The following is a 115343-nucleotide window of genomic DNA, read 5'->3' as shown; positions in this document are numbered from 1 at the left end:
ATTGCTATAATTCAAAAAGAAACGTGGTATACCAAAACTCGTATATGCTAGATGTAGAAGCGATTTTTGTTGCATATCAATACAGTAGTGAAATGATAAAACAGTAGCTTGTCGGTATGGTTTTTTGAGAATCTACACACGACTAAAGTAAATATTAAAACTATCAAATCAATTTAATGTTGCAACATCGTCCTCATACTACAGTTGTTTTAGCAATGAGTGCAGATGGCAAGATAGCAGATTTTAAGCGATCGCCTGCTCGGTTTGGCTCAAGGGTTGATAAAGCACACTTAGAAAAACAAATTGCTGCCTCTGATGCCGTTTTGTTCGGTGCTAGGACTTTGGACGCTTATGGAACAACACTTACTGTAACCGATCCAACTCTAGTCCAACTTCGGACGCAAGGAGGGAAGCCTCCGCAACCAGTTCATATAGTGATTACAAACTCTGCAAACCTTAATCCGGAAATTCACTTTTTTAAGCAACCAGTTAGACGCTGGCTACTCACCACAACAGCAGGAGAATTTTCGTGGAAAGAACGCTTACAGATGCTTCACTCAACTTTGGGAATCGGAGTACAGGAGTACCCTACAGAATTTGAGAAGATTCTGGTTTTTGAAACACCGACGCGAGAAATTGACATTCTCGCAGCCTTGAAGCAACTAGCCACTCTACATATAACACGCTTGGTGGTCTTGGGTGGAGGTGAATTAGTCGCTTCCTTGCTGGAACTTGATTTAATTGATGAATTATGGCTAACAGTCTGTCCGCTCATTTTAGGTGGTAATACTGCACCTACACCTGTCGCAGGGAAAGGATTTTTACCCGATTTAGCTCCCAAGTTACAACTTATAGAAGTTCAGACAGTTGAGCAAGAAGTGTTTTTGCACTATCGCCTGCAACGGCCAGCAGATTAGATTACGCTAAGTTAAGTTATTTATTGGGGATGGGGCATTGGGCATTGGGCATGGAGAAGAGACAAGGGAGAGACTTGTTCAATAATTCCCCCTTGTCCCCCTTGTCTCCTCTGCTCCCCACTCCCCACTCCCTACTCCCTACTCCCTACTCCCCTAAGATGGTGGAACAAATTAAGCCTCGCTATTCTGTCGTTTGGACGAACAAAATCGCTGAAGTACCCCAAAATGCCTGGAATGCTTTGGCAATGCCACTCAAAACGCCATTTTTAGAATGGGAATGGTTGAACAATCTTGAAACCTCCCAGAGTGTTACGGCTAAAACTGGTTGGTTGCCAAATCACTTGACATTGTGGCGAGATAAAACGCTGATTGCTGCTGCGCCACTTTATCTTAAAGGACATAGTTCTGGTGAATTTGTATTCGATCATCAATGGGCAGAGTTAGCCGATCGCATCGGAGTCCAATATTACCCAAAATTGCTGGGAATGACACCATTTACCCCAGCTGAGGGTTATCGCTTCTTAATTGCCCCAGGAGAAGACGAGGATGAAATCACAGCGCTGATGGTGCATGAAATTGACACTTTTTGCTCCAAAAATCGGATTTCTGGGTGTCATTTTCTCTACGTCGATCCCCAATGGCGTCCGATGCTAGAACGGTATGGCTTTACAACTTGGCTGCACCACAGTTATATCTGGGAAAATGCTGGTTTTAAAACTTTTGATGATTACTTGAAGGTGTTTAACGCTAATCAGCGCCGCAATATCAAGCGGGAACGCAAAGCTGTGGAGAAAGCAGGTTTACGATTGCAACCGCTGAGTGGGGATCAAATTCCTCAGTCTTTGTTTCCCTTGATGCACCAATTCTATGCTGATACCTGTGATAAGTTTGGCTGGTGGGGTAGCAAGTATCTTACACGGAGATTTTTTGAGCAGCTACACACCGATTATCGCCATCGAGTCTTGTTTGTTGCCGCATATAGCGAGGAAGATAATTCTCATCCTTTAGGAATGTCTTTTTGTTTATTTAAAGATGACAAACTCTATGGACGCTATTGGGGAAGTTTTCAAGAAATAGATTGCTTACATTTTGATGCTTGCTATTATGCGCCGATTGAGTGGGCGATCGCTAACGGTATCCAAATTTTTGACCCTGGTGCGGGTGGGCGACACAAAAAACGGCGAGGTTTCCCCGCTATGCCCAATCACAGTTTGCACCGCTTTTACAATAATCGTTTAGGACAAATTATCCGTCCCTATATTAAGGAAGTGAATCAACTCGAACAGGAGCAGATTGAGGCGATTAATGCAGAGTTGCCATTTAGTGAGAAAAATGCTTGAGGAAAAGAACTACTTTCGTAACATCACTGCGTAAGTCCTAATAAGTTCAGGAAAATATTTATGGATCGCCTGAATCGTGATGAATTGATTAGAAGATATGCTGCTGGAGAAAGAAACTTTGCTGGAGTCAAGTTAGACGTAGATTTGTCGGGGATTGACCTGAGTGGTGCTGACTTGACTGGAAATAAGATGGACGAGTTCTATTTTGAGCGTGCCATATTGAAGCGTGCCAGTTTCGTCAATACCCAATTGGCTCAATCCTGTTTCGATGCTGCGGATTTGACCGAAGCCGATTTCAGAGGTGCTAGATTGTCTTACGCAAACCTCAGAGTTACTAACATGACTAACGCTGACCTTAGAGGAGCGAGATTTTCCAACACTAGGTTCGATAGAGCTAATCTTACCGGGGCTAATTTGAGTGGAACTGATTTGGGGGGATGTATTCTGTGTGAAGCTAACTTGACTGGAGCCAATTTGGAAGGATCTAGTCTGCGTCGCATTACTTTTCGTAACACCATCATGCCAGATGGCACTATTCGGAATAGTTGAGTCTAATTCTCTGATTTTGTTTTAAGTAAAAGGAATCAAAAATATCTGAAAGATATCAAGAAGACTAAGGAAGATAGGAATTACACTTGATATATAGTGTAAAAACCCTCAAGAAAGAAAATTTCTTTTTATAATGCTTATGGATTTAATAGTTGAAGATTTAGCCGCGATTGATGATAAACTTTCCCAGCGTCATATTGACCTCGATCCCGGTGGATATTTCATTATTTACTTAGATCGAGATGCAGGATTAATTTATGCCAAGCATTTTACAAATGTGATTGACGATCGCGGTTTAGCTGTCGATCCCGAAACGGGAAAGGTAATTCCGGCGCGACAAAAGGTAGAACGAACTCATACAACAGTTTTTAGCGCGAGAACGGCGAAAGAACTTTGCGTGAAAATTTTTGAAGAAACTCAGCCTACTTTGGTAACTCAATTAGATCATGCAGCTTATTTGGGCCGAGAATTTGTCCGGGCTGAGGTGGCTTTAGTTACAGGGCGAGAGTATGTTCAGGATTAAATTTAGGAGTGAGGAGTTAAAAATTAAGAGTTAAAAATTCCTAACTCCTAACTCCTAACTCCCGCATTACCCATTAGAAGAGGGCTGATTTATCTGATAGATATAGTAAGTTGCCATTGGGATAACAGTGGCAGCAATTAACAATCCTACTACCCAAGCAGTAGCGTTACCTTGGTTGGTTTCTTCTGCTTTCTTGAAAGTGCCTCCAACCTGCACATTGTCAATTAGTTGGGGTGGCCCTGGATCGGCTTTGCCAGAGAGAACGGCGACAAGGCGATCGCTTGCATCGAGAAATGCCTGGTTGTATTTGTCACCATTGCGTAACGGCACACTTACTGTTTCAGTAGCTACACTCTCGGCAATAGAGTCAGTAAGCATTGGCTTGACTTGATCCCCAGTAACAATGGCGGTACCATTAGTAACTGTATCAAGAACCAATAAAGTTTGATTCGCTTGGGCTGCTTTGGTCGGAAACCATTTTTTAAACAGTTCTTTAGTAAAGCTTTCTGGTGTTTCTCCGTAGTCAAGGCGACGGACAGTAACAATTCTTACTTCTTTATCTGTTTGCTTTGCCAAATCCTTAAAAGCGCTGCTAATCTTGCCTTCATTTATACGGCTGATGACTTCACCTTGATCTAAAACCCAGGTGTCATTCCCTGCTGCCAGGCTGGGTATTTGATACACACCTGTGGCTAAAGCAGGTGTAGCAAACACCGAGGCTGCGAAAATAACCGTCACCAAAGGTAGAATTAGCCGGATGAGGTGTTTTTGACTGCTAAAAACTTGTTTGAGGAGCTGTTTCATTGTGTGATCCCTAAGACATACTTGCACCAAAAATACTACAGAACCACTGCAAAAATCACCTCTTTCCCGATTTTCTCCAGTGTGAAATTTCTGATATTCCCAGCAAATATGTATTGTACGGGATTTTTGATTGCACAAACTTGTTTTGAGGGCGACTGCAAGCATTAACCTGACACTAAACCCTTTACTAGCCACAAGAAATACCGCCCATTTTGGGAATTAACCCAAATGCTTAGGGCGGAATTTTGCAAACCATCTAGAAATCATATCCCATGATTCATATTTTGGTTCAACAACGCCATATATTTTCATATCTGCGAGTAGCTTTTCCTGACGTACTCATTAGATATCTGAGTGAAAAAGAATGTCAAGACCTTATACTACTAGGTCTCTACAAGGGTTCTGAACAATGCATATTTAATTTATATACAGCAGATTTCAAGTAGGTAAGGTAGACAAGCTAAGTCTTTTACCCAGCTATAAAGCAATACAGTTCAGTTAAGCATTGCTTTCTTCTCTCAGTGCCCTCTGCGCCTCTGTGGTTCGTAAAAAAAATTGACTTTGACAAAGAGTTTTAGCCTTAACTGAACCGTATTGAGCTATAAAGCATATTTTACTCCTGAATTCTGTTAGCGCAGCGGGGCGTAGCCCATTCTGAATTCTGCTGTAGATGTCTATGTGATGGTTGATATCTGCATTTTTCTGATATTTTAGCTAAATCAATATCATATATACATGACTATACTTTTAACTAACGACGATGGCATTGATGCCCCTGGTATCCAAGCGCTGCTCAAAGCTGTAAACGGCAAAAATTCTATTATCGCTGCTCCTGCCGATCATCAGTCTGGCTGTGGACATCAAGTTACTACTACTCGTGCTATCAACCTCCGGCGACGTTCTGAGACTGAGTATGCGATCGCAGGTACTCCCGCTGATTGTGTGAGAATTGCGATAACACAAATTCACGCAGATGTCAAATTTGTACTTTCAGGTATCAACGCCGGGGGCAACTTAGGAGTCGATGCCTATATTTCTGGCACAGTTGCCGCTGTACGAGAAGCCGCGATGCACGGTATTCCCGGAATTGCCATTTCTCAGTATCGCAAAGCCAAGCAGAATTTTGATTGGGATCTAGCTGCCAAATTCACTGCTGAAGTTTTAGCCGATTTACTCAAGCGTCCCCTAGAAACAGGAAGCTTCTGGAATGTGAATTTACCGCATCTGCAACCAGGAGAACCAGATCCTGAAGTGGTGTTTTGCCAAGCCTGTACCAAACCTTTGCCCGTGAACTATCGAATTGAAGGTGATAATTTTTATTATGTAGGGGAATATGGCAAACGCGATCGCACTCTTGGCAGCGATGTAGATGTATGTTTTTCCGGTAATATCGCCGTTACTCAGTTAAGAGTTTGACATCGGCCATCAGCGAATAGTTAACTCTTAGCAACTTTTAGGCGATTACAAATTACAAGTTATTTAGACATTGAGGAGAAGATTATTAATTAATCTTATGGGTATTGTTGGTGCGATCGCGATCGAAATTTTCAAGGATTTGAAATCTGGTAAAGTTTCAGTGGTACTGAACACTAATTTCAAAAAAGGAGAAATATATGCAGTTTCTCAAAATTCTTCTTGTTGCGCTCGTATTGATGGTGAACATGCTAATTGCTCAACCCTCTTGGGCAGGTAAGGATTTCACTAAGGGGGCTGACTATGCTGAGGTAACTCAGGCACTCAATCAACTTCTAACTGTAAAGAATACACCTGAGCAAGCGGGCTATACACCTGAGCAGTTCCAGCAACGACTGGCACAATTGCAGTCTCAGAAAAATGTCATAGAAACAGCTAGAAAGCGGGCGCAGTGCCGCAATGAAACTGGAAAGACTTTGGCTGTCTATGCCAATAAACCAAAAAAAATTCCAACCCAACTCTACTTTCTGGGCGCAGGAACAATCACCGATGATGATTGGGATTGCGATGGTATTTACTTACCCGCAGGTTCTCAAGTGGTTCTAGGCCCAAATGCTCAACCACAAGAACTGACTGAACCAATCGCCGTTAAGTTTGTCGATGGCACACAGTCTCTTGCTAGAACCAATCCAGCCACTGGTGCAATTGAATTGAATGTTGAACCTGCGAAAGTATTCAAGGCGGGTGAGAGTAGCTGGTTGCTCCCTACTTTTTCCCAAGCGGATATCGATACGCAAATTCCCACCCCACAACTAATTGACTAATCTCATCTAGATAATTCAACTTTTATGCACTTCCCGCATAAAAGTTGAGCTAAAGAAATACGATATATAAAGGGAAATCTTTAAGCATTGAATAACCAAATTTTAATTAAAGAAAAATTACAAGCAAAGCTTGAGAATATTCAAAGTAAGAGAAACGGTTCTCCCATTACCGATTTGCAGCTAGACAAAACCTTAGCCGCAGAAATTAAAAAATTGACGACGGAACTGGAGAGCGTCAATCCTAATCTCAATCCTCTTGTCGAATAACTAATTATTTATCGTCTTAACTAATTAATGTCGTTTATATAAAATAGCTATAAGTCTTACAGAATAAAGTATATAGCTTTTTTAGGCTAAATTTAATACCATTCATGATTTAACTAATTAGCTGTCTTAAATTGAATACATAACATTTTAAGCGTCGTTTTTCAAAAAACAGTTTTAAAAAATTTTCGACTATAGATAACGAAATAAGTGTCGTTTTTCTGAAATGAGATAGACATAAAAAATTAAATGTCGCTTTTTGGAACAAAATAGTATTAAGTATATAAGCAAAAATAAGTAACAAATAAGACACATGTATACTAATGTCTTATTGTTTCTCTCTACTTGCGAAGTCATACTCCTATTCCGGCTTCATTTCGATGCAAGCTAAATCTGTAAACTTGGTTTTTCTTAGAGAGACTTGCTGTATTGCCTAATCAATTAGTTTCAAGCTATGAAGTTTGTTTATGGGTGAAACTCCAAACTCCAATCAGGTTGATGAATCTTTACTTTTGCATGATCGCTCGGATCAGGTTGATAAAACTTCGGAGAGTGCAGATGCAAAAGAAAACAATGTAATTGTTACTGAACTTTCGGCAGAGGCTAAGTTGAGAGTGGAGGTATTACAAAGTCTGATTGGGTCATGCGATCGCAAAACCTACGGAATTAAATTAAAGCAAGCCGCAGAAAAACTTGGCAAGACGGTTCGGACAGTCAAAAAATATCAAGAACAGGGGTTATCAGGCGTTACTGAAGCCGAACGATCTGATAAAGGTGCTTATCGAATTGATGATGGTTGGCAAGATTTTATCGTCAAAACTTATAAAGAAGGTAACAAGGACGGTAGAAAAATGACACCGGCTCAAGTCGCAATTCGAGTTCAGATTAGAGCCGGACAGCTAGGTTTAGAGAAATATCCCTGCCACATGACGGTTTATCGCGTTCTTAACCCAATTATTGAACGTAAAGAGCAGAAGCAAAAGGTAAGAAATATCGGTTGGCGTGGATCGAGAGTTTCCCATCAAACTCGTGATAGTCAGACGCTCGATGTACATCATAGTAACCATGTTTGGCAGTGCGACCATACAAAATTGGATGTCATGTTAGTTGACCAGTACGGTGAAACTTTGGCACGTCCTTGGTTCACAAAAATTACAGATAGCTATTCGCGCTGCATTATGGGCATCTATTTAGGTTTTGATCCACCTAGTTCTCTGGTAGTCGCTTTAGCTATGCGTCATGCGATGTTACGCAAGCAGTATAGTTCGGAATATAAACTTTATTGCGAGTGGGGAACTTACGGGGTTCCAGAAAACCTATTTACTGATGGCGGGAAGGATTTTCGCTCTGAGCATTTGAAGCAAATTGGTTTTCAACTTGGTTTTGAGTGCCATTTATGCGATCGCCAAAACCTATCAAGCAGATAGCATGTTCATGCTCTTTTGAGCCAATGTACTGTGAAAAATCTGGGTTAGTTTGGCGGTTGTCAGACCGTCATGCTTTCTGACCCTGGTAGCTGCCCGCTTCTGATGCTGCTGTCGCAAGACAGGATAGGTGCGCTCCCAGCAATAAGGAGTAAGGCTTTTAGCCATAGTCGTTATTCATAACGATGTGGATTACCACAGTGGTGGCTACTGAATCACCCCCTTCGTCGGGGGAACCCTCCAAATATTTTTTTGGCGTGTCAAAGCGGGGGCAAAATCCCTGGAGTCCCGCCAAAACTTTAAAACCCTTATCCAGTCTTGACTTAAGAAACTAGTATGTCAATGCATTTAGTTTTTTAATTTTCAGTTCGAGACTTTTTAAGCAGACCTGCCAAATTATGTGATGGGAAGCTTTTATAGCAAGGGTTCTAGACGGGTAGAGTTTCAACAACCATCCCGGGTGGGTTGAAAGATGAAGCAGTATTTTCAAGCCACAGGACAAGTGGGTTGTTTCAACAACCATCCGGTGTACGAATAAGTTACTAGTATTGTTGAATTTTTATTTAAATTGCAAGCTTTTTGGGAGGGTTGAAAGGCGCACTTCGTTCGGGATTATCCTGAATGTTTGCAGATATATTGGAATTATGGTGAGCTTATAACTGAGCCTCCTACTCCACTCAAAGAAAGTCAGCTATATTTAATTCCATAGGAAAGCAGTTGACAAATAATTTGTCGCTCTACGAGTGTTGACAAATAATTTGTCGCCACGGTCAAATAATTTGTCGCTCTACAACATAAATCGGGATGACTGGATTCGAACCAGCGGCCCCTTCGTCCCGAACGAAGTGCGCTACCAAGCTGCGCCACATCCCGCCATAAAAATGGCATTGTAAATTAAGAATATCATAACCTGTACCAAATAGCAGAATTACATCTATATACGATCGCTTCATCAAAGGCTTTGCTTGCTAGGATTAAATTTGTATAACTCTAGTGGTAAAAGCGGATTGTGACTGTAAAACCAGACTGGTTGCGGGTGAAAGCACCTGGGCGTGAGCGCATCGGTAACGTTAAAGAAATTTTGCGGGATTTAGCCCTCAATACAGTTTGCGAGGAAGCGTCCTGTCCGAATATTGGTGAATGCTTCAACGCTGGGACTGCTACGTTTTTGATTATGGGCCCGGCTTGTACACGCGCTTGTCCCTACTGCGATATTGATTTTGAGAAAAAACCCAAACCACTAGACCCCACGGAAGCTACACGACTGGCCCAAGCTGTTCGCCGCTTGAACCTTAACCATGTAGTCATCACTTCTGTAAACCGAGATGACTTACTTGATGGTGGTGCTTCTCAGTTTATGGCGTGTATTGATGCAGTTAACTCTGTTTCACCCAACACCACAATTGAGGTGCTAATTCCTGACTTATGCGGTAATTGGAATGCTCTAGAGTTAATACTACAGGCTGCGCCAGAGGTATTAAACCACAATACCGAAACTGTTCCACGCCTATATCGCCGGGTGCGTCCCCAAGGAAACTACGATCGCACATTAGAATTATTGCAGCGCACTCGTCAAGTTTCTCCTAGCACATACACTAAATCTGGCATTATGGTTGGACTCGGTGAAACTGATGCCGAAATTCGCCAGGTTATGCAAGACTTGCGAACTGTCGATTGCGATATTTTGACCATTGGGCAATATCTCCAACCCAGTCAAAAACACTTGCAGGTAAACGAATTTGTCAATCCAGAACAATTTGCTGACTGGAAAGCATTCGGTGAAGAAATCGGATTTTTACAAGTTGTTTCTTCACCATTGACAAGAAGCTCCTATCATGCTGGACAAGTTAGAGAATTGATGGAACGTTACCCACGCTCAAAAGTTAGGAGTTAAGAATTAGGAATTATGAGTGAGCAGATGTACTCCAACACAAAACTTTCCGTTGCAATTCTGGGTGCAGGTGCTTGGGGTGCATCTCTAGCAAATCTCGCCGCTGCAAATGGTCATCAGGTGCGTGTGTGGTCGCGTCAAGGTTCCCAAAGTCTTCAAGTAATTTTAAAAGATGTCCAAATAATCCTGTCTGCTATCTCAATGATTGGTGTGAGAGATGTTGCTTCCCAAGTTGAGTCTTTCCCCCTTTCTCCAGAGACAATTTTTGTGACGGCGACGAAAGGCTTAGATCCTCAAACTACCTGCACGCCGTCGCAAATTTGGCAAACAGTATTCCCTAACCATCCAGTGGTTGTTTTGTCTGGACCTAATTTATCAAAAGAAATTCAAATGGAATTACCAGCAGCCACGGTGGTAGCCAGTAACATCCCCACGGCTGCGGAAGTAGTGCAGTTAGTATTTTCTTCTCATCGTTTCCGGGTATATACCAATCCCGACCCCTTGGGCGTGGAGCTGGGGGGAACACTGAAAAATGTGATTGCGATCGCAGCTGGTGTGTGCGATGGTTTACAACTGGGAACCAATGCCAAAGCTGCTTTAGTCACCCGTGGACTTACCGAAATGGTTCGCATCGGCAAAAACTGGGGTGCAAAGACGGAAACATTTTATGGTTTATCGGGTCTAGGAGATTTGTTAGCAACGTGCAATAGTCCCTTAAGTCGCAATTACCAAGTCGGCTATCAGCTAGCTGGTGGTAAGTCACTTACAGAAACTCTCGCAAATTTACAAGGAACGGCTGAAGGAGTAAACACTTGCCGAGTTTTGATGCAACGAGCCAAGCAACAAAACATTGCAGTCCCAATTACCGAGCAAGTTTATCGGTTACTTCAAGGCGAAATCACACCCGGACAAGCACTTGATGAACTGATGTTGCGAGATATCAAGCCAGAGTACAACTACTAGTTAGTAGTCTGTCAAATCAACTTGCTGGCTCAATAAGTTCGTAGTAAGGACTTTAGTCCTTATATTAAGCACTTCAGTGCTTACTACATAACAAGCTTTCCTTAGCTTGATGGACTACTAGTTAGTAGTCTGTCAAGTTGAAATTGGCACGTCAAGACTGACATAGAAGACGACGCAGGTACACGGAGAGGGTATTTGATAATTTATCCGCATCTTCTATCTCCGTATCGAGAGAACTTTTGCCGTTAATGCTAATCACTTCCCCGATATCTATTAGTTCTACTTATACCTGAATAATCCTGAGAAAAAATTGCTAAATCGTCAGGATATTACTTTTGCAGCCATGTAAATGTGACTATGCCAATTATAAAGATGACATTCACTGAAGGATGTTTATACTGTGTTACAAAAGTTACTATCTAAAAACCATCAAGGTTGAAATATTAACTAAGTAGTTGAAATATTGAAAGCCTAGCTGTGGATTTAATAGCTATTGGTTTAATCAAAAGTTTAGCAGCGGATTAAGTTCAGTAATCCTGTATCCAATAAAACCATTACAGTTAATTTCTAAAAAAATTGTAATGGAACGTTCAACCATGTTAGTTCATCGTTAATCGCGGGAACAATAGCAACAGTTGAATAGCTGACCGTAATCTAAGCTGACCGAAATCTATTGTTACCTGGAGCCATTGAGACGATCTTTATGCCAGCAACATCTTTTTATACAGACGCCCCCTACAACACCAAAAAGTCTAGCCAGGCTTTGGACTCGGATCTCACGGTTGATGACAGTGAGTTATCGGTAGATGATTTACAGGAGCTAGAGCTGGCTTCTGTTGACAATAATGCTAACTTTGCTGCTAGCACTAACCGTCGGAGTACAGACCTAGTACGTCTATATCTTCAAGAAATTGGTCGGGTTCGCTTGTTGGGGCGCGATGAAGAGGTTTCAGAAGCTCAAAAAGTCCAACGCTACTTGCGGATGCGGATAGTACTTGCTAAGGCCGCCAAGGAAGGGGATGAAGTGATTACGCCCTATCTAAGGTTAGTTGAAGTTCAAGAACGTCTAACCTCGGAACTAGGACATCGCCCCTCTTTGGAAAGATGGGCTGCTACTGCTGATATAGTTTTATCCGATCTTAGGCCAACTTTGGCAAATGGCAAACGTCGCTGGGCTGAAATTGCCAAGTTGACTGTAGAAGAGTTGGAGCAAGTTCAGTCCCAAGGACTCCAAGCAAAAGAACACATGATTAAGGCGAATCTTCGCTTAGTTGTGTCTGTTGCTAAGAAGTATCAAAATCGTGGTTTGGAATTGTTGGATTTAGTCCAAGAAGGTACATTAGGTTTGGAGCGGGCTGTAGAAAAATTTGACCCAACTAAGGGTTATCGCTTCAGTACTTATGCATACTGGTGGATTCGTCAGGGAATTACACGGGCGATCGCTACTTCTAGTCGCACGATTCGTCTTCCGGTTCACATCACCGAAAAGTTAAACAAAATTAAAAAGGCTCAACGCAAAATTGCTCAAGAAAAAGGTCGCACTCCGACTTTAGAGGATTTAGCAACTGAGTTAGAGATGACACCAACCCAAGTACGAGAAGTTTTGTTGCGGGTTCCTCGCTCCGTTTCTTTGGAAACCAAGGTTGGTAAGGATAAAGACACTGAGTTAGGTGAATTACTCGAAACCGACAGTGTAACTCCAGAAGAGATGTTAATGCGAGAATCTTTACAAAGAGATTTGCATCATCTTCTGTCAGATTTGACTAGCCGGGAGCGTGATGTAATTTTGATGCGGTTTGGTTTGGCAGATGGTCATCCTTATTCTTTAGCAGAAATTGGCCGCGCTCTTGACTTGTCGCGCGAACGAGTCCGCCAAATTGAATCCAAGGCTTTGCAAAAGTTACGTCAACCCAAGCGCCGCAACCTCATCCGCGACTATTTGGAGTCTCTGAGTTAGTCATTTGTCATTAGTCATTTGTCATTAGAAAACTACACTTGACAAATGACTAGGGACAAAAGGCTGATTTGATCCCCAGGTCAAAAGCCTTTTATAGGCTTACAGCAAATAATTAGCATTAAACTGTATAAAAGTTTTCCCCAATTTTTGCTCAGATATCTTGAAGGTGGGGAGTAACTAGACAATTCAAATTTAACTTAGGCAAAATTCAACGTCAAGGGATGCAATCGTTACAAGTATCCTAACTATTAGCTGTATGCAAATTAAATGCACTACAGCTTATTACTTGAATTTGGCTCAAGATTTGATGAATTGTTCTTAAATATTTAGTAAGAATTCTCAATAGGCAATGATTGTTGCAAATTGCTCCCAAGATTTGTTATATTCTCAACTAACAAGCTTTGTTGAGAAATATTAGTATGACTGTCTACACAACTACTTCACTCAAGGCAGAACTGAATGAACGAGGCTGGCGATTAACTCCCCAGCGCGAAACAATTTTACACATTTTTCAAGAACTTCCGCAAGGTGAACATCTGAGTGCGGAGGATCTTTATCATCGACTCGAAACTGATGGTGAAGGGATCAGTCTGTCAACTATTTATCGGACTTTGAAGTTGATGGCAAGGATGGGAATTTTACGGGAATTAGAACTGGGCGAGGGACATAAGCATTATGAGATCAACCAGCCCTATCCTCACCACCACCATCACTTAATTTGTGTTAGATGCAACTCAACTATTGAGTTTAAAAATGATTCAATTTTAAAAATTGGGTCAAAAACTGCTCAAAAAGAAGGTTTTCATCTCTTAGACTGTCAAATGACCATCCATGCAGTGTGTCCCAAGTGCCAACGGGCGCTGATGCCGCTTTAGTACTTGGGTGGATAAATAAAACAAAACTACTCAAATTAACCAAATAAATGGAATTTTGAGCAGTTTGTAATTTGCTGTTACTGGAGGCAAGCAACCAGTTGGGGACTGATACTAACGACACGAAAGCGGATGTTAAAAGCGTCCGCTCTTAAGATCCTTGAGGCTAATGCCGTAGAATTCTTGGGCTTGTTTAATCGCTTTTTTGGTGTCATCTGCCATCACACCATTGAGCTTGCCTTTATAAAAACCCCGCTCCCGTAGTCGGGTTTGAATTTCTAAGGTATTAAATTCGCTTTTGCTAGCAGTATTAACTGAGCTATATAACTTAGCTCGCGTAGTTGGGCCAGCAACACCACTTGCTTTCAAGAAGTTAGCTGCCTGAAATCGGCGTACAGCATCGGCAGTATAAGGGCCATAGTAGCCATTTGGCTCTCCCTCTAAATATCCTGCTTGGATCAATTGTTCTTGAACAATTCTAACTGGCTCACCGCGATCGCCTACACGAAGTTTATCTCGATTGACTACCTTTTTGGGAGCCTCTTCTCCATCGCCGATGCCAGTTCCTGGCAATTTACCTAATGTTGCTGGGCCTGCAATTCCATCAACGCTTAATTTGTAAGAATCTTGGAATCGCTTGACAGATTCTTCGGTAATTGGACCAAATATGCCTGTGGCGTTTCCGTAATAAAAGCCTGCGACTCTTAACCGTTCTTGCAAAGCTCTCACATCTTCACCTTCATCCCCCTTAGCAAGGTAGTTAGGATTGCGGCGTTTGCTGGTGGCTGAACTAGCTGAACTAGTAGGGCTAGGCTTTTTAGCTTGTGCGCTTACAGCAGTAGTTTTTTTAGCTTGTGTAGCGGTAGTTGTGGGCTTTTTGGCTTGCCAACTTTCTAATTTTTGCAGGGTGCTTGCTCCAACAATGCCGTCCACTGGTAAACCAGCGGCTTTTTGGAAGCGCCGCACAGCTTCTTGTGTGGATACATCATATACTTGGGTAACAGAAGCTTGGTAAAAACCTGCTGTTTTTAACTTTTGTTGTAGATTTCTGACAGAAGGACCTTGATCGCCTTTTTCTAGTGCCATGACGCTGCTGACAGCGCCAAGAATAGATAAAGACAGAGCAAGGGGCAACATATACTTCCAAGCCCTACCAGAAAGCCTTTTCCAGTCTGGCGCAGCTGCTTTGTTAAACAAAGAACTGAGGGAGACCAATTCACTGGGTGTGCTGTCTTCGTAGGCGAAAGCTAGGTGCAAATACGCAAGATTCTCCATATTTGTTTCCTACACCATTGATTTTTCTTCGATAACTGCTTCAGCTTGATGTACTAGGTTCCTCAAAGCTTCTAATGTTCCTATATTTACATCCTCCCACAAATTGCGCTTATGTGCTTCTAATAATTTTTCAGCAATATCACGCAGTGCGTAAGGGTTCTTTTGCTGAATAAATTCTACAACAACTGGATCGAGTAGATAAGCATCTACTATGCCTTGATACATGTAATCTTCAGCACATTTTGCTGTTGCATCGTAGGCGAATAGATAATCTACCGTCGCCGCCATTTCAAAAGCTCCCTTGTATCCGTGGCGCATTACTCCTGCAATCCATTTGGGATTAACTACGCGAGAACGATACACTCGTGCAATTTCTTCTTTCAGTTGACGAACGCGTGGTTGGGCGGGTATAGAATTATCTCCAAAATAAGTTTGGGGATTTTTTCCCTGTAGAGAACGCACCGCTGCTGTTAAGCCACCCTGAAATTGGTAATAATCATCAGAATCGAGTAGATCGTGTTCGCGGTTATCTTGATTGTGCAGGACTATTTGCATTTGAGACAAGCGTTGCTCGAAGGCTTCGGTATTGGGCACTGGGCATTGGGCATTGGGCATTGGGCATTGGGCATTGGAAATTTTATCCTCCCCTGCTCCCCCTGCTCCCCCTGCTCCCGAAGAATAGGCGTAAGAACTCCAGTTAATGTAGGCGCGGGCTAAATCTTCGTCATCTGTCCAGTTTTGCGATTCGATTAAACCTTGGAGTCCAGCGCCGTAAGCACCTGGGCGAGAACCAAAGATGCGATAGCGCGATCGCACCACGGCTTCTTGTATAGTTAATCCTTGGCTTGTCCATAAATCAGTCTCTTGGCGAACTGCATCCGCTAGGGGATTTTGTTCTGGCGGTTCATCCAAGTCTGCTACTGCTGACACTGCTTGATCGAATAAGTCAATCAAGTTGGGAAAAGCATCTCGGAAGAATCCAGAAATTCGTAAGGTGACATCTACACGGGGTCGTCCTAAAATCGCTAGGGGCAAAATTTCAAAATCCACTACTCGCCGCGCTGCACCATCCCAGACAGGTTGGACTCCGAGTAAAGCTAAGGCTTCGGCTATATCATCACCTCCAGTCCTCATGGTGGCTGTTCCCCACATTGATAAACCTAGTGTTTTGGGATACTCGCCATGCTCTTGCGTGTAATATTCTACAAGGGTTTCAGCGGCTTTTCTGCCGATATCCCAAGCCGTCTCTGTGGGAATGGCGCGAATATCGACAGAATAAAAGTTTCTTCCTGTTGGTAGAACTTCCGGGCGGCCGCGTGTGGGTGCGCCAGATGGAGCGCTGGGGACATATCCACCATCGAGTCCGTGTAATAAATGGGTTATTTCTTGATCGGTTTTTTGTAAGGCGGGAAGGAGGCGATCGCTTATCCAGTTAAGGGTAGTGCTGAGTGAGGAGTGGGGAGTTAGGAGTGAGGAGTTAGGAGTTATGAGTTGTTCTACTAAGAGGGCAGCGTGTTCTTCTAGGACTTCGACGATATCACCAAGGGTACGGCATTCTGTGCCATTGACTATTGAGTATTCACCGCTAGGCATTGACAAATCGGCTGTGAGAGGATCGAAGTCTAATCCCCAATCTTGAGCGATCGCACGGGTAATACCTGAAGAATGGCGATTGGGGATGCGAGCGATCGCTACTATTAAATCCCTCAATTGCCTTCCTTGGGGACATTGCCCAAAAATATGCAAGCCATCACGGATTTGGGCTTCTTTCAATTCACAAAGATAACCACCGATGGAATTCAAAATTAAGGATTCAGAATTAAAAATTTCTGTTTCATTTTGGATTCCTAAATCTAGATGGAGATTTTCTTTGATCACCAGTTCGTGGATGCGATCGCGAATCACTGGCAAACGCGAAGGATCTAAACTGTCGGCTTCATAATACTCATCAATTAAATTTTCTAACTGTTGCAAAGAACCGTAGAGTTCCGCACGAGTCATCGGTGGCGTGAGGTGATCTATAATCACCGCTTGAGCGCGACGTTTGGCTTGGGAACCTTCACCAGGATCGTTGACAATAAACGGGTACAGGTGGGGAAGTGCGCCGAAAGCTACTTCTGGATAACAATTACTCGATAAAGCCACACTTTTACCCGGTAGCCATTCTAGATTTCCGTGTTTCCCTACATGAACTACAGCATCAGCACCAAAAGTTTCTCTAACCCAATAGTAGAAAGCTAAATAATCATGGGTTGGTTCTAAATCCGGTGCATGATAATTCAAACTGGGGTCATTATCATAACCCCTTGCTGGCTGAATTCCCACAAAAACGTTGCCGAGTTGAATTCCAGAAATGGGGATTGGGCATTGGGGATTGGGCATTGGGCATTGGTTATTCCCATGCCCCATGCCCCATGCCCCATGCCCTATTCCCCACCTTTCACTAATACCTTGCTGCACTGCTGGCGGTAATGAAGCGAAATATTCTTGATATTCTTCCCAAGAAACACTTTGGTTTACCGGAAGCGATTCTCTACCTTCCGGATCGTTGGTTACGCCAGATGTCAGCCGTTGAATCAGCTCGTCTCCTTGAGCAGGTGGATTTTCTACTTCATACCCAGCTTGATGTAAAGCTTGCAGGATTTCTACACAACTAGCTGGGGTGTCGAGTCCCACACCATTGGCGAGGCGGCCATTACGGTTGGGGTAGTTTGCGAGAATCAGGGCAATTCGACGTTCTTGGGGTGGTTTGGAACGTAGACGCGCCCAATTTGCTGCTAGTTTAGCAACGAACTCAATGCGATCGCTCACTGGTTCATAAATTACTACATCTGTTTCTAAATGGGGATTACGAGTTTGCAAGGCTTTAAAAGACACGGCACGAGTAATAATCCGCCCATCTACTTCTGGTAGCGCCACATTCATCCCAATATCGCGGGGAGAAAGCCCTTGAAACTGTGACTCCCACTGCTCAATCGATCCGCCACTGAGGATTACCTGCAACACAGGCACATCTAATTTTTGCCACAGTTCGGTTTGGGGTGTTTCGCTTTCCAAGCGTGCTAGAGAAAAACTGGTGGTATTTAGCAGTACAGCGATTGATTCAGCTTCTTTGGGTTGAAAAAATTCACTCAACTCAACTTGAACATCTGGTTCACGCAATGAAGAAACAAATACTGGTACTGGTTGTAAATTTTTCTGTACCAAGGCTTCGCATAAAGCATCAATTACTTTAGTATTCCCCGCTAAATAATGAGCGCGGTAGAAAAGGATGCCGATTTTGGGCATGGGGCATGGAGCATGGGGCATTGGGTATTGGAACCCTTGAGCTTCTGAGGTGGATTCATCCAGTTCAAAGGTGGATGAACGAGTATCTGAGGTGGATGAACGAAGTTCTAACTCTCTTCTGCCCCCCTGCCCCCCTGCTCCCCACTCATACAATCCCACGCGCGGAATCGGCTGAGGTGGTAGGGGATTATATGCAGTTAATAAGCAACTATCGGAGATAAATTGCAGAGCATTAACGAAATTTTCCACGCCGCCTTCGCTAAAATACTGCCATACCTGATTAACAACACCCAAGGGTACGGTAGACTGAGAAATTAAATCGGGATCAAAAGCGTCATCCCCTGGCATTACAATGAGAGTTCTACCATTACGTTGCACAATTTCTTGCACTACTTCTAAGCCATAACCCCAGTAAGAACGTCCTCCTAATAGGCGCAAAATAATTACTTGGGCAAGTTCTAAAACTTGCTCTCCATAAGTATCTATACTTAATTGTTGCTGTAACTGCAATAGGTTGGCGACTCTTAATGCCGGAAAGCTTGGGGGTAATTTTGTCACCGCAGCTGCCAAGGTTTGAATGTCAGTATCAGCAGCCGTAATCAAGACGAAAGGCGCGGGAGTTTGTTCTAAAAAAATTAAACCCTCTGACTGATTCCATCCACCCGATGTGCTACTTATACGATGCATAATCCTGTGTTACCGTTTTAAGTTGTTGGTTAGTACATAATCAAAACAAACTTTTTTCCCTGCATTCAGCCCTCTCTTACCAAAATGATTGAAAATGCTTAGTTCTCCTGATTTGAGCTTTTCTCGAACCTTGCCTATTGTTGTATTTAATCAGCTTGGGGAGTTGTTAGAACAGATGGCTCAAACGGTGGGAAGTGCCGTTTTGATACTGACAGAAGCTGTGTTGGTGCGGATTTACATACCTGTGGAGTGGCAAAGGCAAAAGTTTACATTAGTGGTTTCTGAGCAGTTTAGCGTCCTTTTGGTCGGAACCTTTGAGCAAGGAAGCAGGGAAACAGAGGGGCAAGAAACTTACTCAGAAATCAATGCTCAGTTGACGTTTAATTTGGAGGTGATCGCAACATTTATCTCCGAATTGAGAGACTTATTTGAGTGCGATTCTTATACTCACCAAAATCTCGAACGCTATCAGCAAATTATTAGACCCAATGATGCTACGCTCCAAAGTCAATTCACGCTGTTGTTATTAGAATATCTCCTAACTCAACCAAACCAAGAAATAATAGCATCTCCAAGCCCAATTGGGCCAGCAGTTTATATCTGTCAGCCAGTGGAAGATGCTTTAAAAAAACAGATTTCCCAAGAGCGGCTATTTAATCAGGTAACAACACAGATCCGCAAAAGCCTGGATTTGCCTGTTATTATGGCAACGGCAATTACACAGGTACGTGAGTTTTTGGAATTAGACAGATTAGTAATTTATAAATTTGCAGGTTCTCAGGTAAATACTCAACCATACCAGTCTGACACTATTCCTCTCAATGAAACGGCACTGACAACAGGTATGGAACTATCAGTTAGGGAACCTTGCGAAATCTATTTTTCTATACATGAAAACAACGGTGAACACTCGCCTTTTGTATCAGTTAATAATAAAACCCTCTTAGAAGACTACCAACAATATGGAGGTTATATTGTCTATGAAGCCCGTGCTACAGATGCTATTAGCTCGGTATTGAATTACACAGAAGAAAATTGCTTTATCCGAACCTCTCAATGTTGGGAAAAGTATCGCCAAGGTTTTACCTTAGCTGTGGATGATGTCGAAAAAACTTATGCTCTGGAAGAGTGTTTGTTGAATTTTTTAAGGGAATGCCAAGTTAGGGCTAAGTTTGCTGCACCGATAATGTTTGAGGATAAACTGTGGGGATTGCTGATTGCTCATCAGTGCGATGAACCTCACCAGTGGAATGATAGCGAAAAAAACTTGCTGGTTGCGATCGCAGAACAATTAGCGATCGCAATTCACCAAGCTGAGTTAATGCAAACCCTCACCCAAGAAAAACAAAATCTCGAACAACGAGTTATTGAGCGCACAATGGCCCTACGTGATGCTCTCCTCGCCGCCGAAGCTGCTAGCCGGATCAGAAGTGAGTTTCTCGCTACTATCAGTCATGAATTGCTCACACCTTTGACTTATGTGATTGGGATGTCTTCGACGTTATTACGCTGGCCTTTGGGTGAATTGAGTCAACGACAACGGGGTTATCTGCAAACAATCCACGACAGTGGAGAACATTTATTAGGAATGATTAATGACATCCTCGATTTATCGCAAATCGAGGCTGGAAAAACAGCTTTAAATATTTCGGAATTTTCTTTAGTGAATGTTGCCGAAAATGCTGTGAAGTCACTGCAAAAAAAAGCAACAAGCGAACAAATTAATCTTATACTTGATTTGCAAATCGATCCCAGGCGCGATCGCTTTATCGGCGATGCCAAACGAGTAGAACAAATCCTGTGGAATTTGTTAACTAATGCGATTAAATTCACCCCTGAAAGTGGCAGTGTTACTTTACGTCTTTGGGTGGAAGATAATACCGCTATTTTTCAAGTGGAAGATACCGGGATTGGCATTCCTGAAGAACAATTGCCATTACTATTTGAAAAATTTCAGCAACTCGATACACCCTATCGCCGCCGCTACGAAGGCACTGGACTGGGATTGGCTTTAACTAAACAACTCGTGGAACTCCATCGAGGTCGAATTGAAGTAGAATCAACTGTAAGTATTGGCTCTATTTTTACTGTATGGATACCAACTCAGACAATGAGAGTGGTGAGTTAGGAGTTAAGCAAGAGACGCGATGATTTGTTTCTTCAATTTGAGGCTAGGCTAACGAGCATTTTTTCAAAAATTTTCAACACATGCTCCTCTCCATTATCTCTAATAAAAATGCCAAAATTTGGGTGAGAGTTGATTTCAATCAACCAATATTGATTATCTCGATCTAATACAATATCAAAACCACCATAATCAAGGTCTAATTCTTCAAAAACTGGTTTAGCAAAATTAGTAATCTCTGACAGTATTTGTGGATCATTAATATACTTGGCTTTCGCACCATCCCAGTGTAGAGGACTGAGATTACCGACAAACTTGGCATCAGTTATATCTTTTTCATAGAGCAAAACTAACTCTTTATTTAAGAAAACCGCTCTATACTCAGATTTTATCTGAATAAATTCTTGAGCAAGAGCGACGTAATCATACTTATTATTGATATTAAAAATTTCTTTTAAAGCAGTTTCAATTTCATCTATATTCTTACATAAAAAAACATTATGCCCGCTGGCACCAGAATTTTTTTTGATAATTACTGGTGTTTTAAAACTTTCTTTTATTTCTAATACGATATCTTGAATAGTTGAAAATTTTAAGTAAATCTTATATTTGGTGTCACAAAAAGGGGAAAGAAAACCCACTGTCCGAGGAAGTTTAACTTTTTTGTTTAAAACATGATAAGTGTATTCTTTGTCTTTGAGCAGGTGTGCTACTGCTTGATTAAGTAAGGGAGTGCTATAGTTACAAAAATAATGCTGTTTACTATTCAATTTTATTTTGATTAAGTTTTCCGAAGGATGCAGAATTTCATAGTTTATGTTTAAGTTTTCACAAGCTTTCAGCAATAGCGAAACATTGTCTAACATAAATACTTAAAGTTAAACTCCAAATTACGAATTACGAATTACGAATTACTTTAACTTGCTGTTTGCCGTTTAAAAATTACTATCTCAGTCCCAACAACTGGGTTACGAGCTATGAGTGTATTTTGGGAATCGATAATTTCTAAATGAGTAAAATCAAGTTCTTGAGAGCGTTGTAATATCTCCGTAGCTAGTTTGTCTTGCTGAGATTCATTGAGAGTGTACCAATCATTACTAATTTTGACAGTCAAGTTACTTGTACGGAAGTTGGCTTGAATTGACTTTATCAGACCAGAGGCAACGCGATCGCTAATTTCGGCTACTTGATTTTCAATAGCCGCAATCAAAGCTTGTTCAGGTGTCAATTCTATGATGGGTGTCGGTGTTGGGATTGGCGTTGGTGTTGGGATTGGCGTTGGCGTAGGAATTGGTTCTGGTTCCGGTTCCGGCGTTGGTGGAGTAGTTTGTACTTCTGGCGGCGGCGTAATATCCTCTGCTGGCTGTGGTTCTGGTGCGACTGATTCCGGTGGAGTAGTTATCGTTTGTGTTGGTATCGGAACCTCTTCAACCGGGGGAACAGTTGCTATTTCAGTAGGTTTACCAGTAAAGATAGTCGTAGTTGTCCAAACGAGAATTACAGCAACTCCAGTAACAATTCCCGTCAAAGCTGTATCTGATAGCTTTGTTGACAAATTTGATGGCAAAAACAAGCGGATTGTCCTTAACAGTCCACCCCACCTCAACTGAAGCTGCTGAAAAAAACCAGGTTTTTCCTCAGTACCAGGTGGCGGTGCTGTCTCCAGTTTCTCCACCGTTACTTCTAAAACCCCAATCGTCCCTTGGAGAAGTTGGATAATTTTAGCCTTCCAAAAGGGCTGAACTCTCTGGTAAGGTTTTTGGGGAGGTTGAGTTACCTGCTCATCCGTCGGTTTTGACTGATTGTCTTGTGACATGGAACTTTCACCAAAAGCAGCGAATCAAAGACAAACAACGTACATTATTACTGGTGCTGCCTTCTTTTGCATTAATGTATCACTTCATTGCTCATTGTTTCCGCTAAACTGACTATTTATTAAATTTGGTGACTTATGAAACTGAAACGCCGTCAATTTTTATTTTTAAGTAGCGTCAGCGCCATTGGTACAGGATTTTTAAGCTGGATGTTTGCTCATCAAAATCATCAAAGTGCTGATATTAGCGATTCAACAACAGCTATAGCCGCAAACCCAGCCAAAAAAGACTTGTTATTACGTTTTGTGTCTGTAGCAGATACGGGAACTGGGGCTAAAGGACAGTATGCTGTGGCTGGGGCAATGAATGCGTATCATAAGAAAAATCCTTATGATTTAGTCGTTTTAGCTGGAGACAACATTTATAATAACGGCGAAATTGAGAAAATTAATGCAGTTTTTGAGCGTCCTTATCAAGGTTTACTGAAGCAAGGTGTGAAATTTCACGCTTGTTTAGGTAATCACGATATTCGTACCGCCAATGGCGAACCACAAGTCAAATATGCTGGCTTTAATATGAAGGGACGTTACTATACATTTCGCCGGGGAACTGTGCAATTTTTTGCTTTAGATACTAACAGTAATGCTGATTGGAAAAACCAGCTACCTTGGTTAGAAAAAGAATTAAGTCTTAGTAATGCTCCTTGGAAAGTAGTGTTTGGTCATCATCCGATTTATTCATCGGGTCAGTATGGGAATAATCCAGATTTTATTAAAACTTTTACTCCCCTATTTAAAAAATACGGCGTTCAACTTTACATCAATGGCCACGAACACAATTATGAGCGCACTCGTGCTATCGATGGTACAACTTACTTAATTTGTGGCGCGGGTGCTGGCAATCGTCCTGTAGGACGTTCTGAGTGGACAGGGTATTCTACTAGTGACTTAAGTTTTGCCTCTTATGAAGTGTATAAAGATAGAATAGAAATAAGTGCGATCGCTACTAATAATCGCGTTTTTGATAAAGGGATTATTCAATTAAAATCAGTTTAGTTGTATGACTCAGCAAGAACTTCCTTCTGCACTCAAAAATATTGTAGAATCATCTCAAACACCAGATGCTATATTTTCTGCACTGTTGCCAGCTGTAGGCGATTTTCTACAGTCCGACAGATGTTTTCTATACTTGCATAATCCACAAAATGACCTTGGTAGAGTTGCCTTTTGTTGGATTCGCACTCCAGATGTACCTACTGTTTATAATGAAGAATGGGCAGCACAACCCCCAACTTTAGTAGATGAAGATCCGATGTTTGCGGCTGCATTACGTGCTGAACCTTCAATCTTTGTAGAAGATGTAGAAACTGCTGATTCTCAAGTCTTAAATCGAGAGTTTGAACAGAAGTATTTTGGACATCGCGCCCTAATTCATGCCCATATCCGCCAAGATGGGCAACTCTGGGGAATTTTACAACCATGTATTTTTGGTCATCCCAGAATTTGGACTGAAGATGAACGAGGGGTAATTAATAATCTTGTCGAAAAAATCACACCTTTTGCAATTGATTATGTCAAGTGTGCTTTTGATTAGCTGTTTTTTACCAATTTTTAGCTGTATTAAATTACGTTCAGCGTTGTTAAAACTATGAAAGTCAAGCGCTTGAAAATACAATCATTCCGTGGAATTAACGATTTGACGCTTGAGTTTGATGAAACCCAGCCAACGGTACTTATTGGTATTAATGGCGTGGGCAAATCAAATATTCTTGATTGTCTGGCTATTATTATGTCACAGGTTACGGGAAAAATTCAGGACTCTCCTGACTCTATTCGTTCCTTCAGCAAACAAGATACAAGTAGTGGTCGTAACGAAATACGCGCCGAAGTTATTACCGTGCTAGATAATTTGCAGGAAGTGCCTTTGTCTATCAATCTGTTTCAGATAGGTGATAGCAAATCATCTGCGCTGCTACAACCAGCAATGGAAGATTTTGCTGTAAATTTAGTTGCAGATATTGCAAAATTTTTAAAAAACTCAGGTAGTAAAGAATTTTCAGATATTGAATATCAAGAATTGCAAGAAATCTTAAATCCCATATTACCAACTATAGTAGATAAAATTTCTGATTCTGTCGCTACTGATATTGCTAAATCTACTAATATTTCTAGTTTTCAATACTCAAGATTAGGGCTGCAAACTACAATTGAATATCTACGTAAACAATTAGAAACTAATTCTCAATCCAATATTCATTTAGTAGTTTACTACCCTGTTAATCGCGCTGTTATTGATATGCCTTTAGAGATTTCAGAGGGAAGTTCATTTAAACAAGTGGATGCCTATAATCAGGCACTTACGGGAGGAAGAATTGACTTCAAAATATTTTTTGAATGGTTTAGAAATCGAGAAGATTTAGAAAATGAGAGGAGAAGAGATAACCCTGATTATAGAGACAAACAATTAGAAGCAGTAAGACAGTCTATCTCTTCCTTAATACCAGAATTTTTAAACTTACAGGTTGAACGTTCTCCACTCCGAATGACTGTCAGAAAAAAAGGTGAGGAACTTATAGTGAATCAGCTATCTGATGGAGAAAAATGCCTGCTGGCTATGGTGGGAGATTTAGCAAGACGATTAGCGATCGCTAACCCTAGTTTACCAGATCCACTCCAAGGTAGTGGTGTTGTTTTAATTGATGAAATTGAACTACATCTACACCCTAAATGGCAACGGGAAATTATTCCAGCTTTGACAAGAACATTCCCCAATTGCCAATTTATTGTTACCACCCATTCGCCTCAAGTAATTAGCCAAGTCAAGCCTGAAGGAATTTATATTCTAGAAAAAACAGACGAAGGTGTTGTTGCTAAAAGACCGGAAAGTTCCTTTGGGAGAGACAGCAATCGAATACTAGAAGACCTCATGGGTGTTCCCGCACGTCCACAAGAAATTAAAGATCGTTTACATGAGTTATTTAGACTCATTGATGAAGGAAATCTTGATGGTGCTAGGCAATTATCTCAGGAAATTGCTGATATTATTGGGCAAGATGAACCAGAATTAGTAAAAGCAAGTGTATCTATTCGACGCAAAGAGATTTTGAAGCGGTGAAATATATCAAAAAAAGTGAGGAGCCAGAAAGTTTTACCGTTTGGAAAAACCTAGCAAATGAAGATTGGCAACCAAGTTGGGACAACTTCAGCAAACCACAAAAAACTGATGTACATAATTCTTTGTTGCAAGAGCAAGGTTTTATCTGTTGTTATTGTGGAAGACGTATTACCAAGGATATTAGCCATATTGAACATCTAAAACCTAGATATCCTAATACTGAGCTAGCGCTGGAATACACAAATATGCTGGCTTCATGCCAAAGAGAAAGAGAGCGTAAAGAACCTCTGCACTGTGGAAGCAAGAAAGATCATTGGTACGATGAGAATTTGATGGTTTCACCCATAAATGCAAATTGTGAGGAGTTCTTTAAGTACACTGATGACGGTCAGATTTTGGCGACAAATAATTCAAAAAAGCAATTAGCTGCTGAAACAACAATTGATAAACTCGGACTCAATATTGATAAACTGAAAGATTTACGTGCAAAAGCTCTTGAGCCAATATTGGAAATCATCAATACAATCACAGAGGAAGACAGACAAGACTTAATTCTAGGCTTTAGTGAAACTGATTCTAAAGGATATTACGAAGAGTTTTGTGCTGCGATTATCTATTTACTAAAAAATTAGTCTTAATGGCGCAGCCCGTTGTAGACATCACATTATACTAAATAACATTAGCTTAATACTCACTGTAAAACTTTATGATTCTTGAAGCTGTGATGCTTCATATTAAACCTGGTTTGGAATCCGATTTTGAAACTGATTTCAAAAAAGCTTCTAAAATTATTTCCTCAATGGACGGATATTTATCCCATGAATTGCATAAATGTATAGAAGTTCAAGGTAAATATTTATTACTTGTCAGATGGGAAACTTTAGAATCTCATACTGTAGGATTTAGAAGTTCTGCTGAGTATCAAGAGTGGAAAAAACTTCTACATCATTTTTATGAGCCATTTCCCACTGTTGAACACTTTGAAGAAATTGAAATATGAAAAAAAACAAGTTACAAAAACTCATCCTTTGATAACTTCAGAAGAAGCTGGAGTTAATACAACTTAAGCTCAACTTATAAATGTTGGTGTTTTAGTTACAACTAACTCGTTTTTAGATAAGTAAAACTAAAGTTGGATTTAATGAATTTAATCATTAATTATAAAAAGTCCGAAAATGATAAGTGAAATAGGAGTTTTAGGTAATAAAACTTCTTCCTAACTTATTAATGAACAAGTTTTAGTTAGTCCAGAACGTTGTGGAGTTACAAATGAACAAGTTTTATTCACTACAGCATGTTCTAGAGTTATAAATGCTTCTTTTGTAGTTGACACAGCTTGTTCTGTAGCAACGCACCATCAAAATATAGTCTATTTGGTCGTTTATATACCTCTTACTCTACTCGTTGCAACTGTGCTACTCTTGGGTCAACAATTTTTTGTCCCAAACTAGCAAATTTAATTGCTACAGACATCTTACTACCCGTTCCAAAAACATGCGTGATTTCGCCAAGACCAAAAGTTTTGTGTAATACTCTATCGCCTACTTGCCAATTCTGTGTTGAGTCTTGTTTTCCATTAGGAGTAGAGGCACTTTTGGTATAAGTTTGACGACTCGCACGTTTGGTAGATAATAATTCTTCTGGCAACTCATCGAGAAATTGCGATCGCATCGCAGGTTCACGAGAACCATACAAACGGCGTTCCCGCGCGTGTGATAAAAATAACCGCTCTTGAGCGCGAGTAATCCCCACATAACACAAGCGGCGTTCTTCTTCCAAAGATGCAGGATCGCTGAGGGAACGGTAGCCGGGAAATAGCCCCTGTTCTAATCCCACCAAAAACACTACGGGAAATTCCAAACCTTTGGAAGCGTGCAAAGTCATCAAAGAAACGGCTGTCTGTCCTTCTTTTAAATTATCCAAATCGGAACTAAGGGCGGCACTACTTAGAAAATCTCTTAGGGAAACCTCTTCGTTTTCTTCTTGAAATTGCAGTGCAGCGTTATAAAGTTCTTGAACGTTTTGTACCCGATCTGTGGCTTCATCTGTGCCTTGATTCATCAAGTCTTGAACGTAACCAGAGTCTTCTAATATTCCTTGCAAAACCTCTGTCACCGGAAGCGTGCTGACTTGTGCTTGCCAACGGCTGATCGTTGCGGCAAAGTTATTTACAGCTTTTGTCGCCCGTCCAGCTAATGTATTAACTGATGTTTCGTCGCTGAGGATTTCCCACAAAGTTGTCCCTAATTGCTGAGATGCGTTCATCAAAGCGTCAATAGTGGTTTTGCCAATTCCCCGCCGGGGAGTATTAATAACTCGTAATAAACTGACTGTATCAGCTGGATTATTTATCGCTCTTAAATAAGCAACGACATCTTTAATTTCTTTGCGATCGTAAAACCTCATTCCCCCTACAACTGTGTAAGGAATTTGATATTTCACCAACAATTCTTCAAATGGCCGAGATTGGGCATTCGTCCGATAAAGTATGGCAAAACTACCCCAGTTTAACTCTGGATTTTGCTGTTCTAAAGTGCTAATTTGATTAATTACAAATGCCGCTTCTGCAAGTTCTTCATCGGCTTTGTGACAAGTAATCTGTTCACCCGTCCCCCGCGTCGCTTTCAGGACTTTATCAATCCGTTGGGTGTTATTTTCAATCAGTTCATTAGCCGCTTGCAGAATGTTTTCACAAGAACGATAGTTTTCTTCCAACTTAACCATTGTTCGAGTATCATCATCTACCAAACCATCGCCAAAGTCTTCCTGAAATCCTAGCAAGATGGTGAAATCTGCCATCCGAAAGCTGTAAATTGATTGGTCTGCATCACCAACAACAAAAACTGAGCGATTTTCCCATTGCCATTCGCTCTTTTTGGTTTCGCCATTAGTAACTAATAAATTAATCAGTTGATACTGAGTGCGGTTAGTATCCTGATATTCATCTACGAGGATATGACGAAACTTGCGATGCCAGTAACCCAATACCTGCTCGTTTTGTTGAAATAATCTAGTAGGTACAAGAATAAGATCGTCAAAGTCGAGAGCGTTGTTTTGCGCTAACTTATCTTGATATAAATTGTATACTTGGGCAATCACCCGTCCGCGATAATTAGGTTGATCTTGCTCAAATTCTTGGGGTGATAAACCTTGGTTTTTAGCGTTACTAATAGCGTAGCGGACAGAGCGGGCATCAAACTTCTTATCGTCTAAATTTAGCTCTTTATTAACGATTTCTTTGATCAGACTGATAACATCTGATTCATCAAAAATAGAGAAATTACGATTCCACTTGCGTCCTTTTTCGTCTACATATTTTTCAATATCAAAACGGAGAATGCGAGAAAATAGACTGTGGAAAGTGCCACACCATAAATCTTTGATCGTGTTTTTGTAAACTTGCGATCGCAGTTGCGTTTGTTGATATTCTGTCAACAAATCCAACCGCTGTCCGTGTTGTTTCATTGCCAGTTGTTCAGCAAACAGCCGTTGAATCCGTTCTTTCATCTCCCGCGCGGCTTTATTGGTAAAAGTAACCGCCAGGATATTTTCTGGATCAACACGGTGTTTCAGAATCAGATTCGCAATGCGATAAGTCAGCGCTCGTGTTTTACCGGAACCTGCGCCAGCAACAACTAGCAACGGGCCACAGTAATGTTCGACAGCTTGACGTTGGCTAGGGTTAAGGTGACTGAGAAAGTCGATGGTTGTTGTCATGGATGTGAAAAAGCGATCGCCTGGTGTCACATCAATAGAGAGTCGCTATTGCCCAGGTTACAATATCCTAACGAAACTTGGTCAATAAAGATTGTGTGGCAATCTTTTTAACCAGAATGGTACTGTATCATGATTTATGTAGAAGCAAGAAAAAGCTATGCTGTCAGTCAAAGGCACATTCCAAAACGGTGTAGTTCATCCTAACGAACCAATTGAAGGGCATGAAGGGCAGTCAGTTATAATTGTGTTTGTCGAAGAAAACCGCACACCTCAGCCAGCAACGCCAGAAGGCTCAGATTGGGATAAGCTGAGGCAGTTGATTAAAAACTGTGCAGTTGATACAGATATTAGCGATTTGGCACAGCAGCATGACCATTATCTCTATGGAATGCCAAAGCGAGAATCATAACCTTGACGAAAGTTTTTGTCTTCACAGCTGCCTGGATTGCTCTTCTTAATGTTAGGGATAATCTTCATCACCAGGCAAATGAGGTAATGGATAGACTTCTGCGCTTAGAAACGCCTTTGGTGACAACAGAGTTTGTACTATTGGAGGTTGCAGATGCTCTGTGTACACCAGTCAGCCGTATTCAGACAGTTGCTTTCATCAACAGTTTGAGAGTTTTAAAAAGTGTGCAAATCATCCCTTTCGACCAAAAATTGCTGGGCTGGATGAAGGTTGGATGTTATACAGCCAGCGTCCTGATAAAGATTGGGGACTAACTGACTGTATTAGCTTTGCGGTGATGACACAGGAGGGGATTACTCAAGCCTTTACATCTGACCGGCATTTTGAGCAAGCAGGATTTACAAAACTGTTGTAAATCAAAAAATACTGGGATTTAGACAAAGTTTGTGTTGTGGCAATTCATAATTGCCCTGACAATACGTTAACTTTTCTACGTAGAAAAGTTAGCCACTAGTTATTCCGGCGCGTTGTGTCGTAAAATCAGCCACGGGGAATCAAACATCAAAACATGATGAGCAAGCTCTAACTTGTTCTGTTGTCAACACTAGGGGCAATTAAATTAATAAATTGCCCCAATACGTTTTCGTAGGGACATGAAAATGTTTCCTAGTCCGTGGTTTATTTGCTTGCAAAACGCTGTACATATCTAACTGAGAGTATAGTCACCAATCGGACTATTCACTCCTTGAGTACCCAATTGACATTAGGTAACAATACACGATACATCATCATTGAACCGTTAAATTTTTAAAGATGAAAAATTTCTTTAATTGCAGGTTTTACCAGTATAAAGAGGGGTGGATATGGATTTTAGCTTAATTGTATCCAACATTTTGAATCCGCCAATCTTGTTTTTCTTTTTAGGCATGACTGCTGTTTTTGTCAAGTCCGATTTAGAAATTCCCCCACCAGTACCCAAACTCCTTTCGTTGTATTTGCTGTTTGCAATTGGTTTTAAAGGAGGGGTAGAACTAATCAAAAGCGGACTGAATCAGGAGGTAATTCTAACACTCGCAGCAGCAATGTTGATGGCTTGTTTTGTTCCAATTTACACCTTTTTTATCTTAAAGTGGAAACTGGATACTTACGATGCTGCGGCGATCGCAGCAACCTACGGTTCTATCAGTGCCGTCACTTTCATCACTGCCGGCGCTTTTTTAACTGAGCTTGGTATTCAGTATGATGGTTACATGGTAGCAGCTCTTGCCCTGATGGAATCTCCGGCGATCATTGTTGGTCTGATTTTGGTAAGTATATTCACTGCCGATGAAAAGCGAGAGTTTGCTTGGTCGGAAGTTTTGCAAGAAGCATTTCTTAATAGTTCAGTTTTTCTACTAGTCGGTAGCCTCTTAATCGGCGTCTTGACAGGAGAACGTGGTTGGCACGTATTAGAACCCTTTGCTCAAGGGTTGTTTTATGGCATTCTTACCTTCTTTTTATTGGATATGGGACTGGTGGCTGCCAGAAGAATTAAAGACTTGCAAAAAACCGGAGTTTTCCTGATTTTATTTGCCATACTAATTCCAATACTCAATGCAGGCATTGGGTTAGCGATCGCCAAATTCATCGGTATGCCTCAGGGAAATTCGCTGTTATTCGCTGTATTGTGTGCCAGCGCTTCTTACATTGCTGTGCCAGCAGCGATGCGGATGACTGTTCCCGAAGCAAATCCCAGCCTATATGTTTCTACCGCTCTAGCAGTCACATTTCCGTTCAATATTATTGTGGGAATTCCGCTATATCTCTACGGAATTAACCTATTCTGGAGGTAATAATATGCACGTAGTTAAAAAGATAGAAATTATCGCCAACTCCTTTGAACTTGCCAAAATTTTAGAGAGTTTAGACAAGTCAGGCGTACATAGCCATGCCGTCATTAGAAATGTTGTTGGTAAAGGATTACGAGGAACGACAGAAGATTTAGACATGACCATGCTTGATAATGTTTACATTCTCGCGTTTTGTATGCCAGAAGAACTCAAGCGTGTTGTCGAAAATATCAGACCACTCCTGAATAAATTCGGAGGTACTTGTTACGTTTCCGATGTGATGGAAATTCGCTCTGTCAGATGTATCGCGTCTCTGTAAGAGAGTTATAAATTCAATGAAACATTTCATGGAACGTCGTGACTTTTTGAAGTTGGGAATGACCGGGGCATTTGGGATGATGCTATCTGCCAGCGATTTACTCTGGCGGGTTGAACAGGCGAAAGCTGCCGAAATCCCCTCAACTTCTGCTGAATCCCTCACTCCCGATGCAGCCTTACAAAAGCTGATCGAGGGAAATCAGCGATTTGTCGATCATCATCCTCAATACCCCGATCAATCTGAGCTGCGGCTGCACGAAGTTGCTCAAGCTCAACATCCATTTGCAACCATCCTTAGTTGTGCGGATTCACGAGTCCCCGCAGAAATTGTTTTCGATCAAGGCATTGGGGACATTTTTGATGTGCGGATTGCCGGAAATATTGCCACACATGAAGCGATCGGCAGTATTGAGTATGCCGTTGTTTTATTAGGTTCTCCACTGCTGATGGTGATGGGGCATGAACGTTGTGGGGCTGTAACCGCAGCAGTCCAAAATGAATCGTTACCCGGTGATATTAGTACTTTTGTGAAGGCAATTAAGCCAGCCCTGAAAAAGGTCAAAGATCAGCCCGGTGATGCGGTTGAAAATGCTGTGGTGGCAAATGTGCAATATCAAATTGAACGCTTGAAGCGATCGCAGCTTTTAAGTGAGCAGGTGCAGTCTGGCAAATTAAAAATCGTGGGGGGTCGTTACGACTTGGATACTGGAAGGGTAAATATTATTACTTAGTTTGGGAGGCAGGGGAGGCAGGGGAGGCAGGGGAGGCAGGAGGAGAATTCGTAACTCCTAACTCTTGACTCAGCACTCCTCACGGGCTAAACGCCCCGCTACTGCTAACAGCACTCGGAAGTGTTTTGCCCAATGCCCAATGCCCAATGCCCAATGCCCAATGCCCCATTCAATCCAGCGCAGTCATTGGCAGACGAATAGTGAAAGTAGAACCAATTCCTGGCTGACTTTTGACAATAATTTCACCACCCATCATCTGGCAAAAGTGGCGGCTGATTGCTAACCCCAGTCCCGTACCGCCATACTTTTTCGTAGTTGAAGTATCACCTTGTGTAAAAGGTTGAAATAACTGCTGCTGTTGACGGTTAGACATACCGATACCTGTGTCGGTAACGGTAAAAGTAATCATACCTAAAGGAGCATCCGATCGGAATTCATCCTTTTCTCTGTTGACTGTCAGCGTCACCTTGCCGTTTGTAGTAAATTTACTGGCGTTGCTGAGTAAGTTTAACAATACCTGCCGCATCCTAGTTTGATCGGCGTACATGGTGCCAAGTTGCTCATCAAAATCCACTTCTAAAACATTGGCATTTTTTTCGATAGCTGGCTTGACTGTGAGAACAACGTTATGAATCAGCGTTGAAATCTCGAATGTCTCAGGATACAGGGTCATTTTCCCCGCTTCAATTTTTGACAAGTCGAGGATTTCATTAATCAAGTGCAGTAGATGCTTACCAGCAGCGTTAATTGTTTCTAAATCTGTAATAAAATCTGCCGATAAACCAAGATCGGTAGCGTCGTCTTCTAGTAGTTGGCTTAAGCCGATGACAGCATTTAATGGTGTGCGTAATTCGTGGCTGACATTGGCCAAAAATACGCTTTTTGCTTTGCTAGCGGCTTCGGCTAATTCTTTAGCTTGTTGTAGTTCTTTTGTTCGCTGAGATACTCGCTCAATCAGATGATTTAGAGATTTGGCAAGTAAGCCAATTTCATCTTCAGTGGTGACGGGCGCTCGCAAGTCGAAATTATGTTTCCTTGCAACTTGTTCAGCTACTTGGGTTACAGTGATCACTGGTTCAGCGATCGCTCGACTGGTACGCCAAGCTACAATGGCTGCGATCGCTACCGAAACCAGCATACTCACGATCACGATGAAGCGCTCAACTATTTTCGCCTGCTCAACGGCTTTTTGCCTTTCTTGCTCTTGATCTTCAGCAGTTTGCAAGATGTTAGTCAAGCTTTGAGAAAGCTGTTCTAGCTGCATGGCTGTTTCACCACGCATTATTATTAATAACTGCGATCGGGCCGAAGAAATCTTCTGAGGCTGCACTTTTGGGGAGTCAATTTTCTGTAATACGATCTCGATTTGGTCAACGTAGGCTTTTAAATTAGTCTTATAATCCAGCAATAAAGTCTGTAAAGTCGAACTTGTTGCTGCTAGTCTTTTAGGTTTACTATCGATAAATCCGCCAATTTTTGACTCTAGTTGCTTGGCTTTTTCAACATTCTTCAGAAAATCAGCTTTTTTGCTTTGCAGTTGTTGTGAATTTTCTAATACAGCAACTAGGTTAGAACTATGTAATTGCGCCCCTACTACCGCATCTTTATAATTACTCAGTAGTTGTCCTTGTTCATAAGCTTGATTGAATTGTCTAACTTCCCTTCCCCGGTAGTAATTAGCAATCACTAACCCAGTCAGTGAGCCAAAAAAGCCAATTCCGATAGCTACAAAGTATCCATAGCCAATTTTTTGATGGATACGCCAAGAACTAGCTTTGAGTTTCCCTCTTGAAGGAAATTCTATAGTTGGGAGTTCGTCTGTCGATGGCTCTTCGGCTGACACTTTTTTGCTTTCTGAACTGCTGTAGATAGGGGTTGGCTTTTGAGTTGGCATTTCTCAAACCTCCTTGCCTTCCCGCAAAAATAATCAAATTAGTTTAAATTGTCAAAATACCTTAATTAGTCATTAACATCTACATTATCTTCTTTTATCGCAAGAGCAAATCATTGCTTGCTAGATAATTAGCATTACCTTAGATTATATAAGTAAATTTTACAACTAGTTTGCTAAGTATAATTACTAAATTTAATAGAGTTCACTTTTTTTACGAGCAATGATATAGTTTCATGCACTAAAGACCCGCCTGAGAGCGTCTTCCCCTTAGCACGCTACTTTCCACAATATGCAGTTGATAGCAAGCAATGAGTTCTTGCGATCGCCTACGCCACTACTCTACCTTACTGCTTCTTTATAAAATTAATACAATCAGGAAAAAAACAAAAGGCTTGATACTTCTTGGGGATTAGGGTTTGGGCAAAAGATTGCTGTTAGCGGATCGCTAGGGTTGAGCCAGTGCTAAGTTTTGTTTATGAAAAAAGTGAAGGTTTAAAACCTCACCTCTTGTGGCGCGAACGCGAGTGCGTCTCGTAGAGAAAGAATCCTTGTTTCCCAAGGTAGGTAGAAACCCCACCCCTTGTGGGTGGCTGAATTTAATTTTGAATTTTGAATTTTGAATTGATTCATCTGCTTTTCCCCTTGCCCACCTCATCCCAGGCACACATATCATAAAGTAGGTTAAAAGTCTAGTCTGTATGAACACACAAAAATTTTTATTACGTATTAATATCAATACGAATGCGTTAATTGACGAACGCGGCTTAAGATAGCTTTAATATCGGATAAAATCGGCTTCTAGGCTTATATAAATGAGAAGTGGAGTGGATTTATTGCATGATTTGTACTTAGATTTAGTACGATTATGAGCAAATGACACGGAATGGGATAATCACAACCTGGGGAATCCAGTTAATTCCAAAAATAGAACTCAGGAAGTTGATTATAATACATCCTGTTGCATTCTGAGTTCTATCCTCCTCCTGACTGTCTACCTTGTAGTTGATGCAGTAGATAGTACGGGGCAACTATGGTTATAGGACACTAAAATCTTTTTGTGCCTTTCACCAAATTGTACTGATACACAAGTACATTAACTAATCAGCAACCTTTTGGTTGTAATTATCCAGATTAGAAAACTCAACTGTCAAATTAATAGGAGTGAAAATGCCAGAACAAGAATTTACCGAAACCGCATCTAAAGAGACTACAGTGGCAGAGATCAACAACCAAACGGGAACCATCACCAAACTCCAGCCTCCGGCACAGCCTCAAGACGAATGGGTAAAATACGGGGAGCAAATTTCTACCTTTTTAGCAACATTACCAGAATATCTGGGAAGCTTCTTTAATCAATATAAGCAACCCCTGGTAACAGTTGGTTTAATTGTAGGATCAATTGTTGCTGTTAAAGTACTCTTGGCAATATTGGATGCTTTGAATGATATTCCCTTAGTAGCACCTACTTTTGAGTTGATCGGTATTGGTTACTCTGCCTGGTTTGTTTACCGCTATTTACTCAAAGCCTCAACCAGGAAAGAGTTAACTAGTGAAATCACCACTCTTAAATCACAAGTTGTCGGTAAACAAATTCCAGAAGCTTAATATCTAATTATCGCTTCTTTATGAGACGCTACGCGTAGCTTGCTCTGTGTAGAAGTACGCTCTAATTCCAAATCACTGAAGTAGGAACGCCGACTTCCGGCGTTCCTACTTCTCTCAAAATTCCTTACGAAGTTTAGTAACACTTAGTATAAAATTCGCTCCTTATCAATCTTCATCGAATTACGAATTACTTTAGGGCAGCGTTAGCGAGTACGCGAGCGTCCGCAGGAGCTTCATTACGAATTACGTTAGCGCAGCGGGGCGTAGCCCATTACGAATTAGTAATTATTGTTGAGACGAACCTCTGGTGGGCAATTTAACTTTTGGGTTCGGTTTTGCAGCCTGTGGAAGTTCTGGAGATATTTTGGGGGATGATCGCACTATATTAGGAGATGTAATTGCCGACAGTTTGCCCCGTTTGACTAAAGCTTGATGAATCATCGCCGCCACTTCTGCCCGACTAGCTACTTTGTTAGGATCGAGGACTTGGGGATTTGGATAGTTAACTACTAGACCATTGGTTGTAGCAGCGGCGATTTTGCCGATAGCATAAGGCGGAATATCTTTAGCATCTTTATAGATACTGATAATCTGATTTGGGGAAGTGGGTGCTTTCAAATTCAACCCACTGACAAGGGCAACTAAAACTTGTACTCGTGAAATATTTTGTTGTGGTTTGAAGGTTTTTTTCGGGTAGCCTTTGAGAAATCCCGCACTGATGGCTTGATCAATTGCTGGAGTCGCCCAGAATTTTGTTGGTACATCTTGAAATGCGATCGCAGTCTTAGACGGTTCTTGGTCAAAAGCTTTTTCTAGTATGGCAGCAAATTCAGCGCGATTTACAGGCTGATTTGGTCTAAAAGAATAATCAGGAAACCCTTTGAGAATCCCACGGGCAGAAAGAACGTCTATAAAACGCCGACTCCAAAAGTTATTGGGCACATCGTTAAATGCAATTGGCGGCGGAATGATTGATTTTGGTCTTGCCGGAGTTACTAAAGGCAGCGCTGATGATTTAATTGATGACTCAAGTTCTGTTGGAGGGGATACAGGTGTTTGTGCTTTTGGGGATTGAGTCGGAACTACCAGAACAGATGGTAATACTCGGCGGAAAGGAGTTGCACTGTTAGTTGGGAATGAACGTGTCGTGGGTTCAACAACAACTTCAGGTGGAGAATATGGCAAAACATTGTGGGGGACTGCATAAGGTTCTACTTTGGCAGTAGGAGGGAGCAATACTTGATTTGGTTGAACACTAGGAGACGGAGTGGAAGAAGGCAACAGCAACCCGTTTAAGTTCCAACCAGAATCTCTGCGGGACAATGACCAAAAAAGAATCGCTCCGATAGTGGTGAAGGCAACCAGAATGGCTATAAATTCATCAAAGCCAAGGGCAGTTTTTTGAGATGACTCCTGTTCGGAAGGAGGTCTATTTGTCATCGTGATTACCCTGGTAGCAGTAAAATTTGTGTCTAAACAAATTAAGCCACAGATGACTCTTTTACACCAGCCCTTTTTTAATTCGTAATGGGCTACGCCCCGCTGCGCTAACGTAATTTGTAATTTGTAAGTAGGATATCAGGTTTATGGTTCAATACCGAGCGATGTCTAACGACAAGCTACTTCGTGTCTACGCAATTGGGCAGCTAGGCGATCGGCTCTTTGACGTTCCAAAGATTATTTTTAGTTTAGCTTGCGATCGCTTTCTCAATATTTTCCACCCAGATTATCAATTGCACGCCAATTACTTCCAGTCGCCTGAGAAAGATTTTCAGCTTGAAAGACCACTAGTACCGCAAGGCGGAATTAAAAATTAAAGATTAAAAATGAATACAGCATAAGGGTTTCGTTGATTTGGAATGATTGGTTTATTTCCGCCGTGTTGTACTAGTTTTATTAGATACCTAAACTAAAATCGGATTTTGAGAGTGGCAGAATGTAGAATATTAACTTATTCTTTACCTGTATTTGAAAAAATCAGGGTGTCTAGTGCCAGAAGAATTCAGTTGCCAAATCTCACCGCCATTTTTGTCTGAGGGTAGCGATCGCGATCTTGGTTTAGAGTCCACCCTCCAAGAACTACCAATGTATAACTTCTCGGTGGAAATCAACCACACTGGTATGGAAGTGGCTAGTTTTTTGGAAAAATATCCCCTGCTACCAGGAGTAATTTTGGTAGAACAGGGACAATTCATTGGAATGATTTCTCGGCGGCGACTGCTGGAATTTTTGATTCGCCCCTATGGACAAGAGTTATTTGTTCAGCAACCATTAGCCGTTCTCTACAGCTATGCGCGGACATCGATGTTGCTTGTTACTGATACAACATCGATTTTAACAACAATGCAACTTAGCTTAAAGCGATCGCCAGAATTATTAGCAGAACCAATTGTAATACAAACCGAATCTGGTGCTTATAGATTATTAGATGTCCAAGAATTGAATATTATTTCTTGGCAAATTAGAGGAATCGACAATCTAGTGCGGTATGAACGTAGCCAAGCCCAATTGATTCAAAATGATAAAATGGCAAATCTGGGGCGTTTGGTTGACGGTGTAGCGCACGAAATTTTAGACCCAGTAGGTTTTATTTGGGGTAACATAACTTATGTTTCAACCTATAGCCAAGATTTACTCAAACTGATAGCAGCTTACGATCAAGAATTACCATCAGTTTCTCAGGCAATTAATCAGATCAAAGAAGAAATTGAATTTGATTTTTTAGAACAAGATTTGTCGCGATCGCTTGCGAGTATCCGCACCGGAGCAGAAAGATTAAAGAAACTCGTCACCAGTCTACAAAACTTTTGTCATATCGATGAACTCTATCCTAAACCAGTAGATTTACATGCCTGTATAGATAGTATTATTCTGTTAATAAATAGCAGGATTCAAGGAGAAATTGAAATCGTCAAATACTACGGACAATTACCGCCCGTGTATTGCTTTATGGGGCAATTAAACCAGGTTTTGATGAATATTTTAAGTGAAGTTGTGGATACTTTACTCAATGAAGCAGTGCGACAACAGTTAAATTTAGAAGAGACAAAGATTATTCAAAAACCCCGAATTGAGATTACCACAGAAGTTATATCACAAGAAGCAAGCAACCCAGATGCACCAGATTCTCGCTGGGTTTTAATTCGCATTGCTGACAATGGCTCTGGAATGTCTAAAGAATTACAGCAGCAAATTATGGAGTCTTTCTCTCTGGAAAAAAAGAATGGTAAAAATACTAGTTTAGCCGTAAGTTATCGAATTATCACTGTGAGACATGGCGGTAAATTGAATTTTCATTCACAGATTGATATAGGTACAAAATTTGAAATTTTATTGCCTTTAGTTTGATTGATTCTAAATTACGAATTACGAATTACGTTAGCGCAGCGGGGCGTAGCTCATTACGAATCAAAGTTGTGTTAGATTACTGGGCAAATTTCCTGCTGGATAGGAATTTGAATCACAAACTCCGTTCCTTTTCCAGGTGTCGAAAAAAAATCTAACTTGCCGCCATGCTTTTCGGTGATGATTTGATAGCTGATAGCCATGCCCATTCCTGTCCCTTTTCCAACAGGTTTGGTTGTGAAGAAGGGGTTGAAAATCTGTTTTTGAATAGATTCAGGAATCCCAGAGCCATTGTCTGCGATCGCAATTTTTACCCATTGCAAATCAACGACAGAGGTACGAATGATAATACAACTGGGATGATCGCGGATTTCCTGATAAGTTCGTTGAGCATTGAGTTCTTCAAGGGCATCGAGAGCATTTACTAGAATATTCATAAACACTTGGTTTAGCTGACCGGCGTAGCATTCTACATGAGATAAATTGCCGTATTCTCTGATAATTTGAACCCCTGGGCTTTTATCAGTGGCTTTCAGGCGGTGCTGCAAAATCATCAAAGTATTGTCGATGCCTTCATGAATATCTACGGCTTTGAACTCACTTTCATCCAGGCGCGAGAAGTTACGCAGTGACAGCACAATCTCTCGAATCCGCTCCGTCCCGATATTCATTGAGTGCAATACCATAATCGCGTCTTTTTCCAAAAACTCTAAATCGATGGTTTTGCGTTCGGTTTGAATTTCAGCAGGTGGGTTGGGGATATAACGGTGATAAAGCTGGACAAGTCGCAATAAATCATGGGTGTATTGGCTGATATAGCTGAGATTTCCGTAAATAAAGCTAACGGGATTGTTAATTTCATGAGCAATCCCAGCCACCATTTGACCAAGGGCAGACATCTTTTCGCTTTGAATCATTTGAGCTTGCATTTGATGCAAACTATCTAACGTATTTTCTAACTCTTGGCCTCTTTGCTGCAAGTTTGTTTGAGATTCTTCTAACTCACAAATGACTTTCTTAAGTAAAAATTCTTTTGTTGCAATGTCAGTTTCTAACTGGTAGCGTTCATTTTGACAGCGTTCCAGCTTTTTTCGCAAGATACGGTTTGTCTTTTCCAACTCTTGGATTTGTATGGAATTGTCTTGGTTATCCATACACTACTCATTTTGTCCCTACTAACAGTGTTACAAACGTTTTATTATGAATTTGGGTTTGACCTCTACGCACTAAAGGAGCAATTTCACCATAAGCATAGAAACCACAACAAGGTAATGCCTTTGGTAAATGAGTTTTGACAAGCTGATATTCAAGTCTTGTCAAAGTTCCCAGAATTCGCCGACGGGCTGCACAGGAAATAAGTAATGCCGCTGTTGGCTCCACACCTGGATAATCAACAAGAGCATTTTTCAAAGATGTCTCCGAAGCGGACAGAATATTGTCACGAGTTGTATCGGTGATTTGTACAACTGCCTGTTCAGGAACATCTAAGAAAAATTTCACGCTACCAGAGTGTTGATCATAGCCATTGGGTGCGCGCAAATAAAAATGATTTTGATCCTCAAAAACTGCTAGAGCATAGATGGCATAGTTGGATGCAAATCTTTCTTCACCAAGATAATGCCGATAGAAATCTAAGGCACGGTGTCCATCAATTTCATAGACGACGTTGCCATCCACTTTCGTTACACGGCTACGTTGACTAATGGGAGTCCAACCACAGGCAACTCCGTGAGAAAATAGTAGTTTTCCAGAGAATAGCAGCACTGGAACTGAATCACTCAATACTTCACCCTGGAAGAATTGGTAGGTTTTGTCAAAGGTATAGTCATCGGCAGTCATTCCCCCAATGATGGGAATATGTTCTCCCAGGCTTTGTTTTAAAGCTTCTAAAATTAAAACCCCATTGCTGGTTAGACTATCCGGGAAGGTAAGGCACAATTGTGGTACAGATGCACTCTTTGCCTTAGCTTGGGCGATCGCTTCTTGGGCTGCAAGGGCTGGATTTTTGGATGCTCCTCGGCCAATACCTGAGTGAATTTCCACTTCATCGCTAGCAAAGAGCATTAAGGTCAGAGAATCTTGCTGAAACTCCAGAATTGAAGAGATTTCTCCATTTGTAGTTCCACCAATCAACTCAATTCCGGGAAAAGCGTCTTGGATGCGTTGCAAAATTAACGCATGGTCAAAATCTATAGCAGTGAATAAAATTCCAGCTTGAGGAAGGGAATCGGCAAGAGAACGGCTACATTCTTGAATAACTTCAGTGATCGCATTTTGAGAATCAGGATCGTCGCTATGGCCAACAACAACTCGAAACACAACTACCTCATTGTAATCTTTAATACCAGATAGCTAATCCAATTTGGATCTCAGCACCCAGCAACCTACACTTAGATTTCCCACTTCCTTGAACTAAATCTCAATTCACCTGACTTTTTATCTCCCCAATCCCCATTACGGCCCCACCTTCCCCAATCCTCAGTTCAATTCATCTGCAATAAATTTTCGCCACGTTGGTAAATTTCCCGCGCGTGATCAGTCCAAGCACCTTGTCCCCAATAACGAAAACAACTGGTTTGCAGCAAAAGGTTATGTAGAAGAACGTTACGATATTGAGATTGTCTAGTAATCGGTTCTGCTGAGTCAGTTTGCAGTAATGGATCAATCTTTTGATGAAATAAGCTGCTTAATTGATACATGGGAGATAACACATTTTCATATCCTTTTACCCAACTGATATGATTTGTCCACGAGGCTCCATCCAGATGAAAATTAGAGTTTGTTTGCTTTAATTCTTGAATGGCATTCTCTACAGCTTGCGGTTGAATATTATCTGGTGAAACTCGCTCCCAAATTTGATGTTGTCCTACTGGCTGACAAGTTGGATAATCTTCTGGGTTACATCCCGCTGCTTCGATTAATTCTAAATATTCTGTACCACACATCCCAACTACAGCTGATTTTCCTCCCCCATTATTTACCATATCCCCCCAAGCTTGTTTAAAAGCGCTAGGAAATTCATTCATCATCACGCCGCCATTTTCACCATCACCAATTTGGCTAACTATTGGTGGTACAAATACACCGCCAATTTGTTGTTTTGATAATGTTTTCGCTTCATAATAAGGCTGCATCTGAGCAACTAATTTAGTATCCGAACCTTGGGTTTTAATTAAAGCTGTGATGCTAATTGTTTCGCCTTGAGAATTACGGGCAATTAGACGATGTGGTAAATGTTTATAAGTGAGAGATTGGCCAGTAAGAGTTTCTACAGAATGTTCTTGAACAAGTAGCCAGCGATATCCACATTCTTTCAGCGCTTTTACAAATTCAAAGAGAGCATCAGGGTGATTTGGTAGGTGCATTTCTGGCGGCGAAAATCCTTTAACTCGCGCTAGTGCTTCCCAGCCAAAAATTGCCGCAAAGTGATGTTGCCATGCAACGATATGTAATTTAATATCTGCTATGGGTGTGGAAGGAATAACTGCATGACCCCACATTGTACCCAGCCATTCTACATAAGGTTGGTAGGTGCGATCGCAAGTGATCCGTTTAAGATTATCGAGAACATCACCGCGTCCCATTTGCCGCAGTCCCCACAGAAGATTACCTGAGTAATCCAACATCACACGCGGATTGCAACCTTGACTTACAAGTTCGGGGATCAAGTCACCCATGCGGCTGTAACAATGGGCAAAGGGATCTGCATTGTGGTTATCCCCTTCATGGGGATGTTCAAACATATATTGCAGATTGCTGATGAGTGTACCGCCATTTCCAGCAGGTATAGTTGGCTGGTGCATGTGCAAAGCGATCGCAAATACAGCATTTACGTCTTCTAAGCGGATATTCGTTGTTGGTAAAAATACTGGTTGATCTTGGTTAACCACAGAGAGAACCTCTGTTTCCCAACCAGAAATATTCGGCAAGCCATCAATGATTTCGGGCAAAGGAGTCAGAGTTGTGGGGAAGGAAAGCATTTCTGGTTGCTCCGAAACAAGGTATGTCTAATTATGCGATCGCACAGCAATTTCTGCTCTGCAACTTTATGTATTGATGCAAACTGCGATCGTCTTGTAGTTGCGCAATATCTGTATAGTTCAACAGTTCTGATATCACACTTATATAAAAATTGTTGGAAAATATACAGCAATCTATTTGATTTTGTTGCTATAGCCGTACATCTGTACGCCCCTACAGCCGATTCATGATGTTGCAAAGATTTTTGGAAATGGTATGATACAACTCGAAATTAAGAAATTCAGATTTCATCTGGGTTTCTGGGTTTGAATCTGTTTCCCTCTTTTAAATAAGCTGTAAAATCCGTAAAAAATATACACGGTAAATATTAATATTTATCAAGATAAAATTTTCTCTTCTATGCTTTACACAAATTTAATTTTAGGACAGGTCTAATGAAACTAAAACAATTTGGAATTACATTTTTGAGTGTTTCTATTGCTGCTTTTTCGGGAATGAAAGCAGCAGAGGCGGCATCATTTTCGGTAATTGCCGATGGTCTTAATAATCCAAGAGGTTTAACTTTTGGTAATGACGGGAGTCTCTATGTCACCGAAGCAGGAACAGGCGGCAGTGGAGCTTGTGTTCCTTCACCGAGCGTTGCAAACCAATCTTTATGTTATGGCACAACTGGTGCAGTGACAAAAATTAGAAATGGTAAGCAAGAACGTATACTTACAGGACTTCCTTCTTTAGCATTACCAGATGGTACTGATACTTCTGGGCCTCAAGATATCAAATTTGATGCTACTGGCAAGCCTTATATTGCAATTGGGTATGGTTCAAATCCCACATTTCGCGCCACACTAGGTAACACTGACTTAGGAAAAATCATCACTGCTAATTTCAATACAAATTCGTGGACTAGTGTGGCTGATTTAGCTAATTATGAACTTGCAAATAATCCCGATGGAGGCGATCTAATTAGCAATCCCTTCTCTCTTCTTTTAGATGGAAATAAGATTGTTGCAGTTGATACTGGTGCTAATGAGTTACTCAGCGTAGGTACTGATGGCAGCAATTTAAAGGCGATCGCCACAATTCCCCGACAGACATTAACTAATCCAATTTTTCCCTCTGGCGCATCGTCATCGCCATTTGAAATCCAAGCAGTACCTACAAATATCGCCAAAGGCCCAGATGGCGCTTATTATATTAGCCAATTAACTGGTTTTCCTTTTCCAGAAGGTGAAGCAAAAATCTATCGAGTTGGTGCTGATGGTCAACCAACAATTTATACCGATGGATTTACGCAACTTACTGGCTTAGATTTTGATGCCCAGGGTAATTTATATGCTTTGCAGTACGCTAATCAGTCACTCTGGAAAGGCAATCTAGATGGTTCTGTAATTAAAATAGCAAGCGATGGGACTCGCACAACTATTCTTAGTGGCAATGGATTAGAGTCTCCGACTGCTTTGACTATTGGTGCTGATAATGCTATTTACGTGACAAACCGAGGCGATCGCTCTGGACTTGGACAAGTTATCAAAATTGAGAATTCCAAGTCTGTTCCTGAATCTACTTCTACTTTCAGCTTATTAGCATTTCTTGGCACTCTGAGCCTTACTTTGTTGCACAAGGGTAAAGCCAAGGGACTTTCCAACTAAAAAAATAATCCCATCCCTGCGGGACGCTACGCGTAGCTTGCTTCCCCAATGGGGTACGCTTTGGTGAGCAGGGGAAGCAGGGGAGGAAGAATCTAACGATCATCTTCGCTCCCAAAATTGAATAATTTAATTTCTGGAAATCCCCAAGGACTGAAGATTTCGGACAAGTTTGTTCAGGAATGCTGATTGTTGAGTTAGCGATCGCCCTCGGCTTCTCTACGAGACGCTACGCGAAGGGATAAGTTTTTCAATCAGCCGTTGTCTGCTTGGTGCTGGCGGTGTTGCTATTCGTAAAATTAGCTCTAATAACCAAGGGGAAATGCGTTGACACAACACGGCTAAATGACTTTGCCATCCAACTAAAATTTCTGATGAATCATTTTGCATTCCGGTGACGAGTGCTTTAGCCACTTGTTGAGGAGTCATGGGGATCACCCAGCGAAATAATTTTAAGTCGCGCACCATGTCTGTGTCTGTCAGGGAAGGCAGTAATGCAATCACACGAATATTGTGTTCAGCTAATTCTTGACGCAAGGCTTGGGTAAATCCTAAGATGGCAAACTTAGTTGCTGAGTATGTCGCCATCGTTGGTGCTGCCACTTTCCCCATCAGGCTCGATACATTGACAATTGTCCCTTGTCTTTGGCTGGCCATGCGTCGAGCAATCAAACTAGTGAGGTTGTACATTCCTAACAAGTTCACAGAGAGTTCTTCTTGAACTTGGGGCATTTTAGATTGCAAAAATGAGCTTTGGTATGCGACTCCCGCACAATTAACCAGCAGGTGAATCTGTCCGTAATTGCGCCAGAGTTGAGCGACAGCGATATTTACTTCAATTGTTTGAGTCAAATCTAAGGCGACGATCGCAGCTTCTGTACCCATAGCCTCGATTTCCTTGGCTACCTCCAATAACTTGCGGCGATCGCGTGCTACCAATATCATCTGTTTAATGCCTTGTTGCGCTAATTCGATGGCGATCGCTCGTCCAATTCCACGCGAAGCCCCTGTAATTAGGGCAACTTTACCTTGAATCTCCATTAGTTTTATTCTCCAAAATTTAAGTCTTACCGAACTTTTCGTTATTGCCGATACACACAAGCAAGAGCTACTTACTTGTCGGCACAAAGTAAGACAAATAATCAATTGCAATTGAAATCAAACTGAAACTAAGTTTTTAGCAACGAGACATTTCTTGGTTAATCTGCAATCCCTCATAGTTGTCTATATGAGGCAGCAATTTCTCGTTTTGAACCCGTCAAAGCCTAAGACACTTGGCTGAATGGGTATAGCTCATAGATTTTATTTCTCCTAGATCCGAGCGTTCATCAGCATTGCCGTCATACACACGTTAGCAATTAAATCAAGCTATTGCAATATTCTTTAATCAGGATTTCTTAATAGTTCTTAACGACAAGTATATATATACAAAAGATTTTATTAAATAAGTTTTTATGAATCCCTCAGTATAAATATCTCATTTTCCTGACAAATAGCCCTGTTTTAGGAAATTGTGATATCTAATTCATGGTTTAGAAACAAAAAAGACATATAGCATTTTCGCTGATGGCTGCAATAGTTAGAAGTCTCAACTAGCTTATATAATTTCAACAGTATATTTACTGTTCCCTTGAAAAGTAAGGTTGATGGCTTTTATTTATTGAAAACAATGAAAAAGGTCTAGATTTTTATCTAAAATTAGCTGCCAAAACTTTCGGATAAATAGTAGTTTGTTTAGGTTTATCTTTGAGTTCATCAAAGTAATGCTTGAGACTTGCCTCGTCTGTAGCAAACTTCAATCATTCTCGAACAATAAGATCCCCGATTTCTCTAATAAATCGGGGATTTAACTGTAAGTCAATATGATTTCTAATTGATGATTCCGCCGAAAATTGCACTCCGTGCATTTACGTAATTATTAATTATTACTCTACGGTTAAATCTACTTACTCGCAGCAAGGATGGATATCAATATCGGTTAAAAATATTCGTAGGTTGGGTTGATTTTTAAAATTGGTCTGAATATAGTTTACTCACCTGCTTTTTCGCGTCAGTTTTACCCCACCCTAACCCTCCCCGATGCATTGGGGAGGGAACTAGATTTTCCGGTTTCCCCCCTTGGCAAGGGGGGATTAAGGGGGGTAAAACCCGGATCTCAACAAAGTAACTCCGATTTGTGTGTACACCGTAGCTTTATAAGGGGGGATTAAGGGGGTAATTGGACTACAGAGGGGTTAAAACGATCTCAAATTCTCACAAATGATTTAGGACTGCTATATAAGCAACAGATACCTCGAAGTCATGTTGAAGTACTTGAAAGTCGTGTTGGGGTACTCCAAAATCGTGTTGAAGTACTCCAAAATCGTGTTGAAGTACTTGAAAGTCGTGTTGAGGTACTCCAAAATCGTGTTGAGGTACTCCGAAATCGTATTGAGGTACTCCGAAATCGTGTTGAGGTACTCCAAAATCGTGTTGAGGTACTCCGAAATCGTGTTGAGGTACTCCGAAATCGTGTTAAGGTACTCCAAAATCGTGTTGAGGTTACTCCGAAGTCGTGTTGGAGTACTTCAAACTTTGTCGCACCACGCCTACGCTTGACTTTTAAAACAGTCGCTACACATTTCTATTTTTTAGGCAAAACCTACGCAGTATTGACACCACTCCCTATTCCCCGTCTAAGTTGTGGCCTAAATACCTGAAAAATGCTATAAAGTCCATCAGCTTAATTAAGGGGTTAAAAAGTCTAAATGGTTTCCTGGCTGGGCACGCAAATCTTCCACAGTTCCCTGGATTTGTAATTTACCTTGATTTAGCAGCACAATCCAATCAGCACGGGCAATTACTCTAGGACGGTGGCTAATCAGAATCGTAGTTTTGCCTTGGCGATGCAATAATAACTGATTCAAAACTTTAACTTCACTCACAGGATCTAGTCCAGCCGTTGATTCATCTAAAATCAGGATTGGTGGATCGTTGAGGATGGCTCTTGCTATAGCTAATCTTTGCCGTTGTCCACCAGAAATATTTGACCCAAATTCACCTAATACAGTTTGATATTTTTCAGGTAGTTTACTAATAAAATCGTCTGCCTCAGCAATTTGACAAGCAGCGACAATTTGCTCAAAGGTGACGTGAGGAGAACCTAACCGAAAGTTTTCAATAATTGAGCGACTCCAAAAATGAGCTTCTTGCGGAACGAGGACGACTTGTTGCCGCAAACAATCAAGGGCTAAATCTTGCAGATTATAAATACCAATGCGAATATTACCAGAATTAGGTGTATATAATCCTGCAATCAGTTTAGCAAGAGAACTTTTACCACAGCCAGATGTACCAATTAGGGAAATAACTTTACCGCCAGGAATAGTTAGGGAGAAATCTTGTAGTAATTCTAGCCTTCCAGGATAGTGAAAGTTGAGATTTGTGCAAATAATATCAGCCTTGCTAGGAATTTTAGCAAAGGGTTTGTTAGTATCGCCTTGAGTTTCAAGTGTAGAGTCAATAACTTCTGTTAATCGCTGCGTAGCAGTTTTGGCACGAGTGAATTCATCTATAAATCTGATCATAGTACCAATGAATGCCAAAAAATTACCATTCATCCCATTAAATGCCAACAGTTGACCAATAGTTAATTCCTTACTAATAACTAGAATGCTGCCAAAACCAATTAAGCTAATGCTGCCAATACCAGAAACGAACCCAGAGAAAACATTATTAATAATTCCAATCTGAACTGTGCGGAATATTTGGTTTGATAATCGTCCAAATCGGTTCTGAAATTCTTCCCAAAACTGAGGAGCAGCGGCAGTGGTTTTGAGTGTTAGCGCCCCTTTAAAACTTTCAACAAGAACGCCCTGGTTTTCTGCTTCTAAAACCAATAGACTTCTAACTTTTTGTTGAAGTGTGGGTAAAAACACAACCGTAGATAAAGACATTACAATAGCAATAATAAAGGCAGCAAAGGTGAGTTTCCAGCTATAGAACAGCATGAAACTTAAGGAAACTACTGCAATAAACAATTGGCTAGGCAAACTGACAACTACTTGAGAAACTAGCTGATTAATTTGTTGAATATCTTGTAATCTGCTAACAATCTCTCCACTACGACGCGATTCATAGTAAGTCAGGGGTAATCTCAGGATTGTCCTGGCAAATTCCAGAACTAACCCTAACTCAAGCCGTTGGGCAAAATGAGCAATGAGGTTGTATTGAATTAGTTGCAGACTACTTCCCACAAAATTCATCACTACAACGGCAATAATCACAGCACCAAGAAGCCTTGTATCGCCTCGAACTAGTACATCATCTGTAAGAATTTGGATTAGAAATGGAGAAGTTAATGAAATCAGACCTAGAACTAAAGCGCAGAGAAAAGCCTCGAATAATATGCCTTGATAAGGCAATACACGCCGCACAAAGCGCCCAAAGCCCCCTATCTTATCATCAGGTTGGGCATAAAAGCGAACCGAATCTGGCTCTAGTAAAAGCATCACCATATCTGGCCAAGCCTCTATTAATTCTTTTCTAGAGAGATAACGGATGTTAGCTGCGGGATCGGCAATTATATATTTCTTGCCTTTTTGACCATACAAAACAACCCAGTGGTAGCCTTTCCAGTGAATGATTGCTGGTAGTGGCGCTTGGTTCATCCGGTCTAATATTTCATTTGACGCTCTGACCGATCGCGCATTAAAACCAAGTGCCTCCGCTCCCCGCCTCAGTCCCAACAATGTTGTTCCTAATTGCCCAGTGCCTACGGCTTCCCGAATGCGATTTAGTGTAAAGTTACGCCGATAGTGTTTGGCAATGGAAGCAAGACAAGCAGCTCCACAATCTTCTTCATTATGTTGTGTAACAACTTGGTATTTCATTCCGCACCCCAGTATCCAATAACATCATGACAAAACTCAAAAAAATAGCAGGGTTTTATCCCTGCATGGCTAAAAATGCGACCAACAGTCTAGTTGTATTATCTTTTTCTTAGACTTCTTAGTCGAGACGATAGCCTTTCTAAAAGTTCTTTTCTCCTATTAATTATAATTAGTCTGGAACTCTGTAAATTTAGTACACCTCCTTGCACAACAGATAATCCGTCTTGTCCAGCTGCTCCGTCTTGTCCAGCTGCTCCATCTTGTCCATCTGCTCCGTTACTTACAACTGCGGTGCTATTAGCTGTAGCCTCACCACCAGATAAGTTTGCTTCTTCTGTTTGAGTTAGTGAGATAAACATGGGGGATGTTTGAGTGCATTCCATAGTTAACCTTAAGTTGCTAATTATTCAGTTTACTTAGTTTTGAACCTTTGATAAAGCTGTTTTCACTTAAGATAACGAAAGCAAGCGCGTACCAGAATGGTTATATTTTAGGTTTCAACAGAGAAAATATCGGAAATTTAGGTATATTTACCTTACTTACTCCAAACAAATAAGCTGATGCACACCTAGCTCAAATATTCCTGCACATAGGCTGTCGTTTCTTCAATAGTCAAAAGTCTACCTAGCCTTTGAAAGAGGACTTTTGAGAACCTGAGCGCGAAATATACAACTTAAATGGCGTAATAGCTTAACTCGACTTTATCCATTTTTTTGAAGCGCCAAAGCTGATGCTGAAACCTTTATGAGACAGCAATTTTTCTTTTTGAATTTTAACGATAATCAGTGACAAGGAAAAAGTTTTTGTTAAAAGCTAGGGTTTTCGCCGGATAAAGTAAGCTTAGTTGCTCATTTGGAATAAAGTAGAGCTTAGACAGGCTTACTTATTCGTTTGGAGTAAGTAAGGTAAAAAGAGTTTCGTTATCCACAAGTTGTTAGATTGTGATAAATATGGTCTATTTCTCAAGGAACAGCGCTTATTTCCCTAGTGGACTACTCAAAGGTGAACAGTATATTTAGGGAAAAGCGCTGCTGAAATTTATCGATGGTTGCTGGTGGGCAACTTAAATGTTACGTTTGTTTAAGAAAAATAGGTGGGTAACAATAAACGTATGTTAATATTACTGCGAGAAGAAACAGCTAATGACTTTATCGCGATTAAGTCATTAGCAATTCAGGTGCGTACAAAACTAACTTAACCTGCGCTAACAGGGTAAATTATTTATAATACGCCCTTTATTTCTGAAAATCAGCTGTTAATCGAGTCTGGACGTTTATTGTTTACCTTTTACTATTAACGACCAACACGAACACGATTGTTGTTAAGTCCACCACGTCCACCATCTCCACCATCTCCACCGTTTCCACTATTACGTGTATTTGTTATTCCACCACTAATAATGCCAGCGGCAGTACCAGTTGGTCCACTTCCGCCGATAACAACGCCACCATTAGTTGTGTTGCTGCCACTGCCGCCAGCGCCGCCATCGCCGCCATCGGCTATAAATCCACCAGACAGATTAGCTTCTTCGTTGCTGCTTAATGCAGTAAATAATGTGCTTTCCATGATTTTAGTTCTCACTTGATTGTTGGGTTTGATATGACATCACACTACATTCATCAATGCAAACAAGGCATTCATGAGTGCTTGTGTGCTGTTACGAACATTATATGGGTGAAACTAGTTTGATAAAACAACTGTTTTCTTAAGAAATATGTATTACAAGTTATTCGCAAACATACTACTTGGCTAAGATTTATACTACTTTCACTGTTTTCTGGAAAAACCATGAATTTTATTCTACTTAAAGAGATAAATATTCTGGATTTAATTGTATGGCAAAAATATATATGCGTATAAAGATTTTACTAAAAAAAATGTCTAGCTTTATACTAAAATAAACAAGAGAATTAACGTATTAATACTGTTAGTGAGCACAAAACCTTAAACAAAGAGTATAAAATCAGTTAAATAGTATTTTGTTATACAAAATCATGAAAAAGCAAATTTGGAGAACTCCAAAAATTTTACTTGATTTTTGAACTTACGTATTATCACGTAAATATTGTCTTTTTTTGATTTTGCTTATACAGAGGGTATCGAAAATAACATAAAAGATTGTGATAACAACGCCTTTAAACTAGCTTAACTACTTATTAATTAGAAGAGAAAAGAAAAGTTTTCTCTCTCTTATAAAAATTTTTGCAAGTAAATAAAGAAAAGGTAAAATTTTAGAAGAAAATTATAAAGATTTGGTCTTTTTACTAAAAGGCACTAATTGTTATATAGACTTAGGCTATAGATCACTTTTTAGCTATTGCTGATGGAGAAACCTCTAAGACAGCAGTGGCTTATCTTCCCCCAAGGGAAGAGGCTAAGAAAACTAAGCTTTCAGAGGATGTTTGAAAAGTGGCAAAGTATACTAGAAAACCCTTTCTAAACCTCTCCCAAAAGGTCGAGAGGCTTTGAAATCCTCCCTTTTCTTCTAGAAAAGGGGGATAAAGAGGTTAGATTTCTGGTGCTTAGATATTAGCAATAATACTTTTCAAACAACCTCTCAGAGTGAGAAAGGAGGCTCCTAACTTGAAAATGCTCGTTCAATAAATATCTATATATATAGATGTAATGTATATATAGATGTGATGTCGCTCGGCATTTTCATACTTGGTAGTGTACGAAGTTCATAACGATTACCTTCTTGCACTAGCTGGTTTTTTCCTTGATTGTTTGCACAACCAAAATCTTTTTTAACGTTCATGCTAATTGACCCCCAACCGGACTTTCTCCGCCCAGTTGAAAGCGACGAATATCTTCCTCCGATTAGCAGTTGGACATGGCTGGGAGGGATATTTTTAATTGGAAGTGTTGGCGCTGCCTTCGGTCTTGCAAGTTTCATTCAATACAATATAGTAGTGAGAGCAGATGGTACTGTCCGTCCCACGGGAGAAATACGGTTAGTGCAAGCAGCAGCAGAGGGAACGGTTAGAAGCATTAGGGTGAAAGAAAATCAAGTTGTAAAAAGGGGAGATGAGATTGCACTGCTCTACGACACCCAATTACAAAGTAAAAAAAGCCAAATTGCTGGAAATATTCGCCAGAATCATTTACAAAGAACCCAAATCGATGCACAACTAAGAGCGCTACAGAATCAAATCACAGCTGAGTCCAACTCGATGCGGCGGGCGGTTATCTCTGCACAAGCTGACCTGAGTCGTAATCAACGGGATTATAAAGACAAGCAAATTACAACTCAGGCAGAAGTGGAAGAAGTAGAAGCCTCTGTGGAGTTAGCGAGGGAGGAACTGAAGCGATATCAGCAGCTAGCAAATACTGGAGCGATCGCAACTCTACAGATTAAGGAAAAAGAACAAGCTTTCAAAGCAGCACTTGCCAGATTAGAACGGATCAAAACTGGACTCAATCCCACTAGCGCAAATGTGGAGATCGCCCAAGAAAAAATTCCCCAAGAACAGGCAAAGGGTGAGTCTACCCTAGCTGCATTGAACAAAGAAAGACAAGAACTTATTGGGCGTCAAGTAGAAATTCAAAATCAAATCAGCAGCGCTCAAGAAGAGCTAAAACAACTCTCAACAGAACTGCAAAAAACTGTAATTCAGGCTTCAGAGGCAGGTACTATCCTGAAACTAGAATTAAGAAATCCTGGGCAAGTTGTACGGATTGGGGATGCGATCGCTCAAATTGCTCCTAGTAAAGCACCTCTGGTTATCAAAGCCCGTGTTGCCGCTTCTGATATTAGCAAAGTACAGGTGTGTAAAGTCGTACAAGTAACAAAATGTTCTGAGGGGGAAGTACAAATGCGGCTTTCTGCCTATCCATACCCAGATTACGGCATCCTTAAAGGAGCTGTTAGAGCCATAACCGCCGACGCTATTACATCTCAACTTAACGGCAATCCAATTGCACCTTACTATGAGGTGACAATTGAGGCAGAGAGACTTTATTTAAAAAAGGGCGATAAATCTTATCCAATTCAACCAGGAATGGAAGTTACAGCTGATATCATTTCCAAAAAAGAAACCGTAATGACATTTATTCTGAGAAAAGCAAGGCTGCTAACAGATTTGTAGGCTTTTTCTTGTATTCCACGCCATTGAGAAGTACTCAGAATTTACGCATTAGACCTCTTGCACGAATATAAAACTAGCCCTCATCCCCCAACCCCTTCTCCCACAGTTGGGAGAAGGGGAGCCAATTTTAAAGTCCATTTCAAAGTCCTTCTCCCAAAGGAGAGGGATTTAGGGTGAGGGCTTTTGATTTCTCAACCCCCCTGCAAAAGCAACAGGACTGTTTCATTGCCTCAAAGGTTGATAAGGGGTAGAAGTAGGTTGAGGATTTGATGGTTTGCTTGACTGGGGAGTTGACCCACTCCAAACTTGATTAAACTGAGCTACCGACAACGACTGTAAAATACTGAGATTAAGTGGCTCTTTGCTGATAAATGTAGCGTAGGAAGGCTGCAAATAGGAACGATATTCAGGGCGGTTGAGGAGATGGGTTTCTAAAAAAGCGACGCTGAGGGCGTTGAGATAAGAATAAACAGCAGCACGATCGGGGCCTAGCAAGGCAGGTGGTACAGGTAAGACATCGTTTTGAGGAGTAGGTTCGGCGATCGCTGAAAAGTGGGTGCCATTTTCAATCAAAGCCAAGTACTTATTGGTGTCAGAAAGCCAGGTAAAGGGGCGAATTTGCTCAAATACGGGTGGTGCAAAAACATCTTGACTCCCTGCTACCAGCATGACGGGAACTTTAATTTGACTGACTCCCCCCTGACCCAAAACTGAGCTGTCAATGGGATTAATCGCAATGATAGCCTTGATGCGATCGTCTTTGAGTTGGTAATTTTTTGGAGGTAAATCGTTTGCTTGACACTGCAAAAACAGCGACAAATTAAAGGATGAATTATCGGGATTACAATCTTGCCTCAGTTGCTCAAAGTTAATATTGGCTCCTGCTAAAGTCAAAACAGTATAACCACCAAAGGATTGACCGATCGCCCCAACTTGCTGAAAATTGAGTTTTCCTTGGAGAGTGGGATCGGATTTATCTAGACGCTGGAGTTCATTGAGTAGATATTTGATATCCAAGGGTCGGTTGACAAATTCTGCTGCATCAGGCGGTCCTGCCAAACCCGCAAAATATTGTTGAAAACGTTCGGCATTACTACCAGGGTGTTCCAGTACAGCAACGGCAAAACCATAAGATGCTAGATGTTCAGCCAGGTAGACAAAGGTAGAGCGGTCTGAGGCCAGTCCATGAGAAATTACAATTAGGGGAAAGGGAGGCGAGAGTAATTCTCCAGCTTTTTCTGAACCTGCTTTCGGTAAATAGATATCCACAGGTAGACGGCGTGAGCGAGAAATGTCATTTAACTCCAGGCTTTTTTTCTGCCAAGTGAATTGTCCTGGCGATCGCAAATCTGGTTTTTGGGAGAAATCAATATTGGAAGTAGCTGCTTGAGCGATCGCTTCTTTTTGAAGAGAAGCAAAAACTTCATCCTTTCTTTTAATCAATTGCGATAAGTCATCGACTATCCTTAATCCCTCTGTGAAATTCACCCGTATAGTATCGCTAGGAAATTTCCGCAGTAAATTCACAACCGTTAACCCTTCGCGATCGGCAGCAGACAAAATTAAAGAGGCACGTATGGCATAAAACCCATTCTTTCGAGACTCAGTGAGGAGTAATTTTCCCAGTTGTTGCACCAGCTGCTCGCCTATCGGTGAGTAGGTAACTTGAGATACTAGTGTAGGAGTGAGATTAAAGCGCTGCTGGAGTAAATCCCGCAGTTGAGCGAGTTGTTCAGGAGTAGCACGACTAGCATAAAATGAAAAATCTCGATCAATTTTGCCTTCTTTAGCAAAGGTTTCCAGCGAATCCACCGATAAGGAAAATTCGCCGAAGGGAGGATAATAAAAGCTAATGCGTTCAGCCCCCAATCCGGGAGTAGCAGTCAAGAACGTAGATAGCAAACCTAAACCCAGATATCTCAAAAATTTTTTCATTAGAAAAACCCACTATCTAATCCTGACAAACAACTTTGAGCAGGGAGGAAAGCGGGGCGGGATCTATAACCGCTTTCCTGTTTAATTGGTTTAGATATATCAAACAGGCTACAAGCACAATAAAGCAAGTACTTACAATAAATTTGACAGGAGCTTTGAACGGGCAAAATACATGAGTAGCAAATTTTTCAGTCAAACAGCATCAGTAGCGCGATAATAGATATAGAGATCAAAATTAAGTTATATGTCCTTTGCTTCCTCCGCCTGTTGTGTTGTCGTCCTCAACCAACAACAAGAGCAAAATATCTCCCACCAAAACCAGTGCCAGGATGTGCCAGTTAACCACAGTAAGAGCACGGTTAAAAGTTGTACTGTAATTGAAAATGGCCGCGTGGTCGTTAAACCCTTACAACCACCGCTCAATCAGACTTCCGAGTAACTTTCAGGAATTTCACTCCTTTACTCTAAAGGTAAAACATCGTGGAAGCGATTGTAATCAATGTAGCGATGTCCATCGGGTGTGTGGTAAAAGATATCGACAAATTGATTGTTCCACAAAATCTCATTAGCAGCATAGCTATGACGGGCATGAACAACCTGGGCAACCGTTTCATCAATGCCACTCAAAGAGACAATCAGCATAGTATTTGTCTGGGTTAACGATTCTGGTGTCATCCCATATAAAGGACTAAACTCATCAATAACATGCATCACTGACCAGCTTAACGTGAAGCTAGGTGTTTGGTTCCTCACTAGTTTGAGATCGTGGAACCGACGCATGAACTGTCCTTCTAGGGTTACTTCGTCGCGCATCAAGTAGACTCGCATCTGCGCCTCCAGAATCGTATTGCGACGCTTATTAGCGCTGCGAAATATGAGAGTCGGCATCGCATTATGAGCTGTAATGACAGCAACACGGCTAAAGAGTACACGGGCTGTAGGTCGAGAGAATCGAGCAAACGCGAGTCCTGTCATCACAGCAATTCCCACCAAACCGATCATTGCTTCAATAGTGACAATAATGTTGGCGTAAGTTGTTTTCGGATACATTGCCCCATACCCAATAGATGCTAGGGTTTGGACGCTAAAGAAAAAGACATCTAAAAAAGAGCCAGGTCGGGCGTTGGCAATACAATCTCCTCCTATCAAGTAAGCTAGGGCAAATAGAGCATTAATAGTTATATAGAAAGTACAAATCAGCAGCAAAAAGCCAGTCCAGGGAATCGTTAGTAGCAGATGATAGGGATCGCGCCAGTAGGAATGCCATGCACCCATACCTATAATCTCAAATTTTCCATCTTGAACTTGAATCTGAATCGGTGAGATCAAACGCTGTCGTTTCTTAGGTGAAAGTCTCTTCAGTCGAAATTTCATTGCAAGTAGCCAAAAGGACGGCAACTACTTAGTATTGTAAATTAACTTGCTTTAGAGACATTCACTCTAGACAGTTAGGCAGTGGGGAGTGGAAATTTAAACTTTCTTTTCTTACAGCTATTTTCAGGTAAATAGACCACGCGGTAGGGGCGCAAGGACTTGCGCCCCTACGACGGGTATGCTTCAAATACATGAAAACTGCTATAAATCAGCAAAAAAATAGGGTGTGCAATGCCCACCCTACTAATTTATCTGCTAGAAACTTATTGTTATGACTTGAGTGATTGACCTTTAGAACAGCGGTCAAACCACTCCTGGTATTTTTTCTGGTGCGACTCATCTTCAACAGCAATGGTAACACGCACCTGCTTGCAGCCGTTATTTCGCTCTAGTGCGATCGCATTCAATAATAAATTAGCAATTTTAGGTGAGCTAAACTCGCCGCTTACCGTTAAACCGTTGTTATGTGTAGCTTCAAGTCTTTCTACTTCGGTCAAATCAAGGCCAGAAATTTCTCCTTCCCCTAAATCAATTTCTGCAAGTTGTTTGTGTTCTGGGCTTATTTGTTCCACAATCAACTTTTCACGCCGGACAGGAACTTGTACCATCCGGGTTTCAATTACTTTGCGAACAATTACCTCACCAACTTTACGCTTACTGCTTTCAACAAATAGTCGTTCTTCTAGTAGACGAATAATCTGTTCTTCAGGAACCTGTTCTAAATTATTTAATGACTCAACTGGGCTATTTGTAATTTGATTGTTAGCTAGTTGCTCATTTGAGTTAAAATCGCCTGGTGTTTCTGATTCTAAATATTCAGGCATATATTCAATTTCTGATTTGTTTAAGTCTATGAAAACAGATTGAGTCGGCTTGTCTATTTTTTTTATTCTTTGGCTATGCAACTGAAATAAAGAAGGATGTTTCTCAGCTAACTGCTGGCTATATTCAGCAGTTTTTTGATTAGCCTGGTTCGATATAACGAGGTTGAGCCGACGATTACCATCCACGATTAAATCATGAACTACTCCTACTAGCTGCCCTTGGTTATCAAACACAGCAAAATTGTTCACCTTCTTTCTTAAATCTGCCAGCGAGGAGATGGTGCGAGAATTACTTTTTGGCTGTAAAGTGTTTTTTGCGATAGTTTGGCTATTCATCTGGAAAGTTTACTAACTGCTTTCTACTTAGCTAAATTAAATTTATTAATCATCTGGATACCATTTAGAAAAGATTTGCGATCAATGGATTTATTTAACTGATATCCAGAGTAATAATATATGCAATCAAAATTTCTAACTGGTATCAATACTTTTCGGTTAAAGGCGAAGGGGAAAGAGTTTGAATTTACCTTTAACCTTTACCTAGTCCAAAATAGAGATTGTTGGGTTTATCCGAAAAATATTGTAACTGGTATCAGCTATTGTAAGGACAGGTAAAGCTAATTCAACAGCCTCACCTGTACTATGTAGAATTAATTATTAGTCATTAGTTACTAGCTAATGACTATGTTTAGTTAGCGTTCTTCAATCGGAAGATTACCAGAATTAACATCTAACTCTTCACGACGCACGGTTTCTTGAGTTTCAACTGTGTCTTGATCGACCACTTTTCTAACTCTGACTTCTTCACGCAAAAATGCTTCTTTGCGAATATCAGGAGTTTCTTCATGGATCTCTATGCGAGCAACTTCGCCTTCACGGAAGTCTGCTTCGCGCCCAGAAACAGCCGTACCCGCATCTGCTGGAGTTACACGCTCAATTACAACTCGTTCTCTTTCTACTGGCACTGCAATCCGTGCGGTATCAGTTTCAACATGCTTGCCAATTGTTACTTCTCCAGTTTTTTGGCGTCGTTTGCTGGCAATCAGCCGTTCTTCATACAATCTCAAAGTTTGATGATCTTGCTCATTTAACCCGTATAAAGCAGGCTCATTTTCGTAAGTATAACTATCACGGGCATAAGTGGGAGTTGTACCTAATGGTGCTACAGGTGTTCCTAAAGGATCTAATCCTGCTAAAGGGTCTAATGGTGTTGCAGCTTCTACAGGAAGGTTGTTGTAGTCTGTGGGTTGGCGATATACCCCACGCACCCGTTCTTCATAGTCGTAATCAAGGGTTTGACGTTCATCGAACTCAGGCAAATCTTCAGCTTGCTCTCTAGTCAAGCCAATTGTGTAAACGCGATCAATGTTATAGTCGATACGGGCGCGGCCAATTGGTAGTAATACTTTTTTACCAAAAATCCAGAAGCCTAAGTCAACAACTAGATAGCGAAAATGACCTTCTTCATCAACTAAAACATCGCTAACAGTACCAACTTTTTCATCAGTTCCCTGTGTATAGACACCCAGCCCTTTAATGTCATGACCATCAAAACTCTCTTGATAGCTAGGTTCAAAATCTTCTAGTTTGTAAAGAACCATTATGTTTTACCTCAAATATTTTTTTGTCATCTCTTAATAACTAAACTAGACATTTATTTATTGTTATACATCCTTCTGCCGAATGAATTATTTCCAGTGTTAAATAATCGAAAGTTATAGAGATTTTTGATCGATATGGCTAACTAGAGAAGAGACGCGAAATTAGGAGCATTTCACTTTACTTTTGTAAAGATATGTCTAGCTTTAGTACACGTAATTTGGCAGATATAATATTAGAATTATCACCGCAAAGTTTTGTGTCTTTAAGTGTATTAAAAAAAAATACAATTTTTTTGAATGGTCAAATTCCCTACTTTTTATAAGTCGGAAATCTTGTTGTTGAATAAAATAAACCCAGGCAAAGATAAAAATTAACTTTGCCTGTATGATTATTTCAAATAAATCTACTAAACAAATTGATGAGCCAGCTAATTAAATAGCTTCATGTCTAGCGATTCCATTTTATTGCACGTCTAAATTACCCACAGTATCAACATCTAATTCTTCTCGACGAATGGTGCCTTCTGCTTCTACAGTGTCCCGTTCTACTACTTTTTTCACCCGGACTTCTTCACGCACAAATGCTTCTTTATGTATCTCAGGAGTTTCTTCATACACTTCTATACGTGCTACTTCCCCTTCTTGAAACTGAAGTTCATTGGGATTTATAGCCTTTCCTGCTTCTGTTGGCGTAACTCGCTCAATCAGAACTCGTTCTTTTTGAATAGGTACTGTAACGCTTACAGTTTCTGTTTCAATATGCTTACCAACCGTTACTTCTCCAGTTTTGATGCGTTGTTTGTTGGCAATTAATCGTTCTTCATAGAGTTTAAAAGTTTGATTAGATTGCTCATTCAACCCATATAAATCTGGATCTTTTTGGTAATTATATGTATCGCGATCGGAAATTACACCGCTGGTTGGAGAACGAAATACACTACGTACCTTTTCTTCGTAATCATTATTAACGATCGCATCTTCTGTATGATCGGGTAAACCTTCTATTTGCTGTCTGCTTAACCCGTCAACATAGACGCGTCTTTCTGGATAACTGATCCGGCAAAGACCAATTGGTAGTAAGATTTTCTTGCTAACAAAATCTAAGCTTATATCAATAATTAAATACCGGAAATGACCATCATCATCAACTAAAACGTCAGCAACTGAGCCAACTCTGTCTCCTCCGCCAGTATAAAGATCCAGCGCTTTGAGATCGTCTCCGCCAAAAGTGTCTCGATAATTTTGGTCAAAATGTTCAAGTTTATGAAGAGGCATACGCTGTTCCTAAGTTGTTTATAAGGTTTATTCTCTAGTGTAAAAAATATTGCGCTAAGTATCCTCCTGCTGGCGACTGAGTTCAATGGACATATTTGAGGATTTATATTATTAGAGGAACACTCAATGAAACAGCCCTGCCTTTTCAGGGGATTGGGCGATCTCGTCTGTGTAAGTCCTAATTAAGAGCCAATACTGAAACAATGGAAGTAGACACTACAGAACCATGCAGATTATGAGTGAACTTCCAAATAGTCTTGAAGATGCGATCGCCCAATCTCGTGTAGCCGTCCAAGCTGCCCTTGCAGATGGCTGTACTCGCTTACAAGTTGAGTTCCTGTTCCCGGAACTGAAGTTTATGCCGATAGCGGAACAATTTCTACCGGCGTTTACAGCTTATGATTCCCGTTTGAAGATTTTCTTTGCCGACGCTGGGGCTGCGGCTCTGGCCCGGCGTAATTGGGCAGATGCACCATTTCAAATTTTGGATATTGGTACGGGTAGGGCTGCTTCCTTGCAGACAAAAATTCAGCCAGAGGATGAAATTTTCTTATTCATCGCCCCCACATCCGTAGAAGTGCCGCAGTTGGAAAAGCTGTGTGAAGTAATAGGTGATCGCCCTTTAGTCTTGTTAAATCCTCGCTTAGAAGATTCTGGAACCGTGGGCATTGGTTATACAGCGAGAAAAATCCGCGATCGCTTTATCAGTACCATTGAATCCGCCTATTACGTGCGCCCCATAGACGATGAAAGAGCCCTATATCGCTGCTACCCAGGACAGTGGGAAGTTTGGCTGGAAACCGCCGGCGAATATCAAAGAATTGCCGAATTACCCACAAAACCATCTGGTGATGATTTGGATCTCATTGTTTTAAAAGGACAACCGCAAACAACAACAGACGCGACACCTACAAGAAAGCCCAATGTGTTTAAGAGTTTGCAACGGTTCTTAAAGGCATTGAGTAGTTAGGATAATGCAGAGGTAGCAGAGATAGATTTTATTATCTGCTGCCTCATTTTGAGCTTTTATACATCGCATTAGTTACACTAAATGGGAAAAATTGAGTAATCCAGATGTGTATCGGGTACAGTTTATCAACGGTGCAACATACGTAGAGTAAATGAGATTTTTACAAGTAGTTTAGCAACAGCCTTTAACTCACAGCATAATCTGTATACTGCCGTATATAAGGCGGGTGAAACCCAACGACAATATCGTGTTTTGGTACTCCCATCGCCGCTAGTTGCTCACCTACATCCTCTTCTGTACCATTCCACTGAATCCAAATTTTGCCGTTTTTGATATCAAAATGCATCACAGGGCCAAAAACCCTACGTCTATTTTGCCAACCAATATATATGAGTTGGTAATGGTCTTGTTCTACGTCAAAAATTGTTTGAGCTTCAATTTCATTATTAGAGGAGGCGCGTTGAGCATATTCTGTAAGTAATTGCCGAATACACTCTCGATATTTATCTAAATCTGCCATCGGATAATTTCCTCCGTTTCCACATCATAAACTATCAGATTGATTTGACTGCGCTGGATAATAGTTTTGATAAATGGTTTATTTAAAAAATCGTTATAAGTGTTTAAAGGCACTGCTAAATACAAAACTCGCTCGGAATCTATCTCTTCTAATGCGTATCGATAATTAATAAATTGTCCCACCGCAGTATGAAACTCAGAAATAGTTGAAGTGCCGATGAAACTTTTAACTTCAACCGCTATTATTTGTCCTTCTCTTTCTGCCGCAATAATTCTCTCTGCTCCCAAATCGATATACATATCGGTAATATTTTCTATGCGAATTAGCAAAGGGTCATGAGTAATTCGCCATCCGTCCTTTTGTAATGCTGATTTCACAACATTGTGAAATTTATCTCTAGCTGACATAAACTATTTTTTCAGCCTGTATGAGCATTCTAAATATATTTTGCCAAAATTTGGGGAAAAGAAGAGAAGTGAGGAATTTTACTATTAACTCCTCACTCCTAACTTTTTTAATTTGTTTGCAATGGAGCGTTTAAAACTTTCTCGATGCGATCGCGCGTTTCTAATAAGTGCGCTTTGGTATATTCATCCTCGGAACTAACCCCTTTAAGTTTTTCATCAAGCTGTTTGAGTTTATACCAAGCTAGAGTACGAGCATCTTCTGGAACATTTTCTTTTCGCAATACCATACTAGTCAAAATGTCCAAATACTGACGCTGCAAGCCTCGCCGCAAACTGGCAATCTTTATCGGTTTAGCTTTTGGTTGGATGACTTCCGTCCAAATACCTGATTGCAAAGTGTCAAATAATTCTGGTAGAGTCAGTGCTTTTCCTTCGGGAGTTTTGAGTTCAATATCCTTGAGACGAGAGAGGCGATCGCCTGAGAGTAAATCTCGCAACACAGAACCCTGCATTAGTAGCACCAAGTCATGAATAGGAAAATCCAAACGACCCACTTGTGGAGAACTACCCCAATGTCGCCAACGGGAAGGTGCTAATTTATTGAGTAAGTCTGGTGAAAAACGAAAGGCATCTTCTGCGAATACATATTTTTGTAGCGTTTTTAAAGCTTGGCGTTGTTCTTCAACTGGTACTGCTTCAAATGGTAAACGGTGTTGGGGAACTCCAGAGACTTTCTCGGCAGGTAGTTCGCTGGGGTGAATGCGATAGAAAGATTGTCCTCCGATGTATTTTGTGGTGAAATATATTTGCTGGAAATAGTTACCCAATACTGTGCTAAAACGTTCGCTCACATCGCTGTAACTATCACCAGCCATTGGGAAACGCTTATCGAGACGTTCCCACATCACCCGCGAATTATTCAATTGCCACTGAGAATAAAGCAGCACATTACCGCTATTATCCCAAGCATTAGCCGTTGGGTCGAGGTCATATACATCTTCATCTGTGGAATAACTCAACTCTGGCTTGTAGGATTGTGCAGCAATTTCCTCCAAAATTGGCTTTTCTGCTAAAGGAGTTGATGTCTGAATTGTTGTGTAGCCATACTTAATTGCCCATTCATCATAAGTCCCCACCATAGTAGGAAAATAATCTCCTTGTTTTGTACCTTGAGGGGCGATATTTGGGGGAATATAGTCCATGACAGAAGTTGTCAGACCTTTATTTTTGGTAATTTCTGTATTATTCATCTCCTGTGGTGGTAGCAGTGTACTACCACGGAAGTTATGACGTAAACCAAGAGTATGTCCAACTTCGTGAGCGATAATTAAACGTAAATATTGATTAATATATTCTTTCACCTGGTCTGGAGTAGCCATAGTATCAGGCAGCAGTGACATCGCCAGTGAACCAAAGGCAAACTGGTTAGCAGCTTCCATGCCATAGCATAAATCGTACTCGCCTGCCATTTTCGATAAACGATTCAACAACCCCTCTTGTCCTTGCATCTTTTGGGGCACACCATTGTTTTTCCCATCTAAACCATTGGCGCAAAGTAGACGATTTTGCATCAAAGCTGATAAAGTCGTGCGATTTTCTGTTTGGCTGGGTTGGACGATTTTGCGATATTCACTCTTGAGTGCCCGGATAAAGCTAGCATCTACGAGAATGTCTGCATCCAAAATTTCCCCTGTCAATGGGTTAACGCGGGATGGCCCCATTGCAAAGTAGCCATCGACTGTGTTGATCCAGCGAATCGTGTTGTAACGAATATCTGCTGGGTCCCAGGTAGCATCATCTGGCATTTGGCGGACTTCAATTGCATCCTTGAATCCGGCTTTGAGAAAGGCTTTGTTCCACATCAGAACGCCTTCTTTCATGGCATCGCGGTAATCTAAGGGTACAGCGTTATCAATCCAGAAGACAATTGGTTTTTTGGGGTGAGAAATGACTGCTTTCGGGTCTTGTTTTTCTAAATTCCAGCGATTTATGTAGCGGACAAAAGAATCGCCGCGATCGTCGTCTTTGGATAAATCTTGGTAGGCGGTGATGAAATAACCGACGCGATCATCAGCAAAGCGCGGTCGATAATCTCGATCGGGTAGTTGGGAGAGACTGTAGTGGACGCGCAAGGTAAAGCCACGGTTGTCAGCTAGCGACCCAAAGCCTGCAATTTCATTGTCGCCGTCAACGCTATTAGAGTAATTCAAAATTGACTCGACTTCTAAGTTTTGGGGAAAGGCTTTAGCAGTACCAAAATAGGACTGACTTGTGCTTTTTGGTACTCCTAAACCTACAGATAATCCAGCTAAGTCTGTGAGTAACAAATCTTGCAAGTCAATGAGAATAGTTTTGCGTTCTGGATGAATGCTTTTAATGGGAATGGTGTAGAGAACAGAATCACTAAAAGATCGCGTCAGCGATCGCACTTGGGGATCTCCCTCACGAGTGCGAAAATTCACATTGCGGATGACAAAGTGTAGTTTATCATCCACCCGTTGGAAATAAAACAAAAAATCTTGCAGAGGCATACCACTGTAAATACCCCGTTCACCAATCCCCGATTCCAGAGTTGCTGTAGCTAGGTAATTTTTATTAAGTTGTTCTGGCTTAATTTCTAGATAAATCTTATTCTTTTCTTTATTGCGATAAAGTGTGAACAATCCCCCCGATTTTTGGGTATTTTTAATTACTTCGTTAAATGGCTCTAAATCATCCTTTGCTGCTGGTTTCGCGGTAGTACTAGGCTTTGCATTTGCTTTCTCTGGGGGGGGTACAACTTCTAAAAATGGTTGCTGACCTGCTTGTTTCAGATTTTTTACTATCCAAATAAACGGTTGACGCTGTGCGTGTTTATTTGGATTAACTAACCAAACTTGATTTGACGGTAGCCTCTGTTTCTGAGGAATATTAATATTATTTAATGATAAGGCTGAGATTTTAGTTGAAGAAGTTTCTGTCGATAACTGACTATTGAATTTCTCTCCACTTCTGGCTGTAACCACATTTTCTCCAACAATATGCTTGGCTGTATCAACATTGTTAACAAACGGTGACTTAGCGCTAGCTGTCGCTATTCCTAAAAATAAACTATGTAACAAAATCATATAAAAGGTTAATCTGTTCATCGCATTCATTACCTGATAACTATCTCTCGTTAATTTTTAACTTTTGCAAAGCTATATAGCCTGCCCTCTGGCGATTATCTTAGCTGCTTTATATTAGGCAACAAACTTTCAACTTAAATTTTAGTTGCCATTTTTCAGCTTTGTTGTGCTGTTTTAGTGTAGGATTTTTCCTAACAATTGCATATACCACAAACAGTAAGTATGATTTTTACATCAGACTAGGAAATTTCTTGAGGAAAAAGTATAACAAATTAGCTAAATCATAGAATTAGTTGAGCTGGGAAAGAATTTTTAAGTTAACACTTTATTTAGATCATGAGAGAAAGCTTAAGGCTACTACAGGTGAGCGAGAAGCCGCCATCCAGAAACGCCGTTGGCAAATTTATCAGAAGTAGCCTGCTGTAAACATCCCCAACTCATGATTTTTTACTATAGTATTTATTTATACTATTGATTGTTGGGAATGCAAAGCAAACTAGCATAAAAAAGTTTTTAATTCGGGATTATCAAAAACAGTTATTTAAATGTAACAACGGAAACAAAAATGTCAACATATTTATCTCAAGTTTGGCAGCTGCTGAGAAATTATGTGAGGGGTACAAGGTTACAAGAGATCCCAAAGACCACATCGCTACAAACTGAAGCAGTTTTAACTCTAGGAAAAAATATTCAAGAACCAGACAAAAGCGTTAGACTAGCTCAAGATAATTTGCAGGAATATTTATACTCTCCAAGACTGCAAAAAAGCTTAGAAAAATGGACAATACCAAAGAACGGTTTGATTTCTCAGATAAATGATCGCACATTGGGCACTTTACCCACTGAGTTTTGCTTTAAAGTATGCGATCGCCAGATGTATGAAGAGATTTATGATTTATTGGGGAGTGCTGCCCTGAAACCTGAAATAGTCAACCAACTAATGGAATTGGTTGTGACTGGTCAAAAAATTCGCCCAGAATTGCTTTTTAAGCGGCTAGAAGATTTTTATAGTCGCTGGTGTCAGGGAGAATTTATCGATGGGACACCAGATGATAACCTGCCTCAGAAAACAAAGTTAAAGCTAGCGGCACAAAATATTGCGATCGGGTTGAGACAGGTAGACATATATACAGGGCTGAACGTACTGATTTTACTGTTAGAGTTACACCGCTACGCCCAAGGGCGAGATGAACTCAAACAAAAAATCACCTTTTATCCATCTGCCCAACCGGATACAGACAATTTTTTTACATCCCAACTGCTGCGGATTATCAACTATAGTGATGCCCTGGAAATTGGCAATTTTAGCAGTATAGTTGGACAATTCCTCAAAGGCGGTAACTTTCGCAATGCTTACCTCGGCGATGCCAACCTTACAGGGGCAGATTTTAGCGGTGCTGACCTAAGCCTTGCTTATCTCGGCGATGCCAACTTAACTGGTGTAAACTTCAGCGGTGCTAACCTTAGTGGTGCCAACCTCGGCGATGCCAATCTCAGCGGTGCCAACCTCAGCGGTGTTAACCTCAGTGGTGCCGACCTTAGTAGCACTAACCTCAGCGGTGCCAACCTTAGCTGTGCCAACCTAAGCCGCGCCGACCTCAACCGCGCCGACCTTAGCAATACCAACCTAAGCCGCGCCGACCTAAGCCGCGCCGACCTCAACCGCGCCGACCTTAGCAGCACTAACCTCAGTCATGCTGACCTAAGTAACGCCATCCTTTTCGGTGCAAATCTGAGTGAAGCCAACCTTAATAGCGTCAGCCTTAGCCATGCCGACCTTTGCCGCGCCGACCTCAGTGGTGCTGATTTGAGTCACGCCATCCTCAACGGTACTAACCTCAGTGACACAATTCTTTTCAGTACCAACCTCAGCGATGCTATCCTTGTTGCCGCAGACCTCAGCTATGCCAAACTTAACGGTGCCAAACTTAACAATGCCAGACTTAACGGTGCAATGTTCTTAGGTGCCGACCTCAGCGGTGTAGACCTGAGTCGAGTGATTCTCAACGAAGCTGACCTCAGTGGCGTGATTCTCAACGACGCCGACCTCAGTGGTGCTGACCTCACCGACGCTATACTGTTTGGCACAGACTTCAGCTATGCCAACCTTAACAGTGCTAACCTCAGTGGCAGTAACCTTAGTGGTGCTATCCTCAACGGCGCGGATCTTAGCCATAGCAACCTCAGTTACGCCATTCTGGGTGGTGCAGACCTTAGCGACGCCAATCTAGAAGAAATGATCTGGGGTAAAAAGCAGCAGTGGGAAGGTGTGCGGGGATTAGAAACAGCAGTTAATATACCGGAGGCGTTGAAGGAAGAACTGGGACTGAATTAAGATGAGGCGAGATTTTATCCTAAACTTTAAAGAGCTAATACATTTATATATAGGTTTCTCCACACAACTAGAAAGCCCCCAGATGAATCCAGGGGCTTGGGTAATTTTGGTTGCGATCGCGTAACGACTGGAGGCGATCGCAATCTGCGGTAAATGCACTCTAAAATACTTAATTAATTACGGTGATTATTGCTATAGTGAACCCTTGTACCTGCCCACAGCAACTTCTCCCGTAGCGTCTGATAGTAGGAATTGTTCTCGCGCAAAATAATAAATTTAGCCCGACACTCTGCCATCCGCACATCAACACGGTGTCCGGGCCAAATTGAAGTCCCCAAAACTCCATCTGTCCACAGCTTGGTACTCAAATCGTAATCCCCCAAAGGCCAAATACTCACCACAGAACCAGGGGGTAAAACGAGGGGACGACTAGAAAGGCTCATTGCACAAATAGGAGTGATGGTAAGCGCTTCCATACCATCATGCATAATTGGCCCATTAGCAGAAACAGTATAACCTGTGGAACCTGTAGGAGTGGAAATAATCAACCCATCCCCGACATACTGATCGACTACCTCACCATCGATTTCCATTTCCAGAATTGAGGTGATCATTCGGTCAGCGGAGGCGGGTTTGACACAGAATTCATTCAAAGCCAGGTAACGTTCGCTCACTGGTTCCAAATTAGATCCATGACCTTCATACACCGCAGCTTGCAACATCATCCGTCGTTGGATAGCATAGCGATCCTCAAACAGCCGATCCCAAACTTTCTCTGTATCCTGAAACTCTTCCACTGACTCAGTTAAAAACCCCAGATGACCTCCCACATTCACTCCCAGAATTGGGATACCAGCTGGGGCTAAATGTCTGGCACCAGTTAAAACAGTACCATCGCCACCAAGTACCAAAGCGAGATCGATTGGTTGACCCGCCGAAGCCAAAAAGACTGGATAGGGGTTGTCTTTCGGCCCGCTAGGCCCCATCAACACTTGGCAATCGCGACTTTCTAGTTGTTTCGCACAGATTTCTGCCCATTGTTTACTCCGGGCATCCCGCGCTTTATAAGCAATGATTACCTGCTTGAGTTGCACGCACAATTACCACTTCAGGAGATTAAACTGCTCCATATCGACGGTATCGCGGTTGCGATAAATGGCGAGCACGATCGCTAAACCCACCGCCGCCTCGGCTGCGGCCACGGTAATCACAAATACTGTGAAAACCTGACCCTTAATTAATGTTGAGTCGAGGAAGTTGGAAAATGCCATTAAATTCAGATTAACAGCATTGAGCAGTAATTCAATTGACATCAGCACCCGCACAGCGTTGCGGCTGGTAATTAAACCGTAGATGCCGATGCAGAATAAAGCTGCTGCTAGTAATAAAAAGTACTGGAGTTGCATGAATCTGGGTATCCCTCCTGAAAAAGCTGGCTGTTTATCTGCGATTCGGGTCGCAAATATTACTCTTTTGTTTCGCTGGTTGTTGATACTAGTTCTCTAGGGCGTTCTTGTAAAGTAAAAACAGTTTGCCCCACATTGGATCGTGTCAGTTGATCTGGCAAATACTCACGACGTGCCAAAATAATTGCTCCTACCATCGCTATCAGCAGCAAAATGGAAGCTAGTTCAAAAGGTAGTAAAAAGTCAGTGAAGAAATGTTCTCCAATCAAAACTATAGAACTTTCACCACCCGCGACAGGAGCAGTTGAATATGCCCAAGGAGTAGCCAGTACCATCGTACTTAAAAGACCAAATAATCCTACACTAACTACACCCGTAAGTACTTTACGCACCCAAGAGTTAGGAAATGCTACAAAATCCTGCCGCTTGTTAACCAACATAATGGCAAACAAAATCAGCACGTTAACCGCCCCAACGTAAATTAGTATTTGTGCAGCTGCAACAAAATCAGCATTTAGCAACAGGTAGATTCCCGCTATGCTGATGAACACACCCCCCAGCAAAAAGGCAGAATAGACGATGTTAGAAAACAGCACCACACCAATGGCTGCCCCAATCATCATCACGCCCAGTATGCCAAGTGATACTAACTGTACTCCTTCTGCTAGATTCACTGTTTTTTGTCCTTAGTCAATTGTCATTGGTCATTGGTCATTGGTCATTGGTCATTAGTCATTAGTCATTGGTCATTAGTCAAATAACAAAGGACAAATGACAATGGACAAATGACATTTATTTTTCTGTTTGTTCTACCAAGTCTTCTGGACGCGCACCTGCACGTGGCGCATCTGCGGGTAGTCCGTGAGGTTCGAGGACGCCTTTGGGTAGGTAAACTAGTTCGCGCAGTGGTGTCACCATTGGGTCATCTGTTACCTTGTAAGGCAGACGACCTAGTGCTACGCTGTCATAATTCAATTCATGGCGATCGTAAGTGGAAAGCTCATATTCTTCTGTCATCGATAGACAGTTAGTGGGGCAAAATTCCACACAATTACCGCAAAAGATACAAACTCCAAAGTCAATGCTGTAGTGGTTGAGTTTTTTCTTTTTACTGGCTTTATCGTATTCCCAATCTACTACAGGTAGGTTAATTGGACAAACCCGAACGCAAACTTCGCAAGCGATGCACTTATCAAATTCAAAGTGAATCCTACCGCGAAACCGTTCGCCAGGAATTAGTTTCTCGTAAGGGTACTGTACAGTAATTGGACGCCGCCGCATGTGATCGAAGGTGACAGAAAGTCCCTGACCAATATAACGCGCAGCTTGTACTGTTTCTTTGGCGTAATCACCAACTTGTTTTAGGAACTTTAGCATTGTGTTTCACTCTCTCTTTGTAAGCTATCAGCGTTATTTGTCCCTTGTCCTTCGTCGTTGGTCATTAGTCATTTGTACTAATGACTAATGACTAATGACTAACCACCAAAAGCGAAGGGAAAGGCTAGTTTCAGGGCGGCGGTTAATAGAAGATTAACCAAACCAACTGGTAACAAAAACTTCCATCCTAAATCTAACAGTTGGTCAATCCGTACCCGTGGCACTGTCCAGCGCAACAGGATGGCGACAAACACTAGTAAATAGGCTTTGAACACGGTCATGGTAATACCCAAAGCCGCAGTTACTATCTGGAACACGGGATTTACTTCACTGACTCCCAGCCAACCAGCGATGAGGTTGAGGGGAATAGGAAAGTCCCAACCGCCCAAGTAGAGAATTGCTACTAGTAGGGAAGAAAGGATCAAGTTAACGTATGAACCCAGGTAGAACAGACCGAATTTCATACCTGAGTATTCAGTCTGATAGCCTGCGACGATTTCTTCTTCCGCTTCGGGTAAGTCAAAAGGTAATCGTTCGCATTCAGCGAGGGCGGCTATCCAAAAGATCAGAAAACCAATTGGTTGTCGCCAAATGTTCCAGCCTAAGATGCCGTAGCCAGATTGTTGATTGACAATATCAACGGTGTCGAGGCTATTAGACATCATAGCGATCGCTAATACCGCCAGCGACAAAGGAATTTCATAACTAATAGATTGCGCTGCTGCCCGCAACCCCCCTAAGAGGGAGTATTTATTATTAGATGCGTAGCCAGCCATTAACAAACCAATGGGTTGAATGCTTGACAAGGCAATCCACAAGAATACGCCCATGCCCACATTGCTAATTACGATGTTTTGCCCAAAGGGCACAATCAGGAACGACAGAAACACCGGAATTACAACAATAATTGGGCCAAGAGTAAACAGCCAGGGGTCAGACTTGGCTGGTACTATATCTTCTTTAAATACCAGCTTCAGACCATCCGCTACAGGCACCAGCAACCCAAAAGGACCCTGGTATTCTGGCCCAATTCGCTGCTGTGCGGAGGCGGAAATTTTCCGTTCTAGCCAAGTAGCAACTAATACCCCCACTGTTGCCCCAATCAGCATCAGTATCATTGGCAGCGGCATCCAAATCGCTTTGGCTGTTCCTGCTGGTATACCTAAATCCCGGAGGGATTCAATAAAAGTTCCTTGGAGGTCAATTCCTGAATTCATGTTTCCGCTCTTTAAGACATCGAGTCATGGTGAGTTACAACTATTACTTGAATTAATAACTGTAAATTCACCCATTTATAATTTTTGCTGTGATGACGTCCGATTGAAGATTTGTTGCCAATTCCCATGCCTAGTATATCGTTGGATGGTTTGACCACCCTGAAGCGAGATGAGAACTTCTACTTATGGTTGGCATTGAGATTGGCTATTGAGGGGACAGGGGACAGGGGACAGGGAGAATAAACAATGCCCAATCCCCAATACCCAATCCCCAATGCCAGTTACCGTTGCTCAATAGGAGTATAAGTAACTTCGTGCAGACCGTTGTAAACTTGGGTAGGACGGAAAATGCGGTTTTCTGCTAGTTGTTCTTTCCAGTGGGCTAACCAACCGGCAACGCGGGCGATCGCAAATATTGGCGTAAATAAGTCTGTAGGAATACCCATCTTCCTGTACACCAAACCGGAATAAAAGTCAATATTGGGATAAATCCCCTTGCTACCGAGTTTTTCTTCTACCACTCGTTCCATTTCTTGAGCAATGTCATAGAACTTGTCATGGCCAAACTTTTCAAACAATTGCTCTGCTAGTCCTTGTAAAATTATGGCTCGTGGGTCTTTCACCTTATAAACACGATGTCCAAAGCCCATAATCTTAGATTTAGTTTCTAGACAATGCTCTATATAGGGACGGACATTTTCCACAGAGCCAATTTTTTCCAACATCTGAATTACTTCTTCATTGGCTCCACCATGCAGAGGCCCACCCAAGGTTCCCACGGCACTAGCAACCACAGCATAAGGATCGGTCAAGGTGGAAGCTGTCACCCTGGCACTGAAAGTAGAAGCATTCATTGTATGCTCGACCTGAAGTATCAAGCAGATATCAAAAACTCGCGCCATCAGAGGATCGGGTTCTTTCTCATCGAGCATGTATAGAAAGTTGGCGGAGTAGTCTAAGTCATCACGAGGACGTACCGGATCATTGCCTTTTCGCATCAGTTGGAACGCCGCCACCATTGTGGGAATGGTTGCTATCAGGCGCACCACAGAATCTCGAATGTAGACAGGATTATGTAAATCGCGGAGCGAATAAAACAAGCCTAAAGCAGCAGCAGAGGCTTGCAAGGCATCCATTGGATGACCGCTTTCTGGAAAGCATTTCATCATGTCACGAATGCGGTATTTTATCCGCCGGTGGTAACGAACTTCATGCTCAAATGTTTCCAGTTCTTCCTTGCTTGGCAATTCGCCCCAGATTAAGAGATAAGCAGTTTCCAAGAATGTACTTTTTTCTGCTAGTTCTTCAATCCTAATGCCACGATATTCTAGTATTCCCTTTTGCCCATCAACATAGCTGATACTTGATTGAGCGGCGGGAATGCCTTCTAAACCAGGCTTATATTCGCACACCATCATGGCAACACCATTCGCTTTGTGAAATATCTGATCAAGCTAACTTACCAGAAATTTATTGTCGCCATAACAGTAGCCGTTCTAACAACAATCGAAAATGTTGAAAAACTGTTATAGCAGGTACTTGGGTGGTGTCAACCAAAACATCTGACTACGACCCAAAGGAGAACCTGTTTCTGGTAGTTTTATCCCAATCATACCTGCTTTTTTCAAGACTAAGCTTGCTTTGACTTCTCCCCACAGGAGAATTTCTGCCCAACTGGTCAAATCAGGTTCGTGTCCAACCAGCGCCAGGTGGGTATTTTGGGAATAATTTCTTGGTTCTAACCAGTTTTTGAGCCAACTAGAAATTTGACCATCGTGGGCGAGGTAGCTAGATTCCTCTAACTGAGAGCTTAGTTTTTCTGCTATCAGGATTTCAGCCGTTTGGCGGGCCCGCACTAAGGGACTGGTGAGAATTAAATCAAAGTTTAAACCTAATTTAACAAGTTTCTGGGCAACTTTCTCAGTTTTTTGCCTTCCTTCTTTGGTAAGGCTGCGCTCCTCATCATTGATGCCTAATCCCTTGTCTTCGGCGATGCCATGACGAATTAAGTAGAGTTCCATAATTTGTATTATGAGTGATCGGTTAGGTTGCTCTTAGGCAATGTTAGAACGCTATCCACCACTTAGCAATCTGTCATACTCTGGATGTGACCCAATCCAAAACCATACAAAATTATCATCTTCTTTTACAGCAAGCGCCCGATAATATATACCAATACGCACTGACCAAAACTGACCGACTTTTTTGAAATGCAATGATGGATATTTGGGATCTTCCCGAAGAAACTCGTAACATCGATCAGCAAGTTCTTGGATATCAATTGGTAACTGGCGATAGTAATACCAAAAATCAGGGGTTGCTCGATGTTTCACAGGTCAGTACAACGCCCTTCTCGCAGATCTTTGAGTGCTTTCTGTGCCAATGCATCTAACCGACCAGCAGCCACATCTTTTTCAATCTGTTTATCCCAGGCTGCTGCATCGAATTCCGCAAACCAGGCACGAAATGCGGCGAGATCCTCTGGTGAAAGTTGACTAATAGCGAGTTCTACTTCCTTTAGGGTACTCATAATCTAGATAAATCAAGCTTGTCATTCTCTAACTTAAATATACAAGTACTTCCGAACAAAATAACTGAATTTATTTAGGCTAAATATTTTGACGCCATTTGCACTGCTTCAACCTCTGTTTCAAAAATTCTTGGTTGGGACGGCACATTTCATCTTTTGGAACTCGTATCTCTTTACCATCGATTGTTTTATATTCAGTTTCTTTGAGAACAGGCGAAATATGTACCTTCATTGTTTTTGGATCGATAACAATGAGATTTAAATCAAATAAGGTATGTAAGTCAGCACGTAACAATAAACCATTTGACGGATGATTATTCCTCAACGTTAGGATAGAAGTCTAAGTCTAAAATCTCATCAACAGAAAACGGACAAGCGATCGCAAAGTTATCTTCTGATAAACTTGTTTCCACCATTGCCTCTCGCCGCGTTCTTTGATAAGTAGTATTTATCCACTCGGCATCATTTAAAAAACGCTGCAAGCTAGGACTTTCTTGCAGCAATTCATCTATATTCAGTCGCTCACGGGTAATGGTCACTTGCCAACTGTGACTACGACGTTCGGGTTGATACTTCCATTTCAACAAATGCGATAAGACTAACCGCAACGCACTTTGCAACGCCCGTTGTTGACTCTTACCCAAGTCCACCACTTCCTCAATTAAGTGTTCTAAATCCAGCGTGTCCCAGTGCTGCAATCGTAAAAGCTCTGCTATCTGCTCTACCCAAGCATAAAAATCTTGCTCATACAGAGTTTGTAAGATTTGGAGTTTTATAGACTTCATGGCGCTCCTTCTTCACAAATAAATAGGTAGGCGCAAGTTAACTTTGATTTAGTTCAGCATTCGTCATAAAATCCAAATTCCCGACTTTTATCAAAAATCGGGAAGGGATGCTATATGAACAAACACTTTGACTGCTGCATTAGTTAGGAGTTCTCCGCGTCTCCTTGAGTTCCCTCTACTCCGACTGAATTGGATTATCTCTAGGATTAACTAACCTCAGCAGTTTTTGCTTAATTTGAGCGTCGAATACTTCCCATTTCATTTTCGCATAAGCGGAATTTTCGTTACTGCCAGATAAGAAGCCCATCGGAATTTCAAAGCCGCCTGCGCTTGTCCTTCCACCGCCGAAAAAGCGTCCTGCACTATCTTGTCCAAAGGCTTCTTTGATGAATTCATCGGGGTCAAGGGTAAGTTTGCTGGTTCTCAGGGAGCCGATGACTATTTCTAGTTCTTCGTCTTCATCGTGAACAATGCCGTAAACTACTGCGGTGTGGACGTTTTCTTCAGTGACAAGAAAATCAGCCGCTTGGGGGATGGCGTCGCGGTCTTCGTAACGTAAATAACCAACACCAGCAATGGAAAAGTTATTTTGGACGATGCGGTTTTTGAGCGATCGCTCGATCACATCCATTACCCGCTTGGAACGGTTGGCCTGTAAAATGGCATTCAGCAGTTGAGCATCATAAAATCGGCTTAAATACGCCGCTGCCATAAAGTCTTCTTCTTGGGCTTGCATGAGCCGATTTGTATCCGATCGCAAGCCGTGCATCAAGGCAGTAGCGCATTTGACGTGTTGATTTATGCTGCTATCTAATGCTAATAATCCTGTTTGGAGGTATTGAGTAAAAATTGTTGCCGTCGCTCTGACATAAGGACGAATATCCTCAAATTCTGATTGTAGATCGCCTTGGATACTGTGATGGTCGATGAGTACCACTAGGGGAATTCCAGCTTGCTGCACCGATGACAGTAGTTGCGAAGTGGTTCCCTGGTTGTCAATTAATACAAAACCTTGATAAGATGACAAATCTTTGGTTTTCAAGGTTTGGGTTGTCCAACGTTGGATAGGTAAATTAGTCAGCCTTACCAAGGCAATATTTTCTTGATGGCTCAATGCACCAGCATAAATGATTTCACATTTGATATCATATTGCTGGGCAATTAACTGGTAAGCCCAGGCACAGGAAAGGGCATCAGGGTCAGGAAAATCTTGCAGAATTACGAGCTGGCGATCGTGTCTGTGTGCCAGAAGGGTTTTTTGTAGTTCTTCTGACTTTTGTTGTGCCAGAGAATTACCACGGTGACTGAGATATATAGCCCCATCACCTACCGATGGCGGTAATGACGGACTCTTAAATGCAACTTCCACTGGCGCTTTCTCGATTTCAGGTTCCTCTGGGTTTGGCTCTGTGGTCAATGACAAACTCTCAAACTGAGTAACGGGAGAATTAAAGTACATAGGGAACTTTTTTAAAGTGTGAGGCTCCTTTAATTCAGAAATACTACGAGCAGCAATTCCCTGAATTTAGCCACATTAATTACGATCTTCGCAAAAATATCAAGACATTGCACTATACATCTAAGTATATTTCTTGTCAGTAACAGCGCTCAACAATCAACTAACTTCCACTAAAGGGCATACAGGAAGGAAGTTTAGGATATCGGGCTGTATCTGGCAGCACAAATATGTTTTAGGAGTTTTGTTCTCTTTGGTAAATTGAATTAAGCGGATTTTTATCTAACTTAGGGTATACTTCCTATCTTATACTTTAGAATTAGTCCTTGATATTTTAAATATTCTTATGCTTAATATTCTCATTATTGTGACTATTGAGCAATTAACAATTATTTTTGATGAACAACGCTTATTTCCTATCCCCTTTGAAAATTCTGAAAATTTAGAGTCAAGTCCAATGGAAAAGGGCAAAATACAGGGGGAGTAAAGAGCAAAAGGGAAACTCTATATACATACAACAAATTTAAAAGCTTGATAGTTGATGCAATCACCTTCGTTGCAAGCCATATAGCCACCAATTTTTTAACACTCCATAACTAAAGTTATTGGCTATTTCCCAAAGAAAGAGGGTATTTCTTCTTTCTCCTTTGCTCCTCTGATTTTTGGCTCAAAGACCTATAACATACTTTTGCCACTCTGTATGCAGTCCACTCTTAAGATGTTTGCTGACCTCGAAATAGAGACTGCTATAAGGTTGGCGCGGGGGATGACGCAAAGGCATGTGAGCTTCGTGGGGAGTCCGACTGCCTTTTTTGACATTGCAACGGACACAAGCGGTAACAATATTCTCCCAAGTATCGCCTCCGCCGCGCGATCGCGGTATTACATGGTCTAGTGTCAATTCATCCCCTGTGTAACCACAGTATTGACAGGCATGACCATCACGGTGCAATATATTTCGGCGAGTTAGAGGGATTTCTTTATAAGGAACGCGTACATAATGACGCAACCGGATCACGGTCGGCAACGGGAAATCCGTGTACAGAAATTTACCGTTGTGTTCCACGCGTTCTGCTTTGCCCTTGATTAAAAGAACTACAGCACGACGCCAACTCGTTATATTGAGAGGTTCGTAAGAGGCGTTTAAGACTAAAACCTTCCCCATTATTTGCGCTCAGGGTATGAGTTTTAAAATATATTAACACAAATACACCCTGCTAGGGAGATGAGAAGAAATTATACTTTCGGGAGAATTTGGAAATTGAGTGAGGAGTTAGGAGTTAGGAGTGAGGAGTTAAGAGTTGGAAAATCAAATTTATCACTTGATTAAAATACTTACTTAGACTGACGTAATCGCGCAGCGTCTCGTAGAGAAGAACGGAGTGAAAAATTGAGCCGTAGATTTACTTCTAATTCATAACTCTTAACCTTTACTTTAGCGCCGCAACATCTTGTATCAATTCCAATCTGAAGGTTAAACTTCCTATTTAATCTGATCTCGCTTTTAGGAGCGTGTATAGATAGATAACTTGCAAGTTTAGCCGTGGCGGGATAGGAGTCAGTACAAATGTTAAGTCGCAAACAAATCCCTGGTGTAGTTCCTAATCAGCAGTGCGATACCTACGCGTGGTTTTCGCAACGAGCTTGGGTAGAAATTGATTTAGAGGCGTTGTCGTACAATGTAAAGCAATTGGTGCAGTTTTTATCGCCGCGTACCCAGTTGATGGCAGTAGTAAAAGCTGATGCCTATGGACATGGAGCGGTGACAGTCGCCCAAATTACCATCCAATCGGGAGCTAGTTGCTTGGGAGTGGCTACAGTTCCAGAAGCTATTCAATTGCGAGAAAGTGGGATTCAAGCGCCCATTTTGATTTTAGGGGCAACTCATACACTAGAGCAGATTCATGCGATCGCCCAATGGAAACTTCAGCCCACGCTTTGTAGCCCTAAACAAGCTTTAGTATTTTCCGATATTCTGGAATCGATGAATCATGGTTCTCCAGTGCCCGTACACATCAAATTAGACACGGGAATGTCGAGGTTGGGAACTAATTGGCAGCAAGCTGGCGAATTTGTGCAATTAGTGCAGCGATTACCACATCTTGACATTGCCAGTATTTATTCTCATTTGGCGACAGCAGACGATCCCGATACCACGGCAATGGAAGAACAGCATAAACGATTTGAGGATGCGATCGCTCAAATCAAAGCAATGGGAATTGAAGTACCTTGTTTGCACTTGGCAAACTCAGCCGCCACCCTCACAAATCCGGCATTGCACTACGATATGGTGCGTGTAGGTTTAGCTGTTTACGGACTTTATCCAGCAACCCATTTACAAAATGCGATCGATCTCAAGCCTGTTTTGCAACTTAAAGCACGAGTTACCCAAGTTAAGACAATTGTCGCAGGAACAGCTGTTAGCTACGGTCATAAATTTATTGCCCCGCGTGAACTTCGCCTCGCCGTCGTGGGAATTGGCTATGCAGACGGTGTTCCTCGCAGTCTTTCCAACAAAATGCAGGCGTTAATTCGCGGTCAGCGCGTATCGCAAATTGGGACAATTACAATGGATCAGTTGATGCTGGATGTTAGTGCCATACCCAATATCCAAGAAGGAGAAATAGTCACCTTATTAGGAGAACAGGGAAAAGAAGAAATTTCAGCGGACGATTGGGCAAAACAATTAAACACTATTTCTTGGGAAATTCTCTGTGGATTCAAGCATCGTCTGCCTCGTGTTGGAGTCATGTAATTGGGCATGGGGCATTGGGCATTGTTATTCTTTTCTTGCTTCCCCAGTCCCCATTCCCTATTCCCTATTCCCTATTCCCAAAAATAATTTCTTATGGTACGATAGTAAACTGATGCGGATGTGGCGGAATTGGCAGACGCGCTAGATTTAGGTTCTAGTTCCGAAAGGAGTGAAGGTTCAAGTCCTTTCATCCGCACTTTTGACAAATTAAATCGCCTTATCTAGGCTGGTAATTATACTTGAGTTAAAAGTTCAAGGATAGTTGCCAGCCTATTTAAATATGGCTTAAATAAAAATATGTTTCGCCAGCATAGCTTCAAATATAAGAGGATATTTGAAAATTTGTTTGTGGTGGGCTGCACCTGTAAACAAGGCGGGGAAAGACTTTTAGCTTCATAAGTCTGTTCTTCAGATGATAGTAAATGTGTAAAAGTGGATAATTCATAGTGGACTTAATAACCTACAATTTTCGTAGGTAGGATGTGTTAAGGATACAACTTACCATGCCGAGTCCTTTCAGTACCCTACTCTCGGCGGTAAAACACTCTGCAAAAAACAAGTTTTGCATTCTGTCTAATCTAAGTTCTTAAATGCAAATAACAAAAAATACATTTATTGCTTTCAATAAATAAGTATTATTACTGTGGTCAATTTGAAGTTACTCGATGCAAAGTGACTTCATTCAGTTCTTACTTGTTTAAAAACTAGATTTTACTTAAGTGTAAATACAGAAGTTCAAAGATATTACCATCAACAAAATCAGTATTATTCCTGTGGTCAGATTGGGGTTACTCAATGGAAAGTGGCTTCATCTAGTCTTGACATTTTTATGTCTTATTTCTCGAAAGATGTTTATAAATCTCAGTAACACTAAGTAAATTAATTACAATTTACGAATTTACTAAGATTTAATCATCTGAAAACACGCTACTCTCGTTGAGTTTCACCACAAATATATATGTAAACTAATGTATTTTAAAATACAAAAGTTTAATGCTTTTTACTTGATTTTAATTGTGGAATAACTCGACACGAATTTAGCTTACACGTATCGAATTTTAGCTGAAGTAAAAGCAAAATGAGCACAACTCCTATAGGTAGCTACAGGTTGTTCCAGAAACTACATCCGCTATCTCTGTTGGCACAATTAACTAGTCGGCGTGCTACGGGTTGCTTAAGCGTATTTACCGGGATAGTTTCTTGGTCAATCTATCTAGAGGACGGTAAACTTACTTATGCCTCCTATTCAGATAAACTATTTGAGCGCCTTGACAGTCACTTACGGCGTTTGAGTGAACAAATTCCTGCTCTCAACAGTGCCACTCGCGTACAGATGCGGCTGATGTTTGAGACGAAGAATGAACATCAATCAATACCAAATGCAGATTACCAAGCTATTTGTTGGTTAGTAAATCATGACTATATTACTTCTGTGCAAGCAGGAAGCCTAATAGACGGATTGGCAAAAGAAGTAATGGAATCATTTCTGTGTTTAAAAGAAGGTAGCTATGAATTCAGCCCAGAAAATTCTTTGGATGAACTACCAAAGTTCTGTCACCTGGATTTACGGTTGCTTGTTGAACACTGTCAAAAGCAGTTACGAAATCGCCAAAATATTCAGTCATCAATTCCGGCTGGTGGGAGTTCCCAAGTTTTTTATACAACACAATCGTCTCAAGTTCAGCCACAACTGCAAATAAAGCTTGGGCAAAAATTGCCAATACCAATTAATTTTGATATTCCTGAGAATAATAAAATTACTCAGCCACCTGTTGGCAAAAAACTATATACAATTGCCTGCATTGATGATAGCCAAACTGTTTTGAATTCCATTAAGCACTTTTTGGATGAAAACACATTTTCAGTTGTCATGATTAACGATCCGGTAAAAGCTTTAATGCAAATTTTACGGAGTAAGCCCGATCTGATTTTGCTAGATGTTGAAATGCCAAGTTTAGATGGCTATGAACTATGTTCTTTATTACGTAAACATTCAGCTTTTAAAAATACACCGATCATTATGGTGACTGGGAGAACAGGGTTTATCGACAGAGCAAAGGCTAAAATGGTCAGATCGTCAGGATATTTGACCAAGCCTTTTACACAATCAGAATTGCTAAAAATGGTTTTTAAGCATCTTGGTTGATTGAAATAAAGCACATAAAAATAACAAAATATGTTTAATTTATTTTTTTAGGAGATTTGATAGTGAGCCTGACTTTGCTTGGCACAATTTTGATTGTAGAAGATTCTCCCAGCGAATTGGAATTGATGAGCCATTATCTCAAAGAGAGTGGTTACAACGTAATTAAAGCAAGTGGTGCAAAAGAGGGTTTAGAAAAAGCTGTGTTAGAAAAACCAGATGCGATCGTTACTGATGTAGTAATGCCAGAAATGAGCGGATTTGAATTGTGTCGTTCTCTGAGAAGAAATCCAATTACTGCAAAAGTGCCGATTGTAGTTTGTAGTTCTAAAAATCAAGAAATTGACCGTTTGTGGGCAATGAGACAAGGTGCAGATGCCTATATAACTAAACCTTATACCCGCGAACATCTCCTACGTACTATTAAATCAGTGGTAATTTGAATCAATGACTAGTCCAAACATTACTCTTTCTTCAAAACCAATCCCGAAGAATTTAGCAGATAGTTATCTGAAGTTTCAGCTAAATCAACAAACAACTGCTGTTTTATCAATGAGGCATACGCAAGAAGCAATTCTTGTGCCTGTTGAATCTATTACGTCAATACCGAATATGCCGTCCTGCATATTAGGATTAATGAATTGGCGGAGTCGGATAATTTGGGTAGTTGATTTGCCTAGAATGCTCAATTTAGAATCCCTAGATTATCGACTGCGGCAGTACAATGTAATCGTTATCCAAGTGGAATCATTAGTGTTGGGCTTAGTTGTACAAGAAATAAAAGGTACAACCAAGTTTCTAGTTGATGATATTCATTCTCCTATAGGACAAGTGACATCCAGTTTAGTTCCTTATTTATGTGGGTGCGTTGTGCAGCAGGAAGAAATATTACTGGTATTAGATGCACAGGCTATTGCACAGTCTTCTATTCTCCGCAGTGATTAGGGTTTACTACTAAAAACAGCTTTTTAGTATTCTTATTCACATACTTAGGAGAATTAATTTTATGTTTAATAAAACCAACACGAATCAAGGTAATAGCGCTCAAAATCGAGCATCACTGATTTCATCTCAAAAAGCTATGGGAACTGTAGTAAAGCTACCAAATAAGCTGACTACTGAAAGTGCTAATAGTTCTTCTTGGAATCAGGGGATTGCCTATTTTACAAGGCTGGGATTAGTTAAGAAAGCGACTATTTTAGCGATCGCAATGGGCACAATACCAATTTTGGGCATCGGTGCGATCGCTTTTGGTTTTGCCAACAAATCCATTACTAAGCAAATTACCCAATCTCAACAAGCCGAAGCCACTGGCTTAAGTGATAAAGTTAACCGCTTTATGCTGGAACGCTACGGTGATATTCAGGTAATATCAAACTTGCTATTTTTGACAAATTCTCAAGCTAGTATTAGTACTCAGGAAAAGCAAGCAGTTTTAGATCGGGTTGTCGAAGCCTACAAAGCTTATGACAGCATTGCTGTTTTCGATCGCCAAGGTAACTTGATTGTCAAGTCTACAGGCGAACCCCTGGAAAATCAAAAAGACCGTACCTTTTTTCAAGACGCTTTACAAAAAGAGACTCCTGTCATCAGCAAACCGGAAGCAGTAAAAAATACTGGTGTCCTGAGTATTTATCTAGCCGCACCTGTGAAAGAGACAAGAACGGGTCAAACTATTGGCGTGGTACAAGCACGTATGCCCGTAAAATCTTTAGAGGAAGTTACCAAAAACTACGCAGCCAACGGACAACAATACTATTTGCTCGATGCTTCAGGAACGGTTTTCTTGAGTCCCCAAAAGGAATTATTGGGGAAGGAGGCTAAGGAAGAGTATTCTAATTTACCCAAACTGCTAGCAGCCAAAAAGGTAGATAGTTTTATAGAAGTTCCCAAAACTGACAAAAAACAAGAACTAGTTAGCTATGTACCAGCTAGTACGATAGATGGTTTACCTGATTTAAACTGGCAGGTACTTTTAGCTACAGACACTACAACTGTATTTGAACCGCAAAGACAATTGTTGTGGACTATAGCCATCGGTACAGCAGCGACAGCATTAATTGTGGGTGCGATCGCATCTCGGTTAGCTAAACTGACTACACTGCCAATTCTCAATGCAACTGCGGCATTAGCAAAACTAGGTCAAGGTAAATTTAATACCCGTCTGGAAATTGAAAGAGAAGACGAATTAGGGGTATTGAGTGCAAATATCAACCTAATGGCAGAACAATTGCAGGTCTTAGTTAAAGAACAGCAACAGGAAGTAGACGTTGAAGGGGCAAAATTACTAGCAGATATTACCCTACGGATTCGGAAAATTCTCAAAACTGAAAATATTTATCACGCAGCAGTCAAAGAAGTTCAGCGAATCCTCAAAACAGACCGGGTAATCATTTATAGTCTGAATCCAGATACTTTGGCTGGCGTTGTCGTTGCGGAATTAGTAACTGGTAATTGGCCGGAAATGCTGGGAGTGCAAATTGATGACCCCTATTTTCGAGAACATTATTTAGAAACTTATCTCGATGGAGAGGTACAAGCGGTTGCCAATATTCATCAAGACCAAAGCCTAAAAAATGCTGACGGCTACATCCAACTGTTGGAAAAATTTGCTGTCAAAGGTCATTTAATCGTACCAATTCTTGCCCAAGAAAAACTTTTAGGCTTATTAATTGCTCATCATTGCGAAACTCCTCGTGTTTGGCAACAGCCGGAAATTGACTTGTTTCAACAAATAGCAATTCAAGTCGGCTATGCCTTAGAACAAGCCAAATTATTAGAAGAGATAGAAAAAGTTAGAAATGTAACTGTAAGTGCTTCAGACGAAACACTGCAACAACAACTTTTACAACTACTCAACGACGTAGAAGGTGCAGCCAGAGGCGATTTGACAGTGCGTGCAGACGTAACTGCTGGGGAAATCGGTACTGTTGCCGACTTCTTCAACTCCATTGTAGAAAGCCTCCGGGATATTGTTACCCAAGTTAAACAAGCTGCCATCCATGTAAATAGTGCCATTGGCTCTAACGAAGGAGCCATCCGCCACCTAGCAGAGGAAGCGCTAACCCAGGCTGCCGAAATCAACCGCACCCTTGATGCTGTTGACCAAATGACCCAATCCATGAAAGCTGTAGCCGAAAGTGCTGAAAAAGCTGCCTTCATTGCCAACCATGCTGCTCACACTGCTACCAAAAGCGGACACGCGATGGATTTAACAGTACAAAATATCCTCTCTTTGCGAGAAACTGTGGGTGAAACTGCTAAGAAAGTGAAACGTTTGGGAGAGTCTTCGCAACAAATTTCTCGCGTGGTTTCCTTGATTAACCAAATCGCGATTCAAACTAACTTACTAGCTATCAACGCCGGTATTGAAGCAGCGCGTGCGGGTGAGGAAGGTCAAGGTTTTGCCGTAGTGGCTGAAGAAGTCGGCGAACTAGCAGTTAGGAGTGCCGCCGCAACCCAAGAAATCGAACAAATTGTTGAAAATATCCAACGAGAAACCAGTGAAGTAGTGCAAGCAATGGAAATAGGCACTACCCAAGTGGTAGAAGGTACTCGAATTGTGGAGGAAGCTAAACAAAGTCTGAGTGAAATTTTAGATGTATCTTCTCAAATTGACTCCTTAGTGCAGTCGATTTCCACTGCAACAGCATCTCAGGTTGAAACATCACAAAGTGTTAGCCAATTAATGAAAGATATCGCTGCTATATCACAACGTAGCAGCGATTCTTCTCGCCAAGTTTCTGAATCTCTGCAACAAACTGTGGATATTTCCCAGCAGTTGCAAGAGACTGTCGAGGCTTTCAAAGTTAGTTAAGTTTGTCATTTGTCCTTTGTCCTTTGCGATTTGCTAGTGATGAATGACGAATGACTTTTGTTATTTGTCTGTTGTCATTTGTCCTTTGTCCTTTTACTAATGACCAATGACCAATGACCAATGACTAATGACCAATGACCCTTCGGGTGACGCTCGTGCCTCGCTAACGCTGCGCTAACGCCAGTTGCTCATGGGGGAAACCCCCATCGCCTTTGGCGTCTCCCCTTGGGAGAAGACCGCACTGGCTCACCAATGACCAATGACTAAGGACAAAAACCATGCTACAAGACAAAGAATTAGAAATCCAGATGCAGTTTCTGGAAGAAGCAACGGATTACTTAAATACCTTAGAAGGGGTATTGCTAGAAATTGATACTAGTAACCGTATCGATTTGGATAAAATCAATGCTGCACTCCGGGCCACTCATTCTATTAAAGGTGGTGCGGGGATGATGGGATTTAAATCGCTAAGTGATTTATCTCACCGTCTGGAAGATTCCTTTAAAGTTTTAAAAACTAAAAAAAATTCTTTAGAAATTGATACTCAGTTGCAAAGTTTATTGCTATCTGGAGTTGACTGGCTGCGTCAAATTGTCGAATTGCTTGCAGAAGGGAATGTTGTCGAAGATCAGTGGTTAGCAACTTTTTGTTATCCCATCTTCGATGAGTTGCACGATCGCTTGGGCGACCCTACCCCAGAAGATGCCTCAACCATGCTATCTCCAGAGGACGGGCAAGACGTTATCCCCTTGCTATTTGCCACAGAAGTAGAAGAGTGTTTGCAGCGTCTAGAATCTATATTGGCAGATAGCGAACAAGCCGGATTGCATGAAGAAATTGCGATTATGGCAGCCGAGTTAGGCGGTTTGGGAGAAATGCTCCAGTTGCCAGCTTTTAGCAAGCTTTGTGAGTCGGTAACGCAGCATTTGGAAACTGTTAGTAGCGATGTCTTCGACAACCCCTCCGGGGAACGCATTCCCGAAATTGCTCAGTTAGCATTGCAAGCATGGCGGCGATCGCAAGCTTTGGTGCTGACAAATCAATTAGATAACTTGCCTACAGAAATTGATTTGGGTAGTTCGCAATCCCTGCCACTATTGCCAGCAGAAGTAATACCACAACTTTTCCCTACAGATGTCATCGACACAGAAGTAGTGTCAGCAGCGGTTTGGCAAGCAGAAATCACTCCAGAAACTTGGGTTAAAGATGAAGCAATCGCAGCCAATTTTACATTTGTAGATGCAGAATTTGCTGACGATGTAAATTCTGTCAATGTAACTGAACACAATACAATATTTGCTAAAGAAGATAATCCTTCCGATGCCAAATTTAGCGAAGGCAAAGAAGAGCCAGTTGCCGTTAGTAAAGAACGGGAAATACATGAAAATAGCGTCCGAGTCCCTAGCAAACAGCTAGAGCAAATTAATGATTTATTTGGCGAACTGATTGTTCAGCGAAATGGCTTAAACTCACAACTTGAAAGATTACGCAAACTCGTTCGTAACCTCAACCAGCGAGTCCAAACTCTCGACCGCGAAAACCAGGAATTACGTATAGTCTCCGACAAAATTTCCACTCAAGCTACTTCACAGCTACAAGCCGAAAATGTCCACCAAGTAGAAGGTACAAACACAGAATTTGATGCCTTAGAAATGGATCGCTATAACGAATTAAACCTGCGATCGCAGGAAGTTATGGAAACCATTGTTCAGGTACAGGAAGTCACAACAGATGTGCAACTCAGTGTAGATGATACAGACAATATTGCTCGTAAACTAAACAAAACATCGAAACAATTACAAACAAAGCTAAATCACATCCGAATGCGGCCGCTGTCCGATTTAATCGAACGTTTTCCGAGAGCTTTACGCGATTTAAATGTCGAGTATGGCAAAAATGTCCAGTTAAAAATCGAAGGTGGCAACACCTTAATTGAACGCAGCATTTTAGAAGCTTTAAACGAACCTTTAATGCACCTATTAAGGAACGCTTTCGATCATGGTATCGAAGACTCTGCCACGCGTCGCCTTTTGGGTAAACCAGAACAAGGATTAATTGAAATTACAGCGACTCACCGCAGTAATCGCACTCTCATTACTATCCGTGATGATGGTTGGGGCATTTCTCTAGAGAAAATTCGCACCCGCGCCCTAGCTATGGGATTAGATGCTTCTTTACTTGCTAATGCTAGTGACGAAGAACTATTATCACTAATTTTTGAACCAGGGTTTACTACCTCCGAACAAGTCACAGCATTATCTGGTCGCGGTGTCGGTATGGATGTGGTTCGCAACAACCTCAAATTAATTCGAGGAGATGTGAAAGTTGATACGGAACCAGGAGTTGGTACTACTTTCACCTTATCAGTGCCCTTTACACTTTCGGTTGCGCGAGTTCTACTGGTAGAAATCAACAAAATTCTATTAGCATTTCCCACAGATGTCATTTCAGAAATATCTTTGCTTCAAGACGATCGAGTTTTTGAAATGGCTGGTAGCGAAGTTTTAAATTGGCAAGGAACCATGCTGCCACTGATTCGCCTAATTCGTTATTTAGAGTTTAATTGCCTACGCTACGATAGCGCAGAGTTGGAAATTCCGGCAGCCATTAGTACTAACAGCGTGTTAGTAGTCAAAGGTAATAATCAGCCAGTAGCCATCCAAATAGATCGTTGCTGGGGTGAACAAGAAGTTGCGATTCGCCAAGTCGAGGGAAATATACCTTTACCTGAAGGCTTTAGCAACTGCACAATTCTCGGTGATGGTCGAGTAGTGCCACTAGTTAATGTTAATGAGTTGCTGTATTGGATTGCTACAAATAAAAAGACACCCAGAGGAACTCAATTACCATCAGCAAGGTTAAAAACACCGTTCCTGATATTTGATGAAGAGAAAATGTCGGCAGCATCTATTAAGCAGAAAGGCACAATTTTAATCGTAGATGATTCGATTAATGTTCGCCGCTTTTTAGCCCTGACCCTTGAAAAAGGAGGGTATCAAGTAGAGCAAGCTAAAGATGGCCAAGATGCCTTAGATAAACTCCATAGTGGATTGAAAGTTGAGGCAGTAATTTGTGATATTGAAATGCCTCGCCTTGATGGTTATGGCTTTTTAGGTAAGGTAAATTCAGACGTGGATACAAAAAATATTCCAGTTGCGATGCTGACTTCTCGTAGCAGCAATAAACATCGGCAACTAGCTATGCAATTGGGGGCACGGGCTTACTTTTCTAAACCTTATAACGAGCAAGAGTTATTGCAAACCTTGGAGGAAATAATTCATTCGGTTGCAGAACAGGCAGCTTCTAATTAAAAATTGACAATTACTAATTCCTAATTTACCAGCTTGGAACTCGGTGTTTTAGACGAACTATGCTTGCAACACAAAATCTGATGTCGTAAGAGTTGGTGCACCAGTTAGAGTCGCAAATAAACCACCGCTACCAAAACCTGCCACATCGCCATTTTGGTTGTAGAATAATTGTCCACTCACAGCGTTGTAGACAATTTTCGCTGTGCTAGTCTCTGGTGAATTCGTGATTTTAAAATTACTGTTGTTACTAAAACCTGTTCCCGCAACAGAGGTGATAGCACTAAAGGTAGTCAATTTCAGTACAATCTTGTCACCTTCGGAACTGTTGAAGTCAGCGATCGCGTCTTGACCAATATCAGTCCGAACAAAAGCAACATCGGTGTTGTAAAGGAATGTGTCAGCACCCGCGCCACCAACGAGAATATCATTGTTTACACCACCCACAAGAGTATCATTACCTTCTCCACCGATGAGAATATCATCGCCTGACCCGCCCCGCAGCAAGTCATTGTCACTATTACCATTAATGATGTCATTACCCCCTTGACCATTAATCACATCATTGGAGTTGTCAAAACCGGCGATGTTATTATTTAAGTCATTCAGAAAGGTGACAGTGTTTTTGTTCCAAATGCTGGTTTGAGTCGAGTTGGCATTAATTACATCAAAGCTGTCGGTGATTCTAGTTTGCTCATTAAATAGAACATTGCCGAGTGCAGATATGGAAGAACTTGCTGGCAGATTATCCAGATTTTCTAAGAGGAAGTTTTGCAAAGTGACTTTGGTGTTAGCCACATTTTCAAAGGTGACTTCTAAGTTGTTGCCATTTTGAGTTAGTTGCAGATTTTGGGCAGTCAATCCTGAACCGATAAATTGCAGTGTATCAACATTGACAATTAGCTCTGGCAAAGAGCTTGAGCCTTTACCTATACCAGCAAAATCGGTGATAATGTCATTGCCATCCTCAGAGCGAATAATAAACTTATCTTCACCACCATTGCCTGTTAGAGTATCGTTACCAGCTGTGCCGTCGATGATGTTGTTGCCAATTGTGCCAAAAAGAGTATCTCTACCAGCAGTTCCCGACAACTCTGTGGTGCCGATATTCTTCCCCCCAAATACCACGTAGCTTTGCCCTGAGCTTTCGCCATTGGAGTCTGCATAAGGTGCCCCGATAATCAGGTCAGCGATGCCGTCACCATTGATGTCTCCGCCACTACTGATAGACCTGCCTGAGTTGTCACCTTCTGCGATACCGTTGATAACGAAGCCGTTAGTGCTGTCGAGGCTAGAAAGGTCGAGAGTGGGGCTAAAGTCTGTGCTCTTGCCAAATACCACGTAGCTCTGCCCTGAACTATCGCCATTGGGGTCGGACTGCCATGCCCCGATAATCAGGTCAGCGATACCGTCGTCGTTAACATCTCCAGCACTGCTGACAGAATAGCCTGAAAAGTCAAACGTCGCGATGCCGTTGATCGCAAAGCCGTTAGCGCCGTTGAGGTCAGAAAGATTGAGAGTGGGGCTAAAGCCTGTGCTTTTGCCAAATACCACGTAGCTCTGCCCTGATAATATGTCGTTGGGGTCGGCATAAGGTGCGCCGATAATCAGGTCAGCGATACCGTCGTCGTTAACATCTCCGGCACTGCTGACAGAATAGCCACTGCTGGCAAAATAGCCTAAGTTGTTATACGTCGCGATGCCGTTGATTGCAAAGCCGTTAGCACCGTTGAGGTCAGAGAGATTGAAAGTGGGGCTAAAGCCTGTCCTCTTGCCAAATACCACGTAGCTCTGCCCTGGCCTCTCGCCGTTGGGGTCAGCATAAGGTGCGCCGATAATCAGGTCAGCGATACCGTCGTCGTTAACATCTCCAGCACTACTGACAGACCTGCCTGAATCGTCACTCCCCGCGATGCCGTTGATCGCAAAGCCGTTAGCACCGTTAAGGTCAGAGAGGTTGAGAGTGGGGCTAAAGCCTGTGCTCCTGCCAAATACCACGTAGCTTTGCCCGGAATAATTGCCGTTGGCGTCGGCATAAGGTGCCCCAATAATCAGGTCGTCAAGACCGTCACCGTTAATGTCTCCGGCACTGCTGATAGACCTGGCTGAGTTGTCACCAGCATTGATGCCGTTGATTGCAAAGCCGTTAGCACCGTTGAGGTCTGAAACATTGAGAGTGGGGTTAAAGCCTGTGCTCTTGCCAAATACCACATAGCTCTGCCCGGAATAATTGCCGTTGGGGTCGGCATTTGATGCCCCAATAATCAGGTCGTCAAAACCGTCACCGTTAATATCTCCGGCACTGCTGACAGACCTGCCTAAGTTGTCACCAGCATTGATGCCGTTGATAGCGAAGCCGTTAGCGCCGTTGAGGTTTGAGAGATTGAGAGTGGGGTTAAAGCCTGTGTTCTTGCCAAATACTACGTAGCTTTGCCCTGACAATATGCTCTTGGGGTCGGCCTGCCATGCCCCGATAATCAGGTCGTCAAGACCGTCACCGTTAATATCTCCGGCACTGCTGACAGACCAGCCTGAAAAGTCAAAGCTCGATATGCCGTTAATAGTGAAGCCGTTAATGCCGTTGAGGTCAGAGAGATTCAATGATGAATTAACCATGATTTTCTCCTGTGTTTGTAGTGATTGAGTATTCGTGAGCCTTGGTAAAAAATGGAATTTGCAGCTAGACAAACACTAATTGCCTGCACGGACTCACAAAAAATTTTTGCTTTCAAACCTGCGTCCCGTTTGTAATTCGTAATTAGGAAATTTAATCACAAAGGCTTACAATTATGAGTTGTATTGATAGCGGTCTTTCAATGCTAGCTAGTCAACGGATTTAACTTTATTAGTAAAAACTACTTTGATAACCGTTAAATTAATTAAATACTCTGATGAATATCTAGCCGTTGTCAATATGGTTAGCTTTGATTATGGTCAATTTTTTAACGTAACGTGAATCCGACGGCTATTTAGTAACTGCCTAATTAGCGTCAATATTGAAACTTCTCCTTGGTTTTACTACGCAAAACTATCCCTCTCGCCCGTCGGAGAGGGACTGGTAACGATAGCTTGTTCATTTGTTACCAATGCAGAAGCTGTTGTTAGGAATAAAGTTGTTGTCTTTACCACAGCTTGTAATTCGTTATCAACACAAGTTATTTTGTTACGAATGCTTATCCGTTAGCAACAAAAACTTGTCCGTTTGTTAACAACACAAGTTGTTTCGTTCAAAATGCTTATCTATTTGTGACAAAGCTTATGCGATCGTTACTACAACTTAAGCAAAATTTATCAATACAAGTCTTAACCACAGCTTACAGCTATTTTCAGGTAAGCAACATCAAGGAGAATAGGCTCACTTCCTAAAATCCAAAGACAGAAAATGCTAAGATTCCAATCAAATATGGCATTTGCACAGCTATGACACCCACGCTGCACAAATCAATCTCTTGAGCAGAGTTTCTCAAACTGCCAAAAACCAAGCCTGCTAGTGAATTTATCGATGGTCGTATCTACCAGAAACCAATGCCACAAGGCAAACATTCCCGGCTACAACTAAAACTTTGCAACTTAATTTAACAGTTACGCAGGTTTTTGCATGGCTAAAACCAACAAAAATTAATTCCTAAAGATGATTAGTATTCAGTTAAAAAATGTAAGGCTAATATCCCAGAGTTTTTAAATTTTGAAAAATTAATCCGAGGAGTTTTAGGTGACAAAAAACCATAAAAAAAAGGCTATTGCTGAAGCTATTTCCACAGTCGTTGCTCTGGGTTGGGTGATAATGCAAGTGGAATCAGCACAAGCTGCTAACTTGGTGGTTAACAATCTCAATGATAGTGGTGTTGGCTCATTGCGAGACACGATCAACATTGCAAGTAACAATGACGTGCTAGAGTTCTTATTGAGCAGTAATCCTAGTACAATCACCCTGACGAGTGGAGTACTTGCGATGCCTGCGGCGGGCTACGCCTACGCAAAAAATCTCACTATTAATGGCCCAGGTGCTAACTTACTTACTATCAGTAGCAATAATCACTTACCCGTGTTAGACATTAACGCCGCGAATGTTACACTTTCTGGGCTTGCGATCGCTGGTAATTTCAATGCTTACAATTCTAGTAACCTAACCTTTATCAATAGCACTGTTAGCGGCGACAATTTTAAGATAGATAGTAACTTAAAACTTATCAATACCACTATCAGCAGCAATAATATTGAGATTAATGCTAGTGATGTGGTAACGCTCACCGATCATAGTCACTTAGTTAGCAGCAACAATACTGAGATTAATACTAGTACACTGATTGTCCAAGATTATAGTAGCATCGGGACTGCTAACGGCATCACTTTAAGTAGCTCTACTGCTAATCTTGGCTTAAATAATAACGGGCAAATTAATGCTGGTGGCAATAATTCAGAAGCAGCAGGCACTATAACTGTTACAGCCAGTGCCAGCGTTTTGGTGACAAGAGTACCCGAACCCAGTGCTGGTAGTAGCCATAATTCAGGATCAGCAGGCAACATAACTATCAACTCTGGTACTTTGATATTGAACCCTGGTGCTATTATATCGAAACCAGTACCCGAACCAAGTGCGATCGCTGGTACTATACTTGCTGGTAGTCTGGCTTGGCTGGTGAAGAGAAAGCAAGTAGTATTTCGCAAGTCGAAGGTATAATTACTTACTAAAATAAATTTGTAAATGAAATAGTTTAAATAATTAGCCCGTCTGTGCGGGCTAATTATTTTATGGACAATTAGTCGGACATAATATCAATTACCTGAAACTAAAATAATTCCAGGAACCTTTCTTAAGCCTCGACTTTTACACCCTTCCAGAAAGCCACATAACCTTCAATATTCTTAGCCTTCTCCTTGGCGCTGGGATAATACCAAGCAGCATCTTTATTGGTTTGCCCCTCAACTTCGATACTGTAGTAACTGGCAACACCTTTCCAAGCACAAGTAGTGTGGGTGTTACTTTCAGTAAAGTACTGCTTGTTAATGGTGTCAACAGGGAAATAATGGTTTCCCTCGACAACTACAGTATTATCACTCTCGGCTAAAACAACTCCATTCCAAATTGCTTTCGGCATAAATGACTTTGTAAATAAACTATACATATAACATTTTTACACTATCAGCTTATTTGTAGTGAATTTATGGAACCCGTGACGCTGCCAAAATAGTTCAGAAGTCACTAAGAGGCAATGAGTTACAGGATTTACCTCTAGATATTAATTACAATCACTTTTACTTATCAATTTGAAAATTAAAAGCATTTGCTTCCATCAGAAATATTTTCTAACATATTGATATGGAAAGTTAATTAGCAAAAATAAAGTTGGTTTTCGGTTGATAGCCTTGTGCAAAAAATATCTAAATATGTAAGCGATGCCTGGGGTGAGCTACGCTAAAGCACTTTCTAGAAATACTTGTCAGCTAAGGATTTTATTTAGCATATATTTGCATCTTTGAAGCTCTGACTAAACCTTCTTTCAATGTTCAATTTCTCCAATTTGGGTGAATTTGACTAAGCCGTTTGGGTAATTAACAAATCAATCCATCAGATGAACTGATCCTAAAAGGTTGAGATTAATAAAACGGTGGACTCTATTACTAGAGAATACTGATTGCAATTGCATTTTGTTCTAATTGAGGATAACTCTATGAAATTCACAAATTCGCTAAATTCTGCACATATTATTGCTTGGATTAACTCTATGCCTAAAATCACTTGCTTTCATCAAGCCAAGAATCACAATTCCCCATCAATAAACACAGCCGTAAACTCTGAAACTTCTCCTAGCTATTCCACAGATCCCAATTATCTCAAACCCTTTGATACTGCTTTTATTGCCTATTATATGATGGGTTTTGGTAATTTTGAATGAGCTAAGTTACTTCTGGGCTTCTGAGGTATAGCTTATATTATTTTATCAATTACAGCTTTGTTTCCAAAATACTCCATTCTTACCCTGTAGTAATTCTCTTAAAAGCTTAGTTTTCAAAGTTTTAGGTAATTGTCTAACTCAACTTTGTGAGTAATAAATTAACAAACATGATCTCTAATTATAAGAGCTTGAAATTGCTAGAAAAGAAGACTCTATTAATTGAAAACACTAATTAATCTTTACCAAGGATAAAATGATGAAATTCACAACTTTGCTCAATTCTGCACTTATCATTGCTTCTATGGCTTTTATGCCTGGAATTGCTGGCGCTCAAACAGTTAATAATAACAATGGTGGTGGACAAATAAATACAGATATCAACTCTAATACTTTACGTAAAAATCCTACAGATACTAAATATCTGCAACCCTTTAATATTGCCTTTCTAGCTTATCAAGGTTATTTAAAAGAGCAGGGTATTCCCAGTGGGGGCACTTTGTTATTCAAATACCAAACCGGATACTTGACTGCGAAAGATGTGGTTCAAGCTGCTATCAGGGCTAATAAGTTACCAGCGGAAGTTTTGAACGATCAAGGTTACGTCAACGCAGTCGAGTTACAGATGAGATCATTTGGCGACATTAATGATTCACAATAGACAATTTAGGAATGCTGGAATCAATTTCCGCATCTTTCTATAACTTTAGACGCGATAAATCGCCGTCTCTACAATAATCAGTCTTTCGTCTTGACGGCGATTTATCGCGTCTCTGCGATCTAGAATTTTCATCACAAAACCTTAACCAAACCGTATTGGAACCACTCCAGCGATTTTGTTTGCATTGGTCGAGTTATCCGGCTTTTGAGTTGATTAGGTTTGAAAGAAAGTCGCACACAGCGTTAGAATAACTGAAAATATGAGGAGAATCAAAGTTTGTGGTGAATATATCCCACATCCCCAAATTACCCATACCACCATCTCTTTTGGGGTCAGAAGTTGGTTCTTTTACTGAGTATACAGTTACTCAACGAATGCCTGCGATCGCTCGCAAAGTTATCGCTGAAAATAATTTCTCGTCTGAAATTAATACCAGCTTAGAAAATCTAGCTATAGAATTGTCAGCAGGATATGTGCAACCTCTTTTAAATAAGAGTACTGTAGATTTTTCAGCCTGGAATACATATTTAGAATTATACAAAGGTCAGCGTTGGCTAGATGTTCCTTGGTTTTTTGCCGAAACTTATTTTTTTCGGTTGATTCTAGAAATTACCAATTATTTTCGCCCTGGTGTCTGGCAAGGTCTCGATCCATTTGAGTTACAAAAGTCTCAAAGTTTAGAAGCATCCCTAGATTCGATTATTCTACTGTGCGATCGGGTTAACAATTGGTTAAATAATTCCCAACTGAAGGGAGAATCAAATCAAACAGCTTTAATAGCATTGTTATATTTTGCTTTGTGGGGAAATCGAGTTGACTTGAGTTTATGGTCAGCATCCGAGAGCGATCGCAGTCGTTTTGATATTCAAACTCAACTAGCTCATATTTTAGTAAATGATGCCTCTCAAGTCACGAAATTGTTAACCAACTCTCAAGGGGGACGGATTGATTTTGTTGTAGACAATGCTGGTTTTGAACTCGTTTGTGATTTATGTTTAGTAGATTTTTTATTAAGTAGCGGATTGGCTAATCGGGTTTACCTACACTTAAAGCCACATCCAACTTTTGTTTCTGATGCCATGATTAAGGATGTACATTACACAATAAGTTTTTTAGCCGCTAGTGGAAATCAACAACTTACATCTTTTACCCAAAGACTCCAAGACAATATTGCATCAGGACGTTTAGTACTATCTGAAGATTACTTTTGGACATCGCCTTTAGCCTTTTGGGAAATACCCAACTCCCTCAAAAATGAGTTAGCTAATGCGAGTTTGGTTATAGTCAAAGGAGATGCCAATTATCGCCGATTATTAGGCGATCGCCACTGGGATCTTACCACCAACATTGCAGATATAGTCTGCTACCTACCTATGCCAATGGTAGCTTTACGCACCCTCAAGTCAGAAGTAGCAGTTGGTTTAAAACCAGAAGTTATTGAGAAAGTAGCAAAATCTGACTCTTCTTGGTTGACAAATGGACAGTGGGGTGTGATTCAGTTGGTGGTTTAGGCAATTTTTGAAAAATCGAGATAATTTGTAAAAGAAGTATACGTATCTTCACTACTTATAGGGTCGTCTACCCTACCCGTATCGCTACAACCAGCTTAGGATAGACTAGTGCCGCAAGGCGGAAGTCAAAAGTCATACCATTTTGGATTTTAGATTTTAGATTTTGGATTGTGAAACATCCATTGGATAAGTGTTTCAGTTTTCCATCTGTCGCAATCATTTTTCAAATTGGTATCAAAAGTCAAAAGAATTGTATTCCGAGCTTCTTGCGCCATTTGAAATGGTATGTTTATTTACGCCGTGCTGTACTAGAAGCAATTTTTGAGGAAAATGGTAGAAAAAATCACCGCTATGTTTAATGGCAAAGTGTTCTATCCATCTGAACCGATCGCACTGCCAATCAATACCCGCGTGCGAATCAGCATTGAAATTTTACCGCCAAGCGAACATGAAACGGTATCATTTTTGCAAACAGCGCGATCGCTCAACCTCGAAGGGCCGCCTGACTGGTCTGCCAATATAGATAAATATTTGTACAGTAAATAAACTTTTCATGCATTCTGAAGTCTTTCTTGATACATCATTTGCCATTGCCTTATCTGCACCGGGCGATCGCTTGCATGACCGAGCCTTACATCTGGCTAAAATGTTACAAGCAGCAGAAACTCGTTTGGTGACAACACAGGCGGTGATGTTGGAAATTGGCAATGCCTTATCCCAACAACCTTATCGTCAGGCGGCAATCATATTATTAAATTCTCTAGTAGCAGACTCCAAAGTAGAAATTGTCCCCCTTTCCCAGGAACTTTACGAACGTGCTTTCGAGCTATATCGCGAACGAACAGAGAAAGAATGGGGATTTGTCGATTGCGTTTCTTTTATTGTTATGCAATATAGCGGAATCACTGAAGCACTGACTGCCGATGAGCATTTTCAACAAGCAGGCTTTCGAGCATTACTGCGAGAAAATTTGCCGTAAGGATTGGGTATTGGGCATTGGTTATTCACAAATGACTAATGACAAATGACTAATGACAATTAAATATTTCGTTACAATCGGCGTGTGCGTTAGGCATTCAAGAGTTATCAGCCATGAAATTGATTTCCGATCCACCGATTCCTGTGAAAATTCAAAAGATGAAGGAACGGGTGCGGTGGATGCATCCAAGTTTTGTGCAACGAGGAATTGACCAAACCAGTCTAGTTATTGACGATCGCAGGCAAGATAATCCAGAATTTTCCTTTATGGTTATCGGCGATTCCGGCACTAAATCTCATTCTCGACACCACCCCCAACGAAAAGTTGCCGAACTGATGCTGACTCACCGCGACGATTGCAGCTTTGTGTTGCACACTGGCGATGTCATCTATGTGGTGGGTTCCCAAGAATATTATTCAACAAACTTTATTGAGCCTTACCGGGAATTTCTTGTCGGTGGTGACAACCCGAAAGGTATTCCTTATGACCGCATGGTGTTTAATCTGCCGTTCTTGCCAGTACTTGGTAATCATGATTACTACGATGTGCCGTTGATGTACCGTTTATTGACTGGCACAACATCGTCACTGCGTCGCCTGTTCCGCTACAAAGATATCGAGATTGGCTGGCATGGATCGTATCAAGGTAATGCTTATGCACGAGCATTTATGGACTACACCCAGGCGATGTCTCCACAAGAGTTAGAACGTCATTTAGATCGGCACTACACTGCTAAGACTGACACTGGGCGCTGTTTACGTTATGAACCTGGACAGTTTACCCGTTTACCCAATCGCTATTACACCTTTCGTTACGGCGGGATTGACTTTTTTGCACTGGATTCTAATACCTTTAATACACCCTCACCTTTACCTGCAACGAAAGAAGGGGAAATTTACCGTCGGGAATTGCAAAAACGTCGCCATGAGATCGATCAAGAAGAATTGCAGATTTTGAAAATATATGATCGCCTCAACCCAGATAAACCCACCGAAGCAGAACAACTTGATGACCTTAGTGCCAAATTAGACCAAATAGACGAAATCAAAATCGACATTGAAAAACAACTAGCATCTCATCAAATGCCTGCGATCGACTTTGAACAACTTGAATGGTTGCGAAGCAGACTAATCGAATCTTGGAACACCTCTGAAGTGCGCGGACGTATAATCTTTTTCCATCATCCTCCCTACGTCACAGAAGCTACCAAGTGGAATCAGGCCCAAACCTTGGCGGTTCGTCACCGTTTGCGCTGGGTGTTTGAACAAGTGGCAGAAACTCTTGGTACTCTAATTAAAGAACGTCCCATAGTCGATTTGATTTTAAACGGTCACGCTCACTGTTTGGAGCATCTTTGCACAACTGACACCGGATTTGCAGACTCGCATATTAACTGTATTATCTCTGGTGGGAGCGGTCATCGTCCCCGCTATCAACGGCGAGAAGGGACTGAATTGATGGAAACTTTTGCTGAGATTGCAGGTAAACCCACTCGGAAAGTTGCGGATTCAACGCTATTTGTCGGCCGTCATAACTACAATTTCCAGAACCGACTGCCTTATTCATGTGTGCGGATTGATGTTCTGGATGGTACCCCGCCCAAGTTTATCATCAGACCGTTGATTACTGAACGGGTTGAACAAGAGTGGCATAACACGGAACTTGAACCTTTTGCGATCTAAACGGGATGTGGTAAGTAATTGAACTACACCATTCCCCATCTCACTTGAAAATCAAATCTCAGTGCTGCTGGGTTGCTTTGAGTGATTCTGTTGGCGAACTTTTACCAAATGCACATTTGCATCGGAGTAAAAGCTAGGTATATCCTAATCTTAAATAGAGTTACGATCATCTCAAATTATGGCAGGACATAGTAAATGGGCAAATATTAAGCGCCAAAAAGCGGTAGTAGATGCAAAAAGGGGAAAAACTTTCACTCAGTTATCCAGGGCAATTATCGTTGCGGCTAGAAGCGGCGTGCCAGATCCGGCGCTGAATTTTCAACTTCGTACAGCAGTTGACAAGGCAAAGGCTGCGAGCATTCCCAATGATAATATTGAACGAGCGATCGCTAAAGGTGCAGGCACTTCTGGCGGCGACAATGCTACTTTTGAAGCGATTCGCTACGAAGGTTATGGCCCTGGTGGTGTAGCGATTTTAATCGAAGCCCTCACAGATAATCGTAATCGCACTGCTGCTGACTTGCGTGTAGCTTTTAGTAAAAATGGTGGCAATCTTGGCGAAGTAGGTTGCGTTAGCTGGATGTTTGAACAAAAAGGTGTTTGTGTAGTGGAGGGTGTAGTTGACGAAGAACAGCTTTTAGAAGCATCCCTCGAAGGTGGTGCCCAGTCTTATGAGATGACTGAAGATAAGATAGCTGAGGTATTTACTGATATTGGAAATTTAGAAACCCTTAGTCAGACACTCAAAAATCAAGGCTTTAAGGTAACTGATGCCGAATTGCGCTGGATTCCTAGTAATAGTGTAGAAGTTACCGATCCCGATCAGGCGCGATCGCTATTCAAGTTAATTGATACTTTAGAAGGCTTGGATGACGTGCAAAATGTCACAGCTAACTTTGACATAGCAGAAGAATTGATGGCTCTCAGCATTCCCTAATCAAAATTAACCCAGGCCAGGTATCATAGCCAAATTACAGTTATTTGGATGATGTCCAAAATGTTACATTTAAGGGTGAAATGCCAGTAAGTATTGTTTTTCTTAGTATTCTACGTAAGCACACGTAAATACTAGAATTGACGAATGTAAAAATAGACATGAAAGATTCATATCAATTACAAACTTATGACATACGCCTATTGGATAGTTAAATTGTTGATTACCTCATAAGGATTTTTAAGTGAATAAGTTCGCTAAAGCTTTACTTTTGGCTCTAATTTTTGCTGCACCTGTAACCGCTTTTGCATCTCAAGCTCAAGCTAAAACTATCCATCATACTAGCGTAAAATCTGCTAAAGTTCATCACATTAAACATCACAGACATCATGCTAAAAAACTAGCTCATAAACACTTATAAATAGTTACTATTAGTCGTAAAAGTTTCTAGTAGCTCTGTAATTAAGTTTAGTGTTGGTTTCTCTGAAAAAAACTGTATTATTTAACCCCGCTGGAATCCCTACCAATCAGCGGTTTTTTTTTAACTTGTTCATGATAGCGCGCTCGCCTAAAAATCAAAATTAAAATTTTATATTATAAAACTAAAAAAAATGGTTCTACCGCTCCCTTTATGTCAAATATTGTTCAAGTGCTATAAAAGGAACTTTTTGTAGACCTTTCACTTGGATGAATGAGCATAAAGAAAGCCAGTAGAACCCAAAAACCTTGTTACAAACCGTCGTTAATTCCCAATATTTAACTGTTTACGCTTCCGGATGGAAACCATACCGAATGCACCCATTGCTAAAAGACCAAGTACAGAAGCAGGTTCAGGAACTGTTTGAAAACCTTCTGGTGGTTTTTCTGCAAAGTAAACTTCATCCAAAAAGTTTCCTATTGAGGGATTACCACCAGCAGCAGATACTGAGTCAAACTGCCAGCGTATTTTACCACTAGTGGCAACAGTTTTGCCCTGATATTCTACCCAACCTGTGTTATCAGTGCTATATAGTTGGCTGAAGAGAGTATTGTTAGTAGTAAGGTCGATAATAGATAAACGCATCGTATCTACACCTTCACGACCTTCATGGAAAAATCGCCAAAACATAGTTGAACCAGCTGTAGTATCTACATCTTGATATAAGCTAGATACCTGATTAGCATTGAGTTCAGCATATTGATCTGTGCCTAATGCTCCAGCATGAAACAGTCTAGGAGTTTGAATTTCAATTTTATTATCTGTAGCTGTAGTCTCCCACCCAGGAATAAGAGACTCATCTATCGATGCCCATGTCTGGTTACTAGGGACTAAAGTCTGCTCAAAACCACCGTTAATTAGACCCGAAGCGTGAGCTTCTTGTGCATTTCCGACAATACCCAAGGACAGAGCCACAGATCCAAAAGTTACTACAGCTAGTTTGCTAATGTTTTTCACGTTCAACGATGTATGAGTGTTTCTAGACTTCTCAAATATAAGTTTCAGTACTCAATGTTTGGGTAAAGACACAGTGAAACAACGGTCAAAATACATGAAGCCAGTATGTATTTTTACATATATATAATCTAATTTTATTTGCGTAATAATACTGTTTATGCTTTTGAATGCTTGCTGGCAAGGCGATTCAGATGGTCATAGTATCCGGCATAAAAAGTCTATTTAACTTTCGTAACCTTTCCTCAAAGTCAGCAGGGAGGTTTTTCAATGTTTCCCTCTCTCAACTTGCTCCTATGCATTACTCGGATATTTTTTAAGATTGAGGAGACAGTGGTTTCCAGGCTACCTGTTAATGTTCAGGCGTCAAGTTGCCAAAGGTTCGTCGTCTATGAGGCGGGGCGTGTTTTCGATAAACAGCAAATTCTCAAAAGCTTGCAGAATGAATCCATCGAACCCCTGACTCAAAGATCGATAACAGAATTCAAAACGTTAGTTTTAGCAACAGGGGTTGTTTTAGTAATATATCTGGCGAACAGCCTGCTCATTCACTGCGAAGTTCCATCTGGAAATTGAACAATGATCGATGGAAAATGATCTTTCATCAAGGCACTCTGGTTAGAGAATCATCAGTACGGTATGATAAGTAATTGCTTGAGATTATTTAGAGTCAAAGTTTTGCATAAAAAAGGCTCAAGCATTTCTGCCTGAGCCTTTTACTAAATTCAATTAAGCTTAGTAGCGGTTGTTGCTGCGGTTGTAGCCGCCACCACCACCACGGTTCCCAAAGGAACCACCACTTCTGTCTTCTTTGGGCTTGGCTTTATTTACCTTGAGGTCGCGACCAAGCCATTCAGCACCATCAAGAGCTTCAATGGCTTTTGCTTCTTCATCTTCTGAACTCATTTCCACGAAAGCAAAGCCGCGTAAACGACCTGTTTCACGGTCAGTGGGTAGTTGAACACGCTTTACAGCACCATATTCTGCAAATACTGCACTTAGCGCATCTTGTGTAACATCATAGGAGAGGTTACCAACGTAAATTGACATCAAATGTCTCCAAAATCATAAGTTTGTAGAGATTTAGATTTCGGAGAGAAGTCTGTAATACCAAAAGGAAAAAGCCTGTCAATACTAAAAACAAACACTGTCGCCGAATTAATTCTCATTTCACTTCCCATGATGACATATGGAAGCAAATTTCTGGGTAAAAGTTTGAAAAACTGTTATAAAAAGTTATATAAGTGGTTAATAGCTAGATGCTGGCTGGTCTAAAAACGGGTGAGGCTCTAGTGAACCGCACCCACGAGATCAATTAATCGACTCTCTTTTCTAAATATTGACCAATCATCAACTGCTCACCAGCACGGGAGATAATGGTTTGTCTAGTGCGGTATTTGCTACCAATTAGCTTTAACTCTTCTTCAAAGACCGAACCGTTGTACTCAGTTCGCAAACACATTGTTTTAGGGTTAGAGAAATAATACTGAGCGGTGACTGGTTTGGATATGGCAAAACCGCGATCGCGATACAAGATATTTCCTAAAGCTCCAAATATTGTTGAACCTTGCGACTCTTTCTTTGCCTTCAGCACATCCATACTTTCCCATATAACTGCTGCACCACAGATCAAACTACCTGTATCAGGCAAATCGTGCATCTGAGCTAAGTTTTGCAATTCATCACAGCCCTGCTGGAGAAAATTGATTGTAACTATACTCTCCATCTCCTTGGTTTCTCCCTTGGGTAGGGTGTAGTAGCGCCGTTGAGATCGCCACTTACCTACCGATTCCTGGAAAAATTCGGAAATCTGGGCTTCATCAGCTGTTTGGGCAATTTTTAATAATGATGTCACTTGCTACTTTCCTGGCCTAAATATATATCGCCCTCTTTTTTGCTGTTTATGCGATGTCTACGACGGGCTACGCCTACGCTTGACCATATATACAGCTTTATAAAAAGCAACTTATGTTTACTATTCTTAATATATTTGATTGAGCGTAAAAATTACTAAGTATTTTGCTATATTAAATTTGTTTATTTTAGCCATAAGTATAACTACTTAATACTGCCCATTTTAGAAGTAGGGGTGTGAAAGTCCCGTATCTTCAGTACACGCAAGTCTTCTACTAAGGGCAGATTGCAAGAAATTTAAAAATATTTATACTGGGTTAAGAATTGCATTGGAAGCTAAAAAGCTGCTAACTCAATGTAATGAGTTAAAGTGGTGAGAAAATTTTTTGAATAGAAAGTAATTTTTAATACAAAATTCTGCAAGAAGATAACCAATTGACTCTCGCCGCTTTTCACTATTTATAATGTCTCAAAATTACTTGGTAATGCACGGCTGTTTAACCCAAAAAGCTCCCCAAATACGAGAAAAATAAATGATTTTGGACAGAAATAAGCCGCACGAGCAGGCGAAAATCTCACCTTTGGCAGCCGCTAACCAGGTAATTAATACCCCAGTTGTTAAGACTGATGTGGCTGTTGCAGATACAAAGAGTAGCGTTGACACAAAGGTGTCTTCCCCTTTTCCATCCATATTATTGATTCCTTGTTTGCTGGGCATAGGACTGCTGATAGCGAATTGTGGAGCGCTACCCAAGGAAGAACCAGCTGATGCACAATCTCAGAGTCCTGGTAGTGGACAACGTGGTGGTGCAACGGCTGTAGATGCGGCGATCGCTCGAACTGATACGCTGCAAACACAACCAGAATACACAGGTAATACAACACCCTTTCGGATTGTATCAGTGCGATCGCAAGTAGAAGCCCGGTTGTTGGCCTTGAATCTAGATGTAGGCGATGCAGTAAAGCTTGGGCAAAACGTCGGGCGATTGGACGATGCCATACTTTCGACAGAATTAAAGCAAGCAGAAGCAGAACTAGCAGCCCTCAAATCAGAAGTAGCTAGGGCAACCAATCAAGTAAGCAATGCCCGTGCAGACTTTGAACGAGCGCGCCTAGAAGTAGTACAAGCTCAGGCAGACTCAGAACGGCAACAAAATCTATTCAAAGCTGGAGCGATCGCTGAACAAACTGCCCAGCAAGCACGTACCCAGGCAAAAACAGCTGCCCAAGCATTGCGGGCAGCGCAAGAACAAGTTCGTACAGAACAGCAAGCCGTCGCCGCCGCCCAAGGTAGAGTACTTGCTCAACAGGCATTGGTTGCCCAAACCAAAGAGCGCAGCTCTTATGCTCGATTGACATCCCCCATCACTGGTATAGTCACAGAAAAGGTGACAGAACCAGGCAACCTGCTGCAAGCAGGTAGCGAAGTTTTGAAAATTGGCGACTTTAACCGTGTCAAAGTTGTCGTCCAAGTTTCCGAATTAGAACTGGCACAAATTCAAGTTGGGCAATCTGTACAAGTCCGCTTAGATGCCTTCCCCAAAGAAGCATTAATTGGCAGAGTTACGCGCATTTCCCCAGCTGCCGATGCCACAGCTCGCTTGATACCTGTAGAAGTAGTGATTCCTAACACTCAAGGGAAAATTGGCAGTGGATTGCTGGCGCGAGTCAATTTTCAAACCCAGACTCAACAGCGCGTAGTAGTGCCGCAAACAGCGATTCAAAAACAAGTAGGGGCAGCAAAGGGAGCAGAAAAAGAGCCAGAAAACCCATCGGGGACGCTATTTGTGGTGAAAGACACAGAAGGCAAAACGAAAGTAGCGACACGTGCAGTTACTTTAGGAAAAAGGGCTGATGGCAGAGTGGAAATTTTATCCGGTTTGCAAGCAGGAGAGCGCTACGTTGTTCGGAGTGGTAAGCCGTTAAAAGAAGGTGACACTGTAAGTCTTTCAATTCTTTCAGAAAAGCAATAATTACCATACCAAAGAAAAAAGTACTCAGTAGTCAGCACTTAGCACTTATCACTTAGTATCATGAAACAAGCAAATAATAATGGCAATGGCGGATTTAGCCTTAGTGCGATCGCTATCCGCCAACACATTGGCACACTCATGCTCACCGTGGCAGTAATTGTCATTGGGATATTTTTTCTCACCACGATCCAAGTCGATCTTCTACCATCAATTACCTATCCCCGAATTGGGGTTCGGCTAGAAGCCCCTGGTATTTCCCCAGAAGTAGCAGTAGATGAAATCACCAGACCTTTAGAAGAAGCTTTAGCAGCAACCGAGAATGTAGTACAGGTTTTTTCCCGCACCCGTGAGGGACAAGTCAGCCTCGATTTATACTTCCAACCAGGGGGCGATATTGACCAAGCCCTAAATGATGCTACTGCTGCTTTTAACCGAGGCCGAGGACAACTGCCAGATACGATAGAGGAGCCGCGCTTATTTAAAGTCGATCCTTCCCAATTGCCAGTTTATGAATTGGCGCTGACATCTGCTTCCTTGCCAGGTAAAGATTTACGCGTATTTGCTGATGAAGAGTTAAACCGTGAACTCAGTGTAGTGCCGGGAGTCGCTTCTGTTGATGTATCTGGTGGTGCAGAGGAAGAAGTACGGGTACTTGTTGACTTAAACCGATTGCAAGCTTTGGGTGTCGGGTTAAATGATGTCTTAAATGAATTAACAGCCCGTAACCAAGATACTTCTGGTGGTCGGATTCTGGGGCAAAATTCCGAGCCATTAACTCGGACTGTCGGACGTTTCCAAAATGCCAAGGAAATTGAAAACCTTTCTTTGGAAGTTTCCTCTTCTTCTCCTGCTAGTGCTAATACCACTAATAGCAGTAATACTACTACCACTCCCACGACTACACCTACACCTTCCCGCCGCGTCTACTTGCGAGACTTTGCAGAGGTAATTGACGATACAGAAGAACAACGAGTATTTGTTTACCTCAACCGTCAGCCTGCGGTGAAATTTTCAATTCAAAAGCAGCCTGAAGCCAACACAATCACAGTTGTAGATGCTGTCAAGCGGCGAATTGAACAATTACGGCAATCGGGTTTAATTCCAGCAGACATGACTTTGAGTCCCACCACAGATGAATCTGTCTTCATCCGCAATTCTTTAAATGATGTCATCTTTTCTGGGATTTCCGGGGCATTGTTAGCAGCAGCAGCAGTGTTGTTATTTTTGGGATCGTTCAGGCAAACATTTATTATCAGTTTGACGATTCCGCTGTGTACTCTGGCAGCGATCGCTTTAATGAGAATATTTGGTTTAACCTTGAATGTTTTTAGTTTGGCAGGCTTGACATTAGGAGTCGGTCAAGCAATTGATACATCGGTTGTAATCTTGGAGAACATTTCCGAAAAAACAGGGATGACTCCCAATCAGAGAGAGATGGAGGCAGGGGAGCAGGGGAGCAGAGGAGCAGAGGGGAAGGGAAGAAATTCCAAATTCTTTATTGATAGTGCGATCGCAGCTTCCCAAGAAGTAGAATCTGCTTTAATTGCTGCTACAGGTGCCAACTTAGTTTCTGTAGTGCCATTTCTCTTAATTGGCGGCTTTATTGCACTGCTATTTAATGAACTGATTCTGACAATTAGCTTCGCAGTCGCAGCATCCCTTGTCGTTGCCATCACAATAGTACCGATGCTGTCTTCTCGACTCTTGGGAATTCGCTGGTCTAGTCGGATTAGTGAATTTTGGCTGCTTAGACAGTTTAATCACCGATTTGAAGATGCGACGCGGGGATACGGAAACTTCTTAACCAAGGTTTTACGCTATCGGCTCCTCGTAGTAACTGCTGCTTTGGTAATTTTAGGCGGCAGTAGCTTCTTCATGTTTGGTCAAATTCCCCAAGAAATTTTACCCCGCATCAGTACCGGTCAAGCTAACTTGAGAGCGCAGTTTCCGCCCGGTACACCTTTAGCAACTTCTGAAAAAGTTATGCAAATTGTCGATGACATTTTGCTAAAACAACCAGAAACAGAGTCTGCTTTCACAACTGTGGGTGGTAATTTATTTGGCAGCAGTACTACAGAAAATCCTTTACGTGCCAGTAGCACCATCAATCTTAAACCAGGCACAGATGTCGAAGCCTTCGTCAAAAAAGTAACTCAGGAATTTAACAAACTCAACTTAGCAGGAATTCTGCTGCGCCTCAATCCTGGTCAGGTGCGGGGTTTAATTTTGAGTAATTCTCCAGTGCAAGGGTCAGAAGTTGACGTGATTCTGCAAGGTGAGAATGAAGAAAACTTAACCCAAGCAGGCGCACAAGTGCTGCAAGCATTACAAGAAAGGGCAAAATTAGCGACATTCCGGCCAGATGCCGACCCTCGACAACCCGAAATCCAAATTCGCCCCGACTGGGAAAGGGTTTCGGCATTAGGGTTGAGCGCCGGGCAAATTGGTGCAACAGTTCAAACAGCAATTGAAGGTTCAGTTCCCACGCAAATTCAACGCGGTAATCGTTTAGTTGATGTGCGGGTGCAGCTAAATAAAGAAGCAATTCAGCGTCCTTCTCAGCTAGAGCAATTACCGCTATTTACAGAAAACAATCAACTAATCCGCCTTTCAGATGTGGCGAACATTCAAGAAGGTCAAGCGCCTGGTGAGGTGCAACGGATTAATCAGCGCCAAGCTTTTATTGTCGCAGGAAATCTCAGCGAGGGAGCAAGTCTTGGTGAAGCGATCGCAGAAGTAAACGAAGTACTCCAGGATGTAGACTTACCTGATGGCGTTTCCATTGTGCCTAGTTCTGCCCAAGAAACTAATCAGCAACTTCAGGATGCTTTAAAGACTTTGGGAGCGTTGGCGACGTTCTTAATCTTTGTAGTCATGGCGGTGCAATACAATTCGCTGATTGACCCATTGGTAATTATGTTCACCGTACCACTAGCGTTAGCTGGAGGAATTTTTGGACTTTACATTACCCAAACTGCAATTGGCGCAACTGTAATTGTTGGTGTCGTACTGCTGGTGGGAATTGTGGTGAATGCAGGGATTCTCATGGTGGAACTAGCAAACCAAATTCGGGATGAAGAAGGTTGTAGTCGCCAAATTGCCATCATGAAAGCTGCTCCTCAACGCTTGCGCCCAATTATCATGACCACAGTCACCACTATCTTGGGACTGTTTCCTTTGGCATTGGGCATCGGCGAAGGTTCTGAGTTTTTGCAGCCTTTAGGGATTGTAGTTTTCTTTGGGATGGCGATCGCAACAATGCTGACACTATTTATCATCCCTTGTTTTTATATTCTGCTGCACGATTTGCTTGGTGGAAATTGGGCAAAGCCAGTGTTAACCCGATTGCGTGGATTTACGAAAAAATTCATTTAAATCCCCGATCGGGATTAACGCAAAAACAGTGTACACAGTTTATCGAATTACCCAAAACAAAAACCTCACCCTGTCCTGACGGACATCCCTCTCCTTAGTAAGGAGAGGGACAGGTTTTGCGTAGCAGAACCAGGGTGAGGTTTCTTAATTCGCTTTAAAGTAAAGCGGCGTTGCATCGTTAACTAGCTGATGTCTGGTCTATAATCTTCTTAAATCTCTCAATCACATCCTTTCGGAGCAACTTGAAATCTGAATTTTCTATTTTATTTTCAGCTTGGTCTGTGCCATCAACGAGTAAGTGAATAAAAACTAATACCTCACTGCAAGGCATTCTTTCTTGTATGTGCTTTTTCTGCTTGAAAGCTTATGCTGATCCGTCCCGCCACAATCACTGACGTACCCGCAGTTTTACCAATGGTTGCTAAAATTTGTGCTTTGCATGAGTCTTGGGATTCTGCTAAGTATGGTTTTCTCCCGCATCCAGAACAGCGTTATGAGCAATGGTTGACGCGTTTGGCAAATAGCGATCGTAGTATATTTCTAGTATCCGAAAACGAAGGGCAAATTGCAGGATTTCTTGTAGCAACAATTGAGCGAGAAATACCAATTTATCGGCTACAGGAATTTGCTTTTATTCATGATATCTGGGTTGAGCCAGAATATCGCAAAAAGGGGATTGCGCGGCAGATAGTGATGCTGAGTGTTGAGCGCTTTCATCAGATGGGCGTCAAGCAAATTCGTCTAGATACAGCAATTGCTAACGAGGCTTCACGGCGGTTATTTGCATCTTGTGGTTTTCGCTTCAGCATTATTGAAATGCTGATAGAACTGAGTCATTAGTCATTAGTTATGAGCAAATGACTAATGACTAATGACTAATGACAAAGGACTAACTAGCTAACAGAGTTTTTTCTAGAGAAGTCCAACGGAAAGAGCGATCGCCACCCCTCTCAATAACTACTTTTACTCGTGGTTCTAGCTGAGGCAAATTCGTTAAATACTCAAGTTCCTCATTAGAAAGAATATGCCCTTCAATAATCCACAAGACCAGCCCCTTTGATTTTGGTGGTAGCTGTTCTAGATGAGAATTGAGAATTGGCGGTAAATAGTACACATGACCTACTGCTGCACCACTACCAGTACTTTTTTTACCAAGATGAGGAGGTCTGACTCCATGAACTCTTGTGAGATACGCAGCTACATCACCCAGTCCTTTAGCAGTAATGTGGAGGGTAGTATAGCCAGCTGCCCGTAGTCGGCGCTGATATCGACCTTCATAACCCCCTTCCAAAGGTACATACACTCCAAGAGCGCCAAACTTTTCCAGATCGCGGATTAAACCGTTGCCAGTGGTAATTAGTGCCATAGATTTTCGTCTTATCCCACTTAGATATCTCTATTATTTACCCTGAACTGATAGATTAAAAGCATTTTTTTGGGTATGGGGCATTGGGATTAGGGGAGAGGTGACAGGTGATAGGTGATAATCTATACCCTGTCACCTGTACCCTATTCCCTGCTCCCTTGCTTATTCCCCACTCCCTAAAAATAGCTCTATAAATTACTGGACAAACATAAATAAATAATTTATATTATTAGATTGTGACCAAAAACGCAAATTAGGTTGACTTTTTACTGTCATTCTGAAGTAGTGTTAGCATCAAAAACTGATGACTCGATCCAAATTGGATAATCTAACTCAGAGCGATCGTAGACTGGTAAACTAAGAAAGCTTTCAGGTCAACATTAGAGCTTATGGAAGAATAACTAAAGTTAATCCTAAGCTCCAAGGTACGTTTACTCCTGTGCCTCACAAAAAGCAGGCAAAAGCTTAAACAATAGTTTAAGGTGTTTAAGGAAGTAAAGACTGAGCAGCAATGTTGGTTTCATGGCATTACGTCAGTCTCAGTTAACGGATACTGGGCGGTAACAACCGCTTAAGTCCAACTGCAACACGGCAGTAGCCAATCTCCGGGAAGCCGCCCTTCGGGCGTGTACAAATCGGAAAACCCGCCGACAGCGCTGCCTCCAGAAAGTGCCAGAGCAATTGCTTGGACGAAAGCATTGCTGCACACAGCTTAAAGCTGTAGCGCCTTGCATTGATTCCAGAAGTTACTCCTTCCCAACGGGAAGAGACTTGTGGCTGTTCTGGTGATCTAATGAGTGAAGCTAAACAGATTCACCAAGCAGTAAGGACACGGTTTGTTGTGTCCGAAAGCATTTGGAGCGGTTTATTGAAACCATTCCAAATTTCGCAGGCTAACCCAGCCTAAATTGATGCGTACAAAGCGTGTCCTCTAAAGTCCAATTCCAAGGTCAGCAAGTAGAAAGGAGAACCAGTTACTGTGTCTGTAGGTATTCTCGGCACCAAGCTGGGCATGACTCAAATATTTGACGAAGCAGGAGTATCTATTCCTGTAACTGTCATTCAAGCAGGGCCATGCACCGTTACACAAGTTAAAACGAAAGAAACCGACGGTTACTTTGCCATTCAAGTTGGTTATGGCGAAGTAAAACCCAAGGCACTAAACAGACCACTACTGGGTCATTTGGCTAAATCATCTGCCCCAGCATTGCGTCACTTAAATGAATATCACACAGATAGCTCTAGTGATTATGCTTTAGGTCAAGAGATTAAAGCAGATATTTTTAGTGCTGGTCAAATTGTCGATGTCGTTGGTACAAGCATCGGTCGCGGCTTTGCGGGAAACCAAAAGCGCAACAACTTTGGTCGCGGGCCAATGTCACACGGTTCCAAAAACCACAGAGCACCCGGTTCTATTGGTGCTGGTACAACACCAGGTCGTGTCTATCCAGGTAAGCGGATGGCAGGCCGTTTAGGTGGAAAACGTATTACAATCCGCAAACTGACCATAGTGCGAGTTGATCCAGAACGCAACTTATTGCTAATTAAAGGAGCTATTCCTGGTAAACCAGGCGCTCTAGTAAGTGTTGTGCCTGCAAAAATAGTGGGATAGTCAAAAGTCATTAGTCAGTAGTCAGTAGTCATTGGCTAAGGACAAAAGACAAATGACAAATGACAAAGGACAAAGGACAGATAACAAAGATGGTTGAAAGCGTAGTTAAAAATTGGCAAGGAGAACAGGTCGGTGAGACGACCTTTGAATTGCGTGTAGCCAAAGAAGGAACAGCGTCTCATATTGTGCACCGCGCCTTAGTACGGCAATTGACCAATGCTCGTCAAGGAAATGCCAGCACAAAAACTCGTGCTGAAGTCAGAGGTGGCGGTCGTAAACCTTGGCGGCAAAAAGGTACTGGTCGCGCTCGTGCAGGGTCTATTCGTTCACCATTGTGGCGTGGTGGTGGTGTGATCTTTGGGCCAAAGCCTAGAGACTTCGACCTGAAGTTGAACCGCAAAGAGCGACGTTTAGCACTGCGGACAGCATTTGTCGGTCGTATTGACGACTTGATCGTAGTAGAAGAATTTAGCACCGAGCTATCTCGCCCCAAAACTAAAGACTTAGTGGCAGCGCTTGCCCGTTGGGGAATAGTACCAGAAAGCAAGGCACTGTTAATTTTGTCTGAAATTGCGGATACAGATAACGTTTATTTATCAGCCCGCAACATTGAAAATTTAAAACTAATTGCAGCCGACCAGCTAAATGTTTTTGATTTACTGCACGCTGACAAAATTGTAGTTACGGCATCAGCCCTAGAAAAAATTCAGGAGGTCTACAGTGCCTAGCTTTGACCCCCGCGACCTTGCTGACTTAGTACGTCGCCCAATCGTCACCGAAAAAGCGACCATCTTGATGGAGCAAAACAAGTACACCTTTGAAGTAATTCCCAAGGCATCTAAGCCAGAAATCAAGGCTGCGATCGAAGACTTGTTTCAGGTCAAGGTTGTAAAAGTCAACACCATCCTACCACCGCGTAAAAAGCGGCGCGTTGGTAAATTTATTGGTTATAAACCCCAATATAAGCGAGCGATAGTCACCGTCGCACCTGGGGATGAAGACAAGATTAGACAAGTTCTATTCCCAGAAGTCTAAAAAAGTTTTGAGTTAGGAGTTAAGAGTTACTGAACTCAACACTCAAGACTCAACACTCAGCACTCAGCACTCAGCACTTAAAAATATGGGTACTCGTTCTTATCGCCCTTATACCCCCAGCACTCGCCAAGTTACAATCTCTGACTTCGCGGAAATTACCAGAACCGAGCCAGAAAAATCCTTAACAACCTCGAAGCATCGCGCCAAAGGTCGGAATAATCACGGACGGATTACTAGTCGTCGCCGGGGTGGCGGACACAAACAACTTTATCGGATCATCGATTTTAAAAGGGATAAACATAATATTCCGGCCAAAGTCGCAGCGATTGAATACGATCCTAACCGCAATGCCAGAATTGCCCTTTTGTATTACCAAGATGGCGAAAAACGGTACATCCTTCACCCCAACGGATTGAAAGTTGGAACAATAATTGTTTCTGGGCCTGATTCTCCCTTTGAAGATGGTAATGCCTTACCGCTTTGGAAGATTCCCTTAGGTACTAGTGTTCACAACGTAGAATTCACTCCTGGTAAAGGTGGTCAAATTGTACGTGCTGCTGGTGCTAGCGCCCAAGTCGTGGCCAAAGAAGGTAATTATGTAACTCTCAAGTTACCTTCAGGAGAAGTCCGCTTGATTCGACGCGAGTGCTACGCCACTATTGGGCAAGTAGGCAACACCGACGCGAGAAACCTGAGTGCAGGTAAAGCCGGACGAAATCGCTGGAAAGGTCGCCGTCCTAAGGTTAGAGGTAGCGTCATGAACCCAGTGGATCACCCACATGGTGGTGGTGAAGGTAGAGCGCCTATCGGTAGATCGGGGCCTGTTACACCTTGGGGTAAACCTACATTGGGTGCGAAGACACGCAATCGCAAGAAACTTAGCAGCAAGTTGATTGTGCGTCGTCGTCGTAAGTCTTCTAAACGCGGTCGCGGTGGTCGTGAATCTTAAAGAGTTAGAAGTTATGAGTTATGAGTTATGAGTTGAATCTAACTTATTAACTCCTCCCTCCTAACTCCTCACTCCTAAATCCTAAATCCTAAATCCAAAATTGAACTATGGGTCGTTCTCTAAAAAAAGGTCCTTTCGTTGCGGATCATCTCTTAAAGAAAATTGAAAAGCTCAACGACAACAACAGAAAAGAAGTTATTAAAACTTGGTCAAGAGCTTCAACAATTTTGCCCCTAATGGTAGGTCATACCATTGCTGTTCACAACGGACGACAACACGTTCCAGTTTTTGTAAATGAACAGATGGTAGGACATAAGTTGGGTGAATTTGCCCCGACACGCACCTACAGGGGTCATGGAAAAAGCGACAAAAAAGCGGGTAGGTAGTTATTAGTCATTGGTCATTTGTCATTTGTTATTGGTCATTAGTTATTAGCTTTCGACAAAAGACAAAGGATAAAGGACGA

The 115343-nt window shown here is 41.6% G+C and carries 95 protein-coding genes, 2 tRNA genes and 1 pseudogene; 55 read left to right on the top strand and 43 right to left on the bottom strand.

Going from position 1 to position 115343, the window contains the following annotated elements; translation table 11 throughout:
• Nucleotides 1-176: 176 nt before the first annotated feature.
• The 4 genes from HWQ42_RS30900 (at nt 177) to HWQ42_RS30885 (ending at nt 3329) form a co-directional block, all read left to right on the top strand.
• Nucleotides 177-917, top strand: coding sequence for a RibD family protein (locus HWQ42_RS30900; RefSeq protein ID WP_292818768.1), 741 nt, complete (start codon nt 177-179; stop codon nt 915-917).
• Between the two features lie 158 nt (nt 918-1075).
• Nucleotides 1076-2257, top strand: a complete 1182-nt coding sequence (locus tag HWQ42_RS30895; protein WP_292818765.1) for a GNAT family N-acetyltransferase — start codon at nt 1076-1078, stop codon at nt 2255-2257.
• A 60-nt stretch (nt 2258-2317) separates the two neighbouring features.
• Nucleotides 2318-2806, top strand: a complete 489-nt coding sequence (locus HWQ42_RS30890) for a pentapeptide repeat-containing protein (RefSeq protein WP_292818762.1) — start codon at nt 2318-2320, stop codon at nt 2804-2806.
• Between the two features lie 139 nt (nt 2807-2945).
• The gene (locus HWQ42_RS30885) at nt 2946-3329 is read left to right on the top strand and encodes a DUF4346 domain-containing protein (protein ID WP_292737808.1); all 384 of its coding nucleotides are present in this window, start codon (nt 2946-2948) and stop codon (nt 3327-3329) included.
• 66 nt (nt 3330-3395) lie between these two features.
• Here the strand turns inward: HWQ42_RS30885 and HWQ42_RS30880 are convergent, their stop codons facing one another.
• Nucleotides 3396-4133, bottom strand: coding sequence for a TPM domain-containing protein (locus HWQ42_RS30880; RefSeq protein ID WP_292818759.1), 738 nt, complete (start codon nt 4131-4133; stop codon nt 3396-3398).
• Between the two features lie 735 nt (nt 4134-4868).
• Here HWQ42_RS30880 and surE point away from each other — a divergent pair.
• The 4 genes from surE (at nt 4869) to HWQ42_RS30860 (ending at nt 8061) form a co-directional block, all read left to right on the top strand.
• Nucleotides 4869-5549: a 5'/3'-nucleotidase SurE gene (gene surE / locus HWQ42_RS30875; protein ID WP_292818756.1), complete on the top strand. Its 681-nt coding sequence runs from the start codon at nt 4869-4871 to the stop codon at nt 5547-5549.
• A gap of 197 nt (nt 5550-5746) precedes the next feature.
• Nucleotides 5747-6370, top strand: a complete 624-nt coding sequence (locus HWQ42_RS30870) for a hypothetical protein (RefSeq protein ID WP_292818753.1) — start codon at nt 5747-5749, stop codon at nt 6368-6370.
• A gap of 87 nt (nt 6371-6457) precedes the next feature.
• Nucleotides 6458-6637 (top strand): hypothetical protein, encoded by a 180-nt coding sequence (locus HWQ42_RS30865; RefSeq protein WP_292818750.1) that lies wholly within the window; start codon nt 6458-6460, stop codon nt 6635-6637.
• A 464-nt stretch (nt 6638-7101) separates the two neighbouring features.
• A complete protein-coding gene (locus HWQ42_RS30860) occupies nt 7102-8061 on the top strand; it encodes a DDE-type integrase/transposase/recombinase (RefSeq protein WP_292818747.1) in 960 nt (319 codons plus the stop codon).
• Nucleotides 8062-8857: 796 nt separating this feature from the next.
• Here HWQ42_RS30860 and HWQ42_RS30855 read toward each other — a convergent pair.
• Nucleotides 8858-8931: transfer RNA gene (locus HWQ42_RS30855), tRNA-Pro, on the bottom strand.
• A gap of 136 nt (nt 8932-9067) precedes the next feature.
• On the opposite strand from HWQ42_RS30855, the gene lipA reads away from it, so the two are divergent.
• From lipA to HWQ42_RS30835, 4 genes are all read left to right on the top strand, one after another.
• Complete coding sequence (gene lipA / locus HWQ42_RS30850; protein WP_292818744.1) at nt 9068-9952, top strand: lipoyl synthase; 885 nt, start codon at nt 9068-9070, stop codon at nt 9950-9952.
• Nucleotides 9953-9976: 24 nt separating this feature from the next.
• Nucleotides 9977-10912 (top strand): NAD(P)H-dependent glycerol-3-phosphate dehydrogenase, encoded by a 936-nt coding sequence (locus tag HWQ42_RS30845; RefSeq protein WP_292818860.1) that lies wholly within the window; start codon nt 9977-9979, stop codon nt 10910-10912.
• A 703-nt stretch (nt 10913-11615) separates the two neighbouring features.
• The gene (sigC, locus tag HWQ42_RS30840; RefSeq protein ID WP_292737820.1) at nt 11616-12869 is read left to right on the top strand and encodes an RNA polymerase sigma factor SigC; all 1254 of its coding nucleotides are present in this window, start codon (nt 11616-11618) and stop codon (nt 12867-12869) included.
• Between the two features lie 419 nt (nt 12870-13288).
• Complete coding sequence (locus tag HWQ42_RS30835; protein ID WP_012407750.1) at nt 13289-13744, top strand: Fur family transcriptional regulator; 456 nt, start codon at nt 13289-13291, stop codon at nt 13742-13744.
• A gap of 132 nt (nt 13745-13876) precedes the next feature.
• Here the strand turns inward: HWQ42_RS30835 and HWQ42_RS30830 are convergent, their stop codons facing one another.
• Together HWQ42_RS30830 and cobN are read right to left on the bottom strand one after the other, a co-directional pair.
• Nucleotides 13877-15016, bottom strand: coding sequence for a peptidoglycan-binding protein (locus HWQ42_RS30830; RefSeq protein ID WP_292737822.1), 1140 nt, complete (start codon nt 15014-15016; stop codon nt 13877-13879).
• 9 nt (nt 15017-15025) lie between these two features.
• A complete protein-coding gene (gene cobN / locus HWQ42_RS30825; protein WP_292818741.1) occupies nt 15026-18991 on the bottom strand; it encodes a cobaltochelatase subunit CobN in 3966 nt (1321 codons plus the stop codon).
• A gap of 94 nt (nt 18992-19085) precedes the next feature.
• On the opposite strand from cobN, the gene HWQ42_RS30820 reads away from it, so the two are divergent.
• Nucleotides 19086-21119, top strand: coding sequence for a GAF domain-containing sensor histidine kinase (locus HWQ42_RS30820; RefSeq protein WP_292818738.1), 2034 nt, complete (start codon nt 19086-19088; stop codon nt 21117-21119).
• A 32-nt stretch (nt 21120-21151) separates the two neighbouring features.
• Here HWQ42_RS30820 and HWQ42_RS30815 read toward each other — a convergent pair whose 3' ends face one another.
• Complete coding sequence (locus HWQ42_RS30815; RefSeq protein WP_292818735.1) at nt 21152-21982, bottom strand: YheC/YheD family protein; 831 nt, start codon at nt 21980-21982, stop codon at nt 21152-21154.
• Between the two features lie 50 nt (nt 21983-22032).
• Entirely contained in the window at nt 22033-22932 is a 900-nt protein-coding gene (locus HWQ42_RS30810) for a hypothetical protein (protein WP_292818732.1), read from the bottom strand.
• A gap of 135 nt (nt 22933-23067) precedes the next feature.
• Here HWQ42_RS30810 and HWQ42_RS30805 point away from each other — a divergent pair, with 135 nt between their 5' ends.
• The 5 genes from HWQ42_RS30805 to HWQ42_RS30785 all read left to right on the top strand — a co-directional run bounded on the left by HWQ42_RS30805 (nt 23068) and on the right by HWQ42_RS30785 (nt 27044).
• The gene (locus HWQ42_RS30805) at nt 23068-23985 is read left to right on the top strand and encodes a metallophosphoesterase (protein ID WP_292818729.1); all 918 of its coding nucleotides are present in this window, start codon (nt 23068-23070) and stop codon (nt 23983-23985) included.
• Nucleotides 23986-23989: 4 nt separating this feature from the next.
• A complete protein-coding gene (locus HWQ42_RS30800; RefSeq protein ID WP_292818726.1) occupies nt 23990-24523 on the top strand; it encodes a GAF domain-containing protein in 534 nt (177 codons plus the stop codon).
• Between the two features lie 54 nt (nt 24524-24577).
• Nucleotides 24578-26044, top strand: coding sequence for an AAA family ATPase (locus tag HWQ42_RS30795; protein WP_292737836.1), 1467 nt, complete (start codon nt 24578-24580; stop codon nt 26042-26044).
• Nucleotides 26041-26676 carry a retron system putative HNH endonuclease gene (locus HWQ42_RS30790; protein WP_292818723.1) on the top strand — a complete coding sequence of 212 codons (636 nt, stop codon included), beginning with the start codon at nt 26041-26043 and terminating at the stop codon, nt 26674-26676. The genes HWQ42_RS30795 and HWQ42_RS30790 overlap by 4 nt, the downstream gene beginning before the upstream one ends.
• A 74-nt stretch (nt 26677-26750) precedes the next feature.
• Nucleotides 26751-27044, top strand: a complete 294-nt coding sequence (locus tag HWQ42_RS30785; RefSeq protein WP_292818720.1) for an antibiotic biosynthesis monooxygenase — start codon at nt 26751-26753, stop codon at nt 27042-27044.
• A gap of 392 nt (nt 27045-27436) precedes the next feature.
• On the opposite strand, the gene pcrA is transcribed toward HWQ42_RS30785, so the two are convergent.
• The gene (gene pcrA, locus HWQ42_RS30780) at nt 27437-29761 is read right to left on the bottom strand and encodes a DNA helicase PcrA (protein ID WP_292818857.1); all 2325 of its coding nucleotides are present in this window, start codon (nt 29759-29761) and stop codon (nt 27437-27439) included.
• Nucleotides 29762-29918: 157 nt separating this feature from the next.
• On the opposite strand from pcrA, the gene HWQ42_RS30775 reads away from it, so the two are divergent.
• The 5 genes from HWQ42_RS30775 (at nt 29919) to HWQ42_RS30755 (ending at nt 33048) form a co-directional block, all read left to right on the top strand.
• Nucleotides 29919-30170: a hypothetical protein gene (locus HWQ42_RS30775; RefSeq protein WP_292818718.1), complete on the top strand. Its 252-nt coding sequence runs from the start codon at nt 29919-29921 to the stop codon at nt 30168-30170.
• Nucleotides 30171-30256: 86 nt separating this feature from the next.
• On the top strand, nt 30257-30484 hold the full coding sequence (locus HWQ42_RS30770) for a hypothetical protein (RefSeq protein WP_292818715.1): 228 nt from the start codon (nt 30257-30259) through the stop codon (nt 30482-30484).
• A 549-nt stretch (nt 30485-31033) separates the two neighbouring features.
• On the top strand, nt 31034-32002 hold the full coding sequence (locus HWQ42_RS30765; protein WP_292818712.1) for a sodium-dependent bicarbonate transport family permease: 969 nt from the start codon (nt 31034-31036) through the stop codon (nt 32000-32002).
• Nucleotides 32003-32006: 4 nt separating this feature from the next.
• Nucleotides 32007-32318, top strand: coding sequence for a P-II family nitrogen regulator (locus HWQ42_RS30760; protein ID WP_179067225.1), 312 nt, complete (start codon nt 32007-32009; stop codon nt 32316-32318).
• 28 nt (nt 32319-32346) lie between these two features.
• The gene (locus HWQ42_RS30755; protein WP_292737897.1) at nt 32347-33048 is read left to right on the top strand and encodes a carbonic anhydrase; all 702 of its coding nucleotides are present in this window, start codon (nt 32347-32349) and stop codon (nt 33046-33048) included.
• Between the two features lie 169 nt (nt 33049-33217).
• Here the strand turns inward: HWQ42_RS30755 and HWQ42_RS30750 are convergent, their stop codons facing one another.
• Nucleotides 33218-34942: an ATP-binding protein gene (locus HWQ42_RS30750; protein WP_292818707.1), complete on the bottom strand. Its 1725-nt coding sequence runs from the start codon at nt 34940-34942 to the stop codon at nt 33218-33220.
• A 1167-nt stretch (nt 34943-36109) separates the two neighbouring features.
• Here HWQ42_RS30750 and HWQ42_RS30745 point away from each other — a divergent pair.
• Complete coding sequence (locus HWQ42_RS30745; protein WP_292737855.1) at nt 36110-36547, top strand: CAAD domain-containing protein; 438 nt, start codon at nt 36110-36112, stop codon at nt 36545-36547.
• 285 nt (nt 36548-36832) lie between these two features.
• On the opposite strand, the gene HWQ42_RS30740 is transcribed toward HWQ42_RS30745, so the two are convergent.
• Nucleotides 36833-37987: an S-layer homology domain-containing protein gene (locus HWQ42_RS30740; RefSeq protein WP_292818704.1), complete on the bottom strand. Its 1155-nt coding sequence runs from the start codon at nt 37985-37987 to the stop codon at nt 36833-36835.
• Between the two features lie 146 nt (nt 37988-38133).
• Between HWQ42_RS30740 and HWQ42_RS30735 the strand changes: the two genes are divergently transcribed.
• Nucleotides 38134-38364 (top strand): hypothetical protein, encoded by a 231-nt coding sequence (locus HWQ42_RS30735; protein WP_292818701.1) that lies wholly within the window; start codon nt 38134-38136, stop codon nt 38362-38364.
• A 172-nt stretch (nt 38365-38536) separates the two neighbouring features.
• On the top strand, nt 38537-39895 hold the full coding sequence (locus tag HWQ42_RS30730) for an ATP-binding protein (RefSeq protein ID WP_292818698.1): 1359 nt from the start codon (nt 38537-38539) through the stop codon (nt 39893-39895).
• Nucleotides 39896-39966: 71 nt separating this feature from the next.
• On the opposite strand, the gene HWQ42_RS30725 is transcribed toward HWQ42_RS30730, so the two are convergent.
• The 3 genes from HWQ42_RS30725 to HWQ42_RS30715 form a co-directional block, all read right to left on the bottom strand.
• Nucleotides 39967-41046 carry an ATP-binding protein gene (locus HWQ42_RS30725; protein WP_292818695.1) on the bottom strand — a complete coding sequence of 360 codons (1080 nt, stop codon included), beginning with the start codon at nt 41044-41046 and terminating at the stop codon, nt 39967-39969.
• A 7-nt stretch (nt 41047-41053) separates the two neighbouring features.
• Nucleotides 41054-42211 (bottom strand): FIST N-terminal domain-containing protein, encoded by a 1158-nt coding sequence (locus HWQ42_RS30720; RefSeq protein WP_292818692.1) that lies wholly within the window; start codon nt 42209-42211, stop codon nt 41054-41056.
• A 164-nt stretch (nt 42212-42375) separates the two neighbouring features.
• Nucleotides 42376-43872, bottom strand: a complete 1497-nt coding sequence (locus HWQ42_RS30715; protein ID WP_292818689.1) for a glycosyl hydrolase family 57 — start codon at nt 43870-43872, stop codon at nt 42376-42378.
• Between the two features lie 435 nt (nt 43873-44307).
• Here HWQ42_RS30715 and HWQ42_RS30710 point away from each other — a divergent pair, with 435 nt between their 5' ends.
• The gene (locus HWQ42_RS30710) at nt 44308-45522 is read left to right on the top strand and encodes a ScyD/ScyE family protein (protein WP_292818686.1); all 1215 of its coding nucleotides are present in this window, start codon (nt 44308-44310) and stop codon (nt 45520-45522) included.
• Nucleotides 45523-45738: 216 nt separating this feature from the next.
• Here the strand turns inward: HWQ42_RS30710 and HWQ42_RS30705 are convergent, their stop codons facing one another.
• The 4 genes from HWQ42_RS30705 to HWQ42_RS30690 form a co-directional block, all read right to left on the bottom strand.
• Nucleotides 45739-46560 carry an SDR family oxidoreductase gene (locus HWQ42_RS30705; protein ID WP_292818683.1) on the bottom strand — a complete coding sequence of 274 codons (822 nt, stop codon included), beginning with the start codon at nt 46558-46560 and terminating at the stop codon, nt 45739-45741.
• A 1685-nt stretch (nt 46561-48245) separates the two neighbouring features.
• Nucleotides 48246-50390 carry a peptidase domain-containing ABC transporter gene (locus HWQ42_RS30700; protein WP_292737875.1) on the bottom strand — a complete coding sequence of 715 codons (2145 nt, stop codon included), beginning with the start codon at nt 50388-50390 and terminating at the stop codon, nt 48246-48248.
• Nucleotides 50391-50488: 98 nt separating this feature from the next.
• Entirely contained in the window at nt 50489-50773 is a 285-nt protein-coding gene (locus HWQ42_RS30695) for a hypothetical protein (RefSeq protein ID WP_292737878.1), read from the bottom strand.
• Nucleotides 50774-51683: 910 nt separating this feature from the next.
• Nucleotides 51684-51956, bottom strand: a complete 273-nt coding sequence (locus tag HWQ42_RS30690; RefSeq protein ID WP_292737881.1) for a hypothetical protein — start codon at nt 51954-51956, stop codon at nt 51684-51686.
• Nucleotides 51957-53146: 1190 nt separating this feature from the next.
• Here HWQ42_RS30690 and HWQ42_RS30685 point away from each other — a divergent pair.
• The gene (locus tag HWQ42_RS30685; RefSeq protein WP_292818680.1) at nt 53147-54478 is read left to right on the top strand and encodes an HlyD family efflux transporter periplasmic adaptor subunit; all 1332 of its coding nucleotides are present in this window, start codon (nt 53147-53149) and stop codon (nt 54476-54478) included.
• A gap of 222 nt (nt 54479-54700) precedes the next feature.
• On the opposite strand, the gene HWQ42_RS30680 is transcribed toward HWQ42_RS30685, so the two are convergent.
• The 5 genes from HWQ42_RS30680 to HWQ42_RS30655 form a co-directional block, all read right to left on the bottom strand.
• A complete protein-coding gene (locus tag HWQ42_RS30680) occupies nt 54701-56413 on the bottom strand; it encodes an alpha/beta hydrolase (protein ID WP_292818677.1) in 1713 nt (570 codons plus the stop codon).
• A gap of 459 nt (nt 56414-56872) precedes the next feature.
• Entirely contained in the window at nt 56873-57787 is a 915-nt protein-coding gene (locus HWQ42_RS30670; protein ID WP_292741168.1) for an ion channel, read from the bottom strand.
• A 269-nt stretch (nt 57788-58056) separates the two neighbouring features.
• Nucleotides 58057-58947, bottom strand: coding sequence for a YsnF/AvaK domain-containing protein (locus tag HWQ42_RS30665; RefSeq protein ID WP_292818670.1), 891 nt, complete (start codon nt 58945-58947; stop codon nt 58057-58059).
• Between the two features lie 356 nt (nt 58948-59303).
• Complete coding sequence (locus HWQ42_RS30660; RefSeq protein WP_292741172.1) at nt 59304-60212, bottom strand: DUF2382 domain-containing protein; 909 nt, start codon at nt 60210-60212, stop codon at nt 59304-59306.
• A gap of 462 nt (nt 60213-60674) precedes the next feature.
• Nucleotides 60675-61487, bottom strand: coding sequence for a DUF2382 domain-containing protein (locus HWQ42_RS30655; RefSeq protein ID WP_292818667.1), 813 nt, complete (start codon nt 61485-61487; stop codon nt 60675-60677).
• A gap of 235 nt (nt 61488-61722) precedes the next feature.
• Here HWQ42_RS30655 and HWQ42_RS30650 point away from each other — a divergent pair, with 235 nt between their 5' ends.
• Nucleotides 61723-62457 (top strand): DUF1995 family protein, encoded by a 735-nt coding sequence (locus HWQ42_RS30650; protein ID WP_292818664.1) that lies wholly within the window; start codon nt 61723-61725, stop codon nt 62455-62457.
• 184 nt (nt 62458-62641) lie between these two features.
• Here HWQ42_RS30650 and HWQ42_RS30645 read toward each other — a convergent pair whose 3' ends face one another.
• The 3 genes from HWQ42_RS30645 to HWQ42_RS30635 form a co-directional block, all read right to left on the bottom strand.
• A complete protein-coding gene (locus HWQ42_RS30645; RefSeq protein ID WP_292818661.1) occupies nt 62642-62977 on the bottom strand; it encodes a XisI protein in 336 nt (111 codons plus the stop codon).
• Complete coding sequence (locus HWQ42_RS30640) at nt 62965-63384, bottom strand: XisH family protein (RefSeq protein WP_094349046.1); 420 nt, start codon at nt 63382-63384, stop codon at nt 62965-62967. Before HWQ42_RS30640 ends, HWQ42_RS30645 begins: the two co-directional genes overlap by 13 nt.
• 107 nt (nt 63385-63491) lie before the next feature.
• A complete protein-coding gene (locus HWQ42_RS30635) occupies nt 63492-66512 on the bottom strand; it encodes a zinc-dependent metalloprotease (RefSeq protein ID WP_292818658.1) in 3021 nt (1006 codons plus the stop codon).
• Between the two features lie 544 nt (nt 66513-67056).
• Between HWQ42_RS30635 and HWQ42_RS30630 the strand changes: the two genes are divergently transcribed.
• A complete protein-coding gene (locus HWQ42_RS30630; protein WP_292818655.1) occupies nt 67057-68826 on the top strand; it encodes a pentapeptide repeat-containing protein in 1770 nt (589 codons plus the stop codon).
• Nucleotides 68827-68999: 173 nt separating this feature from the next.
• Here the strand turns inward: HWQ42_RS30630 and HWQ42_RS30625 are convergent, their stop codons facing one another.
• The 13 genes from HWQ42_RS30625 to HWQ42_RS30570 form a co-directional block, all read right to left on the bottom strand.
• Nucleotides 69000-69920 carry an NAD(+) kinase gene (locus HWQ42_RS30625; protein WP_099102632.1) on the bottom strand — a complete coding sequence of 307 codons (921 nt, stop codon included), beginning with the start codon at nt 69918-69920 and terminating at the stop codon, nt 69000-69002.
• A 6-nt stretch (nt 69921-69926) separates the two neighbouring features.
• On the bottom strand, nt 69927-70232 hold the full coding sequence (nuoK, locus tag HWQ42_RS30620) for an NADH-quinone oxidoreductase subunit NuoK (RefSeq protein WP_006199065.1): 306 nt from the start codon (nt 70230-70232) through the stop codon (nt 69927-69929).
• A 59-nt stretch (nt 70233-70291) separates the two neighbouring features.
• Nucleotides 70292-70906, bottom strand: a complete 615-nt coding sequence (locus HWQ42_RS30615; protein ID WP_292741184.1) for an NADH-quinone oxidoreductase subunit J — start codon at nt 70904-70906, stop codon at nt 70292-70294.
• Between the two features lie 118 nt (nt 70907-71024).
• A complete protein-coding gene (ndhI, locus tag HWQ42_RS30610; protein ID WP_292741186.1) occupies nt 71025-71609 on the bottom strand; it encodes an NAD(P)H-quinone oxidoreductase subunit I in 585 nt (194 codons plus the stop codon).
• A 98-nt stretch (nt 71610-71707) separates the two neighbouring features.
• Nucleotides 71708-72826 (bottom strand): NADH-quinone oxidoreductase subunit NuoH, encoded by a 1119-nt coding sequence (nuoH, locus tag HWQ42_RS30605; RefSeq protein ID WP_292818652.1) that lies wholly within the window; start codon nt 72824-72826, stop codon nt 71708-71710.
• A 281-nt stretch (nt 72827-73107) separates the two neighbouring features.
• Nucleotides 73108-74244, bottom strand: a complete 1137-nt coding sequence (locus HWQ42_RS30600) for a citrate synthase (protein ID WP_292741190.1) — start codon at nt 74242-74244, stop codon at nt 73108-73110.
• A 108-nt stretch (nt 74245-74352) separates the two neighbouring features.
• Nucleotides 74353-74847 (bottom strand): phosphohistidine phosphatase SixA, encoded by a 495-nt coding sequence (gene sixA / locus HWQ42_RS30595; protein ID WP_292818649.1) that lies wholly within the window; start codon nt 74845-74847, stop codon nt 74353-74355.
• Nucleotides 74848-74898: 51 nt separating this feature from the next.
• Complete coding sequence (locus tag HWQ42_RS30590; RefSeq protein WP_094341032.1) at nt 74899-75159, bottom strand: hypothetical protein; 261 nt, start codon at nt 75157-75159, stop codon at nt 74899-74901.
• Nucleotides 75156-75356 (bottom strand): hypothetical protein, encoded by a 201-nt coding sequence (locus HWQ42_RS30585; RefSeq protein WP_292818645.1) that lies wholly within the window; start codon nt 75354-75356, stop codon nt 75156-75158. The genes HWQ42_RS30590 and HWQ42_RS30585 overlap by 4 nt, the downstream gene beginning before the upstream one ends.
• A gap of 79 nt (nt 75357-75435) precedes the next feature.
• Nucleotides 75436-75651: a hypothetical protein gene (locus HWQ42_RS35665; RefSeq protein ID WP_367119072.1), complete on the bottom strand. Its 216-nt coding sequence runs from the start codon at nt 75649-75651 to the stop codon at nt 75436-75438.
• Between the two features lie 19 nt (nt 75652-75670).
• Complete coding sequence (locus tag HWQ42_RS30580; protein WP_292818642.1) at nt 75671-76141, bottom strand: DUF29 domain-containing protein; 471 nt, start codon at nt 76139-76141, stop codon at nt 75671-75673.
• Nucleotides 76142-76316: 175 nt separating this feature from the next.
• Nucleotides 76317-77600: a bifunctional oligoribonuclease/PAP phosphatase NrnA gene (locus HWQ42_RS30575; RefSeq protein ID WP_292818639.1), complete on the bottom strand. Its 1284-nt coding sequence runs from the start codon at nt 77598-77600 to the stop codon at nt 76317-76319.
• A gap of 664 nt (nt 77601-78264) precedes the next feature.
• Entirely contained in the window at nt 78265-78762 is a 498-nt protein-coding gene (locus tag HWQ42_RS30570; protein WP_094349059.1) for an HNH endonuclease, read from the bottom strand.
• A 402-nt stretch (nt 78763-79164) separates the two neighbouring features.
• Here HWQ42_RS30570 and alr point away from each other — a divergent pair, with 402 nt between their 5' ends.
• The 7 genes from alr (at nt 79165) to HWQ42_RS30535 (ending at nt 89623) form a co-directional block, all read left to right on the top strand.
• A complete protein-coding gene (alr, locus tag HWQ42_RS30565; RefSeq protein WP_292818636.1) occupies nt 79165-80352 on the top strand; it encodes an alanine racemase in 1188 nt (395 codons plus the stop codon).
• Nucleotides 80353-80466: 114 nt separating this feature from the next.
• A tRNA-Leu gene (locus tag HWQ42_RS30560) sits at nt 80467-80548 on the top strand.
• An 882-nt stretch (nt 80549-81430) separates the two neighbouring features.
• Complete coding sequence (locus HWQ42_RS30555) at nt 81431-82498, top strand: response regulator (protein ID WP_292818633.1); 1068 nt, start codon at nt 81431-81433, stop codon at nt 82496-82498.
• Nucleotides 82499-82560: 62 nt separating this feature from the next.
• Complete coding sequence (locus HWQ42_RS30550) at nt 82561-82938, top strand: response regulator (protein ID WP_069071198.1); 378 nt, start codon at nt 82561-82563, stop codon at nt 82936-82938.
• 4 nt (nt 82939-82942) lie between these two features.
• Nucleotides 82943-83440 carry a chemotaxis protein CheW gene (locus HWQ42_RS30545; RefSeq protein WP_292818629.1) on the top strand — a complete coding sequence of 166 codons (498 nt, stop codon included), beginning with the start codon at nt 82943-82945 and terminating at the stop codon, nt 83438-83440.
• Between the two features lie 61 nt (nt 83441-83501).
• Entirely contained in the window at nt 83502-86312 is a 2811-nt protein-coding gene (locus HWQ42_RS30540; RefSeq protein ID WP_292818626.1) for a methyl-accepting chemotaxis protein, read from the top strand.
• Nucleotides 86313-86590: 278 nt separating this feature from the next.
• Nucleotides 86591-89623 carry a hybrid sensor histidine kinase/response regulator gene (locus tag HWQ42_RS30535; protein ID WP_292818623.1) on the top strand — a complete coding sequence of 1011 codons (3033 nt, stop codon included), beginning with the start codon at nt 86591-86593 and terminating at the stop codon, nt 89621-89623.
• A 57-nt stretch (nt 89624-89680) separates the two neighbouring features.
• Here HWQ42_RS30535 and HWQ42_RS30530 read toward each other — a convergent pair whose 3' ends face one another.
• A complete protein-coding gene (locus tag HWQ42_RS30530; RefSeq protein ID WP_292818620.1) occupies nt 89681-92236 on the bottom strand; it encodes a hypothetical protein in 2556 nt (851 codons plus the stop codon).
• Between the two features lie 852 nt (nt 92237-93088).
• On the opposite strand from HWQ42_RS30530, the pseudogene HWQ42_RS30525 reads away from it, so the two are divergent.
• Both HWQ42_RS30525 and HWQ42_RS30520 read left to right on the top strand, forming a co-directional pair.
• Nucleotides 93089-93196, top strand: a pseudogene (locus HWQ42_RS30525) (Uma2 family endonuclease); the annotation flags it as partial.
• A gap of 136 nt (nt 93197-93332) precedes the next feature.
• A complete protein-coding gene (locus tag HWQ42_RS30520; protein WP_292818618.1) occupies nt 93333-94301 on the top strand; it encodes a PEP-CTERM sorting domain-containing protein in 969 nt (322 codons plus the stop codon).
• Between the two features lie 133 nt (nt 94302-94434).
• On the opposite strand, the gene HWQ42_RS30515 is transcribed toward HWQ42_RS30520, so the two are convergent.
• Nucleotides 94435-94719 carry a DUF427 domain-containing protein gene (locus HWQ42_RS30515; RefSeq protein ID WP_292729064.1) on the bottom strand — a complete coding sequence of 95 codons (285 nt, stop codon included), beginning with the start codon at nt 94717-94719 and terminating at the stop codon, nt 94435-94437.
• Between the two features lie 573 nt (nt 94720-95292).
• Between HWQ42_RS30515 and HWQ42_RS30510 the strand changes: the two genes are divergently transcribed.
• From HWQ42_RS30510 to HWQ42_RS30475, 8 genes are all read left to right on the top strand, one after another.
• Nucleotides 95293-95517, top strand: coding sequence for a hypothetical protein (locus HWQ42_RS30510; protein ID WP_292818616.1), 225 nt, complete (start codon nt 95293-95295; stop codon nt 95515-95517).
• A gap of 253 nt (nt 95518-95770) precedes the next feature.
• Nucleotides 95771-96175: a hypothetical protein gene (locus HWQ42_RS30505; protein ID WP_292818613.1), complete on the top strand. Its 405-nt coding sequence runs from the start codon at nt 95771-95773 to the stop codon at nt 96173-96175.
• Nucleotides 96176-96453: 278 nt separating this feature from the next.
• Nucleotides 96454-97686, top strand: coding sequence for a damage-control phosphatase ARMT1 family protein (locus HWQ42_RS30500; protein WP_292818610.1), 1233 nt, complete (start codon nt 96454-96456; stop codon nt 97684-97686).
• A 330-nt stretch (nt 97687-98016) separates the two neighbouring features.
• Nucleotides 98017-98232, top strand: coding sequence for a hypothetical protein (locus tag HWQ42_RS30495; protein ID WP_292729074.1), 216 nt, complete (start codon nt 98017-98019; stop codon nt 98230-98232).
• Between the two features lie 7 nt (nt 98233-98239).
• Nucleotides 98240-98665 (top strand): type II toxin-antitoxin system VapC family toxin, encoded by a 426-nt coding sequence (locus HWQ42_RS30490; RefSeq protein WP_292818607.1) that lies wholly within the window; start codon nt 98240-98242, stop codon nt 98663-98665.
• A gap of 113 nt (nt 98666-98778) precedes the next feature.
• Nucleotides 98779-100347, top strand: coding sequence for a metallophosphoesterase (locus tag HWQ42_RS30485; protein ID WP_292818604.1), 1569 nt, complete (start codon nt 98779-98781; stop codon nt 100345-100347).
• A gap of 178 nt (nt 100348-100525) precedes the next feature.
• Nucleotides 100526-101284 (top strand): YebC/PmpR family DNA-binding transcriptional regulator, encoded by a 759-nt coding sequence (locus HWQ42_RS30480; protein ID WP_292818601.1) that lies wholly within the window; start codon nt 100526-100528, stop codon nt 101282-101284.
• A gap of 241 nt (nt 101285-101525) precedes the next feature.
• Nucleotides 101526-101702: a hypothetical protein gene (locus tag HWQ42_RS30475; protein WP_292818599.1), complete on the top strand. Its 177-nt coding sequence runs from the start codon at nt 101526-101528 to the stop codon at nt 101700-101702.
• A gap of 321 nt (nt 101703-102023) precedes the next feature.
• Here the strand turns inward: HWQ42_RS30475 and HWQ42_RS30470 are convergent, their stop codons facing one another.
• The 3 genes from HWQ42_RS30470 to HWQ42_RS30460 all read right to left on the bottom strand — a co-directional run bounded on the left by HWQ42_RS30470 (nt 102024) and on the right by HWQ42_RS30460 (nt 104568).
• Complete coding sequence (locus tag HWQ42_RS30470; protein ID WP_292818595.1) at nt 102024-102716, bottom strand: PEP-CTERM sorting domain-containing protein; 693 nt, start codon at nt 102714-102716, stop codon at nt 102024-102026.
• A gap of 732 nt (nt 102717-103448) precedes the next feature.
• Nucleotides 103449-103763 (bottom strand): RNA-binding protein, encoded by a 315-nt coding sequence (locus tag HWQ42_RS30465; protein ID WP_194041514.1) that lies wholly within the window; start codon nt 103761-103763, stop codon nt 103449-103451.
• A gap of 265 nt (nt 103764-104028) precedes the next feature.
• Nucleotides 104029-104568, bottom strand: coding sequence for a phycobiliprotein lyase (locus HWQ42_RS30460; RefSeq protein WP_292818591.1), 540 nt, complete (start codon nt 104566-104568; stop codon nt 104029-104031).
• Between the two features lie 532 nt (nt 104569-105100).
• On the opposite strand from HWQ42_RS30460, the gene HWQ42_RS30455 reads away from it, so the two are divergent.
• The 3 genes from HWQ42_RS30455 to HWQ42_RS30445 all read left to right on the top strand — a co-directional run bounded on the left by HWQ42_RS30455 (nt 105101) and on the right by HWQ42_RS30445 (nt 110755).
• The gene (locus tag HWQ42_RS30455) at nt 105101-106540 is read left to right on the top strand and encodes an efflux RND transporter periplasmic adaptor subunit (RefSeq protein ID WP_292818588.1); all 1440 of its coding nucleotides are present in this window, start codon (nt 105101-105103) and stop codon (nt 106538-106540) included.
• Between the two features lie 60 nt (nt 106541-106600).
• Nucleotides 106601-109915, top strand: a complete 3315-nt coding sequence (locus tag HWQ42_RS30450; protein ID WP_292818585.1) for an efflux RND transporter permease subunit — start codon at nt 106601-106603, stop codon at nt 109913-109915.
• Nucleotides 109916-110281: 366 nt separating this feature from the next.
• The gene (locus tag HWQ42_RS30445) at nt 110282-110755 is read left to right on the top strand and encodes a GNAT family N-acetyltransferase (protein WP_292818582.1); all 474 of its coding nucleotides are present in this window, start codon (nt 110282-110284) and stop codon (nt 110753-110755) included.
• Between the two features lie 49 nt (nt 110756-110804).
• On the opposite strand, the gene HWQ42_RS30440 is transcribed toward HWQ42_RS30445, so the two are convergent.
• A complete protein-coding gene (locus HWQ42_RS30440; protein WP_292729105.1) occupies nt 110805-111281 on the bottom strand; it encodes an NAD(P)H-quinone oxidoreductase subunit N in 477 nt (158 codons plus the stop codon).
• Between the two features lie 979 nt (nt 111282-112260).
• Between HWQ42_RS30440 and rplC the strand changes: the two genes are divergently transcribed.
• The 5 genes from rplC to rpsS all read left to right on the top strand — a co-directional run bounded on the left by rplC (nt 112261) and on the right by rpsS (nt 115263).
• A complete protein-coding gene (gene rplC, locus HWQ42_RS30435) occupies nt 112261-112893 on the top strand; it encodes a 50S ribosomal protein L3 (protein WP_289799260.1) in 633 nt (210 codons plus the stop codon).
• Nucleotides 112894-112982: 89 nt separating this feature from the next.
• Nucleotides 112983-113621 carry a 50S ribosomal protein L4 gene (gene rplD, locus HWQ42_RS30430; RefSeq protein ID WP_094349088.1) on the top strand — a complete coding sequence of 213 codons (639 nt, stop codon included), beginning with the start codon at nt 112983-112985 and terminating at the stop codon, nt 113619-113621.
• Nucleotides 113614-113928, top strand: a complete 315-nt coding sequence (locus HWQ42_RS30425) for a 50S ribosomal protein L23 (RefSeq protein WP_094349089.1) — start codon at nt 113614-113616, stop codon at nt 113926-113928. The genes rplD and HWQ42_RS30425 overlap by 8 nt, the downstream gene beginning before the upstream one ends.
• An 85-nt stretch (nt 113929-114013) precedes the next feature.
• Nucleotides 114014-114877: a 50S ribosomal protein L2 gene (rplB, locus tag HWQ42_RS30420; RefSeq protein WP_094349090.1), complete on the top strand. Its 864-nt coding sequence runs from the start codon at nt 114014-114016 to the stop codon at nt 114875-114877.
• Nucleotides 114878-114984: 107 nt separating this feature from the next.
• Complete coding sequence (rpsS, locus tag HWQ42_RS30415; protein ID WP_012410721.1) at nt 114985-115263, top strand: 30S ribosomal protein S19; 279 nt, start codon at nt 114985-114987, stop codon at nt 115261-115263.
• Nucleotides 115264-115343 lie beyond the last annotated feature (80 nt).

It is taken from the genome of Nostoc sp. JL23, assembly GCF_017115065.1.
Taxonomy (GTDB): Bacteria; Cyanobacteriota; Cyanobacteriia; order Cyanobacteriales; family Nostocaceae; genus Nostoc; species Nostoc punctiforme_A.
This window is presented reverse-complemented; position numbering and strand designations above follow the sequence as displayed.

Coding starts and splice junctions, on each gene's coding strand:
- HWQ42_RS30575 (WP_292818639.1), bottom strand. CDS start 77,600: ATGTACTTTAATTCTCCCGTTACTCAGTTTGAGAGTTTGTCATTGACC.
- HWQ42_RS30680 (WP_292818677.1), bottom strand. CDS start 56,413: ATGAAAAAATTTTTGAGATATCTGGGTTTAGGTTTGCTATCTACGTTC.
- HWQ42_RS30695 (WP_292737878.1), bottom strand. CDS start 50,773: ATGGAATGCACTCAAACATCCCCCATGTTTATCTCACTAACTCAAACA.
- HWQ42_RS30545 (WP_292818629.1), top strand. CDS start 82,943: ATGACTAGTCCAAACATTACTCTTTCTTCAAAACCAATCCCGAAGAAT.
- HWQ42_RS30655 (WP_292818667.1), bottom strand. CDS start 61,487: ATGCCTCTTCATAAACTTGAACATTTTGACCAAAATTATCGAGACACT.
- HWQ42_RS30740 (WP_292818704.1), bottom strand. CDS start 37,987: ATGACAAATAGACCTCCTTCCGAACAGGAGTCATCTCAAAAAACTGCC.
- sixA (WP_292818649.1), bottom strand. CDS start 74,847: ATGGAACTCTACTTAATTCGTCATGGCATCGCCGAAGACAAGGGATTA.
- nuoK (WP_006199065.1), bottom strand. CDS start 70,232: ATGCAACTCCAGTACTTTTTATTACTAGCAGCAGCTTTATTCTGCATC.
- HWQ42_RS30630 (WP_292818655.1), top strand. CDS start 67,057: ATGTCAACATATTTATCTCAAGTTTGGCAGCTGCTGAGAAATTATGTG.
- HWQ42_RS30735 (WP_292818701.1), top strand. CDS start 38,134: ATGGTTCAATACCGAGCGATGTCTAACGACAAGCTACTTCGTGTCTAC.
- sigC (WP_292737820.1), top strand. CDS start 11,616: ATGCCAGCAACATCTTTTTATACAGACGCCCCCTACAACACCAAAAAG.
- HWQ42_RS30890 (WP_292818762.1), top strand. CDS start 2,318: ATGGATCGCCTGAATCGTGATGAATTGATTAGAAGATATGCTGCTGGA.
- HWQ42_RS30440 (WP_292729105.1), bottom strand. CDS start 111,281: ATGGCACTAATTACCACTGGCAACGGTTTAATCCGCGATCTGGAAAAG.
- HWQ42_RS30770 (WP_292818715.1), top strand. CDS start 30,257: ATGGATAGACTTCTGCGCTTAGAAACGCCTTTGGTGACAACAGAGTTT.
- HWQ42_RS30775 (WP_292818718.1), top strand. CDS start 29,919: ATGCTGTCAGTCAAAGGCACATTCCAAAACGGTGTAGTTCATCCTAAC.
- HWQ42_RS30455 (WP_292818588.1), top strand. CDS start 105,101: ATGATTTTGGACAGAAATAAGCCGCACGAGCAGGCGAAAATCTCACCT.
- HWQ42_RS30490 (WP_292818607.1), top strand. CDS start 98,240: ATGCATTCTGAAGTCTTTCTTGATACATCATTTGCCATTGCCTTATCT.
- HWQ42_RS30540 (WP_292818626.1), top strand. CDS start 83,502: ATGTTTAATAAAACCAACACGAATCAAGGTAATAGCGCTCAAAATCGA.
- HWQ42_RS30845 (WP_292818860.1), top strand. CDS start 9,977: ATGTACTCCAACACAAAACTTTCCGTTGCAATTCTGGGTGCAGGTGCT.
- HWQ42_RS30715 (WP_292818689.1), bottom strand. CDS start 43,872: ATGCTTTCCTTCCCCACAACTCTGACTCCTTTGCCCGAAATCATTGAT.
- HWQ42_RS30760 (WP_179067225.1), top strand. CDS start 32,007: ATGCACGTAGTTAAAAAGATAGAAATTATCGCCAACTCCTTTGAACTT.
- HWQ42_RS30570 (WP_094349059.1), bottom strand. CDS start 78,762: ATGGGGAAGGTTTTAGTCTTAAACGCCTCTTACGAACCTCTCAATATA.
- HWQ42_RS30690 (WP_292737881.1), bottom strand. CDS start 51,956: ATGGAAAGCACATTATTTACTGCATTAAGCAGCAACGAAGAAGCTAAT.
- HWQ42_RS30860 (WP_292818747.1), top strand. CDS start 7,102: ATGGGTGAAACTCCAAACTCCAATCAGGTTGATGAATCTTTACTTTTG.
- HWQ42_RS30555 (WP_292818633.1), top strand. CDS start 81,431: ATGAGCACAACTCCTATAGGTAGCTACAGGTTGTTCCAGAAACTACAT.
- HWQ42_RS30585 (WP_292818645.1), bottom strand. CDS start 75,356: ATGAGTACCCTAAAGGAAGTAGAACTCGCTATTAGTCAACTTTCACCA.
- HWQ42_RS30640 (WP_094349046.1), bottom strand. CDS start 63,384: ATGTCAGCTAGAGATAAATTTCACAATGTTGTGAAATCAGCATTACAA.
- HWQ42_RS30510 (WP_292818616.1), top strand. CDS start 95,293: ATGAAATTCACAAATTCGCTAAATTCTGCACATATTATTGCTTGGATT.
- HWQ42_RS30665 (WP_292818670.1), bottom strand. CDS start 58,947: ATGAATAGCCAAACTATCGCAAAAAACACTTTACAGCCAAAAAGTAAT.
- HWQ42_RS30660 (WP_292741172.1), bottom strand. CDS start 60,212: ATGGTTCTTTACAAACTAGAAGATTTTGAACCTAGCTATCAAGAGAGT.
- HWQ42_RS30650 (WP_292818664.1), top strand. CDS start 61,723: ATGAGTGAACTTCCAAATAGTCTTGAAGATGCGATCGCCCAATCTCGT.
- HWQ42_RS30465 (WP_194041514.1), bottom strand. CDS start 103,763: ATGTCAATTTACGTTGGTAACCTCTCCTATGATGTTACACAAGATGCG.
- surE (WP_292818756.1), top strand. CDS start 4,869: ATGACTATACTTTTAACTAACGACGATGGCATTGATGCCCCTGGTATC.
- cobN (WP_292818741.1), bottom strand. CDS start 18,991: ATGCATCGTATAAGTAGCACATCGGGTGGATGGAATCAGTCAGAGGGT.
- rplB (WP_094349090.1), top strand. CDS start 114,014: ATGGGTACTCGTTCTTATCGCCCTTATACCCCCAGCACTCGCCAAGTT.
- rpsS (WP_012410721.1), top strand. CDS start 114,985: ATGGGTCGTTCTCTAAAAAAAGGTCCTTTCGTTGCGGATCATCTCTTA.
- HWQ42_RS30535 (WP_292818623.1), top strand. CDS start 86,591: ATGCTACAAGACAAAGAATTAGAAATCCAGATGCAGTTTCTGGAAGAA.
- HWQ42_RS30755 (WP_292737897.1), top strand. CDS start 32,347: ATGGAACGTCGTGACTTTTTGAAGTTGGGAATGACCGGGGCATTTGGG.
- HWQ42_RS30820 (WP_292818738.1), top strand. CDS start 19,086: ATGCTTAGTTCTCCTGATTTGAGCTTTTCTCGAACCTTGCCTATTGTT.
- HWQ42_RS30515 (WP_292729064.1), bottom strand. CDS start 94,719: ATGCCGAAAGCAATTTGGAATGGAGTTGTTTTAGCCGAGAGTGATAAT.
- HWQ42_RS30750 (WP_292818707.1), bottom strand. CDS start 34,942: ATGCCAACTCAAAAGCCAACCCCTATCTACAGCAGTTCAGAAAGCAAA.
- HWQ42_RS30580 (WP_292818642.1), bottom strand. CDS start 76,141: ATGAAGTCTATAAAACTCCAAATCTTACAAACTCTGTATGAGCAAGAT.
- HWQ42_RS30450 (WP_292818585.1), top strand. CDS start 106,601: ATGAAACAAGCAAATAATAATGGCAATGGCGGATTTAGCCTTAGTGCG.
- HWQ42_RS30805 (WP_292818729.1), top strand. CDS start 23,068: ATGAAACTGAAACGCCGTCAATTTTTATTTTTAAGTAGCGTCAGCGCC.
- HWQ42_RS30880 (WP_292818759.1), bottom strand. CDS start 4,133: ATGAAACAGCTCCTCAAACAAGTTTTTAGCAGTCAAAAACACCTCATC.
- HWQ42_RS30600 (WP_292741190.1), bottom strand. CDS start 74,244: ATGATGGTGTGCGAATATAAGCCTGGTTTAGAAGGCATTCCCGCCGCT.
- ndhI (WP_292741186.1), bottom strand. CDS start 71,609: ATGCTAAAGTTCCTAAAACAAGTTGGTGATTACGCCAAAGAAACAGTA.
- HWQ42_RS30810 (WP_292818732.1), bottom strand. CDS start 22,932: ATGTCACAAGACAATCAGTCAAAACCGACGGATGAGCAGGTAACTCAA.
- HWQ42_RS30895 (WP_292818765.1), top strand. CDS start 1,076: ATGGTGGAACAAATTAAGCCTCGCTATTCTGTCGTTTGGACGAACAAA.
- HWQ42_RS30705 (WP_292818683.1), bottom strand. CDS start 46,560: ATGGAGATTCAAGGTAAAGTTGCCCTAATTACAGGGGCTTCGCGTGGA.
- HWQ42_RS30530 (WP_292818620.1), bottom strand. CDS start 92,236: ATGGTTAATTCATCATTGAATCTCTCTGACCTCAACGGCATTAACGGC.
- HWQ42_RS30505 (WP_292818613.1), top strand. CDS start 95,771: ATGATGAAATTCACAACTTTGCTCAATTCTGCACTTATCATTGCTTCT.
- HWQ42_RS30495 (WP_292729074.1), top strand. CDS start 98,017: ATGGTAGAAAAAATCACCGCTATGTTTAATGGCAAAGTGTTCTATCCA.
- rplD (WP_094349088.1), top strand. CDS start 112,983: ATGGTTGAAAGCGTAGTTAAAAATTGGCAAGGAGAACAGGTCGGTGAG.
- HWQ42_RS30685 (WP_292818680.1), top strand. CDS start 53,147: ATGCTAATTGACCCCCAACCGGACTTTCTCCGCCCAGTTGAAAGCGAC.
- HWQ42_RS30485 (WP_292818604.1), top strand. CDS start 98,779: ATGAAATTGATTTCCGATCCACCGATTCCTGTGAAAATTCAAAAGATG.
- HWQ42_RS30725 (WP_292818695.1), bottom strand. CDS start 41,046: ATGGATAACCAAGACAATTCCATACAAATCCAAGAGTTGGAAAAGACA.
- HWQ42_RS30795 (WP_292737836.1), top strand. CDS start 24,578: ATGAAAGTCAAGCGCTTGAAAATACAATCATTCCGTGGAATTAACGAT.
- HWQ42_RS30885 (WP_292737808.1), top strand. CDS start 2,946: ATGGATTTAATAGTTGAAGATTTAGCCGCGATTGATGATAAACTTTCC.
- HWQ42_RS30635 (WP_292818658.1), bottom strand. CDS start 66,512: ATGAACAGATTAACCTTTTATATGATTTTGTTACATAGTTTATTTTTA.
- HWQ42_RS30745 (WP_292737855.1), top strand. CDS start 36,110: ATGCCAGAACAAGAATTTACCGAAACCGCATCTAAAGAGACTACAGTG.
- HWQ42_RS30710 (WP_292818686.1), top strand. CDS start 44,308: ATGAAACTAAAACAATTTGGAATTACATTTTTGAGTGTTTCTATTGCT.
- HWQ42_RS30835 (WP_012407750.1), top strand. CDS start 13,289: ATGACTGTCTACACAACTACTTCACTCAAGGCAGAACTGAATGAACGA.
- HWQ42_RS30800 (WP_292818726.1), top strand. CDS start 23,990: ATGACTCAGCAAGAACTTCCTTCTGCACTCAAAAATATTGTAGAATCA.
- HWQ42_RS30870 (WP_292818753.1), top strand. CDS start 5,747: ATGCAGTTTCTCAAAATTCTTCTTGTTGCGCTCGTATTGATGGTGAAC.
- HWQ42_RS30830 (WP_292737822.1), bottom strand. CDS start 15,016: ATGGAGAATCTTGCGTATTTGCACCTAGCTTTCGCCTACGAAGACAGC.
- pcrA (WP_292818857.1), bottom strand. CDS start 29,761: ATGACAACAACCATCGACTTTCTCAGTCACCTTAACCCTAGCCAACGT.
- HWQ42_RS30700 (WP_292737875.1), bottom strand. CDS start 50,390: ATGAAATACCAAGTTGTTACACAACATAATGAAGAAGATTGTGGAGCT.
- HWQ42_RS30765 (WP_292818712.1), top strand. CDS start 31,034: ATGGATTTTAGCTTAATTGTATCCAACATTTTGAATCCGCCAATCTTG.
- alr (WP_292818636.1), top strand. CDS start 79,165: ATGTTAAGTCGCAAACAAATCCCTGGTGTAGTTCCTAATCAGCAGTGC.
- HWQ42_RS30480 (WP_292818601.1), top strand. CDS start 100,526: ATGGCAGGACATAGTAAATGGGCAAATATTAAGCGCCAAAAAGCGGTA.
- HWQ42_RS30645 (WP_292818661.1), bottom strand. CDS start 62,977: ATGGCAGATTTAGATAAATATCGAGAGTGTATTCGGCAATTACTTACA.
- HWQ42_RS30670 (WP_292741168.1), bottom strand. CDS start 57,787: ATGAAATTTCGACTGAAGAGACTTTCACCTAAGAAACGACAGCGTTTG.
- nuoH (WP_292818652.1), bottom strand. CDS start 72,826: ATGAATTCAGGAATTGACCTCCAAGGAACTTTTATTGAATCCCTCCGG.
- HWQ42_RS30785 (WP_292818720.1), top strand. CDS start 26,751: ATGATTCTTGAAGCTGTGATGCTTCATATTAAACCTGGTTTGGAATCC.
- HWQ42_RS30900 (WP_292818768.1), top strand. CDS start 177: ATGTTGCAACATCGTCCTCATACTACAGTTGTTTTAGCAATGAGTGCA.
- HWQ42_RS30445 (WP_292818582.1), top strand. CDS start 110,282: ATGCTGATCCGTCCCGCCACAATCACTGACGTACCCGCAGTTTTACCA.
- HWQ42_RS30815 (WP_292818735.1), bottom strand. CDS start 21,982: ATGTTAGACAATGTTTCGCTATTGCTGAAAGCTTGTGAAAACTTAAAC.